The organism is Bacillus sp. 7894-2 (assembly GCF_002272225.1).
Classification (GTDB): Bacteria; Bacillota; Bacilli; order Bacillales; family Cytobacillaceae; genus Cytobacillus.
The window spans coordinates 1-88,704 of sequence record NZ_NPDG01000132.1 but is presented as its reverse complement, the minus strand read 5'-3'; the positions used below and the strand labels follow the sequence as shown (position 1 = coordinate 88,704).

At 41.0% G+C, this 88,704-nt stretch carries 97 protein-coding genes, 1 tRNA gene, 1 pseudogene and 1 other annotated feature; of the genes and pseudogenes, 16 read left to right on the top strand and 83 right to left on the bottom strand.

What is annotated here, in order from left to right:
- Window positions 1-26: 26 nt before the first annotated feature.
- The 9 genes from CHI10_RS18790 to comGA all read right to left on the bottom strand — a co-directional run bounded on the left by CHI10_RS18790 (window position 27) and on the right by comGA (window position 4,765).
- Window positions 27-212 carry a YqzE family protein gene (locus CHI10_RS18790; RefSeq protein WP_095245709.1) on the bottom strand — a complete coding sequence of 62 codons (186 nt, stop codon included), beginning with the start codon at window positions 210-212 and terminating at the stop codon, window positions 27-29.
- Window positions 213-290: 78 nt separating this feature from the next.
- Entirely contained in the window at window positions 291-788 is a 498-nt protein-coding gene (locus CHI10_RS18785) for a shikimate kinase (RefSeq protein ID WP_095245708.1), read from the bottom strand.
- 12 nt (window positions 789-800) lie between these two features.
- Window positions 801-1,184 (bottom strand): competence type IV pilus minor pilin ComGG, encoded by a 384-nt coding sequence (comGG, locus tag CHI10_RS18780; protein WP_095245707.1) that lies wholly within the window; start codon window positions 1,182-1,184, stop codon window positions 801-803.
- Window positions 1,174-1,647 (bottom strand): competence type IV pilus minor pilin ComGF, encoded by a 474-nt coding sequence (gene comGF, locus CHI10_RS18775; protein ID WP_483294962.1) that lies wholly within the window; start codon window positions 1,645-1,647, stop codon window positions 1,174-1,176. The genes comGG and comGF overlap by 11 nt, the downstream gene beginning before the upstream one ends.
- A complete protein-coding gene (locus tag CHI10_RS18770; protein ID WP_095245705.1) occupies window positions 1,604-1,933 on the bottom strand; it encodes a phosphatase in 330 nt (109 codons plus the stop codon). Before CHI10_RS18770 ends, comGF begins: the two co-directional genes overlap by 44 nt.
- Window positions 1,917-2,357, bottom strand: coding sequence for a competence type IV pilus minor pilin ComGD (comGD, locus tag CHI10_RS18765; RefSeq protein WP_095245704.1), 441 nt, complete (start codon window positions 2,355-2,357; stop codon window positions 1,917-1,919). The genes CHI10_RS18770 and comGD overlap by 17 nt, the downstream gene beginning before the upstream one ends.
- Window positions 2,354-2,677: a competence type IV pilus major pilin ComGC gene (comGC, locus tag CHI10_RS18760; protein WP_095245703.1), complete on the bottom strand. Its 324-nt coding sequence runs from the start codon at window positions 2,675-2,677 to the stop codon at window positions 2,354-2,356. The genes comGD and comGC overlap by 4 nt, the downstream gene beginning before the upstream one ends.
- Window positions 2,677-3,708, bottom strand: a complete 1,032-nt coding sequence (gene comGB, locus CHI10_RS18755) for a competence type IV pilus assembly protein ComGB (protein WP_095245715.1) — start codon at window positions 3,706-3,708, stop codon at window positions 2,677-2,679. Before comGB ends, comGC begins: the two co-directional genes overlap by 1 nt.
- Window positions 3,695-4,765: a competence type IV pilus ATPase ComGA gene (gene comGA, locus CHI10_RS18750; protein ID WP_095245702.1), complete on the bottom strand. Its 1,071-nt coding sequence runs from the start codon at window positions 4,763-4,765 to the stop codon at window positions 3,695-3,697. Before comGA ends, comGB begins: the two co-directional genes overlap by 14 nt.
- Before the next feature lie 147 nt (window positions 4,766-4,912).
- Between comGA and CHI10_RS18745 the strand changes: the two genes are divergently transcribed.
- Window positions 4,913-4,984 (top strand) — tRNA-Gln (locus CHI10_RS18745).
- A gap of 49 nt (window positions 4,985-5,033) precedes the next feature.
- Here CHI10_RS18745 and CHI10_RS18740 read toward each other — a convergent pair.
- Window positions 5,034-5,387 (bottom strand): Spx/MgsR family RNA polymerase-binding regulatory protein, encoded by a 354-nt coding sequence (locus CHI10_RS18740; protein WP_095245701.1) that lies wholly within the window; start codon window positions 5,385-5,387, stop codon window positions 5,034-5,036.
- A 246-nt stretch (window positions 5,388-5,633) separates the two neighbouring features.
- Between CHI10_RS18740 and CHI10_RS18735 the strand changes: the two genes are divergently transcribed.
- Both CHI10_RS18735 and CHI10_RS18730 read left to right on the top strand, forming a co-directional pair.
- Complete coding sequence (locus CHI10_RS18735; protein ID WP_095245700.1) at window positions 5,634-6,332, top strand: helix-turn-helix transcriptional regulator; 699 nt, start codon at window positions 5,634-5,636, stop codon at window positions 6,330-6,332.
- Window positions 6,333-6,485: 153 nt separating this feature from the next.
- Complete coding sequence (locus CHI10_RS18730) at window positions 6,486-6,731, top strand: DUF2626 domain-containing protein (protein WP_095245699.1); 246 nt, start codon at window positions 6,486-6,488, stop codon at window positions 6,729-6,731.
- A 35-nt stretch (window positions 6,732-6,766) separates the two neighbouring features.
- Here the strand turns inward: CHI10_RS18730 and CHI10_RS18725 are convergent, their stop codons facing one another.
- Both CHI10_RS18725 and CHI10_RS18720 read right to left on the bottom strand, forming a co-directional pair.
- Window positions 6,767-7,837, bottom strand: coding sequence for a class I SAM-dependent methyltransferase (locus tag CHI10_RS18725; protein WP_095245714.1), 1,071 nt, complete (start codon window positions 7,835-7,837; stop codon window positions 6,767-6,769).
- Window positions 7,838-8,041: 204 nt separating this feature from the next.
- A complete protein-coding gene (locus CHI10_RS18720) occupies window positions 8,042-8,677 on the bottom strand; it encodes an MBL fold metallo-hydrolase (RefSeq protein ID WP_095245698.1) in 636 nt (211 codons plus the stop codon).
- A gap of 87 nt (window positions 8,678-8,764) precedes the next feature.
- Here CHI10_RS18720 and CHI10_RS18715 point away from each other — a divergent pair, with 87 nt between their 5' ends.
- Both CHI10_RS18715 and CHI10_RS18710 read left to right on the top strand, forming a co-directional pair.
- Window positions 8,765-9,244: a hypothetical protein gene (locus CHI10_RS18715; protein WP_095245697.1), complete on the top strand. Its 480-nt coding sequence runs from the start codon at window positions 8,765-8,767 to the stop codon at window positions 9,242-9,244.
- Window positions 9,245-9,369: 125 nt separating this feature from the next.
- Window positions 9,370-9,543, top strand: coding sequence for a DUF2759 domain-containing protein (locus tag CHI10_RS18710; protein ID WP_048008269.1), 174 nt, complete (start codon window positions 9,370-9,372; stop codon window positions 9,541-9,543).
- Window positions 9,544-9,630: 87 nt separating this feature from the next.
- Here the strand turns inward: CHI10_RS18710 and CHI10_RS18705 are convergent, their stop codons facing one another.
- From CHI10_RS18705 to CHI10_RS18635, 15 genes are all read right to left on the bottom strand, one after another.
- Entirely contained in the window at window positions 9,631-9,945 is a 315-nt protein-coding gene (locus CHI10_RS18705) for an MTH1187 family thiamine-binding protein (RefSeq protein ID WP_095245696.1), read from the bottom strand.
- Between the two features lie 24 nt (window positions 9,946-9,969).
- Window positions 9,970-11,121: a YqgU-like beta propeller domain-containing protein gene (locus tag CHI10_RS18700; RefSeq protein WP_286137482.1), complete on the bottom strand. Its 1,152-nt coding sequence runs from the start codon at window positions 11,119-11,121 to the stop codon at window positions 9,970-9,972.
- A 226-nt stretch (window positions 11,122-11,347) separates the two neighbouring features.
- On the bottom strand, window positions 11,348-12,535 hold the full coding sequence (locus CHI10_RS18695; RefSeq protein ID WP_095245695.1) for a M14 family metallopeptidase: 1,188 nt from the start codon (window positions 12,533-12,535) through the stop codon (window positions 11,348-11,350).
- A 171-nt stretch (window positions 12,536-12,706) separates the two neighbouring features.
- Window positions 12,707-13,669 (bottom strand): ROK family glucokinase, encoded by a 963-nt coding sequence (locus CHI10_RS18690; RefSeq protein WP_095245694.1) that lies wholly within the window; start codon window positions 13,667-13,669, stop codon window positions 12,707-12,709.
- 19 nt (window positions 13,670-13,688) lie between these two features.
- Complete coding sequence (locus CHI10_RS18685) at window positions 13,689-13,889, bottom strand: YqgQ family protein (protein WP_095245693.1); 201 nt, start codon at window positions 13,887-13,889, stop codon at window positions 13,689-13,691.
- Between the two features lie 92 nt (window positions 13,890-13,981).
- Window positions 13,982-15,469 (bottom strand): spore germination protein, encoded by a 1,488-nt coding sequence (locus tag CHI10_RS18680; RefSeq protein WP_483294961.1) that lies wholly within the window; start codon window positions 15,467-15,469, stop codon window positions 13,982-13,984.
- 134 nt (window positions 15,470-15,603) lie between these two features.
- A complete protein-coding gene (locus CHI10_RS18675) occupies window positions 15,604-17,124 on the bottom strand; it encodes a rhomboid family intramembrane serine protease (RefSeq protein ID WP_095245692.1) in 1,521 nt (506 codons plus the stop codon).
- 135 nt (window positions 17,125-17,259) lie between these two features.
- A complete protein-coding gene (locus tag CHI10_RS18670; protein WP_095245691.1) occupies window positions 17,260-17,463 on the bottom strand; it encodes a hypothetical protein in 204 nt (67 codons plus the stop codon).
- Between the two features lie 78 nt (window positions 17,464-17,541).
- Window positions 17,542-18,492, bottom strand: coding sequence for an L-lactate dehydrogenase (locus CHI10_RS18665; RefSeq protein ID WP_095245690.1), 951 nt, complete (start codon window positions 18,490-18,492; stop codon window positions 17,542-17,544).
- A 43-nt stretch (window positions 18,493-18,535) separates the two neighbouring features.
- A complete protein-coding gene (locus tag CHI10_RS18660; protein WP_095245711.1) occupies window positions 18,536-19,324 on the bottom strand; it encodes a DUF92 domain-containing protein in 789 nt (262 codons plus the stop codon).
- Window positions 19,317-19,892: a 5-formyltetrahydrofolate cyclo-ligase gene (locus tag CHI10_RS18655; protein ID WP_095245689.1), complete on the bottom strand. Its 576-nt coding sequence runs from the start codon at window positions 19,890-19,892 to the stop codon at window positions 19,317-19,319. Before CHI10_RS18655 ends, CHI10_RS18660 begins: the two co-directional genes overlap by 8 nt.
- Before the next feature lie 100 nt (window positions 19,893-19,992).
- Window positions 19,993-20,142, bottom strand: a complete 150-nt coding sequence (gene rpmG, locus CHI10_RS18650; RefSeq protein WP_053434400.1) for a 50S ribosomal protein L33 — start codon at window positions 20,140-20,142, stop codon at window positions 19,993-19,995.
- A gap of 77 nt (window positions 20,143-20,219) precedes the next feature.
- Complete coding sequence (locus tag CHI10_RS18645) at window positions 20,220-20,861, bottom strand: hypothetical protein (RefSeq protein ID WP_095245688.1); 642 nt, start codon at window positions 20,859-20,861, stop codon at window positions 20,220-20,222.
- A gap of 64 nt (window positions 20,862-20,925) precedes the next feature.
- Window positions 20,926-22,161, bottom strand: coding sequence for a glycosyltransferase family 4 protein (locus CHI10_RS18640; RefSeq protein ID WP_095245687.1), 1,236 nt, complete (start codon window positions 22,159-22,161; stop codon window positions 20,926-20,928).
- Complete coding sequence (locus CHI10_RS18635; protein WP_286137481.1) at window positions 22,158-22,787, bottom strand: DUF4912 domain-containing protein; 630 nt, start codon at window positions 22,785-22,787, stop codon at window positions 22,158-22,160. Before CHI10_RS18635 ends, CHI10_RS18640 begins: the two co-directional genes overlap by 4 nt.
- 317 nt (window positions 22,788-23,104) lie before the next feature.
- Here CHI10_RS18635 and CHI10_RS18630 point away from each other — a divergent pair, with 317 nt between their 5' ends.
- Window positions 23,105-23,497: a hypothetical protein gene (locus CHI10_RS18630; RefSeq protein WP_095245686.1), complete on the top strand. Its 393-nt coding sequence runs from the start codon at window positions 23,105-23,107 to the stop codon at window positions 23,495-23,497.
- The gene (locus tag CHI10_RS18625; RefSeq protein ID WP_095245685.1) at window positions 23,490-23,972 is read left to right on the top strand and encodes an MltG/YceG/YrrL family protein; all 483 of its coding nucleotides are present in this window, start codon (window positions 23,490-23,492) and stop codon (window positions 23,970-23,972) included. The genes CHI10_RS18630 and CHI10_RS18625 overlap by 8 nt, the downstream gene beginning before the upstream one ends.
- A gap of 108 nt (window positions 23,973-24,080) precedes the next feature.
- On the opposite strand, the gene phoU is transcribed toward CHI10_RS18625, so the two are convergent.
- The 10 genes from phoU to CHI10_RS18575 form a co-directional block, all read right to left on the bottom strand.
- Complete coding sequence (gene phoU / locus CHI10_RS18620; protein ID WP_048011127.1) at window positions 24,081-24,740, bottom strand: phosphate signaling complex protein PhoU; 660 nt, start codon at window positions 24,738-24,740, stop codon at window positions 24,081-24,083.
- A gap of 57 nt (window positions 24,741-24,797) precedes the next feature.
- On the bottom strand, window positions 24,798-25,577 hold the full coding sequence (gene pstB, locus CHI10_RS18615) for a phosphate ABC transporter ATP-binding protein PstB (RefSeq protein WP_218831308.1): 780 nt from the start codon (window positions 25,575-25,577) through the stop codon (window positions 24,798-24,800).
- Window positions 25,578-25,643: 66 nt separating this feature from the next.
- On the bottom strand, window positions 25,644-26,528 hold the full coding sequence (gene pstA / locus CHI10_RS18610; RefSeq protein ID WP_095245684.1) for a phosphate ABC transporter permease PstA: 885 nt from the start codon (window positions 26,526-26,528) through the stop codon (window positions 25,644-25,646).
- Window positions 26,528-27,511 carry a phosphate ABC transporter permease subunit PstC gene (gene pstC, locus CHI10_RS18605; protein WP_483294960.1) on the bottom strand — a complete coding sequence of 328 codons (984 nt, stop codon included), beginning with the start codon at window positions 27,509-27,511 and terminating at the stop codon, window positions 26,528-26,530. The genes pstA and pstC overlap by 1 nt, the downstream gene beginning before the upstream one ends.
- A 78-nt stretch (window positions 27,512-27,589) precedes the next feature.
- Window positions 27,590-28,549 (bottom strand): PstS family phosphate ABC transporter substrate-binding protein, encoded by a 960-nt coding sequence (locus CHI10_RS18600; protein WP_076258032.1) that lies wholly within the window; start codon window positions 28,547-28,549, stop codon window positions 27,590-27,592.
- 217 nt (window positions 28,550-28,766) lie between these two features.
- Window positions 28,767-30,953: a peptidoglycan D,D-transpeptidase FtsI family protein gene (locus CHI10_RS18595; protein ID WP_095245682.1), complete on the bottom strand. Its 2,187-nt coding sequence runs from the start codon at window positions 30,951-30,953 to the stop codon at window positions 28,767-28,769.
- A gap of 128 nt (window positions 30,954-31,081) precedes the next feature.
- Complete coding sequence (locus CHI10_RS18590; RefSeq protein WP_095245681.1) at window positions 31,082-32,299, bottom strand: MFS transporter; 1,218 nt, start codon at window positions 32,297-32,299, stop codon at window positions 31,082-31,084.
- 149 nt (window positions 32,300-32,448) lie between these two features.
- Complete coding sequence (locus CHI10_RS18585; protein WP_095245680.1) at window positions 32,449-33,057, bottom strand: superoxide dismutase; 609 nt, start codon at window positions 33,055-33,057, stop codon at window positions 32,449-32,451.
- Window positions 33,058-33,254: 197 nt separating this feature from the next.
- Window positions 33,255-33,737, bottom strand: coding sequence for a DUF456 domain-containing protein (locus CHI10_RS18580; RefSeq protein ID WP_095245679.1), 483 nt, complete (start codon window positions 33,735-33,737; stop codon window positions 33,255-33,257).
- Between the two features lie 61 nt (window positions 33,738-33,798).
- Window positions 33,799-35,406, bottom strand: coding sequence for a Na/Pi cotransporter family protein (locus CHI10_RS18575; RefSeq protein WP_483294963.1), 1,608 nt, complete (start codon window positions 35,404-35,406; stop codon window positions 33,799-33,801).
- A gap of 265 nt (window positions 35,407-35,671) precedes the next feature.
- Here CHI10_RS18575 and CHI10_RS18570 point away from each other — a divergent pair, with 265 nt between their 5' ends.
- The 3 genes from CHI10_RS18570 (at window position 35,672) to ispG (ending at window position 38,145) form a co-directional block, all read left to right on the top strand.
- Window positions 35,672-36,442 (top strand): DUF1189 domain-containing protein, encoded by a 771-nt coding sequence (locus CHI10_RS18570; protein WP_095245678.1) that lies wholly within the window; start codon window positions 35,672-35,674, stop codon window positions 36,440-36,442.
- 143 nt (window positions 36,443-36,585) lie between these two features.
- The gene (locus tag CHI10_RS18565; protein WP_095245677.1) at window positions 36,586-36,915 is read left to right on the top strand and encodes a hypothetical protein; all 330 of its coding nucleotides are present in this window, start codon (window positions 36,586-36,588) and stop codon (window positions 36,913-36,915) included.
- A 117-nt stretch (window positions 36,916-37,032) separates the two neighbouring features.
- Window positions 37,033-38,145 carry a flavodoxin-dependent (E)-4-hydroxy-3-methylbut-2-enyl-diphosphate synthase gene (gene ispG, locus CHI10_RS18560; protein WP_179289082.1) on the top strand — a complete coding sequence of 371 codons (1,113 nt, stop codon included), beginning with the start codon at window positions 37,033-37,035 and terminating at the stop codon, window positions 38,143-38,145.
- A 68-nt stretch (window positions 38,146-38,213) separates the two neighbouring features.
- On the opposite strand, the gene CHI10_RS18555 is transcribed toward ispG, so the two are convergent.
- Window positions 38,214-38,678, bottom strand: a complete 465-nt coding sequence (locus CHI10_RS18555) for a DUF4190 domain-containing protein (protein ID WP_095245675.1) — start codon at window positions 38,676-38,678, stop codon at window positions 38,214-38,216.
- 185 nt (window positions 38,679-38,863) lie between these two features.
- Here CHI10_RS18555 and CHI10_RS18550 point away from each other — a divergent pair, with 185 nt between their 5' ends.
- Window positions 38,864-39,448, top strand: coding sequence for a hypothetical protein (locus tag CHI10_RS18550; protein ID WP_095245674.1), 585 nt, complete (start codon window positions 38,864-38,866; stop codon window positions 39,446-39,448).
- Between the two features lie 27 nt (window positions 39,449-39,475).
- Here CHI10_RS18550 and zur read toward each other — a convergent pair whose 3' ends face one another.
- The 3 genes from zur to CHI10_RS18535 are packed head-to-tail and all read right to left on the bottom strand — an operon-like array spanning window position 39,476 to window position 41,574.
- A complete protein-coding gene (zur, locus tag CHI10_RS18545; protein WP_035332694.1) occupies window positions 39,476-39,886 on the bottom strand; it encodes a zinc uptake transcriptional repressor Zur in 411 nt (136 codons plus the stop codon).
- Between the two features lie 54 nt (window positions 39,887-39,940).
- Complete coding sequence (locus CHI10_RS18540) at window positions 39,941-40,783, bottom strand: metal ABC transporter permease (RefSeq protein ID WP_095245673.1); 843 nt, start codon at window positions 40,781-40,783, stop codon at window positions 39,941-39,943.
- Complete coding sequence (locus CHI10_RS18535) at window positions 40,780-41,574, bottom strand: metal ABC transporter ATP-binding protein (RefSeq protein WP_095245672.1); 795 nt, start codon at window positions 41,572-41,574, stop codon at window positions 40,780-40,782. Before CHI10_RS18535 ends, CHI10_RS18540 begins: the two co-directional genes overlap by 4 nt.
- A gap of 160 nt (window positions 41,575-41,734) precedes the next feature.
- On the opposite strand from CHI10_RS18535, the gene CHI10_RS18530 reads away from it, so the two are divergent.
- The gene (locus CHI10_RS18530; protein ID WP_035332728.1) at window positions 41,735-41,989 is read left to right on the top strand and encodes a DUF2624 domain-containing protein; all 255 of its coding nucleotides are present in this window, start codon (window positions 41,735-41,737) and stop codon (window positions 41,987-41,989) included.
- A 67-nt stretch (window positions 41,990-42,056) separates the two neighbouring features.
- On the opposite strand, the gene CHI10_RS18525 is transcribed toward CHI10_RS18530, so the two are convergent.
- Both CHI10_RS18525 and CHI10_RS18520 read right to left on the bottom strand, forming a co-directional pair.
- A complete protein-coding gene (locus tag CHI10_RS18525) occupies window positions 42,057-42,950 on the bottom strand; it encodes a deoxyribonuclease IV (RefSeq protein WP_095245671.1) in 894 nt (297 codons plus the stop codon).
- A 24-nt stretch (window positions 42,951-42,974) separates the two neighbouring features.
- Window positions 42,975-44,285 (bottom strand): DEAD/DEAH box helicase, encoded by a 1,311-nt coding sequence (locus CHI10_RS18520; protein ID WP_095245670.1) that lies wholly within the window; start codon window positions 44,283-44,285, stop codon window positions 42,975-42,977.
- Between the two features lie 318 nt (window positions 44,286-44,603).
- Between CHI10_RS18520 and vrrA the strand changes: the two genes are divergently transcribed.
- Both vrrA and CHI10_RS18510 read left to right on the top strand, forming a co-directional pair.
- Window positions 44,604-45,182: a VrrA/YqfQ family protein gene (gene vrrA / locus CHI10_RS18515; RefSeq protein ID WP_095245669.1), complete on the top strand. Its 579-nt coding sequence runs from the start codon at window positions 44,604-44,606 to the stop codon at window positions 45,180-45,182.
- A gap of 167 nt (window positions 45,183-45,349) precedes the next feature.
- Window positions 45,350-46,300, top strand: a complete 951-nt coding sequence (locus CHI10_RS18510) for a 4-hydroxy-3-methylbut-2-enyl diphosphate reductase (RefSeq protein WP_095245668.1) — start codon at window positions 45,350-45,352, stop codon at window positions 46,298-46,300.
- Between the two features lie 60 nt (window positions 46,301-46,360).
- On the opposite strand, the gene CHI10_RS18505 is transcribed toward CHI10_RS18510, so the two are convergent.
- The 27 genes and pseudogenes from CHI10_RS18505 to rpsU form a co-directional block, all read right to left on the bottom strand.
- Window positions 46,361-47,476: a Nif3-like dinuclear metal center hexameric protein gene (locus CHI10_RS18505; protein ID WP_095245667.1), complete on the bottom strand. Its 1,116-nt coding sequence runs from the start codon at window positions 47,474-47,476 to the stop codon at window positions 46,361-46,363.
- Window positions 47,473-48,180, bottom strand: coding sequence for a tRNA (adenine(22)-N(1))-methyltransferase (locus CHI10_RS18500; protein WP_095245666.1), 708 nt, complete (start codon window positions 48,178-48,180; stop codon window positions 47,473-47,475). Before CHI10_RS18500 ends, CHI10_RS18505 begins: the two co-directional genes overlap by 4 nt.
- Window positions 48,181-48,329: 149 nt before the next feature.
- Complete coding sequence (gene cccA, locus CHI10_RS18495) at window positions 48,330-48,695, bottom strand: cytochrome c550 (protein WP_095245665.1); 366 nt, start codon at window positions 48,693-48,695, stop codon at window positions 48,330-48,332.
- 206 nt (window positions 48,696-48,901) lie between these two features.
- Complete coding sequence (locus CHI10_RS18490; protein WP_095245664.1) at window positions 48,902-50,041, bottom strand: acyl-CoA dehydrogenase; 1,140 nt, start codon at window positions 50,039-50,041, stop codon at window positions 48,902-48,904.
- Window positions 50,042-50,144: 103 nt separating this feature from the next.
- Window positions 50,145-50,675 carry a hypothetical protein gene (locus CHI10_RS18485; RefSeq protein ID WP_286137479.1) on the bottom strand — a complete coding sequence of 177 codons (531 nt, stop codon included), beginning with the start codon at window positions 50,673-50,675 and terminating at the stop codon, window positions 50,145-50,147.
- 70 nt (window positions 50,676-50,745) lie between these two features.
- The gene (gene rpoD, locus CHI10_RS18480) at window positions 50,746-51,870 is read right to left on the bottom strand and encodes an RNA polymerase sigma factor RpoD (protein ID WP_095245662.1); all 1,125 of its coding nucleotides are present in this window, start codon (window positions 51,868-51,870) and stop codon (window positions 50,746-50,748) included.
- An 89-nt stretch (window positions 51,871-51,959) separates the two neighbouring features.
- The gene (dnaG, locus tag CHI10_RS18475) at window positions 51,960-53,777 is read right to left on the bottom strand and encodes a DNA primase (RefSeq protein WP_095245661.1); all 1,818 of its coding nucleotides are present in this window, start codon (window positions 53,775-53,777) and stop codon (window positions 51,960-51,962) included.
- 39 nt (window positions 53,778-53,816) lie between these two features.
- Window positions 53,817-54,256: pseudogene (locus CHI10_RS18470) on the bottom strand (YaiI/YqxD family protein).
- A gap of 323 nt (window positions 54,257-54,579) precedes the next feature.
- Window positions 54,580-55,398 (bottom strand): pyruvate, water dikinase regulatory protein, encoded by an 819-nt coding sequence (locus CHI10_RS18465; protein ID WP_095245660.1) that lies wholly within the window; start codon window positions 55,396-55,398, stop codon window positions 54,580-54,582.
- Window positions 55,399-55,426: 28 nt separating this feature from the next.
- Window positions 55,427-56,059, bottom strand: a complete 633-nt coding sequence (gene ccpN, locus CHI10_RS18460; protein ID WP_179289080.1) for a transcriptional regulator CcpN — start codon at window positions 56,057-56,059, stop codon at window positions 55,427-55,429.
- Between the two features lie 259 nt (window positions 56,060-56,318).
- Window positions 56,319-58,391 (bottom strand): glycine--tRNA ligase subunit beta, encoded by a 2,073-nt coding sequence (glyS, locus tag CHI10_RS18455; RefSeq protein ID WP_095245658.1) that lies wholly within the window; start codon window positions 58,389-58,391, stop codon window positions 56,319-56,321.
- The gene (gene glyQ / locus CHI10_RS18450) at window positions 58,384-59,274 is read right to left on the bottom strand and encodes a glycine--tRNA ligase subunit alpha (protein WP_095245657.1); all 891 of its coding nucleotides are present in this window, start codon (window positions 59,272-59,274) and stop codon (window positions 58,384-58,386) included. The genes glyS and glyQ overlap by 8 nt, the downstream gene beginning before the upstream one ends.
- Before the next feature lie 119 nt (window positions 59,275-59,393).
- Window positions 59,394-59,578, bottom strand: a binding site (T-box leader).
- Window positions 59,579-59,648: 70 nt separating this feature from the next.
- Complete coding sequence (recO, locus tag CHI10_RS18445; RefSeq protein WP_095245656.1) at window positions 59,649-60,401, bottom strand: DNA repair protein RecO; 753 nt, start codon at window positions 60,399-60,401, stop codon at window positions 59,649-59,651.
- 30 nt (window positions 60,402-60,431) lie between these two features.
- Window positions 60,432-60,575, bottom strand: coding sequence for a YqzL family protein (locus tag CHI10_RS18440; protein ID WP_009332996.1), 144 nt, complete (start codon window positions 60,573-60,575; stop codon window positions 60,432-60,434).
- Window positions 60,576-60,732: 157 nt separating this feature from the next.
- Window positions 60,733-61,647 (bottom strand): GTPase Era, encoded by a 915-nt coding sequence (gene era / locus CHI10_RS18435; protein WP_095245655.1) that lies wholly within the window; start codon window positions 61,645-61,647, stop codon window positions 60,733-60,735.
- Entirely contained in the window at window positions 61,640-62,083 is a 444-nt protein-coding gene (locus CHI10_RS18430) for a cytidine deaminase (protein ID WP_095245654.1), read from the bottom strand. Before CHI10_RS18430 ends, era begins: the two co-directional genes overlap by 8 nt.
- Window positions 62,084-62,422: 339 nt before the next feature.
- A complete protein-coding gene (locus tag CHI10_RS18425) occupies window positions 62,423-62,815 on the bottom strand; it encodes a diacylglycerol kinase family protein (RefSeq protein ID WP_095245653.1) in 393 nt (130 codons plus the stop codon).
- Window positions 62,793-63,263: an rRNA maturation RNase YbeY gene (ybeY, locus tag CHI10_RS18420; protein WP_095245652.1), complete on the bottom strand. Its 471-nt coding sequence runs from the start codon at window positions 63,261-63,263 to the stop codon at window positions 62,793-62,795. Before ybeY ends, CHI10_RS18425 begins: the two co-directional genes overlap by 23 nt.
- Complete coding sequence (locus CHI10_RS18415; protein ID WP_095245651.1) at window positions 63,260-65,452, bottom strand: HD family phosphohydrolase; 2,193 nt, start codon at window positions 65,450-65,452, stop codon at window positions 63,260-63,262. Before CHI10_RS18415 ends, ybeY begins: the two co-directional genes overlap by 4 nt.
- Window positions 65,453-65,678: 226 nt before the next feature.
- A complete protein-coding gene (locus CHI10_RS18410) occupies window positions 65,679-66,644 on the bottom strand; it encodes a PhoH family protein (RefSeq protein WP_095245650.1) in 966 nt (321 codons plus the stop codon).
- The gene (yqfD, locus tag CHI10_RS18405; protein WP_095245649.1) at window positions 66,641-67,834 is read right to left on the bottom strand and encodes a sporulation protein YqfD; all 1,194 of its coding nucleotides are present in this window, start codon (window positions 67,832-67,834) and stop codon (window positions 66,641-66,643) included. The genes CHI10_RS18410 and yqfD overlap by 4 nt, the downstream gene beginning before the upstream one ends.
- An 18-nt stretch (window positions 67,835-67,852) precedes the next feature.
- Window positions 67,853-68,143: a sporulation protein YqfC gene (gene yqfC / locus CHI10_RS18400; protein WP_035331147.1), complete on the bottom strand. Its 291-nt coding sequence runs from the start codon at window positions 68,141-68,143 to the stop codon at window positions 67,853-67,855.
- Window positions 68,144-68,205: 62 nt separating this feature from the next.
- Window positions 68,206-68,682 carry a hypothetical protein gene (locus CHI10_RS18395; protein ID WP_095245648.1) on the bottom strand — a complete coding sequence of 159 codons (477 nt, stop codon included), beginning with the start codon at window positions 68,680-68,682 and terminating at the stop codon, window positions 68,206-68,208.
- A gap of 34 nt (window positions 68,683-68,716) precedes the next feature.
- Window positions 68,717-69,715, bottom strand: a complete 999-nt coding sequence (gene floA, locus CHI10_RS18390) for a flotillin-like protein FloA (RefSeq protein ID WP_076257449.1) — start codon at window positions 69,713-69,715, stop codon at window positions 68,717-68,719.
- Between the two features lie 21 nt (window positions 69,716-69,736).
- A complete protein-coding gene (locus CHI10_RS18385) occupies window positions 69,737-71,068 on the bottom strand; it encodes an NfeD family protein (RefSeq protein WP_095245647.1) in 1,332 nt (443 codons plus the stop codon).
- Window positions 71,069-71,272: 204 nt separating this feature from the next.
- A complete protein-coding gene (locus CHI10_RS18380) occupies window positions 71,273-71,716 on the bottom strand; it encodes a GatB/YqeY domain-containing protein (protein ID WP_095245646.1) in 444 nt (147 codons plus the stop codon).
- A 15-nt stretch (window positions 71,717-71,731) separates the two neighbouring features.
- Entirely contained in the window at window positions 71,732-71,905 is a 174-nt protein-coding gene (rpsU, locus tag CHI10_RS18375; protein ID WP_009333009.1) for a 30S ribosomal protein S21, read from the bottom strand.
- Window positions 71,906-72,140: 235 nt separating this feature from the next.
- Between rpsU and CHI10_RS18370 the strand changes: the two genes are divergently transcribed.
- Window positions 72,141-73,061, top strand: coding sequence for a Na/Pi symporter (locus CHI10_RS18370; protein WP_095245645.1), 921 nt, complete (start codon window positions 72,141-72,143; stop codon window positions 73,059-73,061).
- Between the two features lie 34 nt (window positions 73,062-73,095).
- Here the strand turns inward: CHI10_RS18370 and deoC are convergent, their stop codons facing one another.
- The 13 genes from deoC to gpr form a co-directional block, all read right to left on the bottom strand.
- On the bottom strand, window positions 73,096-73,767 hold the full coding sequence (gene deoC, locus CHI10_RS18365; protein WP_095245644.1) for a deoxyribose-phosphate aldolase: 672 nt from the start codon (window positions 73,765-73,767) through the stop codon (window positions 73,096-73,098).
- Window positions 73,768-73,935: 168 nt separating this feature from the next.
- Entirely contained in the window at window positions 73,936-75,288 is a 1,353-nt protein-coding gene (gene mtaB, locus CHI10_RS18360; protein ID WP_095245643.1) for a tRNA (N(6)-L-threonylcarbamoyladenosine(37)-C(2))-methylthiotransferase MtaB, read from the bottom strand.
- A 6-nt stretch (window positions 75,289-75,294) separates the two neighbouring features.
- Complete coding sequence (locus CHI10_RS18355; RefSeq protein WP_095245642.1) at window positions 75,295-76,044, bottom strand: 16S rRNA (uracil(1498)-N(3))-methyltransferase; 750 nt, start codon at window positions 76,042-76,044, stop codon at window positions 75,295-75,297.
- 129 nt (window positions 76,045-76,173) lie between these two features.
- Window positions 76,174-77,112: a 50S ribosomal protein L11 methyltransferase gene (prmA, locus tag CHI10_RS18350; protein ID WP_095245641.1), complete on the bottom strand. Its 939-nt coding sequence runs from the start codon at window positions 77,110-77,112 to the stop codon at window positions 76,174-76,176.
- 20 nt (window positions 77,113-77,132) lie between these two features.
- On the bottom strand, window positions 77,133-78,254 hold the full coding sequence (gene dnaJ / locus CHI10_RS18345; RefSeq protein WP_095245640.1) for a molecular chaperone DnaJ: 1,122 nt from the start codon (window positions 78,252-78,254) through the stop codon (window positions 77,133-77,135).
- A gap of 100 nt (window positions 78,255-78,354) precedes the next feature.
- On the bottom strand, window positions 78,355-80,184 hold the full coding sequence (dnaK, locus tag CHI10_RS18340) for a molecular chaperone DnaK (protein ID WP_095245639.1): 1,830 nt from the start codon (window positions 80,182-80,184) through the stop codon (window positions 78,355-78,357).
- Window positions 80,185-80,209: 25 nt separating this feature from the next.
- Entirely contained in the window at window positions 80,210-80,821 is a 612-nt protein-coding gene (gene grpE, locus CHI10_RS18335; RefSeq protein ID WP_095245638.1) for a nucleotide exchange factor GrpE, read from the bottom strand.
- A gap of 94 nt (window positions 80,822-80,915) precedes the next feature.
- On the bottom strand, window positions 80,916-81,947 hold the full coding sequence (gene hrcA / locus CHI10_RS18330) for a heat-inducible transcriptional repressor HrcA (RefSeq protein ID WP_095245637.1): 1,032 nt from the start codon (window positions 81,945-81,947) through the stop codon (window positions 80,916-80,918).
- Between the two features lie 121 nt (window positions 81,948-82,068).
- Entirely contained in the window at window positions 82,069-83,202 is a 1,134-nt protein-coding gene (hemW, locus tag CHI10_RS18325) for a radical SAM family heme chaperone HemW (protein ID WP_095245636.1), read from the bottom strand.
- 120 nt (window positions 83,203-83,322) lie between these two features.
- The gene (lepA, locus tag CHI10_RS18320) at window positions 83,323-85,158 is read right to left on the bottom strand and encodes a translation elongation factor 4 (protein WP_095245635.1); all 1,836 of its coding nucleotides are present in this window, start codon (window positions 85,156-85,158) and stop codon (window positions 83,323-83,325) included.
- Window positions 85,159-85,354: 196 nt separating this feature from the next.
- Window positions 85,355-85,699 carry a YqxA family protein gene (locus CHI10_RS18315; protein WP_095245634.1) on the bottom strand — a complete coding sequence of 115 codons (345 nt, stop codon included), beginning with the start codon at window positions 85,697-85,699 and terminating at the stop codon, window positions 85,355-85,357.
- 17 nt (window positions 85,700-85,716) lie between these two features.
- The gene (gene spoIIP, locus CHI10_RS18310; RefSeq protein ID WP_095245633.1) at window positions 85,717-86,922 is read right to left on the bottom strand and encodes a stage II sporulation protein P; all 1,206 of its coding nucleotides are present in this window, start codon (window positions 86,920-86,922) and stop codon (window positions 85,717-85,719) included.
- Window positions 86,923-86,991: 69 nt separating this feature from the next.
- Window positions 86,992-88,119 (bottom strand): GPR endopeptidase, encoded by a 1,128-nt coding sequence (gene gpr / locus CHI10_RS18305; RefSeq protein ID WP_095245632.1) that lies wholly within the window; start codon window positions 88,117-88,119, stop codon window positions 86,992-86,994.
- A gap of 253 nt (window positions 88,120-88,372) precedes the next feature.
- Between gpr and rpsT the strand changes: the two genes are divergently transcribed.
- Window positions 88,373-88,639, top strand: coding sequence for a 30S ribosomal protein S20 (gene rpsT, locus CHI10_RS18300; protein WP_095245631.1), 267 nt, complete (start codon window positions 88,373-88,375; stop codon window positions 88,637-88,639).
- The last annotated feature ends 65 nt before the right edge of the window (window positions 88,640-88,704 follow it).

Below are 88,704 nucleotides of genomic sequence, written 5' to 3'. Positions count from 1 at the left end.
AATTTAGCCGGTTTTTTGCATAAAAGCTATTTATGTTTCTTTCTTCTCATGCCCAAGTAAAACAGATAAGAAAACATTCCAAACCATCTGAATAAAAACGGCTCTTTCATGTCCTTTTTTTCAATACGATGCCGTTTTCGCTCATCTTTTGGCTGATCAATATATTTTACTACTGTCTGTGTAAGATACTTTACATAATCGTTGGATTTCATGTCCATACCTGCCTTTTTCCATACAGAATTGCAGGAACTGCCTGCTATTTATCATTTACAAGTATGTCCAACGGGTTTTCACTCTAAACAATCTATTATTTCTTGTATGATTTCTGCTTTATCTTTATTCGTTGTATCAATGATCACATGGGCGGTTTCTTTATAGAGCGGCATCCTTTTTTCATAAAGTTCGTGGATCAGCCTCTTTTTATCGCCCTTCAGCAGCGGTCTGGTATGATCCTTCTCAATCCGTTTAAAGATTTCTTCAGGAGACGCATAAAGGAAAAAAACAATTCCTGTTTCGCTAAGCCTATTTCTGTTTTCAGGCTTTATCACAATGCCCCCGCCAGTGGTTATAACACCCGCTCTGTCATCCATTTCATTTAATATATTGGATTCAAGACTTCTGAAGTATTCCTCTCCATGCTGCGCGAAAATATCATTAATATTTTTATTCTCGCGCTTCACTATTTCTTCATCTGTATCAATTACTTCCTGATTTAAGCAGGCTGCCAGCTCTTTTCCTATCGTAGTTTTGCCGGAACCCATGAATCCGATTAAAAAAATAGGCTTCATTTTTATCCCCACTCAGTTTTTTTCAATCCATTTTATCATTTTTTGCAGGTCTGTGTCATAGTAAGCATAACCGGAAATTTCTTTATCAGATCCAATTTTTGTTTTGAAGGTAATCTGAATTAAGCTTGCTGCCACTGGAGAAATCTCATAGGAAACCGATCCTTTTTTAAACGAATAAACTCCTGACTCTTTCGGGTCTGCATTTTCACTCAGCATTTTTTCTGTTTTTTTAAAGGAACTCAGCAGGTAGTATTCCTGCTTTAGGACGGTTTCCGACTGATTCACAATCCTTTTCTCGGAAATAAACTGGTCTAATTGAATGGTAAGAAGAAAGAGTGCAGCCAGTATAAGTGTTAAAGTAAGAGGATAAGAAAATCCTTCCTGATTACGGTACATCAATATCCTCCATATCCATTAAGTAATATAGAAACGCGGAATGCTTTTGATCAAAATCATCCGAAACATTTATTTCAACCCCGCCATTGACAGACGCAAAGGTAATGGCATTTAGTTTTTGAAGGACAATCTCATGGCCCTTCATATCCACTCTCCTCCGCAAGTTAGATCCATATTTTTCATAAAGCACACTTTTCCCGTCTATAGTCAAAACAATTGATCCAGCTGTTATATTTGCAGCATCAGCGAGCCTGATTTCCTTTTTCAGCTGGTTGATAAATACATGCCATTCAAGTCTTTGTGTCCTGGCTTCCATTTTCCAGTCCTGAAAAAGGGAATTTAAGCCCACCGTCAAAAAGGAAACAATCAATAAAAATATTGAAAATGAAAACAGCATTTCAAGCATGGTAAACCCCTTATCACTGAAATACCTCACACTTTTCCTTTGTGTTATCCCGTACATTATCATACCTTATGCAAACCTCCATAAATCCTTGGTTTTCCTTAAGGAATATTTGATAGACTGTCTGATTTTTTTTTATGGTCTTCCCCTCAGGAAAACTCCCCTCCGATGCAGCCTCCATAAGACTCTCATAAAGCAGCTGGGTGCTTTCATAATCCTGTTTTACCTCTTCAGAATGCACAAGTGCCTTTATGACAAGAGGAAATATTATTCCCGCTGCAAGCAGTATCCCTGATAGAGACAGCAGGAGCTCAGCCAGAAAGAAGCCTTCATTCTTTCTCCACATTAAAACGTCCTCTTCCGATAAAAAATGTTATTTTGTATTGCTCCCTGTCTGCTTTAATATAGAAGCTTCCAAATTTATTTGTAATTCCGCCAGGTCCATATTGAAAATACAATGGCATTGTTCCCGGCTTAATCTCAATGACTCCGGAATATTCTCTGCTTAAAATAGAATCAGCCGCAAGCTTTTCCTTAGCGAAATACTTATTCTCCTCTGGAATGATTTGAATAGCTACATCTGTCTGGTGGGTTATGGCATAGTTTTGGGCATAAAGGAGGTCAGATTTTAATTGGGAAAAGAACATTATCTTTTCAAGATAGAAAAAATGCGGTTTAAAAAGCAGGGCTGTAACCGAAGCAATAATAAGGAAAATACTGAGAACGAATAGCGACTCTATCAATGTAAAGCCTGCTTTGTTTTTCATCATGACTCTTCAGATTCAACCTTCCCATCTGCAGAAATCGTAATGGCATCTCCATTTGGACAAGTTGTCGCTCCTTCATTGAGATAATCGGCAGCCACTAAATCCTGAATGTCCGAAGGCAGTACTTTTTCATCGATTTCATATGCCTGAACCTGAGCCTGCACCATCTTAACGAACGCCTCGCATCCCTTGCTGTTTATTTTTGAATTGTGTTTTGTTACATTGGGAATGGTGATGATTAAGAGCACTGAAATCACCAATAAAACAATCATCATTTCAATAAGCGTGAATCCTCTATTATTGTTTAACATACGCCATTTCATTAAAATCCCTCCAGTAGATGAAACATAGGCAGCAAAACTGCCAAATACATCGAAACTATTAAAAAACCGATAAACATATATAAAACAGGCTGAATGATCTTAAGAAGTTTTTCTGTTTTTTCCTCTATTTTGTGCAGACAATGCCTGCTAAAAAACGTTAATTCCTGGTCCAGTCTGCCATTTTTTTGACCATGTCTAATAATATTGGACAGTTCCCTTTCAAAAAATGGAAAACTCACAAGAATGTCTTCCAGCTTATTCCCTTCACGGAGCTTGAGCTTCACGGCTTTACCGAGGATACTGTAAAAAGGCTGCTTTTCATTTTTCTCAAAAAGACTCAGCGCCTCAGATATAGATAAGCCCCCATTTAAAAGATAACTGAGCTGTACAGCAAAGAAGTGGGTATAGTAAAGGCGAAGAAATTGGCCTGCTGCAGGTACTCTTACGAGGATTTTTTTTTGTTGGATAGGGGAAAGATTTCTGAATCTGACAAAATAGTATATAAGCAAAGTGACCAAGCCGAAGAACAGAAACAGAAGAAAAAACGGGAGAAAATCACCAAACAAATAAACGGCTTTCGTAAAGAAATTAGGCTGAAGCTGCATTGAAACAAATAAGGATGAGAAACGGGGCAACAGGACTTTATCAACGAAAATAAATAAGAATGCGGTAATGAGCATCAGGAAAATCGGATAGGCCATCAGCTTTTTCAATTTTTCAGTGTCCCTGCCTTTTCGGAGCACCATTTCGCTTCCTTCAAGAAATGCAGAAGCAAGGCCTCCGTGCTGTTCAGCAAAAAAAACATAGCCAATCAGATTTTTATTAAAGTTCATGTTTGAAAGTATTTGATAAAAAGGAAAACCTTCTCTCAACTGAGAGAGGCACTGCCTGATTTCATGTTTTCGTTTTTGCGGCAGCTGATGCACCAGTGACTCGAGCGCTTCGGATAAAGGATATCCTCTGGACAGCAGTTCCCCTGTATTCTTCAGAAACAAACCCTGTTCTTGAATGGTCCATTTAGGTTTCTCCATTGCCATGTACCCACCTGCTGTACTCCGTTTCCTTTATATAGCCCAGAGCAATCCCTTTAGTTATGACTTCCTTCAGTGTTCGATACTTAACATGGCTGCTTTCTCCTCTTGCATTCTTTATGGAGGCATTGAGCGCCCTTCCTGCAAGCAATTCAAACACACTCGCCCGTTTCCACCTGCCATATCCATAGCAGAATGGCGAGCATTCCCCTTCACAATATGGACAATTCAATTCGACTAGGCGCTGAGCGGTGACCGCCACCAAAGTCTGCTCAATTTCCAGCATGTTCACTCCAAACTCAGCCAGACGGTATACAGCCCCCTCAGCATCCCGGGTATGCATGGTGCTTAATACAAGGTGACCGGTAAGAGCTGCTCTAACTGCAATCTTCGCCGTTTCCGCATCCCGGATTTCACCCACCATAATGATATCGGGGTCATGGCGAAGGATTGCTTTTAAGCCTGCAGAATAAGACACGCCGGCTTTCTCATTCACTTGGACTTGAAGAACTAAGTCATTCTCTTTTTCAATGGGATCTTCCAGGGTGATGACATTGCGATGGAACATATGGGAGGTTTCATTCAGAAGGGAATACAGTGTTGTGGTTTTACCGCTGCCGGTCGGGCCAGTGAAAATAATCAATCCGTGAGCATGCTTCAGCAGTGCCAGCATTTTTCTTGTCATGTCTGGAAAAAGGCTGATCTGGTAAAAAGGAATTTGTTCCTGCTGGGGGAGAATTCTGATAACAAGGCTTTCGCTGTGGCTTGATGGGAGTGTTGAAAAGCGCAGGCCAATCATTTGTCCGTCTACTTCAAGTGAGTATGCACCGCTCTGCGGCCTTCTTTTTTCACCAATATCCATCGATGCTGTAAATTTAAAATGGGAAATCAATCTGTCACACTCTTCTTTGGGAAGATAAAGCCTGGGGGTCAATTGGCTGCCGAACCTCAGCTGAATGAGTGTGTCTTTTCTTCGGGGAATGATGTGGATGTCGGAAGCATGGCTTCTGACAGCGTCTTTAATAATTCGTTCTGCCATTCTTTCAATTATACTCAACTAATTATGCACCACCTTTTTTAATTATTCTGGATATTAATTCGACTTATCCAAAGCATTTCCTTCATTTTTCGGCAAATTTTTTTGACGAATTTGTGAATAGATTATTTTTTTCTTTCCATAATAAAAAAGGATATAGCGAATTAATGGGCTATAGCCAAGCGGTAAGGCACCGGACTTTGACTCCGTCATGCGCAGGTTCGAATCCTGCTAGCCCAGTAGCTGTGGAAGGACACCGGATGTCCTTCCTTTTTCATTTTAGAATAATCTATTTAGCCATATTTTTAAATGCATCCGGATTATAGCCTATGACAATCTTATTTCCGTTTGTCAGAATCGGTCTCCTCAGCAGTTTCGGCTCCTTAATAACCATTTGCACCACTTCTGATAATGATAATTCCTCAAGTTTCTCTCCCAGGTCTTTATAGGTCTGGCTGCGGGTCGCGAGAATCTCATCAAGGCCGCTTGTGGTTAAAGAAAGGATTTTTAGTAATTCTCTTGGTGATGGAGTCTCCCTGAAGAGATGCCTTTCTTCAAAATCAATTGAATGGGCTGTCAGCCATTTTTTCGTCTTTCTGCAGGAAGTACAGCTGGGATATGTAAAAAATGTCAATTGGCTCATACCTCTTCACCTCACAAATTGATTATTTAGCCTATTCTTATTGTATATCAATTGTACAATATATGTATACACTTTTGTATAAGTAATTAAACTCCATTTGTGAACATTTTCTAAACTTATAGTGATTACAGTGTTAACCTCAAATGGCTGTATTATAATGGAAGCAGGCCAGGAAGGCGCCAGCTAAGTGCTATAAGTGACAGCTGATGACCTCGGGAATAAATAACCCTTTTGAGGTGACAATAAATGGAGCAAACATTAAAAATAACAAATGTGTTATCCGATCCAACCCGCTATTATATTTATCAATACATTACTAAACGGCATAAAGATGTTACCGTGCAGGAGATTGCAGATAATTTCAGCATACATCCCAATGTTGCAAGGTTACATTTATCCAAGCTTGAAGATGTAAATATGCTTGTTTCTGAAACAAAAAAAACGGGCAAAGGCGGAAGGCCCAGCCGGTTATATCGATTGTCTGATGATGTTGTGCAGCTGCATTTCCCTTACAGGGATTATCAGCTGCTGGCTAAAATAGCCATGGAAACAATGCTTGACTTAGGCGAAGAAGGAAGAAAAGCACTGTATGCAACAGGGAAAAAGTTTGGCAGTGAGCTGATCGGCCAAGAGCTTAAAAGGTATCCAAACACAGATCAACTTACTTTTGAACAGAAATTAAACCTCTTAAAGCATGCTGCCGATTTGTCAGGTTTCCACCCTGAATTTGATGCAAATGAGGAAAAGACCACCATCTATTTCCAAATTTATAATTGCCCATTTAAGGAGGTTGCAGCCCGGCATGCTGAGCCAGTCTGCAATATGCATTATGAATTTTTAAAGGGAATGTTTGAAAATCTGTTTGATTCCATTCAACTGGTGGAAAAGCAGAATATGCTCACCGGCTGTGATTCTTGCGCATATAAAGCAATTGTTGGAAATTAAAGTCATCCGCAGAAAAATGGCGAAAAAAAGGCCGTGGTAAGCTTTTTTTTCCGCCCTTTTCTGTACTATTTAGAAACCATTATTTACTTTTATTAAGCATTTACTTTATAATATTGTAGTGATGGACTTGTAAGGGTAAAAGGAGGGATACATATGGATAGTATGTACAGAGTATTAGGATTCTGGACGGGAATTTTCGCTGTTATGTTTTACCTTGGCGATATGTATACAACGTCCTTGATTTTCTTCGGCCAAACAGGATTTTTCCTGCTTTTAAGCTACTTAAAGCTTTCCGAACGTATGTATATTTATGTTTTTGGAGCATACTTAACTGTTTTCTTCGTAGGCTTCACTTACTGGTCAACATTTATGATGACACCTGGCGCCGGCGGCCACTAATAGCCGATAAAAAAGCGATGAAATCATCGCTTTTTTTATTTTTCACCTATTTTCTTTCCCTGCAGGACCAGGTGAAATGCTGTACTCATGCCTGAAGGTGTTATCAGACTTCTTATTGCCCTGTTTCTTTTGCTGACAGGAGAAAACGGATTAGAATCATAATGATCTTCAAGCTCCTGTAAAATGCCTGCAGACAGCAGGAATTCATCCTGTCTCATCATAAAATGAAAATCCAGCCCTTCTTTCTCTCCCAATCGGATCAGTGAATCAAAATGAACATGGCTGGTTATATCCATCTCGCCAGGGTGTTCGAGTACATTAGAAATTAAAGAATGCTTGTAATAACCTCTGAGACTGCCATCTCTTCTAATCGGTTCCTGCCATTCCTCATCTGTATAGCCATAATCGGCAGTCAGCACAAACCCTTTATCCAGAGCAGCAGACATATCCTTAATCATCTGCTCCATTTGCAGAGGTATTTCAATTCTTTGGCCATTGCTAAGTGATAAACCGCTTTCTTCAAGGTATAAGGAAATATCTCTATTTGTTAATGGCACAGCATGTTCTGCAAGCTTTCCGTCTTTTACGGTTACCATAATTTCAGTCAACTGATCATGTGCTTTTTCAACCACATGGACAGGCAAGGCATCAAACAGCTCATTTGAAAAAATCAGGCCGCAAAATGGAGAAATCTCGTCCCAGCTATCGATTTGCCTGATCTGTTCGGAAAATACTATCTGCTCCTGCTGCAGCTTCCTGTGATAGGGGCTTGTTTCAAAAATATAATAATGTATCTCTTTATCAGCAATAAGATTCCACTCATCAAGGAAAGCTTTTGCAAAGCGTCCATTCCCGCCCCCTATTTCACAGACCTGAAAAGGCAGCTGATATTCCCCTGCCATTTGATGAAACCACTTTGAAATGGTCCTTCCATATATATCAGAAACATTGCTGGTTGTAATAAAATCTCCCCCCGGCCCAATTTTTTCCTTATCTTTCATATAGTAACCATATTCGGAATGATAAAGGGCCTGCTGGATATAGTCAGCATAGCTGATCATTTTTTGAGGAGTATTTTCTATATAATCTGTTAGTAAATTCAGCATATAAACTCCCTTTTCGATTGAAAAATCTGGATTTCTGGAAACAGCCATTTTTATTGTTTTGGACAATGTTTTCACTATTGACATAGTGTTTTCCCTGTTATATTGTTAATGTAGTAGCTTAACTATATCCCCTCCCATTTTATATGAATAAAACATCCCCCAGAAAAGCCCTTCTCATTGGAGAAGGGCTTTTCTATTTTCCAATCAGAATCCATTCAGAAATGGATTTGAATCCATTTCCCGGCCAATTGTCGTAACTGGCCCGTGTCCAGGAAGCACTTCTGTTTCTTCAGGCAATGGCAAAAGCTTATTATGTATACTTTCAAGGAGCTGCTGATGATTGCCGCCCGGAAGGTCTGTGCGTCCTATGCTTCCGCTGAACAGCGCGTCACCGGCCACCACAAGACCAGCATCTCTAAAATACAAAGAAACACTCCCTGGAGAATGGCCTGGCGTCTCCAGAATGTTAAAGGTAAATTCACCTATGCTCAACACTTGTTCAGCTGTTATAATATGGTCTGCAGGCCTTGCTTTTATCAGCTTGCCTATTTTAAATAGGTGGGAACCATTTAAGGCTGGATCCGGAAGCCATGCTGCTTCTTTTTCATGTATGTATACAGGGATAGAAAAGGCATCTCTTATTCCGTCTACAGCGCCAATATGATCAAAATGGGCATGAGTAAGTATGACAGCAAGAGGTTTCAGTCCTTTTTGTTCGATAATGCCGCTCAGTTTTCCGCTCTCTTCACCCGGATCAAAGATTAAACAATCTTTGTTTTCATTCGAAAGGACATAACAGTTTGTTTGCAATGGGCCAAGAGGGATCTGATTCCATTCCATCGCCTACACCTCCATAGTTGATTTATTTGTCTATTATTTTACACTATATCAGAATGGAATGCCTTATATCTGCAAAAGGAGTATTAGATGAAAATCCTATATGGCGTTGAAGCCGGCTATATTATTCAAGATGTGCCCGAATTCATGAACTTAATCAAAAATAATACTAAACTGTTCGATTTTCAGCAGAGCATCTTTCTGTTTGAAGAGAGGGCTCATGCGGAATTTACCAAAAGCGTCCTGGTCGATGCCGGACTTTTTGAAGAATTTTTTAAGCTCTGTTACATAAAATCGGGTGTAAAGGGAGAAACTTTTGAAGACTTTGCGATTGAAACAGAAAGCGGAGTTTACTTGTTCACTGAGCTCCTTAATGCCTTCACAATAACCGGGGGCAATAAAGAAGATATCCAGATGGCTGTCTATCAATTTCAGGAGCATCTGGTCTTTACAGCGAAAGAAGAAAAAATGCCAGCAGTTTATTTTTCAGAACTTCATCTAAAGGATTTAATAATCGGCATTGCTGATGCATATGACATACAAGTGTCATTTTTAGACCTCGACAAATAGAAGAAAAAAATATAAAATAAAGGACGAATGTATATACTTGGGTTTTACATAATGGGTATATAACCTGAAGAATGATTTTGATATGGCTTTTGCCTGCTGATCACGAAATAAAGGGGGCTGTTTTAATGGGACTACCAATCATTTTTGCATTAGTCGCAGTTCTTGCAGCTTTTGGTGCATTTAGTGCACTGAAGAACAAGAACTTCCTTGGCTTGGTTTTTGCTGTAGGAACACTTGCCGTTTTCGGATGGTTCTCTGTAATGACCTTAATTAACAGTGGATATCCTGCTGTTCACTAAGAAAAGCACAGCGTGCCCGCCAACCCGCGGCGCATTGATGCTTTACTTTAAGAAATAAAAGGGCTCCCTCAGTGGGAGCCCTTTTATTTAAACTTTTAGCCGGCTTTCAACTCTTTGGACCTTTTCTTCCATTTTCCTCTTAACATCTCTTCTGTCATCAATGCGGATATTGGTCGCCACTCTCATTAAGCCTTTTTCAAAAGGGACTTCATGCATTGCCTGAATAACTTCAAATAAATCAGGCAGCTCCCCTTCAATAATGGTATTCATGGGTGTCAGCTGAAATCGGATTGTGCCGCTTTCCTCATATTTTTTTAAAACACGCTGAATGTCTGCCACATAGCTGCTGACACTTGGTGTTTCCGTTCCAATTGGAATAACTGTAACATCTGCGATTGCCATATCTCTGCTCCTTTGCCTGCTTGATTACTCGTTATATTCAACCAGCCGAATGACCTCTTTTCTGTCAGTCATTATCAGTTCCTCAAGATAGAAACCTGTTAAACAGGCTTTCCCGTCGGGTGAACAGCTGAGCGGCGCATTTTCCATATCTTCGAAAAGCACTTCCTTTTCACCGGTTTCACTGTCCACAGATATAAGCTGAAATCCCCCAGCATACATATCACTCTCAGCGCTATACAATGGCTGAAAAGTAATGATTCCCCGGGGAGTCCAGTCATGGTATGGCACCAGCCAATCCGAAAACCTTGTCAAATGAGGTATTGAGAATGAAGCTAGCTCTTTAAAATGATTGTCCATAAAAGTATACAGCGCCTGGTCTGATTGATCTGACGGAACAGTAATGGTCATTAGCCGGTCACTGGCAGCATCGAATTGAAAAATGTCTTCCTTAACCAGGGTCTCATTGCTTTCAGCAATAGATTGCTTAACGAGCGGTGCGAAAAGTGACGGATTATCACTGTCCCAATCTAGAAAAATAAGATGATTTGAATCCACCCATTTAGCAAAAGGCTGCCTTAAGTTTAATTCTGCTAATGTACCTTTATCGATATCTATATGGTAGGGTGTAAAATCCCAGTCTTCAGTAAATGAAGCAATAAATATAGACTCTTCATCATAAGGGTTCCACTCAACAGCAAAATCAAAGCTTGAAATATTTTCCTCCCAGACAACTTTTCCACTTGATTTTATAACCGTTAAGGCTGCTTCATAGGTTCCGGGTGATGATCGAATCAGTATGTATTTTCCGGCTGGGCTTACCGTTACAGACGCAATCGGGTGTGAGCTTTCGTAAAGAAGCTCTTGTTCACCTGAAAACAGATTATAAGCATAAACCCTGGAAGCTGCGCCATCTTTTACAGTGTAAACAATTTGATCATTGCTGAGCCAGCCATTTGCTCCCTGAAATTCCTCTTCATTAATCCGAATAGCCTTTATGTTCTTGTTTTCGGCTTCAGGTGGTGCGGAAGGCTCAGAGGCTTCATTTTCTTGATCCTGATTCTGCTCCATCTCAGCTTTCTCAGGCTGTGCACAGCCGGTTATCAGAAATAATGAAGCCAGCAAAATAAAAGATAAAAATAGAAACTTCCTTTGATATGCAGGTTGTGTGTTTACCAAATCCGCACCTCCTTTTCTCCCTAATTATAAGTACGTAAATGACATGAAAATGTTTCAATAATGGCAGAATTAATGAGTTTAACAGGAAAAAGCCGTTTTTCCGTCCTCAGTTTGGAAAAGCGGCTGGTTTCCATAGAACTATTGGCATAGTGATGTTAGTATGATAGTAATTTTAATGTCTGCTTGATTAAAATACAATACAGAATCAATTTTAACGATAATTTTTTCACATATAAAGCGAGGCAAGAAAAATGCCCAGCACCTCTTCATAAATATCATCATACTGTGACAGGGGCAGCGGATTAATGCCTCTTCCCAATTCAATTGTGAATCCGGGCATCCGGAAATCCTGTATAAACCAATCCTTATAACCGGCAAAGCTATCAATGTACTGGACTGCCCTATATCCGCTGACACGCTCGAACTCTTGCGCGATTACCTCCGATTCCGGCGGCTCCATTCCCTCAAATCCCCAATAAAACTCTGCACCTTGTGTATGGAAGGCCAGCATCCGATCGAATTGATTATCTTTTGCCAGTTCCGCCATCGCTATGGCTTCCGGTTCCGTTAGTGGGGCTTCGCCAAGATAATCTCTTGGTGCCGGGCCACTTTGTTCACTTCTCTGTTTCTCAAAGTCCCATTTGGCAGGAAACTGATTATTTAAATCAACCCCTCTAATATTAGCCTTCCAGCCTGTGAAATCCGTGCTGCCCCTATTTATCGAAATAACTTCCTCTTTGACTTCCGCTGGAGGCCCGTTCAAAACCAGGTCAACCCCGTCAGGGTTCACCATTGGCACTATGGAAAGGTCAACGGAATTATACAAAGGCATTGTTGAAATTCCTCTTATCGGCCGGACATTTGTAATGGATAAAAGATAGCTGTTCAGCAAAGCCATTAATATAGGGGTCGTAATCCATTCATTCGCATGAAAGGATGCATTGATTTGCACTTTCTTATTCCCTTTTCCTAACCGTATTTCCTGAATCGGCTTTCCAAGAACACTTTGGCCAATTGTATTTACTTTTATAAACGGATAAATATCTGCCAGCAGGGAGATATCAGCTGTCAATGCTTTATAATCATAATTCCTCCTGCCTGATACAATTGGGGAAATGACGCGCCTCGGCAGTTTAATAGCCGTACCAGGGATTAGGCTGTTCGGATTAAGGGATTGATTAACCAGGAGAAGAGCATCCACAGAAAGGTTGCGTGAAGAACTAAGCTTCCAAAAGGTGTCACCTGACTTAACTGTATAATTTAGCAATGTAAAGCCGGGGATGTTAATTTCGCGGCCTATCTTTAGTGATGCAGGATTAACCCCGGGATTAGCATCTGCAATGAGATTGACTGGCATCATAAAGAGCTGACTGTAATACCATAAGGAATCTCCTGAGCGGACTTTGACTTTCATCTTTCTCCCCCTTTCCATCATTTCAATTTTATGAGAAAAAGAAAAAAAGATGACTGTACAACTTTGTAAAAAATGAGCAGCTGTTATTTAAACAAGGGATTCGCTTTGCCTAAACCCTTACTCTTGGAGTAAAAGAAAAAGCACCTGCACATCAGGTACTTTTCTCTCAGTCTACTTATTTTTTGCCAGCCAGGCTGCACCAATGACTCCGGCATCATTGCCCAATGTCGCAATATCAATGACTGTGGACTCCTTCACTCTTGGAAAAGCAAATTTAATGAAATTTGCAATAACCGGCTTCAGCAGTATATCTCCTGCTCTGGAAACACCACCGCCCAATACTATTTTCTCCGGATTTAACGCATTTGCAATATTTGCCAATGCCAATCCAAGGTGCATAGCTGTATCATTGACTGTCAGAAGGGATGTTTCATCCCCATTCCTTGCAGAATCAAAAACATCTTTGGCAGTAATAAACCCGTTTGCCTTGTACAATTGAGACAGAGCCCCTTCTCCGCTGGATTCCAGGTTTTCCAGAGCCTGCCGGACAATGCCTGTAGCAGATGCAATTGTTTCAAGGCAGCCCGTTTTGCCGCAATTGCACTGAGCCCCGCCAACAGGAATGGACGTTATGTGGCCTATTTCACCAGCAGCCCCGCTGACTCCCTGCACAATATCTCCGTTAGCAATTACGCCTCCGCCAACACCTGTTCCAAGTGTTACACACACCAGATCTTTAGCGCCATTTCCGGCACCCTTCCACATTTCCCCGAGAGCAGCACAGTTAGCATCATTATCAATGATGACTGGAAGTGATGTTTCCACTTCAAGAAGATCCTTCAGCGGGTAATTATCTTTCCAGCCCAAATTAACAGTGTTATATACAACACCTGTTGCCAGATTTACTGGACCCGGCGCCCCCATGCCAATGCCAATAATTTTATCCTTGCTTAAATCCAATTCCTCTAACTTATGATCGATGGCTTTAGCTATATTTATAGTAATATTTTTTCCTTCTTCATTATTATCCGTGGGAATTTCCCATTTGTGAATTATTTCCCCATAGTAGTTAATAAAAGCAAGCTTTGTTGTTGTTCCGCCTAAATCTACCCCTACCAGCCATTTTTCCGCCAAGCTCCATCACCTTTTCTTTCTATTTATTCTCTTTAAGATTCTGAATTTCAGTCCGCAGAATCAAGATGCTGCACTGATAATCTTTTACATCAATAAGCTGGGAATCATATAACTCTGTTAATTCAGCAGCCATAAGCTCCAAATCAGCTTCCCGATCCCCTATGTAGATGATAGTTCCATATTTCTTTAGAAACTGCTGTATATCATAAATGGTTTTCATTCTGTACCTCTGCTTTATTGATAAGTTTATACCACATTAAAGTATAATCTAAAATCCCCCCCTTCTCAAGACAGAGAAGGAAGGGATTTAGTTCAGCGGTCCGGATCCTTTGGATGCAGAAAACGCGGCCGCCTGTTCTTCAGTGGTATTGGTGACCTTAGCAATACATCCCTGAATGCTCTCAGATTGAAAGGGATGAATGGCCATAAATAGGGAACCCCAAAAGATTTCATTCTTGCAAGCATGATAATCATCAGCAGAATGCCAACTACATATCCATAGGTATGGAAAATACTAGTCGATATCAGCAGACCGATTCTTATCAGCCTGTTTGCCAGGCTCATTTCATAGCTTGGGGTTGCAAATGTTCCAATTGCCGCTATCGCTAAATAAAGTATGACTTCATTTATAAACAATCCCACTTCAACTGCTACCTGACCAATCATTAGGGCCGCCACGAGTCCCAATGCAGTGGCCAGGGCGGAAGGAGTATGGATTGCAGCCATCCTAAGAATATCAAGACCAAGCTCTATCATCAGGAACTGAACGACTAATGGCAGCTCTCCCGTGTCATTGGGCCCGATATAGGATAATGCATCAGGAAGCAGCTGCGGCTCTATCGCAAATAAATACCATAATGGCAAAAGGAAAATGGAAGCCCATACAGCTAAAAATCGGACAAATCGCAAATAAGCGCCTACAAGCGGCTTATTCCTGTACTCCTCAGCATGCTGCAGATGATGCCAGAAGGTTGTAGGTGTTATAATAACACTTGGCGAACCATCGACGATGATGCAGACGTGGCCTTCATAAAGATGGGTTGCTGCCGTATCAGGCCTTTCGGTATACCTTACCATGGGATAAGGATTCCAATGCCGGCCTGAAATGAATTCCTCTATTGATTTTTCAGCCATCGGCAATCCATCAGTATCAATTTTAGAGATAGACTCCTTTATCTTCTTCACCATATCCGGATCGGCAATGTCTTCAATATAACTGACAACAACATCTGTCTTGGAACGCCTGCCCACCTGCATATATTCCATGCGCAGTGTTCTGTCCCTAATTCTTCTCCTCGTTAAAGCTGTATTAAAAACGAGTGTTTCTACAAACCCATCCCTTGAGCCGCGGACAACACGTTCAATATCAGGCTCCTGAGGGCCTCTTACCGGATATGTACGTGCATCAATGAGGATTACTTCATCGATGCCATCCACGACTAGAGCAGTCGGCCCTGCCAGCACCATATCCACCACTTTATCCAGCTCATCAGTTGTTTCAACTTCAACGTATGGTATATACGTTTTTATCAGTCTGGAAAGTGTATCTCCTTCCAGCTGGGCTGCATCCAGGCCGGCAAGCATTTTCATCAGATAGTGCAGGATGTCATCTTTTACAAAGCCGTCTACCAGATATAAAGCCATTTCCCTTTCAGCATATTCAACATCAAGCTGAATCACATCGAAGCTTTTGTCAACTCCCAGAGCATCTCTAAGATATTCAATATTATCTTTCAGAGAAACCTTTACAGGCTCTCTTCTCGCTTTCTCCAAAATCCCCACCTCAGCATTCTGTTCCATTCTTTTCCTTGCATACTATTCAACATCATTGACATGCAAAAAAAAAATCATACCAATGAATGGCATGATTCGTAAAAATTGCAGGGAAATGCAGCAGTTATTTCCCGGGCAGTAAGCTGAAAATTCTGTCATCATTACTCTATTTGATTTAACAGCTTTTGATACTCCTCCTGATCCGGCTGAAGATTAGCGGCCTTTTGTGCATGATTCCTTGCTTTTTCCGGCTGCTTTTCTTCTAAATAGATTAATGCAAGATTATAATGTGCTTCATGAAAAGAAGCATCTTCCTTAATTACATGAAGCAGGTGCTCTTCTGCTTCTTTTAATCTCCCCACTTTTATTTCAGTATAGGATAATAAAAAATAGACTTCCGGTGAAGCATTCCTTTCTTCAATAAAATCAGCAAGCATTAAACGAGCCTTTTCAAACTCTTCACCATTGATATGTTCCTCGGCCATTACCATAGCAGTTTGTTCATTTAATAGTCTTCCCGGTTCATTGAATCCGTACTTCATCAAGCCGGCTGCCAGACAGAATGATCCAGCTAAAAACAGCAGCTGAAGCAATGGCTTTTTCTTCTTGGGAAAATGCACAATGCCAGTAGCAAGAAATCCGCCAATCAGCCCTCCTATATGTCCGGCATTATCAATTCCCGGGATGGTAAATCCAAATGCAAGGTTGATTCCTAATACAACAAGAATATTAAAACCCATCGTCCGGAAGAAAAGGCCTGGATAAATGAGCCCAAAATATAAAAGCGCCCCAAAGCAGCCAAAAATAGCCCCGCTGGCCCCTGCTGAAAGTGAGGGGCTAAAAACAAAACTGGCTAATGTTCCGCCAAATCCAGCCATCAAATAGATAAATAGGAATCTTAAATTTCCATACACACGTTCCACTGCAGATCCAAGATAAAATAAGGCAAGTGTATTCATTAATAAATGCAGCAGCCCAATGTGAAGAACAATCGGGGTCAAAAACCTCCACCATTCCCCATCGAGAATCAATGGATTAAATTTAGCCCCATACTTAATTAACGTCGAGGTATCTGTACTGCCGCCCATTGCTTCCAAAAGTAAAAAAACAGCAACTTGAATAACCATAAATATATACGTGAAAAAAGGCTTCCCAAAATTGAACATTTCCTTTTCTTTTTTTGCTGTTTTTACCGCTTTAGAAAGAGCAGTATGCTTCAGGGCATCGGCATCCATTTCCGTATAATTTCCTGCCGGAAGAGTTAACGGTTTTTCGAAAATTTCTTCAACCGCATGCAGACTTTCCGGTTTGCCGGATTCAATGATCATGGTTTGGACAGAGGCTTTCCCGTTTTCAGGAATAAAGGGGTCTGAGATGCGGAATTCATAATCATCAACAGGCAGGTACGCAGATACATAGATATTTAAGACCGGCATTTCCCTTTTTCCAAGCTGCTTCCTGACCGATTCAGCTTTTTCGGCAGTCACTTCAATATCCCGCTGCATCCAATTGCTCCAGTCAAGGTCATATTTTAAGAGCCTGATTGCCTTTATGTTTTTATCCTCCATCCTTTCAAGCCATAATTCATCCTGATCTCCAGATAACTGAATCATTCTGTACCCGTGGTCAGATATGAAATAATCCGCAAGTTTCCAAAATACATAATCCTCTTGAACGGCCACTTCTTCCCCCACTCTCTATATGTTGCATTAATTACTATACTTTATTTAACTATAGGCAAAAAAGAAACCTTTTGTAAAAGGAAAAGCATCTAAAGATACCGGCAAAATAAAAAGACCTATTACGGTCTTTTTACTTCAAGATTGCCGCCCTTCCGATGGCCCGGAAGAGAAGACAGAGCTCATCATCCTGTCGCGGACAAGCGGAAAACTCATGACTGAAGTAACCAGCAGCTTCCGCAGAAAGACATTCCCAAACATAACATTAATCAATCGATAACGGTTATGATAGGCAAAATAAGTACCAAGCCCAAGCATAAAAATAGATAGTAATCGAGACATTGAATTCCCTCCTCTTCCTTATTGTGAGAAGAGGGAATAATTTTTATCCATTCTCTAAAACAAAAATATATTGATGCACTAATCCATCAATATAGGATCCATCGTTTTCTTGAGAACATTTACTGAATGGTTAAACTGATTCTTCTCTTCGGTATTTAGGTGAAGTTCAACAATATCACGAATGCCATTTCTATTGACTATAGCAGGCACCCCAATATAAACATCCTCATGACCATATTCCCCATCTAAATATGCTGACACCGTAAGGACGGAATTTTCGTTCTGGAGGATGGCTTTCGTCAGTCTGACCAGGCCCATGGCTATTCCATAATAAGTCGCACCTTTTCTCTCGATAATATGATAAGCTGCATCTCTGACATTTAGGAATAACCCATTAAGATCTTCCTGCCTATAGTTCTCTTCTTTCTTCATCCAGTCTTCAATGCTTTTCCCTGCAATATCAGCATGGCTCCATACAGGCAATTCAGTATCTCCGTGTTCGCCTATAATATAAGCATGGACATTTCTCGTATCGACCTTGAAATATTCACCCAGCAAGAATCTGAATCTGGCCGTATCCAATATCGTTCCGGATCCGATTACTCTTTCTTTTGGAAGCCCGGAGTATTTCCAGACAGCATACGTGAGAATATCCACTGGATTTGTCGCAACCAGAAAAATGCCATCAAAACCGCTTTTCATGACATGATCAACTATTCCTTTAAAGATTTTAGAATTTTTTTCCACAAGGTCCAGGCGGGTCTCCCCGGGTTTTTGATTCGCTCCAGCAGTAATAACAACCAAATCAGCATCTTTGCAATCGGAATAATTTCCAAACCAGATCGATGTTGGGGAAGGGGCAAAGGGCATGCCGTGATTTAAGTCCATGGCATCTCCTTCAGATTTATCCTTATTTAAATCAATCAGCACCAGTTCTTCTGTAACACCCTGATTTAATAGTGCAAACGCATAGCTTGATCCAACGAAGCCAGTTCCGATCAGCACCACTCTGTTTACCCGACTTTTCATAATAACTCCCCTTTACTTAATTGTAGAGAACAGCAAAGTACCTTTATGCCAATAAGATATATAGAAGCATTCCCACCGAGGCAGAAGCTAAACCTGAAAAAAAATTAACAAAATCATTATCTGCAAAATACCAGCCTTTTACCAAAGAGGCCGGCTGCCCGCAATGTTCGGCTGTTTCCACGTTTGAACTGCATACATGGCACTTGTATTCAGCTTGGAGAAAAGCACCCAATACAGAATCAATCAAATTCCCTGCAAACCCAAGAACTCCAATCAGTAAAACCTCATAAATTGAAATGTCAAACAGCACATTAGATAGGAGGGCTATTATAAAAGACCCTGACACAGCAGCAAGCGTGCCCAGAGAGCTGACAGCACCGGAAGTACCCGTTTCGATTGTCCTCCAGGTTTTCAGAGAAATGGGGGGTTTTTGACTTAATGAGCCAATTTCTGATGCCCATGTATCCGAGTTTGCTGCAGCCAGTCCGATAAGAAACATTATCAGCCAAACCTGTGATGGATCCAGCAGATAAAATATGCTGGCAATAGCGGATATGCCTCCATTGGCAGCAACCTGCTGCCAATCCCTTCTTGATCCTTTTGCATGCTTATTTTCGAATTCCTTTTTTTTATGGCTTTTAAATTTTGACCAGAAGCTTGAACTTGCAAAAAAGAACCCCAGGACAAGAAGGCCATAAAAACCAAATCCCCAGCCCGCTGCCGCACCCACAATGAATGCTGCTATACTGCCTGAAAAGGTCAGTAATCGGAAATAATATCCGGCCAGGGATGTGATCAATATAAATATAATAATAGCAATGGATTCAAGCATCACCGGATGCCCACACCTGCTGATCGGTAATAATCATTTCCACCGGCTTGTCATGGTTTTCCACTTGAAAGCGGGTTATAACCTGCATTTCAAAAGCTAGTGAAACCGTTCTTCCTTTATAATTCTCGAGAAAACGATCATAATATCCTCCACCAAACCCAAGCCGGAAGCCGTTTTTCATGTATGCCAGTCCGGGAACGATTAGAGTATCGATTTCTTCACAGCTGACTTCATCCGTTTTTTCCGGATTTGGCTCCCATAATCCATAATATACTGACTCCAAATCCATGAAGCTTTTCAATTCACGAAACTCCATTTGCTTTGATTGAGGTATGCACTTCGGGACAACAACCCTTTTCCCTTCACTCCAGGCCCTTCTGATGATCTGCCATGTATCAGCCTCAGGCACCTTTGAAACCGTTATTCCTATTGTTTTGGCCTGGCTCCATAAAGGCCTGCTATAAAGGCTTGTGGCAATCTGATAGGATAGCTGTTCATACTCAGGCTTGCTCAATTCCTTCATCCGATCCTGCATTTGCTTCCTAAGAACCTTTTTATCGATTTCCATATAAAAACCTCCAGTTTTTGCAAACAATAATTTATCCAGAAAAGGAAAGGATACCCATAAAAAAAGTCAACAAAAAAAGCAGTAGGAATGATCCTACCACTTATTTTGTTTCGCGATGTGCAGTCGAACGCTTGTCTCTTGGGCAATATTTTTTAAGCTCAAGACGATCTGGATTATTTCGTTTATTTTTTTTAGAAATATAGTTACGATCTCCACATTCTGTGCAAGCTAACGTAATGTTTACACGCATGTAATTTCCCTCCAAACTATGTTCAAACTAGTTCGTTCATACGACTTTTCTATAATATCATTTTTTAAATCGAAATGCTAGTACGTTTTTTTAAAAGTATCCTCTTTACCATTGTCTATCAGCAGGCTGTTATACTGAAGCGTTTCTGATTTGCTGTTTCCGCAGATAATCCATGACTCCGCTTCTGCTGTTCCTCTGCCATTAAATACTGCATTAAGTGCGAAAATGCTTATTGCATTGCCTTGGGCCATAGGGTGGTATTTTAATGTTCCCTTCTTTTTGCAGTTCCATATTTGGTCACTAAAAATGTTCCAATATGGCTGAATCGTACACTCTTCCATTTTTTTGCCGTAAAGCTTGCCGTTAACTAAAAACAGCTTGGAATCGGCCATATGAAAGATGACATTTTCTGCGGGGGAAATGAAAGAAAGGTGTTCACGGGAAGAAAACTCATGTCTGTGCTGCAATAAAAGCTTAATGGTTCTAGGCTCGTCCGCATGATTCGTAATATAGCATCTAAAATAGGAAATTTTAGAGTGGATTTTTTCTGTCTTAATTTGAACAGAAATATTTTCATCAGGAAACATTTCTTTACTGACACTTTCCATCCAGTAAGTTTTCCCGTCTATCCATAAGCCGGGAATCATCCTCAATTTCCCAATCGGCGCTTTCTCCATTTCTTCATAAACATCAGATTGAATCCAATTTAATGTATTCATCTTTATGCACCTTTTTCTATAATATTTTTTAACTTCATTTTAATGGCAGGTAAAATAAAATACATCACACCAGATCTTCAAGCTTCCGGCTAATCCGTGTTTCTTGAAATACTCTATTTGTTTCATCAGCAATGCGTCTCCAGCTGAATAGGCTTTCTGCGACCTTTTTACCTTGTTTGCCAATAGTATCGGCGGCTTTAGGGTTCTCAAGGAGAGCGGAAACCTGCTCTGCAAAGCTGTATGGATCACCAGGGACCATGAACAGCCCGGAATATTCTTGTTTAACGATTCCCTTTAATCCTCCTGTATTGGATACGATCGCCGGCTTTCCGGTGATCATTGCTTCGAGGGCTACAATGCCAAATGGCTCATAATAACTTGGAAAAACAGCCATTGCGCATTTCTGGAAGAGAGCTAATCTTTGCATGTCATTTATAAATCCCGGAAAAAGTATGACATCATCAACCTTCAGTTCTCTTGCTTTTTTTCTGTGTGCTTCAAGCATAGGACCCTTGCCGGCAACGATTATATAAGCATCCTGATACTTTTCTTTTATTATAGGCGCTGCCTCGATTAAGGTTTCAAACCCTTTCTCCCTCACCATCCGTCCAATGGAGAATATCAGCCTTCCGCCTTTTTTCACCGGAAGCCCTTCCAATATGCTGTCTGGATCATCAAGAAGTGTCTCTTTGCTGATTCCGTTTGCGATAACAGCAATTTTTTCTCTGGCAATTGAAAATTGCTGAAGTACTTCTTCCTTCATATATTCACTGCAGACAATAACCTGATCTGATCCGATGATCAGCTGCTCTTCTTTCGTATGGATAAATTTCTGCAATTCTGTGTAAATTCCATTATTCCTTCCATATTCTGTTGCATGTATAGTTGTAATTAAAGGACAGTGCAAGCTCTCCTTTAAGGACAGGCCGCATGCACCTACAAGCCAGTCATGTGCATGAATGATTTCAAAGTGGTGGAAGGATGACAGTTCCATGGCTTTTTGCTCCATCGCCAAATTCAGTCCCAAAATCCAGTGCAGAAAGTTAGGATCTTTTTCATTTAGCGGCTTAACCCGGTGGATATAGATACCGTTTATATGTTCGCAGCTGGAAAGATTGCCGGGATTAGCAGTCAGTATATGAACCTCATAATCCTGTTTTAATCCTCCTGCGAGTCCATACACATGCCTTGATAAACCGCCTACTACATGGGGAGGATACTCCCACGTAAGAAGAAGGATTTTAGGTTTACCATTAATGAAACTATTATTATTTAGTTCTGAAGCTACCGGTTCCATCATTCTTTACCTTCTCCTTCACTCACTGATTCATAATAGGTGTATGTACTCACATTTACCGTCCATGCAGGCTGAACCTCAGATTCTTTTTTTCCTTGGTAAGGAGAACCCTCAGAAGTATACAGTGCTTCTGAACGCAGTAACGGGATGAAATGATTATCTGTTATTTTAATGCCCAGCTCAACACAATATACTTTGCCGGGTTTGAGCCCTTTAAAGGTCCATTCAGAATGATCGGACAGGATAACTTCATGGTCACAGACCCCATTGGCTCCGTCAAAAATAACCCCGGTAACATCATAGATTCTTAAAGATTTTCTCAAGGAGGATACAGTCTTGTCCAAGTATAGGGATAGCATCTTCACCTTCTGAGCAGACAACTTCCAGGATACTTTTGCCTTATCATCGCTTGAGCGTGTTAATGTCAAATGATCTTTCGATTGATTTTGCACGATATTTTCTTCAGATATTACTTTTTCCCCTAAAGACTCCCCGCTGTCGCGTTTCACTTTATTTTGGATAAGTTTGGTCCACTGGTATTGTACTTTTCCTACGGTTGTATCAAGCTTACTGGCGATTTTACGGAATGACAGCCCCCTGCGGCGAAGCTTAATAATCTCATCTATCATGACGGCACCTCTTGCAATTATTTTCATAGAGTAAGGGTTCTATATGACAAAAAGCAAAATTTTATGACTATTTATATAACTCAATGTTATCACTGATATTGATAGCCTACAATGAACGGAAATTGTCGCTTCTTGCGAAAGCACATGCCTTCCCGATTTTAAATAAGAAAAATTTTTTAAACGTTTGCCGAGCTTCTGATTCGACAGAGCTTCTCCGACAAGAATCTTTAAATTTCACCTGTTTATGGATTATATATCGAAATTTGTCAATTTTGATGGTAAAATATTTCTGTGCAATGAATCAGAGGTGACTTTTATTGGAATCAATCTTACTGGCATTATTGATCTTATCTATAGGGCTATTTATTCTTTCAGTGTTTTTGAGAGATCCTTATAAAGAGCTGCGCGATGAAATGGATCAAATGTCCATGCAGCAAATCCAGGAAATGTATCAAATTAAAAAGAAATTAAAAGTATTGGAAGAAGAACTGCTCGTAGCGGATGAACCCTTTACTCAGCACGTTCCTGCAGAGCCTTCTATTCATTCTGCAGAAAAAAGGGAAGTTCATGAAATAATAAAAAATCAGGTGATGCTGCTTTCCAGGCAAGGGCTTTCAGTAGAACAAATTGCTAGACAATCTTCACTCTCTCCTGATGAAGTAAGGACCATTCAAACGGAAATGAAATTTAGGGGCCATAGCTATGAATAAAAGAAATATCAGGGCATTTGCATTTGGCATCCTTATTGCTGTCATAGCCTTTGGCACAGCCTACTTCCTGAATAAACCGGAGCAAACTGAAAATAGAACAATCGATGAAAACAGTGCAAAAAAATTCTTGCAGACAAACGGCTACACTGTATTAACAAACGAAGAATATACTCTACTACAGCAGACGGACGCTAAAGACGAAACCGAGAATAAGGAAGTAAAAGAAGAACCTGCTGAGGAAAATACGGAGCAGAAAGAAGAGTCTCAGAAAGTCTATCAGCTAACCATTGAGAGCGGCATGACACCCGGGGAAATCGCGTTAATCCTTGAAAAAGCAAGTGTAATTGACCAGGCAGCAGACTTCGGCAATTACATGGAGGAATACGGGTACAGCCAGAAAATACAGCTGGGCACATTTGAACTGAACCATAATATGAGCTATAAAGAAATTGCTAAGATCATAACAAAAAGCTAAAAGGTTAAGATTCCTTTTAGCTTTTTTTACTTTATAGCTCCTGTGCTGCAAGGCGTTTCCGCTTTTCTTGTCTAGCTCTAGCGCTACAAGGCGTTTCTGCTTTTCTTGTTAATTATTTAAATCATACTGGCGTCCTTTAACCAAATAAAAAATATGTTCCGAAATATTCGTAACATGGTCAGCAGCTCTTTCTAAATAACGGCAAATAAATGAAAGCTGGGTGATCTGCGGCAGGTATTCCGGTTTCTGCAGATTAATTTGCAGCAGCTCTTTAATAGTTTCACCATAGAGGTCATCGACCTGATCATCCATATCGGCAACTTTTTTGGCCTTTGCAGTATCTTCTTCAGTGAAAGCTTCCAGTGATAGACGCAGCATTTCAGTTGAAATTTCATACATTTTCTTTATATGTTCAATCGGCTTAATTAGCGGCTCTGACCCAATCCGTATGGTGGACTTTGCAATATTCACTCCAAAGTCTGCAATTCTTTCGATGTCTGTTGCGATTTTTATAGCCACAATGATGCGGCGGAGGTCAATAGCCACTGGCTGCTGTTTTGCAATTAGGAGAATGGCTAAATCATTTATTTCCTCATACAGAATATCAGCCTGATTGTCGTCATCAATGATTTCAAGTGCCAATTCAATGTTTTGGGTTTCAAGTGCTTCAACTGATCTATGCAAGGCCTCTATTGCAAAATTGCCAATTTCTATAAGCATTTTTTGAAGCTCCTGAAGATCATAGTCAAACCTTTCACGTACTGCCATCATTGTAATCCCCCTTCATCCACATAATAATGCCTGTATTCTTTCATAATCATTCGATTAACCGAATCGTCCAGTGATATAATCTTCAGTCCGCTTATCTGAAGGGGTAGAAAATATCTTATCCGTATCAGCAAACTCGATTACTTCACCATTTAAGAAGAAAGCTGTTTTATCAGAAATACGTGCTGCCTGCTGCATATTATGAGTAACGATGATAATACTGAATTCTTCCTTAAGCTCCTGCACCAGCTCCTCTACTTTTAACGTAGAGATAGGGTCAAGTGCAGATGTAGGCTCATCCATTAAGATGACATCCGGTTCAATTGCAAGACAGCGTGCAATGCAAAGTCGCTGCTGCTGCCCACCGGATAGGCCATACGCATTCTGATTCAGACGATCTTTAACTTCGTCCCAGATGGCGGCCCCCCTCAAACTTTTCTCAACAATCTCATCAAGGATCTTTTTATCGCGGATACCATGAATTTTCGGTCCATATGCTACATTTTCATAAATGGACTTTGGAAATGGATTGGGCTTTTGAAAAACCATCCCTACATTTGTTCTTAAATCCTCCACTTTAAATGATTTATCAAGAATATTTCGCTCCCGGTATAAGATTTCTCCGGAAATTCTTACTGAAGGCACTAGTTCAACCATGCGGTTCAGCGTTTTAATATATGTGGACTTACCGCATCCTGATGGTCCGATAATTGCCGTTACTTCATTTTCATTGATGGCTAAATTTATATTTTTTAAAGCATGGCCTTCACCATACCATAAGTTAAGATCTTTTGTATTATAAACAACTTTTTTGTTTTCTGCTGAATTTGGAGCTATGCTTTCTTTTTTTACATTTGGATTTGTTTTTTCTGTCACTACAGGCATTTTAGAAAACCTCCCGGGCTAATATCTTTTTTGGAACTTGTTCCGAATTAAGATGGCTATTGAGTTCATCGCGAATAACACAATTAGTAATATCACAATTGTTGCAGCTGCCAGGTTTGCATATTCTGCTACTAGTGCAGAGTCGATGGTCCAATAATAAATCTGTACCGGCAGGATCGTAAATTTATCAAAGATTCCATCAGGAACGGGAATTAACAAAGCTGGTATTCCGATAACAACCAATGGCGCTGTTTCGCCTATTGCCCGCGATAGTGCAAGAATAACCCCCGTAAGGATTCCAGGTAATGCTGCAGGAAGTACTACATTTTTAATCGTTTGCCACTTTGTCGCTCCCATTCCGTAAGATGCCTCTCTTAGAAATTGGGGAACAGCACGGATTGCTTCCTGGCTGGCAACTACTACAACAGGAAGAACCAGCAGTGCCATCGTTAGTCCTCCTGCGAGAACTACAGAACCCAGATCTAATGTTCTTGCAAAAACAGTTAATCCAAGGATTCCAAAAACAACTGACGGAACGCCCGCCAGGTTGGAGATGTTCGTTTTAATAACTGAAGAAACACGGCCCTTGGCTGCATATTCTTCGAGGTAAATTGCTGTGCCTACTCCAAGAATCATCGTTACTGGAGCAACTACAAGCATCAGCCAAAATGTTCCTGTTATGGCTCCCCAGATTCCAGCCCTTTTAGGATCTGTTGATAAGCGATTCATCAGAAAATCCATGTTGATCCAGCTTAAACCATCAGCGAGGACCCGGTAGATTAATACAATTAATACAACCATGCCGAATAAAGTGGCCAAAAAGAATAGTGTTTTAGCCATGTTATTGGCAAGCAGGCGGCTGCCCATTTTTTTATGCACTTGTTCTGTATCTACATATTTCATTAATATTCCTCCCTGAACCTGCGAGAGATATACTGAGCAAGAAGGTTCATTATTAACGTAAACACAAACAATGTCATTGCAACAGCGTAAAGGCTATAGTATAAGGTTGTTCCTGCGGCTGCTTCCCCGCCTGTTACTTCCACAATATAAGCAGTCATAGTCTGCATGGATTGTGTAACATCAAAAGTAAAATTTTTTGAACTTCCGCTCGCAATAGTGACGATCATCGTTTCCCCGATTGCTCTGGAAATTCCTAACACAAACGAAGCAATGATACCCGAAATGGCTGCTGGTACAACCACTTTCCAGGTTACCTCAAGCTTTGTTGCCCCCAGTGCAAGAGCACCCTCCCTCATCGCATTTGGGACAGAACTCATTGCATCTTCAGAAAGGGAAGCTACCATTGGGATAATCATGATTCCCATTACAATCCCGGGGCTTAATATATTTGTTGGTTCAAGACCAGGAATAAAAGATCTTAGTAAAGGTGTTACAAAGGTAAAAGCAAAAAATCCATAAACAATGGTAGGAATACCTGCCAGGATTTCAAGAAGAGGCTTTAAGGCCTTTCGTGTTCTTTCTGATGCGTATTCACTTAAAAATATGGCTGTCATCAGTCCCACTGGAATAGCAACCAGCATAGCTATTGAAGTCGAAATAATTGTTCCCGTCAGCAAGGGCAGAACACCAAAGACAGCATTTTCTCCTAAAGGCTTTAACTCCGTGCCTGTAAAGAAATCTATAAAAGGAACGTCTTTAAAAAAGGCGATTGTTTCCGTAATTAAGGTTAGTATAATTCCAATAGTAGTAAAAACAGAAATTGCAGCTATTCCAAATAAAATTTTCGGTATTAATTTTTCTGTGTAATTATTGACACTTCGAGTTTTTTTCTTTTGCTGAATGATTTCTCGTACATTCAGCTTTTTTTTATCGTATTCAACAGCACTTTTAGCCAAGTGTAAAACCCCTTTCAGCACTCTCATCCAAAGAGAACTCTTTACATGCACATCATAAGAAGATGAGAAGGCAAACTTCTCATCTTCCCATGGCAAAAGTTATTCTTATTTCAATCCGTTCAAAGCATCCAGAGAAGCCTGGACATCTTCATCTGATAATGGTGCGAATCCTGTTTCTGCTGCAATATCCTGTGCATTTTTCATTGTATAGATAGCATAGTCCAGTACCTGCGGCTTTTCTTTCGCCATATTAGTATTCAGGTATGTGAACACAGGGCGAGTAAATGGAGCATAATCTCCGTCTTCCTTGATTGTATCTAATGATGGCTCAACAGGTCCGCTGCCAAAGTCAACTTTTACTGCAGACAATTTGTCTTTGTTGCTGTCATAGTAACCATAGCCAAAGAATCCGATAGCATTTTTATCTTTAGATACAAGATCCACTAAAGTTGAGTAATCCTGCTGCAAGTTGATATTTTCAGGAAGATCCTGTTCTTCGAGAATATTTTCAAACATAAATTCGTAAGTGCCGTGGTTTTCATTTGGACCATATGTCTGAATTTCTTCATCCGGGAAATCAGGGCGAACATCTGACCATTTTTTCTTTCCTGCACTTGCAAGGAAGATATCAACAACTTCCTGCTGTGTAAGCTCTTTAGCCCAGTCATTTTCTTTGTTAATTACGATTGTAATACCGTCTAAAGCAACCTTCATTTCCTGTACATCAATTCCAAGCTCTTCTGCTTGTGCCTTTTCTTCATCTTTAATTGATCGGGAAGCATCATTAAAGTCAGTTCCGTCTTCGGCAAGGAATTTCTTAAAGCCGGCTGATGTTCCGGAGCGGCTTACTTCTACAGAGACATTTTCCTGTTCACCCATATAATTTTCAGCCATGCGTGCCATGAATGGATAAACTGTTCCAGAACCGTCTATAACGACGCTGCCCTCCAGCTCTTCACTGTTATCTCCATTGGCGCTGGTGCCTTCTTCGCCTCCGCATGCTGCAGTGAATGCCATTACGGCTGATAGCATTAGTAATAGGCTCATTTTTTTAAGACGTTTCATTCCTGAATTCCCCCTAAGAAATTTGGTTGTTTTGTCCTACGCATTTAGAATAAGGGTTGACTGTTAACCCGGTTTTAACTAATTGTAAAGCTTTTGTAAATGTCAGCAATTCTTGTGTAAATATGTCGAATTAGAGGTACAACGTTAAATTTAGATATCAAAGATACTAAGACAAAAAAACTGTCTCCCGATTAAATAGGGAGACAGTTCATCAAGCTTATTCATTTTCTTCATTTTCTTTGCGGGCATCTTCCTGCCCTTCAATTACTTCATCAATATTTTCCACTTTTTGAACAGACTCTTTGCTGTCGCTGCCTTTCTTATGACGCTCCTTTTTAAGCTCAAAGTAGGCATCCAGGACACGTTCACCAATTTTTTTATTCGCTCCGTGATCCACGCTTCCCTGATAAGCCCATGGAACTAAAACAGCCATGGCAATCTCGGGATTCTCTGATGGTGCATAGCCAACAAGACTGAGATTCATGACCTCTGGAGGCTCTTTTCCGAACTTGCTGCGCTCAGGTCCATCGTAAAAGGCCTCTGCTGTACCTGTCTTGCCCGCTGGTTTATACTCTTTGCCCCCAAAATAGGAATAACCTGTACCGCCTTTTTCCTGCATGACTCTGCGGAAGCCTTCCTGGACACGGTCCATCCAGCCATCTTCCAGTTCTACTCTATTTAGAACCTTTGGCTCCATTTCCTGAACAATAGGGCCAAGTTCATTATTTTCCATTAATGGTTCCCGGATTTCCTTTACCATATGAGGTTCCATCCTATTGCCGCCATTGGCAATGACAGAAACATATTGGGCAAGCTGCATGTTGGAATAGGTATCGTACTGTCCAATCGAAAGGTCAAGCATGAAACCAGGCAATGTACTCATTCCTTTAAAGCCTGTTTGCTCATTTGGCAAATCAATTCCCGTCCGAACACCAAGACCGAATTGGGCGAAGGATTCCCTTACCGTACTAAAAGCCTTTTTATCTATCCATAATGGCTTCTCAAATTCATATTTGCCCCCGCCTATCCTGATGACAGTTTCAAACATGTAAACGTTGGAGGAGAATTTAAGTGCATTAATATCATTTAAAGGGCCGAAATTTCTCCAGGATTTTTTTACAGGTGTTCCTTTAATTTTTAAAGGACGATCATAAAAAACAGTTCCGGGATTAATAGCCCCCGTTTTATAGCCGGTAAGTATTGTAGCACCCTTAACAGCTGAGCCGACATTATAAGTAGTTGTAATGTTGCCTAATGCATCATCCTGCATTTCAGATTGGCCTGTATCTTTATCCTTCACAATCTTTTTGCCGGCCATCGAAAGAACCTCTCCGGTATGCGGATCCATCAGCACTACATAAGCCCTGTCCAATAATGCAGTTCCAGAAGATGCCTTGGCTTTACGTAATTCCTCTTCAATGATTTTCTCAACTTCCTTCTGAAGATCCATATCAATGCTCAGCACAAGGTCCTTGCCTCTTTGACCATCTGTAATGGGAATAGTTTCAAGTACATTCCCGGCTTTGTCCGTAATATTTTTCACTTTTGCTTTTTGGCCGTGAAGCACTTCTTCGTACTGCATCTCGATATAACTCTTCCCTACACGGTCATTACGGCTATAGTCACGTGCCATGTAGTATTCAATCTGTTCAGCCGGAAGACCTTCATCAGAGCTTGTTACTTTTCCTAGGACTGATTTTAAAGTATCTCCAAAGGCATAATATCTTTCCCAGTCGGTTGTTGTATCAACACCTGGTAAAACCTGCAGATTTTCACTGACAACTGCAAATTCCTCAGGTGTTACTTTTTTGTTCTTAACAATCTGCGGTGTTAAAGCATATCCGCTTGTAAATTCTCTGTATATAGCAAGGACTTCAAGATCGTCTTTTGTCAATTCACTTAATTCCTCTTCTGTAATCCGATCCAAAGTGAGCTGATAAATGGCCTTATCCAGCTCCTTGTCCTTACCCTCATACTTCTTTTCAAGTTCATCTTTATCTTTTTTAGTAACCTTTTTTTCTGCCTTTTCAGGATTCTTCATGATCCAGTAATCTTTCTTATCCCGTTCCTGGACCTTTTTGGTATCTTTGTCTATCAGCTTGGCCAGCCTTTCTGACACCTCAAGCATTTCATCTTGCTTATAGCCATTATTAGTAAAAGTGATGGCATTTTGCGGGGTATTATCGACAATCACCTGTCCATTTCTGTCAAACATCTTACCTCTTGGCACAGGGCTGTTGACTGTAACATCTTCCGTTCTTTCAATCTCACGCTTATAATCATCGCCATAAACAATCTGAACCATCCCAAGCCGGAGGATCAGCATAGAAAATAATAAAAACACAGCAAAGAAGAGCATATTCAGACGAAATGGAACATGGGTCTTCTTTTTCTTCCTATTCAAATTACGCACACTTCCTTTAAAAAGTCTCATAGTCCCATTCTAAAAGAAAATAACAATAAATTCTATAAAGAACCCTTTTTCGACAAAGATAATTTTATTGGTAAAAAAAAGAGAGAGGATTTCCTCTCTCATGCAGACTGAAATTGAATTTTTCTGACGAAAAAATAAATGATGGAATGCCCGGCTCCTATTATCAGGAGAAGAATAGGGATGCTTTTTTCTTCCTGAAAAAAAGTGACCGCAGCTAAAAAACCTAAAATCGATACTATACGGCCTGCATTTAAAAAGATTTCCCTGACGACAATATACTCAATCCTCATCTCCGCAGCCTTCCAGCCTCTGCCAATGACATCATAGGTTAATGAGATATAAGGCACCAGGAGGAGAGGATAAGCTACAGCAATCGCAGCAGCATACATCAGCAGCTTAGGATAGGTGACATCAGAAACGATAAAAAATATGGCCGCATACAGTACCAATCCGCCGATCAGTATGGCTCTTTTCCGATACTCCTTTTTTAATAGTCTTGACACAAGGTAATACCCTAAAAAAGATATACTTGAGTTGACCAAACCGTATGTACCAAGAGCCAGTTCACTGCCAGTTGAAATAAATACATAAACTGATATGACAAAAATAAAGGTTCCTTCTCTGAGCCCCTGAAAAAAGTGGGCATTGGTAATCATGCGCCAATTCAGGCTGTTTTTTCGTTCTGCAAGGATTCTTCTAAATAAATACCTTCCATCGGCAGGCCGCCTTTTAAGAAAAAAGCTTAAAAAAACTGCTATTGAAAAAAGAGTCAGGGAGATTCCGAAAATAACGGAATAACCGGTGAACTTTTCCATCCTTGAAATAATGAAACCCGCTGCTATTGGTCCAATCATACCCCCAACGGATGTTAGTATTCCAAGGAAGCCATTAAAGAAATCCCGATTCTCCGGCTCAGTTATTTCAAAAGTGAGTACATTGAAAGCAAGCCAGTAGAACCCGTACCCTACCCCCAGCAGAGCCCCAAGAAGCAATAAGAAATTCGAGGCGTTTGTTCCTATAAACAGTACGGTCAGATAAAAAAGGGCTAAAAAAATCACACCGATTCTCAGTACAATGACACGATCAATCTTCTTCGCCCATCTCCCCGCCAGAATAAAAGTCAAAGGCTGCAGAACAACGATGGCCAGGTTATACAAAGCCAGATCACTGAACTCACCAGACTGCTTCCAGAGATAGATATTAACAAACGTGTTTGAAAGGGCAGCACTTAATGAATAGAGCCCGCCAATAAATAATAGCAATGTTAAATCTTTTGTTAAATCGACATCACCGATCAGTTTTTTAAATTTGCTCATAAAAAAACTCCCCTTTGGTTCTAAGGGTAGTCTCCTACAAAGCCAGTGCGGTTATGCAATGATTTAGAAATTTGCACAAGAACCGCCGTAAATTCAATGTGAAAAAGAAAAACACGGCAGATATAATCTGCCGTGCTCTGTTTGTTTTATTATTTTGCAGCGCTGTAACGCTTAGTTACCTCATCCCAGTTAACAACATTCCAGAAAGAATTGATGTATTCAGGACGGCGGTTTTGGTACTTTAAGTAGTAAGCATGCTCCCAAACGTCAAGGCCAAGGATTGGAGTCTTGCCTTCCATTAATGGTGAATCCTGATTAGGTGTGCTTGTTACTTCAAGTTCACCATTGTTTACTACAAGCCATGCCCAGCCTGAACCAAAGCGAGTTGTAGCTGCCTTAGCGAACTCTTCTTTAAAGCTGTCATAGCTTCCGAATTTGCTGCTAATGGCATCTGCTAATTCACCTGTTGGCTCTCCTCCGCCATTTGGAGAAATGATCTGCCAGAAAAGAGAATGGTTTGCATGACCGCCGCCGTTGTTGCGTACAGCAGTACGGGCAGCTTCAGGAACAGCATCCAGGTTGGATACCACTTCTTCAACAGTTTTAGAAAGAAGCTCTTCGTTTCCTTCTAAAGCATTGTTAAGGTTTGTTACATAAGTATTGTGATGCTTTGTATGGTGGATATTCATCGTTTCTTTGTCGATGTTTGGCTCCAATGCATCGTAAGCGTAAGGTAATTGCGGTAATTCGAATGCCATAATAAAATTCCTCCCTATGTATCTGTTTTTGTCAGCCCCTGAAACAATTCAATCATTTATAAAATTCAGATTTTATAATGTTTCTAAGGTCTTTAGATTAAGATTACCAAAGTTGGATTTTTGTTTCAAACAAAATGCTTTGCTACATATATACATTATCCAAATTAGGTTTTTTTAATCCGCAGGAGCTTGCTTATTTATAGAACCACAAAAAGAAAATAAATAATCATAACTCCCTGGATTACCGCTTTGGCTGCTGCACTGCTGACAAATCCGATTACAGATCCAAATCCAATTTTTAATGCATCATTAAAGTTTGTCCTGTTAACTGCTAGTTCAGCAATAACCGCTCCGAGAAATGGGCCAATCAGGATTCCCAGTACAGGTATGACAAATGGGCCAGCTAAAAGGCCAATTGTACTTCCCCATACACCAGCTTTAGAACCGCCATATTTTTTCACGCCAATCATATTGGCTACGTAGTCAGCTCCAAACAGAAGAAGAACAAACAGCCCCTGAATCGTCCAAAATAGCCAATTAAACGGTTCAAAAGAAAAAAGAATTCCATAAAGGATAAAACCGCCCAGCAAAAACAGCACACTTGGTATAATTGGAAAAACCAGACCCGCAAAAGCGATAATAAACAACAGAATAATCAGTGACCAATAAACTATCTCCAATATCAGCACCTCTTTATTAAAGTAAAATAAGCAAGGGATTATCCCTTGCTTATTTTACCACTTATTCTTCCCCTAAAACAGCTTCAGCAATATTCACAGCGTGATCACCGATACGCTCCAGGTTGCTGACAATGTCAACATACACAATGCCGGCCTGTCCAGTGCAGACTCCTTCATTCAATCGAAGGATGTGCTGTTTGCGGAGCTTTCTTTCCATCTTGTCAATCTCTTCTTCTTTCTTTACAACATGTTCTGCAGCAATTTTATCATTATGATCCAGTGCCTGCATGGCTTCTTTCACGGTGGAAATGGTTAATTTGAACATTTGCTCCAGATCGGCCATGGCTGAATCAGTAATGGACACTTTATTTGCCTGTTTATAATCAATAAGCTCTATTACATTTTCGAAATGGTCACCGATACGCTCAATATCTCTTACCGTATCCATCAGCATTGTGTGCTCAGCAGATTCATTTGCAGAAAGTGAACTTGTAGAGAGCTTAATTAAATAATCTGTAATTTTACGGTCAAGGTTATTAATTGCATCTTCTAGCTGGTATGCAGTATCGGAATGTTTTTGATTGCCTGTTTTTAAATACTGAACCGTTTCTTCAAGTCCGCGTACAGAGAATGTTCCCATACGGAGCACTTCTTCCTTAGCTTGTCCAAGTGCAATCGATGGGGACTGTTCAATAAACATAGGATCCAAATGCTTTGCTTTATAATCTGTAACCGCATCTTCACCCGGAATGAGCTTTGTCACAATCCACGCCAGGACAGCTACAAATGGAAGCTGAATAAGAGTATTAGATGTATTAAAAATTCCATGTGCAAAAGCAATTGTCATTTCAGGATTCAGATCCATTTTACCCTGAAGTGTTTCAACTAAGAATGTAAAAGGCTTTAATAAAATCAGGAAAATGGTTGTACCAACTAAGTTAAACAGTACGTGTACAGCGGCAGCTCTTCTTGCAGCAACGGACGCTCCAATAGCAGCTAAAACAGCTGTAATGGTTGTACCAATATTATCTCCAAACAGAACCGGCAGTGCAGCATCCAAATTGATCAGTTCTTCAGAAAATAAGCCCTGAAGAATACCGATTGTTGCACTCGAGCTCTGAACGATTACGGTAAATACTGTTCCTACAACAACACCCAGAACTGGATTTGAACTCATGCTGACCGTCAAGTCATGGAAGGATTCCAATGTACGAAGAGGCTTCATTCCTCCGCTCATTAATTCCAGCCCATAGAATAATGCACCAAAGCCAAAAACAATTTGCCCGATATTGTGGATTTTCTGTTTTTTAAAGAAAAATAATAGGATTGAGCCTAAGGCAATGATCGGCAGAGCATACTCCCCGATATCAATACCAATGATGAATGCAGTTACTGTGGTTCCTATATTAGCCCCCATAATAACACCTATCGCCTGGCGCAAAGTCATGAACCCGGCGGATACTAAACCAACTGTTATTACAGTTGTTGCAGAGCTGCTTTGTATAAGGATGGTGACAAGTACACCCGCCAATACCCCCATTAGCGGATTTGTCGTAAAACGATCTAATAAATCTCTCAGCCGGTCACCAGCTGATTTTTGGAGCCCGTCACCCATAAATTTGATTCCATAAAGGAAGATTCCAAGTCCTCCCAAAAATTCAAAAAGCATTTGCTGAACATTAAGTTCCACAATTTTCAACCCCTATAATTTATTCGACATGATTCATCAAACCCCATACAATTATTAATGATATTCAAGCAAAAAGTAAATATAATAAGAGCCGAATTTACAATACCTTAACATTCCCCTCTAATATTACAATCTCATTACAAGCAGAAAAAGCTATTGCTTTTATACCAATGGAGTGTATCACTTGTAACATCTTGGTATTTGGCTAAAATAAGAATGTGAATCTCAAAAAGGGTGTGTGCAAATGAATATTTTTGTTCAGTTTTATAAAAGCTTATTTTCTCCTAAAGATATAGCTTTATTTCGTCAACAGGGAATAGGCAAGACTATTTTGTATGTGTTTTTCCTTACCCTTCTGTCAGTTTTGCCAACCGTATATTATTCCGGGACAGGAATCATTAATGGAATAAATGCCATTGATGAAACAATTGACAATCAATTACCCCATTTTGAAATAATAGATGGACAGCTTCACACAGATGAAAAGGCACCAGTCACCATCAGCAAGAACGACTTTACAATCATTGTTGATTCAACAGGTGCAGTTGACCCTTCAGTTCTAACCGAAAGCGGCAATACGATTGCTTTATTAACAAATGAAATCTATATACGTGCAGAAGGACAGGAACAGACATATCCCTACTCGATGCTGTCGGGCGGCACAATTTCCAAAAGGGATCTTTCCGAGTTTCTTGCTTCTGCAGAATCCCTTATGCCGATTATTATTCCCTTAATAGGGATTGTCATTTATATTTTTGCAGCGGGCATTCGATTTATTGAGATATCCCTGCTAGCACTGGCAGGCCTTCTAATTAAAAAAATTCTTGCCAAAAAATTGGAATACCGGCAGTTATGGCGTATGTCCGCCTACAGCATTACTTTGCCGACCATTTTCTTTGCTATTATGTCAGCCCTGCAAACCACCGTGCAAAACGGGGCTATTATTAACTGGCTTGTTTCCCTTATTATTCTTCTGCTGGCCATTAAGGAAGTTCCTGCTCATAACCCCAAATAAAACGTGCACCCAGCACGTTTTTTATTTGGGTTTTAAAAAAATAAATCTCTTGTGTCTGCAGAATAATAAAATGAGTGGTCTAAGCACAATAGGACAAGCATAGATATTGGGTAAACATGCTATTTGCAGGAGGTTTGTCCAATATGAAGAAACTTGCGGGAGTATTGCTTTCAGTCCTTGTAATTTACGTAGTCTTTTATGACCTGAATCATGGTACACTCCCATCTGGGCAAAACCCGTCTATGGAGGCCAGCACAATTCCATCTGCAGAAACAGACGCAGGCTTTTTTGAGAAAAAGGTCAATCCGGGAGAGACAGTTCTTTCCATAATTGAACTAAACCTTGATGGGCCAATTCCGGTTGGCATAAACCAGGTTGTATCAGACTTCTCTGAATTGAACAATGGAATGCAGCCAGAAGAAATAAAATCCGGCGAAACCTATAAATTCCCAAAATATAGTCAAGACAACTAATCATCATTCTTGTCAACATCAGCGGTTCATTGATACAATAGAGTGGACCTTCTCTAACAGCGTACTATTCAGCTGTTATATGAATAGATAAAAAGGAGCGAATCTCCATTGAGTGAAATTATACATCGCACGAAAACAAGGCCTGTCAAAGTTGGCCCTTTAACAATTGGCGGAAGCAATGAGCTGTTCATCCAGAGCATGACCACAACAAAAACACATGATGTTGAAGCAACTGTAGCCGAAATAAAAAGGCTGGAAGAAGCAGGCTGTCAGATCGTACGTGTTGCTTGCCCTGATGAAAGAGCTGCAAATGCCATAGCAGATATAAAAAGACAAATTAACATACCGCTTGTTGTTGATATCCACTTCGATTACAAGCTGGCTCTTAAGGCTATCGAGGGCGGAGCAGATAAAATCCGCATTAATCCCGGAAATATCGGCAAACGAGAAAAAGTGGAAGCCGTCGTCAAGGCTGCCAAAGCAAAAGGAATACCTATCCGGATTGGCGTTAATGCAGGTTCTCTAGAGAAAAGGATCCTCGAGAAATACGGATATCCTACAGCAGATGGCATGGTTGAAAGCGCCCTTCATCATATCAAAATCCTAGAAGACCTTGATTTCCATGACATTATCGTCTCTATGAAGGCTTCCGATGTGAACTTGGCCATTGAAGCATATGAGAAAGCTTCACAAGCTTTTGACTACCCTCTTCATTTAGGTATAACAGAATCAGGCACACTTTTTGCCGGTACTGTGAAAAGCGCCGCCGGACTCGGGGCAATCTTAAGCAAAGGCATTGGAAATACATTAAGAATTTCATTGAGTGCAGACCCGGTTGAAGAAGTCAAGGTTGCCCGGGAACTTCTTAAAGTGTTTGGCTTATCCTCCAATGCTGCCACACTGATCTCCTGTCCAACTTGCGGACGGATTGAGATTGATTTAATCAGCATTGCTAATGAAGTGGAAGAATATATTCAAAAAATTAAAGCGCCCATTAAGGTTGCTGTATTGGGCTGTGCGGTTAACGGACCTGGTGAAGCCAGGGAAGCTGATATCGGCATTGCCGGTGCCCGCGGAGAAGGCCTTCTGTTCCGCAAAGGCCAGATTGTAAGGAAGGTTCCGGAAGAAACGATGGTCGAGGAACTAAAGATCGAAATCGACAAAATCGCTGAAGAATATTTTGCAAAACAGGAAGAAGAAAAAGCACAGGCAGAAAGCCTGCAGCCATAGAAAGAACACATTAAATTAAACAGAAAAGCCTGGCACCAAATTAAATTTGGAAACCAGGCTTTTTTTTTCTAAAAAAACGGAAGTATAAACATACCGACAATAATGGAAATGGCTCCTATGGCAATCGCCCAGCCTCCAAGGCTTTCTGAACCCCTTCTTCTTGCGATAAAACCAAGGACAATTCCTGTTGCTCCAAAAAGAACCGGCAGCACAAACAAAGATAAAATGGAAAGTGCCAGGGCTGCATAACCGACTCCTCTGCCGGCTGCAGCGGTTTCATTCTCATCATCCCTGTCCAATGATCTATTGTAGACACCTGGTGCTGCTATTTCTGCAGAGGTCTCCTCAGAATAATTGGCCTGAACTGCTTCTTTTTCGATTTCCTCATCCCGATCAAGCGACCTGTCATAGACACCCGGCGCCGCTATTTCTGCAGCAGCTTCTTCTGAATAATCTGCTGCATCTGCTTCACCAATTCGCTCACTGTATCGGAGGTCATACTCTTCATTGGTGCGATCTCGGTCTGCCATCATGATCCCTCTCTTTCTTTGCTGTGTTCCTAAAAAAATATTGCTTAATGGAGCATTTATAGTGTTTGCGATAAAAGGCTTTTTTAAGATGTTAATGTTTAACTGTCAAACATGAACTGCAACACTCTTTTGCAAGGCCATGACTTTTGTTAAGATAAGGGATATATGCATTAAAGGAGATTATTATAATGAAGAAGCGCTTTGGCATCGATATAGACGGAACGGTTACCAGCCCTGAAGCAATGGTTCCATATTTAAATGAAGCATTTAATTTGAGTATTACTTTAAATGATATTAAGCAATATGATTTAACACCTTTAGTAACGATCTCAGAAGAACAATTTGCACAGTGGTTTTATGAAAATGAGCCCATTATCTACAAAGAATCCCCCCTGGCGAAGGGCGCAAAAGAAGTTTTGACCAAATGGAAACGGGAGCATGAATTGTATTTTATAAGTGCCAGGGGCTCTCACCTGCAGCAAGTAACAGAAGAATGGTTTTTAGAGAACACATTGGAGTTTGATCATATCGAACTGATCGGAAACCATGATAAAATTGAAGCTGCCAAAAAGTATGAGGTGGATATCTTTTTGGAAGACAAGCATGATAATGCGGTCATGATCCATGAGGCTTGCGGAATTCCTGTCATTTTATTCGATACGCCCTATAATCAGGATCCCCTTCCCAATGGCGTCATTAGAGTCCGAAACTGGAAGGAAGCCAATGCATGGGCAGAAGATTGGCTTCAGCAAAAAAGAAGCATGGAAAAATAGCTCCATGCTTCTTTTTTTGTTCCAGTATTAAAAACACTCCGGGCATTTCCCATATATTTCAAACTTATGTCCTGAAACATCATATCCCTTTAGATTTTCCTGCACCTGTTTCATAGGACAGACTTCAATTTCTTTCGTCTTTCCGCAATCCAGGCATATAAAATGATGATGATGATGATCATGAGAGCACGTAAAGCGGAAGTGTTTTTCGCCTGACAGCTCTGTCATTTCAAAAATACCCAGTTCAACGAATAACGATAAATTTCTGTAAATGGTATCAAAACTTAGTCCAGGGTAATTATCTTTCATTTTCTCGAGAACATCTTTAGCCGTTATATATTTATCACTGTCAGCAAACAGCTGAAGCATCTCTTCCCTTTTCCCCGTATGCTTATAGCCTTTATCCTTTAAAAGCTGCATGGCTTCATCAACATTCATTCTTTCCACCTCTTTTTTGCTCTTAAATCATCCGGGATAGAAATTCAATCACATTTATGCCGGCCTCATGCCCGCAAGTTTTTTCAGCAATATTGTTACAATCAGTATTAATACCGCAATCATGACGATTGTTCCGCCCGGCGCCAAATCAATATAGTAGGAAATTGTCAATCCGCCCAGAACTGATACTTCACCAAAAAGCATGGACAGGAAAATGGTCTGCTTGAATCCTTTTGCAATTCTGATGCTCGCAGCAACCGGCAATGTCATAAGGGAGGAAACTAATAAAATACCCACTATTCTCATGGAAGCAGCTATTACCAGGGCCACCATCACAATAAAAATGAAGTGGACACTTTTAGCAGCTATTCCGGATGCCTTGGCATGCTCTTCATCAAATGACAGCAAAAACAGTTCTTTATAGAGCAGGACCACAAGTGCAATGACAAGCACGCTGATAATCAAAATAGTCCATAAATCAAGCCGGCTTACTGCACTGACGCTGCCAAACAGATAACTGAATAAATCTGTATTGAATCCATCAGCCAGTGAAATGAATATGACTCCAAGCCCAATGCCGCCAGATAATATAATGGGAATAGCCAGTTCCTGATAGTGCTTATAAACAGCTCTCAGCTTTTCAATAAACAGCGACCCGGCTACTGAAAAAGCCATCCCCATATACAAAGGATTCAAACCGCTCAGTCCGATAAATTTCTTTTCGAGCAGCAGGCTTGCAGCGATCCCTGCAAGTGTGACATGACTTAAAGCATCAGCAATTAAAGATAGCCTTCTCACAACAATAAACACACCAAGAAGAGGCGCAATGATCCCGATGATCATTCCAGTTAAAAAAGCATTTTGTAAAAATTCATATTGAAGGATTCCCGAAATCATCTGCCTGCTCCTTTATCGTGATGGTGGTGATGGTGATCATGGTTATGTGTCAGGACATGTACATCATGTCCGTAGATTTCCGACATTTCATTTATATTCAAGCTTTCGAATTCTGCTGTATTTCCATGGAAATGCAAATTTTTATTCAGGCAAGCCACATGAGTGACTTTATCAGAAATTGTCCCAATATCATGCGTAACAAGCAATAAAGTAATGCCCAGCTCCTTATTTAAATCATCCAGCATTTCATAAAAGGACTGAACATTTTTCACATCCACACCTACTGTAGGTTCATCCAATATTAATAATTTAGGGTCGCTTACCAATGCACGGGCGATGAAGACCCGCTGCTGCTGCCCGCCTGAAAGCTCGCCAATATTACGTCCTGCATACTCATGCATGCCAACAGATTCAATTGCATGCATAACTTTTGCCTGATCGGCCTTGCCCATAAATTTAAAAAGCCCCAGCTTCTTTGTAAGGCCGCTTGAAACGACTTCAAAGACTGTTGCCGGGAATCCTGTATTAAATGAATTTGCCTTTTGAGAAACAAATCCAATATTCTGCCAATCCTTAAATCGGCTGATTTCCTGGCCGAACAGTTTGACGCTCCCCTTCTGCACTTTAAGCAAATTTAGAATAAGCTTTAAAAGGGTTGATTTACCTGACCCATTAGGACCTACAATTCCGAGAAAATCTCCTGAATTAATGGTCAGATTGATATCCTCAAGAACATTCTCTTTCTCATATCTATAAGAAACATGAGTTATTTCAATTATTGGCTGTGCCATTTTTATCACCTTACATATTAAGAATCATTACGATTTACTAACACAGTATACAGGAACCTCAATTTAAAGTAAAGGTACATGCTTTTTTATAGTAAATCTTAAAACTTATTGTCACTATTCACATTCTTCACTCATAAAGTACTGAGGAGGAGTGATGAAAATGAAAATATTCGAAAACATCATTAATCATAAATTAAGCAATATAACAGCAGATGAATTATTAAAATATGGAGAGCAGTTCAACATCCAGATTACAAAAGCACAGGCCCAGAAAATTGCAGATCATTTGAGAGGCAAGCAGGTAAACATCTTTGATGACCGTGAAAGGACAAAAATCATAAAGGAAATTGCCAGGATTGCCGGCCCGGAAACTGCAAGGGAAGTAAACAGGCTATTTTTGCAATTTACAAAATAGAACTTCACTAATGATACTTAACTCAAGCAAAAAAGCTGTGCAGTCCAGGCACAGCTTTTTACTATGTTTATACAGCCGTAATAGCTTCTAATAAGCTTTCATTGAATTCCTGGCTGCGAAGCATTTCAATTTCATGTTTATAAGGGGCTTTTTTATTATTTTTATCTTCGCCAACATAAGGAGTCTCCAGAATTTTAGGGATATCCTTTAATTGAGGATGATGTACAATGTAATTTAATGCGCTGAAGCCGATGTGGCCGAAGCCGATATTTGCATGGCGGTCTTTACGCATTCCGCGCTCATTCTTGCTGTCATTAATATGGAGAACTTTCAGGCGGTCAAGTCCAACAACCTTATCGAATTCTTCCAATACCCCGTCGAAATCATTCACAATGTCATATCCTGCATCATGTGTATGGCAAGTATCAAAGCATACAGATAAGTGGTTGTTATAATTGACTCCCTCAATAATCATAGCCAGCTCTTCAAAGGATCTCCCGCATTCCGACCCTTTTCCGGCCATGGTCTCAAGTGCGATCTGCACATTTTCTTCGCCGTTTAAGACTTCATTTAAGCCTTCTACGATCTTTTTGATGCCGGCCTCTGATCCTGCTCCAACATGGGCACCGGGATGGAGAACGATCTGCTTAGCTCCAATCGCTTCGGTGCGGTCAATTTCAGAGCGAAGAAAATTAACGCCTAATTCAAATGTTGAAGGGTTTGAAGTATTCCCGATATTGATTATATATGGAGCATGTACAACAATATCAGCAATCCCGTTCTCTGCCATATGCTTCAGTCCGGCTTCAATGTTCAAATCTTCGATTTTTTTTCTTCTTGTGTTTTGCGGAGCTCCTGTATAGATCATAAATGTATTGGAGCCATATGAAACAGCTTCTTCACTTGCTGCTAAAAGCATTTTTTTCCCGCTCATGGAAACATGTGATCCAATTTTCAGCATGACAATACCTCTCCCTTTGATTCTTTATTTACGCTTGATTCTTCTTTCGCGTTTTTTTATTTTGTCCATTTCCCATTTCATTTTCTTTTTGTAGCCCGGTTTTACTTTTTTCGGTTTTTTCACCAATGAAGCGGCTTTTTTATCAATGTCATCTGTTTGTTTCTGTCTTGTTTTCCGCTTGTTGCGATTATCCAGATCTGTCCATTCACCTTTTTGCAGATCTTTGTGCCTGAATTCGATCCCCATTTTTTCAAGCCTGTTTAATGCATCCTCATCGGAAATCTCATACACTGTTACAGCAATTCCTGAGAAACCTGCACGCGCTGTACGCCCAACCCGATGTATATAAAAATCAAGATCAGTTGGAAGCTCATAGTTAATTACATGGCTGATTCCCTGTATATCAATGCCCCGGGCAGCCAGGTCTGTAGCCACAATGTATTGAAACTCAAGGTCGAGAATCTGCTTCATCATTTTCTTTCTTTCACGCGGGTTAAGGTCCCCGTGGATACGTCCGACTTTCAGGCCTTTGCTGATTAATCCATCTGCCACTTCATCTGCCTTTTTCTTGGTGTTGGTGAAAACAATGGCCAAGTATGGATTTAAGGAAGTCAGTGCCTGGTAGACCAGCTCCACTTTATTGCGGTGTTTGGATGGCAGAAGCCAGTGCTCAATATTGGCTGCTGTGGCCTGCTTAGGCTCCACGTGAACATATTTAGGATTTTCCATGTATTTTTTTAGGAAAGGCTTCAGCTTCTCTGGAATGGTAGCTGAGAAAACCAGCATCTGGAGCTTCTCCGGCATCCTTGCTGCAATCTGATCAACATCTTCAATGAACCCCATATCAAGCATTAAATCTGCTTCATCCACAATAAGGATTTCGGCAGTATGCACAAACAATGCCTGTTCTTTGACAAGGTCATTGATTCTACCTGGTGTGCCTACAACCACATGAGGCTGTTTTTTAAGCTTTTCAATGGTTCTTTGCTTGTCCGTACCGCCAATATAGCAGCGTGCTGTTATTTCTTCTCCCTCCGGGCAATGCTCTGTAACCTTAAGAATTTCATGATATATCTGATTGGCAAGCTCTCTGGTTGGAGCTGTAATAATAGCCTGAACCTCCTGGCGGGAAGGATCAACTTTTTGAAGAATAGGAAGCACATATGAGTGCGTTTTTCCTGTACCTGTCTGTGATTGTCCTATTGCACTTTCACCCTTCAGCACGGCAGGGATCATTCTTTCCTGAATTTCTGTCGGCTCAAAAAAGCCAAAATCTTTAACCGCTTCTATAATAAATGGCTTAAAATTAAATCGGTCGAATTTCGTTTCGTTCATATAAAAACTCCTCAATTATCCAGATTCGCCTGGGTTCAGGCTGCACCGAAACATAAATTAGTGAGTAAGATCTACTAGTATCAACTGCAACTTGCTGGTTCCGAGCTTTTCTTACATCCTGTTATTATAATAAAGTTTCCTGTAAATAACCACTCAAACAGGCATTTATATTTTTATGATGAGCTTTTTAGGTGATTTTAATAAATAAAATCGGTTTCTTCTGTATAATGCCTAAACCAAAATGGGATAAACGCATACTTTATAATATGAATTTTAATTTAAGAATCAGAAATATGCAGTGAAAGGAGGCAAATGAATATGATGCCAGGATCAAGACCCCCTATGCGCGGAGGGATGCATCCCCATCCTTTTATGACCCCGATGCAGGGCAGACCTCCCATGGGGCCAATGATGGGCGGTCCTATGATGGGCGGTCCTCCGGGAATGAAACGAGGAGGAGGCGGATTGCTCTCCAAAATATTAGGAAAAGGAAATGCCCAGCCTGGAACAGGAATGGGCGCTGCAAGAGCTGCAGGGGGCTCACAAGCAGGCGGAGGCATCCTTCAGGCAATAAGCAACCCATCTTCCATAAACGGCTTTTTAACCAACACTCAAAAGGTCTTAAATACAGCACAGCAGTTCGGGCCCATGGTTCAGCAGTATGGACCGCTGGTCAGGAACCTTCCTGCCATGTGGAAGCTTTATAGAGGCATAAAGGATGCACCTGAAGCTGATGAGACAGCCTCAGAAGCTAAAGCGGAATCTCCTCAGGCAAATACAGAAAAAAAGAAACAGAATTCAAGGCCAAAAAACATCAAAAAGGAACAGGATATGGAACAGCCCGCTGCCAGGCGATCATCAGCAGAAGGCATTTCTAAACCAAAATTATATATTTAAAGAAAAGGATGCCGGGGCATTCTTTTTTCTTTTTCCGTAAGAAAAATTACACTTTTGTATTATCGGTTTATCTCTTATATAATAGAGGTGCAATATGGAGTTTTTCCGTTTAGATACAGGACTCAGTTCAATTCATATATAAGCTTTTAATTAGGGAGGATATACCGATGAACGTCATAAAAATCTCTCCTCGGGGGTATTGTTACGGTGTGGTGGATGCAATGGTTATTGCAAGGAACGCTGCACTTGATCCATCTTTGCCGAGACCCATCTATATTTTGGGCATGATCGTCCATAACAAACATGTGACAGACGCTTTTGAAGAGGAAGGCATTGTTACACTTGATGGAAAAGACCGCAAAGAAATCCTGGAAAAAGTCGACAAAGGCACTGTCATTTTCACAGCACACGGCATATCACCTGAAGTGCGGGAAGCAGCGAAACAAAAAGGCCTTGTGACACTTGATGCAACATGCCCTGATGTAACAAGGACACATGATCTTATCAGGGAAAAGGAAAAGGAAGGCTTTCAAATCATTTACATTGGCAAAAAAGGCCACCCGGAACCTGAAGGTGCAGTTGGAGTGGCTCCTCATGCAGTTCATTTAGTACAGACTGTTGAGGATGTAAATGAACTTAACATACAGGCTGATAAAATACTGGTGACAAATCAGACTACAATGAGCCAGTGGGATGTTGTCCATGTAATGGATCAGATAAAGGAAAAATACCCTCACGCAGAGTTCCACAAAGAAATCTGCATGGCTACCCAGGTCCGCCAGGAAGCAGTTGCAGAACAAGCCGGCCAGGCCGATGTATTGATCGTTGTAGGTGACCCTAAGAGCAATAACTCCAATCGTCTTGCACAAGTATCAGAAGAAATTGCGGGGACAAAAGCCTACCGTATTGCTGATATTACTGAACTGGATGTAAATTGGATTAAAGATGCTACAACTGTTGCCGTTACATCAGGAGCCTCAACCCCGACACCGATTACAAAGGAAGTTATTACTTTCCTTGAACAATATGATCCGGCTGATGAGTCCACATGGTCACGCGAGAAGAAAGTGGCGTTAAATAAAATACTTCCGAAAGTAAAGAAGCCAGCAAAGTTATAAGAAAAACGGAAGTGCATATAAAGAGAACCGGTCCCTGAGGGAAGCCGGTTCTTTTGATTTTCAGACAAATTTAAAGGGATCTGTATGAACTTCAGATGGAAAAATGGATACGTTATACCCTTTTTCTGTACACATCTGAGCTAATTTTTGGGTGACTCCTTTTTTCATTACCTTTTCCACATTATGGCCGGGATCAACAATATTCAGGCCCGTCATCATAGCGTCATGTGCCACATGATAATACATGTCTCCCGTCACATATACATCAGCACCCTTCATCTTTGCTGACATAAAGTACTTGTTTCCATCTCCCCCAAGAACAGCAACTTTTTTCACTTTTGAAGAAAGGTCGCCCACTACACGAACTCTCTCCACTTCAAGTGTTTGTTTTACATGCTCCGCAAATTCCCCCAGAGTCATCTCGCCAATTACTCCAATTTTACCCAGTCCCAGAACTTCACCTTTGTTTTCAAGCTTATAAATATCATAGGCAACTTCTTCATAAGGATGGTTTTTGAACATCGCAGAAAGCACTTTCTTTTCTATATGTTCAGGAAAAATGGTTTCAATGCAGACTTCCCTAACTGCCGCAAGCTCACCTTGCTGGCCAATATGAGGATTTGCATCACTTCCAGGCTTAAACATCCCTGTCCCTGAAGACGTAAAAGAGCAATGACTGTAATTGCCGATTGAACCAGCCCCTGCGTTTCCAAGAGCCTGTCTTAAAGACTCAGCATTTTCTTCAGGCACAAACACAGCGAGCTTTTTCAATACAGTTTCATATGTAGGATATAAGACTTCCGTATTGGAAAGCTTCAGTGCATCAGCCAGCATATCATTAACCCCGCCTTTGGCGATATCCAAATTTGTATGTGCTGCATACACAGCTATATCATGTTTGATAAGCTTTTCAATAATTCTTCCTGATGGAGTATCAGTGGGAATTTTTTGCAAAGGTCTATAGATTAAGGGGTGGTGAGCTATGATCAACTGAACATTCCTTGCAATCGCCTCATCAACTACATCTTCCAGAACATCCAGAGCAACCATGACATTTTCAACTGGAGTGTTAAGCCTGCCTACCTGGAGGCCAATTTTGTCTCCTTCCATCGCATACCCTTTAGGGGAAAACTGTTCAAATAGTTGGATAATCTCATGTCCATTTATTTTTTTCACTGCATCAATACCTCCTCTGCCATTTTAATTTTCCGCTTTAACTCCTGTTTTCTCTTCTCTGTTTCACTGGAATATGCTGCTTTTTCAAGCTGCAAAAGGATTCTCTCCCAATTCTTCTTTTCACCAAGCCACTTGTTTTGAAATACGGCTGATTTTTGCTCCATAAGAAAAGGTCCCATCAGTAAACCTTGTTCTTTATTCTTGTAGGGTTTTAATGGCTCTCCTTTTTCAGCAGCAAGGACTTCATAAATCTTTCCGTCTTCTTCAAGGATTTGTTCGGCTATTAGCTCCCAGCCATTATCAATCAGCCAGCTTCTAATCGAGATGGCACTTAAATTCGGCTGGAGGATCAGCCTCTCTACAGAAGCAAGCTTACTCTTCCCCTCTTCAAGAATGCTCGCAATCAAAGCTCCTCCCATGCCTGCAATGGTTATGCAGTCAACTTCATTTGGGCTAATCACTTCAAGCCCGTTTCCTTTTCTTACGGAGATCTGATTTTCGAGTCCTTCCATTTTCACCTGTTTTTTTGCGGATTGATAGGGACCCTCCACCACTTCACCAGCAACAGCAAAAGGGACAATCCCTTTCTTTACTGCATAGCATGGCAAATATGCATGGTCTGAGCCTATATCAGCTACTCGTGCACCTGAGGGGATATAATTTGTTACAGCTTCAAGCCTATTTGATAATTTTTCAGTATTCATTCTGTCACCACTTATTTATGTATTGTAAAAAGCGCATAGCGCCTGCTCTTCTTGAGCAAAAGCTAAAAAAGCTATCGTCAATTTACGATAGCCTTTCTTATAGTATAAAAAAAGTCCTTTACATATGCAAAGGACTTTCATTATAGATATTACTTAAGGCCTGCTAACCATTCAGCCATTTCGGCAGCTTTGTCTTGAGGCACTAATCCTGGAGGCATTGAGCCTTTACCGTTTACTACGATATCTGCGATCTCATCCTGTGATAAACGATCGCCTACACCTGTTAGAGCAGGACCAACTCCACCTTGATACTGGTCACCGTGACATCCGATACAGCTCTTCTGGTAAATTTCTTCAGGGTTCGCAGCAGCAGTTTCTTCAGTTTCAGCACCGCCGCCTTCCTGTTCTTTTGCAAGCTCTTCCATATCGCCAAGACCTTTAAAAGAAACTAGGAACATTGCTACCACACCAAAAACCATAATTAACACAAATGGAATTATTGGATTGCGATTCATGATTTAACCTCCCTTATGTAAGCACATTCAGTTTAAGTAAGTATACAAACAATCTCTATTTTACTTTAAAAAAGACAGAAGGAAAAGCCCTATTGTAAACTTTGTCAAATCTTGTTCATAAAATGGACAAAAACTCCACCTTGAGGATGGAGTTTTTGCTGATTATTTCACCTGCATATCTCGTTCATGTCATACGAAATACAGTTTTAGCATCCAATAAGGCGCGCAATGACCATTCTTTGTACTTCAGAGGTGCCTTCACCGATTTCAGTGAGCTTACCGTCCCTCATATAGCGTTCAACATGGTATTCTTTCATATAGCCGTATCCGCCGTGGATCTGAACAGCCTGTTCGGCGATTTCCATACAGATTTCAGAGGCATAGAGCTTGCACATGGAAGCTTCTTTGGCAAATGGTCTCCCCTGATCTTTCAGCCAAGCAGCCTTGTAGACCATATTTCGTGCCAATTCAATTTTCATCGCCATATCTGCAAGTTTAAACTGAATAGCTTGGAAGTTTGAGAGAGAACGGCCGAACTGCTGGCGCTCCTTTGCATATTGAAGCGCTTTGTCATAAGCAGCCTGCGCTATCCCCAAAGCCATTGCCCCAATACCAATACGCCCTCCATCCAATGTGATTAAAAACTGTTTAAAGCCCTCGCCTTTTTTGCCGAGCAAGTGCTCAGTCGGAACGCGTACGTCTTCAAGCACCAGTTCAGTTGTATTTGAGGCATTGAGTCCCATTTTTTCATAATTATCGATAACGGTAAATCCTTCTGCATCCGTTGGAACAATAATCGCACTGATTTCTTTTTTTCCATCCACTTCACCGGTGACAGCAGTCAAAGCTAAATGCTTCGCATAGCTGGCATTCGTAATGAAGCATTTATTACCATTAATGATATATTCACCATCTTTTTCGACGGCTGTTGTTCTGGTACCGCCAGCATCTGATCCTGCATTAGGCTCTGTCAGCCCGAAAGCTCCAAAAGACTCACCTGTACAGATAGGCACCAGATACTTTTTCTTCTGCTCTTCGGTCCCGAATAAATAAAGCGGTGCTCCGCCAAGTGATATATGCGCGGAATAAGTGATTCCAGTTGACGCGCAAGCCCTGCTCAACTCCTCTGTAACAATTGCAAAGCTTACTGTATCTGCCCCTGCGCCGCCATATTCTTCGGGAAAAGGAAGTCCCATCAAGCCAAGGTCAGCCATTTTCTTAAATACTTCTACAGGAAATTCCTTTGTGCGGTCTCTTTCCAAAGCTCCCGGTGCAACTTCTTCCTGAGCAAATTCCCTGATTGTTTTAAGGATCATATTCTGTTCTGCAGTTAAGTCAAAATTCATGTAAATCCCCCTTATAAGAACAAAAGTTGTATACGCTTTCATTACTATTATATAAGGGATGTTAGAGTTTTCTCAACATTTAAAAACTTTTTAAAATATTTTATTATATGAATATAGAAATAATTAGTAAAAGAAAGCCCAAAGCCCCTGATATCCATAGATAGATAAAATTCCATTTCAATCCCAGGAACAGCCAAAGAATACAGTTAATTACTAGGCAAACATAAAGAATTCCCTCGTTTCCTGGATATAACACCGATACAAAATCAACAGATCCCATTAGTAAAATCAACGCTCCTGATATGATGGGTATATGTATCATTTTTACTTTTTTAGAAAAATAAAAAAGTAAGAAAATACACGCAGAAATGAAAAGAATTAAAATGACGGTTTGCAAAGTAATAGACAATTCAGTAAAATAAATTAATAAAGCAGAAATTGGAATCAGCAACAGGAGGAAAAGGTTGGCAAGATACAAAACCACTGTATTTTTACGTTTTTTTATATCCTTCGGCTGACTTCCTTCGGTGTAAAGAGCTAGCAGGTAGTCACAATAATGGTCAGGGAGCATTCGGCTCTTTTTCCAATGCAGCAGCTCGTTAACAATGATTTTTTTTCTGTTTTCTTCCAACACAAGCACATCCTGTCAAAAAAAATAGTTTACTTCCATTGTAAGAAGTAAACTATCCACTGGCAATTATTTTTTATTCTAAAAAGTCTTTTAAACGTTTGCTTCTGCTCGGATGGCGCAGCTTTCTTAGGGCTTTGGCTTCAATTTGGCGAATACGTTCGCGGGTAACGCCAAATACCTTGCCGACTTCTTCCAAAGTTCTTGTACGGCCATCGTCAAGACCGAATCGAAGACGCAGAACGTTTTCTTCGCGGTCTGTCAGTGTGTCCAGAACATCTTCAAGCTGTTCTTTCAGAAGCTCGTATGCCGCATGCTCCGAAGGAGAAGTGGCATCCTGATCTTCGATGAAGTCACCTAAGTGGGAGTCATCCTCCTCACCGATAGGTGTTTCTAATGAAACAGGTTCCTGTGCAATCTTAAGAATTTCTCTTACTTTGTCTGGAGTTAAATCCATATCTTCAGCAATTTCTTCCGGTGTTGGTTCACGGCCAAGATCCTGAAGAAGCTGGCGCTGAACACGAATCAATTTATTGATGGTTTCCACCATATGGACAGGAATACGAATTGTTCTGGCCTGGTCAGCAATCGCTCTTGTAATGGCCTGGCGTATCCACCATGTTGCATACGTACTGAACTTGAATCCTTTGCGGTAATCAAATTTTTCAACCGCTTTTATCAGTCCCATATTCCCTTCCTGGATAAGGTCAAGGAACAGCATTCCGCGTCCTACATACCTTTTCGCAATACTCACAACCAATCGGAGGTTCGCTTCTGCCAGGCGTCTTTTAGCTTCTTCATCGCCTTCCTCAATGCGGTTGGCAAGTGCAATCTCTTCCTCTGCGGAGAGTAAATCAACACGTCCAATTTCTTTCAAGTACATACGGACAGGATCATTAATTTTCACACCCGGAGGGACACTTAAATCATTAAGATCAAATTCTTCCTCATTTTTTGCAAGTTCCTGAACATTTGGATCTGCATTTTCATTATCTCCAACTAACTCAACACCCTGATCTCCGAGGAATTCGTAGAATTCATCCATCTGGTGGGAATCAAGTTCAAATTGAGACAATCTTTCTGCTATATCATCATAGGCAAGGACACCTGTCTTTTTTCCTATTTCAACTAATAGATCTTTCGCTTGTTCAAGGGTCAATTCTGTATCAACCTCTTTTGAACGGGCCGACTTTTCAGCCATATGTCCCCCTCCTTTCAAAAATCAAACACATTCTAAATCTTCTTAGGTGGTGCTAATTCCATAACTTTTATTTAAGGCACACAGCCTTCTTATAGTGACTTTCGCAAATGAAGAATTTCCATTGCGATTAAAGCCGCTTTAGCATAATCCTTTTGGCGTTCTGCTTCCTTTTCTTCATTTAATTTTTCCTTTATTTTTAACATCTTTTGATAATTCAACACCTGTTTAAGGTAATCTGATAATTCCTGTTCGCTTATTTCATCGTTTATGGACATCATTTCTATATCCACCACAATACGTTTAAGCTTTTCATCATTTATGAAATTTATGAATGCACTAGGATCAGGCGTATGGCCTTTTTCGTAAAAACCTAAAAGATAGGTAATAATAGCCTGGTGTTCATCGATGTTAAATGTATTTCCCTGAAGCATATCCTGAACTTTAAATGCTATGTCACTATTCCTGAGCATGTGGGCAATCAGCCTTCTTTCCGCTGTATGAAAAGCGGGTTTAAGACTATCAGCCCTTTTGGGTGTCTGCAGCCTTTTTTGAGGCTCGAAAGCACCTTTGCCCTTCTGGCTGCTTTTTCTCTTCTCCGTGTAATAAACCTGTTTTTGCTGCTCTTTCAAGGCTTCCAGAGAAAGTGAAAATTCATTTGCCAGCTGGCGAAGATAATGGTCTCTTTCCACCGCTTTATCAAGCCGGCTGATTTCCTTTAATACCTCTTCGATATACAGGAGCCTATCTCCTTCATTTTGAAGCCTTTTGCCTCTACGGAGATAAAGAAGTTTAAATGCCATAAAGGTTATGCTGGATTCGATTACATCATGACGAAATTTTTCTTCGCCGTATTCTTTAATATAATCATCCGGATCATAGCCGTCAGGCATCAGTGCCACTCTGATCTGGCAGCCTGCTTCCGTTAGCAGGTTTGCTGCCCGGTATGCGGCTTCGATACCGGCATTATCGGAATCATAACAGATCGTGATTGATTGAACATTTCTTCTTAAGGAAGCAACATGTTCTTCAGTTAAAGCAGTGCCCATCGTACCAACACCATTGCCGACGCCAGCACGATCAGCGGCGATTACATCTGCAAACCCTTCAAAAAGAACGGCCCTCTGCAATTTTTTAATCTGCGGTCTCGCCAAATGAAAATTATATAAAGTTTTGCTTTTATTAAAGATTGCTGTTTCAGGGCTATTTAAATATTTGGGCTCATCGGCCCCAAGGGATCTCCCTGAGAAAGCAATCGTATTTCCGCTGCGGTCAAAAATCGGGAACATAATTCTATCTCTGAAGCGGTCAAAATAGTTCCCATCTTTCTCCCTTTTGATGATCAGTCCTGCTCTTTCCATAACGCCTTCAGGGAATTTTCTTTTAGTCAGGAACTTGAAGACAAAATCCCAGGACTTTAATGAATAACCGATTTGAAATTTCTCGATTGATTCCATTGTAAAGCCCCTATTAAGCAAATATTCCAATGCATGCTGACCATCTTTTGTGTTTACAAGCAGATGGTGATAAAATTTACGTAGAAGCTCATGGGCTTCCATCATCTGCTGTATATCCACAGGCATTGATTTTGCTGATGCTGCGGATGCCGCATCAATTTCGAGCTTGATATTTCCCTTTTCAGCGAGTTTTAATGCGGCTTCCTGAAAAGAATATCCTTCTAAATCCATTAAGAAAGAAAACGCATTGCCTCCTGCTCCGCATCCAAAGCAATGGTAGATTTGCTTTTCGGGTGATACAGAAAAGGAAGGAGTATTTTCGCCATGAAAAGGACAAAGCCCAAAGTAGTTGCGTCCTTGCTTGTTTAATTGGATATAGTCGCCAATGACATCAACAATATCTACAGCTTGCCGAATCTCATTTACTTTCTCCTCGGCGATCCGTTCTGCCATATGAACAACTCCATTACTTACTGAGGTATTCGATAAACGTTACTGAATCCCTTCAAAATTCGACAAAATCTTTGTCAGCTGCTGCACAAACCTGAATCGGTCCTCTTGACTAAATGGTTTTGGGCCTTTCCCATAAACCCCTCTTCTTCGCGCTTTGGCTGAAAGGTGCCTCATTTCCAAAGCAGTTCGAATTTCACTTTCCTCAAATAAAATTCCCCTGGGAGAAAGGACATAAACACCCTTTAACAAAAGAGTTGATGCCAATCCAATATCTTGTGTGACAACCGCATCTCCTGATTTCACATTATTCATTAAAATAAATCTGCAGCTTCCTTGCTGCTGTCAACAAATTTCCAGACAGCCCCACTCAGGTCACTTTGCATATGAGCATATGAAGCAACAAACACTGCGTCCACAGTAAAGGAATTGGCTATTTCGACAATTTCTTCTTTTAAAGGACAGGAATCAGCATCCACCATAATGATTGGTTTGCCTAATGTTCTAATAATTCTACATCACTCCGCATAATCCTTCTTTACATGAATAACTTTTGCATAGTGAGATATGTCGAATTTTTTCTTGGTCGAAAGCTTGACATGCCACAATAAATAGTTTATTCCTTGGCAATGAACTCTAAACCTATTCGGGTACATTTTTATCACAATTTTTTATTATAGTACATTAATCTCTATTTTGCCATTATTTTATCTGGCAAGAAAATAATTTAATTTTGCAGTTTTTATAAGAAAAAGCCCTCGTAACCCTGCCGATAAAAAGGAAAAGCACATAAAGAATTTATGTGCTAGCTTTTCGGAAAGTTTTTCCGGTATTGATTTAGGATCATATTGGCTGTTTCTTCTACTGCTTTGTTCGTAACATCAATAACCGGGCATTTAATTTTGGAAACGGTTTTTTCAAAGTAACCTATTTCTTCTTTGATTCTTTCTATATTTGCGTAGCTGGCATTATCGCTTAGACCTAATGATATTAGGCGTTCTCTTCGAATAAAGTTTAATTTTTCCGGACTGATTTTCAGACCGAAGCACTTATCCGGCGGGACAAGAAATAGCTCTTCTGGAGGATCGACTTCAGGCACAAGAGGCACGTTAGCCACTTTAAGGCGCTTGTGGGCAAGATACTGGGAAAGAGGTGTTTTTGAAGTCCTTGATACACCGATAAGCACTATATCAGCCTTTAATATGCCACGAGGGTCACGGCCATCATCATATTTTACAGCAAACTCGATTGCTTCAATCTTTTTAAAGTAATCTTCATCCAGCTTTCTGACCAGTCCTGGTTCGAAAAGCGGTGTAATGCCGCAGGCTCTTTGGATTTGATCCATTAAAGGGCCAACAATATCAAAAGCATATATCCCTTCTTCAGCAGCCCTCTGGTTAATATATTTCCTCATGTCCGGCTTGACCATCGTATAGGCTATCATCCCATTATCAAGCTTTGCGAGTGAAATAACTTCATCAATATGTACTTTCTCTTCAACATAAGGAAAACGCTTGATAGATATATCGCTGCCATTGAATTGGCTCGTTGCAGCTTTTGTTACAAGTTCAGCCGTTTCTCCCACTGAGTCCGAAACGACATAAATGACCGGCATTTTTTCCATCCTTTAACACCATCTCCTTCTTTCACTACTACTTTTCCCCGGCCAGAGCCAGGAATGCTTTTGTCAGATTTGTTTTAGTTATCCTGCCGTTTACTTCATACCCTTTTTCCGTCTTTTTTACAACAGGAAGAGCATCGATCTGCTTTTCAATCAGCTTTTTAGCAACTTCGATAAGCAAATCATCTTTTTCGCACATGGTAATGTTAGGCATTCTGGTCATAATGATATTGACAGGGATGGAATTTAGCTCCTGCTTGCCAATACTTGCACGGAGTAAATCCTTCCTTGACAGAACCCCAACAAGCAGTGAACCCTGATCAACAACAAATAGCGTGCCGACATCTTCCAGAAACATTGTCACAATGGCATCATATACCGACACATTTTCATTAACCACTACAGGAATAGATTGATAATCCCTTACATATAGCTTTTGAAGGTTTTCAGTCAGCAGCTGCGCCCCAGTCTTCCCTGTATAAAAATAGCCTACACGCGGACGGGCATCTAAATAGCCTGCCATCGTTAATATAGCCAGGTCCGGCCTTAGTGTTGCCCTCGTTAAATTAAGCTGTTCCGCAATACTCTCACCAGTGATCGGCCCGTTTTCCTTAACGATTTCTATTATTTTTTCCTGCCTTTTATTTAATTCGATTTTCCTCACCACCTAATCTGAAAAGGAGATGCTTTTGGCACTCATTTCCCACTATAATAAGGTTATACTTTTATATAATTATTATATACTATTTGTCATAAATGAAAAGATGTGTTTCATATATAGTTTACTTTGAGCTGACTAATATGCCCAAAATACGAAAGAGCCCGTCAGTATGATAAACAGGCTCTTTCAATGACAGCCACGGCAGCTGTCCTCATCTTAGATTTTAATCGTATTCAAGCATAAAACGCAAAACTTTAGCTTATTACTTAACAATTATTTCGTTCATATTTGCAAATTTCTTTATCACATCAGACAAATGCGCCATTTGATGCAGCCTATTACGGCGAATTTCCTGATTTTCATCCATTACCATAGTATGCTCAAAGTATTGATCAATTTCAGGCTTCAAGCTGATTAACAAGTTAAAGGCTTCTTCCTCTGTACCCTCTTTTTTCAACTCCTCGGTTACTGATAAATATTTGTTGAACAGAGCTTTTTCATTATCATTTTCAAATAAGCTGCTGTCAATATCCCCTTTATCTTCAGCCTTAGAAGCAATGTTGATTACCCGGCTAAGAGCTTCAATGCTTTCCTTGAAGCCAGCTGCATCCTTGTGGGATTCCAATACCTGAGCTCTATTCACAAGTGAAGGCACGGAGCCGATATCATTTCCTAATACAGCTTCAATTAAGTCATAGCGTATTGCTTTTTCCTGCAGCATATATTTAATCCTTAATTTAAAGAAAGAAACTAATTCCTGCATTAAATCACTTTTTGATTTCTTTCCTATATTCGCTTTAAGTACGGTCTCTGAAGATAATGCGATCAATTCTTCGAGCTTCAGATCCCAGTGTTTAGCCAGTAACGTCTGGATGATACCCGATGCCTGTCTCCTTAAAGCATATGGATCCTGGGAACCGCTTGGAATAATTCCAATTGCAAAGGATGACACAATCGTGTCCAGTTTCTCAGCAATGGAAAGCACTGCACCAGCATCGCTTTCCGGTGTCTGGTCCTCTGCATTGCGCGGCATGTAATGTTCATTAATTGCACGCGCCACAGCTTCCTTTTCGCCTTTTTGCAGGGCGTATTTTTCTCCCATAAAACCTTGCAGCTCTGGAAATTCGTAAACCATATGTGAAACAAGATCAAACTTTGAGATTTCAGCAGCGCGGTCTGTCACTGCTTTTGCTTCATCACTGAAGTCAAGAATCTCACTCAGTTTTGCTGCCAGCTGGCGGACACGGTTTACCTTTTCAGCAAGGGTTCCAATTTCTTCGTGATACACAATGTTATTGAGTTTTCCGAGCGATACTGCGATGTCCGTTTTTTGGTCTTCACTATAGAAGAAAGCTGCATCAGATAGCCTTGCCCGCAATACTTTCTCATTTCCTTTAGCCACTTTCTCCAAATGTTCATGAGAACCATTCCGGACTGTCACAAAGTAAGGAAGAAGAGTGCCACCTTTGGACTTTACCGGGAAATAGCGCTGGTGCTCTTTCATGGAAGTAATTAACACCTCTTCCGGAAGCTCAAGGTATTCTTCTTCAAACTTGCCATATAATGCAGTCGGGTACTCAACCAGATTATTTACTTCTTCCAATAAATCTTCATCCACCGGAACAACCCAGCCTTGTTCTTCCTCAATTTTTTCCAATTGAGAAAGAATGGCACTTTTTCTTTCCTGAGGGTTAGTGATCACATATTGCGCCAGCATGGCCTTTTCATAATCAGCAGGATTGTTAATCTCAATCTCTTCCCCTAAAAAGCGGTGACCTCTTGTAAGGTTGGAAGTCTGGACATTTGTTATTGAAAAAGGAATGACTTCATTTCCGAATAATGCAATAAGCCATTTAATCGGCCTGATAAAACGTAAATCCTGGTTTGCCCAGCGCATATTCTTCGGGAATGATAGCGAGGTAATAATCTGCTGAAGTTCAGGCAGAAGGGCAGCTGTTTCCTGACCTTTAATGAATTTGCTGACATGGGCGTATTCAACACCGTTAATTTCTTTAAAAAATATATCTTCAACAGAAGCTCCCTGACCCCGGCTGAATCCAACCGCAGCCTTTGACCATACTCCATCTTCTGTTAGTGCGATTTTTTTCGCAGGCCCTTTCGCTTCCTCATTTATGTCCTCCTGGGCGGTATCCACTCCGGTTACTAGGACAGCCAAGCGGCGGGGAGAGGAGAAAGCGCTGATCTCTTCAAAAGATATTTTCTTTTCCAAAAGCCATGATTTCACTTTATCTGAAAGCTGATTCATGGAATTAGTGACAAATCTGGCAGGCATTTCTTCTAGTCCAATTTCCAGCAGAAGGTCTTTCTTATTCATGAGATCCTTCCTCCTTAACCGTTAGAATTGGGAAGCCAAGTTTTTCTCTCTCTTCATAAAAGGTTTTGGCTATTTTTCTGGCCAGATTCCGGCACCTTGCAATATAGCCTGTTCTTTCTGTTACTGAGATCGCTCCCCTGGCATCGAGCAGGTTAAAAGTATGGGAACATTTCAATACATAGTCATAAGCCGGGTGTACAAGCCCTTCATCCATTTGCCTATGCGCTTCTTTCTCATAGATATTGAACAAATTAAAAAGCATTTCCTGGTCTGATGTTTCAAACGTGTATTTCGAATGCTCAAACTCGGGCTGAAGGAAAATGTCCCTAACTGTAAATCCTTCTGTCCATTCAAGGTCAAAGACATTTTCCTTATCTTGAATGTAAGAGGCAAGCCTTTCAATTCCATATGTAATTTCAACAGATACAGGCTTGCATTCCAATCCTCCTACCTGCTGGAAGTATGTGAACTGTGTTATTTCCATTCCATCAAGCCATACTTCCCACCCTAAGCCCGCACAGCCCAATGAAGGATTCTCCCAGTTATCTTCCACAAACCGGATGTCATGTTCAAGCGGATCAATGCCCAATGCCTTAAGTGAATCAAGATACAGCTCCTGGATATTATCAGGGGACGGCTTCATGATAACCTGAAATTGATGATGCTGATAAAGCCTGTTTGGATTCTCTCCATATCGGCCATCAGCAGGACGGCGTGAAGGCTCTACATAAGCCACATTCCACGGTTCTGGTCCGATTGCTCGTAAAAATGTATATGGGCTCATTGTGCCTGCGCCCTTTTCAGTATCATAAGCCTGCATCAGGATACAACCCTGTTCAGACCAATGTTTTTGAAGTGTTAATATCATGTTTTGAATATTCATAGGACACCTCTTTCGTATAAATAGTTGTATTTTATCTCTCAATGTTGTCTGTCGATTTCCGCTCCAGACTGTTCGCTTTCCTGTGGAACATAAAAAACTCCCGTCTCTATGCCAAATGGCATAGGGACGAGAGTTACCCGCGGTTCCACCCTATTTGCTGCGATTTTGACCGCAGCCTCTTTGGTTGTCAATAGACGAAATTGCTCCAGAGCGCCTTTCCTTAACTATCCATACCCGGCTCCCACTGTCCCGGGTTCGCTTTAATGAGAAAAAGTTAAGTACTCTTCTCCTTCACAGCAATAATATTTTATTAATTTGAATCATAGCGGAATCACATTGGATTGTCAATCTTTAATAAAAGCAAAAGGAGCTCATTACATAAGATCATTAAACTTGTCCATTTGATTCAAAAACTTCTTAGTCTTAAGGTTTAAGCCGGAATACTCTTCATAATAAGCAGAGATAATCTTTTTCAGTTCAGATTTGGTTTCCGGTTTAACAGAGATATTGCCGAGCCTGGACAAATCAAAAAAATAAAAGAGGCGCAGCAGCTTAATTGTCGCCTGTGATACTTTATAATGATAAGGATCCTTATCAAGACAGCGGTGACAAATGAGGCCGTTTTCCCGGATTGAAAATGCAAAATGCCCGTCAGTGCTTCCGCAGACAGAACATTGATCAAGAACTGGATATAAACCCAAACCGTTAAGCATTTTCATTTCATAAATATTCGTGAGAATCTCCGGATCATATCCTTCGTTTATTAAATTCAGCGTTTGATGCAGCAATTCGAACAAAAATGGGTTGGGCTTCTTATCCTCACTGCTTTTATCTGTTAAATCGACAATATAGCTTGCATAAGCCGTAAGAAAAATATCTTCTTTAATAGATCGCATGGATGAAATCATGTCACCCTGCTGCAGAGTGCCCAGACCGCTTCCGCGCTGAACTAAAAAATTCCCGTATGTAAAAAGCTGGGTGACAGCAGCAAGTCTGCTGTTGGGTTTTTTCGCTCCACGTGCCATCACACCAACTTTTCCCCATTCACGGGTATATAAAGTAACTATCTTATTTGTTTCACTATAATTAGTTGTCCTGATGACAATGCCTTCACATTTATCAAGCAACAGTGACACCATCCCTGTCTTTCGACAAACCTATGAGATGGGAAAATCAGCTTCTGCTAGCTCTTCATCATTGCTGCCGGGTATATCCTGAGTTTCCTTTTCTAGCTCCTTGAAGAGAAGATATGTGTCAATATTTCCTGTCTGGGAAAACACTCTCCAGGTAAAATCCATCATCGAAAACCCCACCTTTCAGTTATTCAACTAGCAATTCTTTATCCCAATTCATTTATCTATATCATAGCCTGTCTTTGTAAAATCATGAGACGAAAATATTGTCAATCACCTGTATGCATATAAACCAGAAATGGATAATACTTTAATTAGGGCTGGCTCAGTACTCATCTTCACGGAAGCCAAAATCGCGAAGCTGTGACATTTTATTGCGCCAGTCTTTCTGGACTTTGACCCACAGCTCCAGAAAAACCTGTGATCCAAGAAGATTTTCAATATCCACCCTTGCTCTTTTTCCGATTTCCTTGAGCATTTTTCCTTGCTTTCCAATGACAATGCCCTTCTGGGAGTCACGTTCCACTATGATCGTAGCCATGACATGAACGACATCTTTGTCTTCGCGGCGCTCCATTTTATCAATAGTTACAGCAAGCGAGTGCGGAATTTCCTCTCTTGTTAGATGCAGCGCTTTTTCCCTGATCAGTTCGGAAACGATAAATCTCTCCGGGTGATCTGTTACCTGATCAGCAGGATAAAACTGCGGCCCTTCAGGAATATACTTTTTAATCTGTTCTAACAGCGTCTCTACATTATTGCCTTCCAAAGCAGAAATGGGGATAATTTCATTGAAATCGTACTTTTCCTTGTAAGACTCAATAATTTTAAAAAGTTCATCTGGATGTACCTGGTCAATCTTATTGATCACAAGGAAAATGGGCGTACGGACTGACTGAAATTTCTCAAGTATGAATTCCTCACCGCGTCCAAAGCCTTCCTGGGCATTTACCATAAACAGGATGACATCCACTTCTTTCAGTGTATTTTGGGCAACTTTCATCATAAAGTCTCCCAGTTTATGCTTTGGCTTATGGATTCCTGGCGTATCAATAAAAATATATTGTGCATCATTGGTTGTCAGGACACCCTGAACTTTATTGCGCGTTGTTTGCGGCTTATCACTCATAATGGCAATTTTCTGCCCAATTACGCGATTTAAAAATGTTGACTTTCCTACGTTGGGTCTGCCGATTATGGAAATAAAGCCTGATTTGTGTCCTTGTTGTGTATTATTCATGTAAGTCCTCCGGTGAAAATGCTCCTGGCAGTAATTCTTCAACTGTTAATTCTCTAATATCCCCTTTTAAGTTGGTTAGAACAACTTTCATTTCAGGCGGACATAATTCGGATATTACCTGTCTGCATGCACCGCATGGGGGAACAGGACGGTCTGTGTCAGCAACAACAGCAATGGCTGAAAAGCTTTTAACGCCATCAGAATATGCTTTGAAGAGCGCAGTCCTTTCAGCGCAATTACACATGCTGTACGCTGCATTTTCTATGTTGCAGCCGTGAAAAACCTGACCGTCACTGCTTAATAGCGCCGCTCCCACTTTGAATTTTGAATATGGCACATATGCTCTATCTCTTGCAATCTTTGCTTCCTGTATTAGTTGATCGTTATTCACAATTATTTCTTCCTTTCCTGTAAAACGGAGCTGCTCCCGATGCAATCATGGGCTTTGGGGCTCGCAATGCTTCTTTCTGTGAAAAGCAGCCGCTTCTCTTTTATTTTACAACATTTTACTTAGATTTTCATCGATTGTAGCAAAAACGTAATAAAAAAATTGAATTTTCTAAAAATACGTAGGCCTTTTAATTTTATCTGGCCATTGTTTTCTAAATGGCATCCCTCAGATTCTCCCCGGCCTGCGAAATTTAATGCTGTTCTGTCATTTTAGCTGATTCAGTGAACGTTTTCAAACTCGGGTCCGATAATTCAAAGCAGTTTACGATTAGCCTTAATTATTCATTAAGAAAAAAGCAAAGCTGCCCATTCGGACAGCTTCACATTACTGCAAAAATATCAGGATTTTAGGCAGGAATATTACTCCGCCTATTATTACACTTATTATGGCAAACACCAGTACCGCTCCAGCGGCTATATCCTTAGCCTGCTTGGCAAGGGGATGGTAATCTTCGGTTGCCAGATCCACAGCCCTTTCAATGGCTGTATTAAGGAGTTCAAGTGAGAGCATTCCCCCGATGGCCAGCAGAATGATTATCCATTCAAGCCGGGAAATGCCAAAATATATTCCAAAGAACATGACAGCGAGGGATACTGCCAAATGTATCTGCAGATTCCTTTCGTTCAATAACGCCGTTCTAATTCCGGAAAAAGCAAACACAAAGGATTTGAGGACATTGTGTTTTCGGACTTTTTTATCTTGTGAGCCCGTATTCATCAAGTATATCCTTCTGGCGGGAAAACATTTTTTTCTCATCTTCCGGATTTTCATGATCATAGCCAAGAAGATGCAGGAAGCCATGGACCGCCAAAAAGCCAAGCTCCCTAATAAAAGAATGTCCATACTCCTCCGCCTGCTCCTTCGCCTTAGCAGTGGAGATGATGATATCCCCCAGGATTCGCGGCATATCAGCCCCAATCAGTTCAATTTCACCTTCACCAAGTTCTTCCATCGCGAAAGAAATGACATCAGTCGGCCGATCTTTATCCCGATATTCCTTGTTGATCTCGCGGATCCGCTCATTCGTCACAAACGTAATGGATACCTCGCTTTCAGGCTCCACAGATTCTTTTGAAGCCGCAAAGTTAATTAACTCTTCAATTTTGGCTATATCATTTTCCTGAAGCTCATTCGTTTCGTCTAAAAAATCAATGTTTAAATTCATGCCTGTTTCACCTTCTGTTTTGTCATTTCAGGATACTCAATACGTGAATGGAAAATTCCGTTTAACGTCTCACAGAAAGAGTGTGAAACGGTTTCCAGCTCTTTTAAGGTTAAATCACATTCATTCAGCTGTCCATCCTGAAGCCTGTCTGCGATTATCTTTTTGACTAAATCCTCTATTTGCTCTGTTGTAGGATGTGCCATTGAACGGACTGCAGCTTCTACACTATCCGCAATGCCAATGACTGCCGACTCTTTTGATTGCGGTTTAGGTCCAGGATAGCGGTAGTCCTCTTCTTTTACCTCAAGACCATTTTGTTTTGCTTTGTAGTAAAAAAATTTCAGCAATGTTGTCCCATGATGCTGTTCGGCAATATCCACTATCTCCTTAGGCATCTTATGCTTTCTCAGCATTTCAGCACCATCTGCGGCATGGGCGATAATAATATTCTTACTGGTCTGGGGAGGAAGCCGATCATGCGGATTTTCAATATTCACCTGATTTTCAATAAAAAACTGCGGCCGTTTCGTTTTGCCGATATCGTGATAGTAGCAGCCCACCCTTGCTAAAAGACCATTTGCCCCAATAGCTTCACAAGCTGACTCGGAGAGATTTGCAACCATTACACTATGATGGTAGGTTCCGGGAGATTCGGTCAGTATCTTTCTCAGCAGCGGATGATTAGGATTAGATAGCTCAATCAGCCTCATAGTAGACAAAATTCCAAATCCCGCCTCAAAATATGGCAGCAGGCCAATGGCCAGGACTGCAGACGAAATACCTGAAATCAAAGCAATTACAAAGTAAAATCCATATTCAATCGTTTCATAGTGGCCATTTCTTAAGAAAAGCATTGAAAAGATAACAAGTATGTTTACTGCAGATACGAATAAACCAGCCTGCAATATTTTAGAGCGGCGATTCTGTCTGCTCAAAAACAAAATGGCAGCCAAGCCGCTGCAAAGGATATAAATGGCTGATGTCAGCTGGAATGTCCCTGTAACACCTTCATTAAAAATGATGCTTCCGCTGATAGCCATAATAATTGTGTAGTACATTGCAAGCTTTTCATCAATCAGTATTTTGATCAGCATAGCTCCCATAGCTGCAGGATAGATATACCCTATCTCTGAGTAATCGGCGTATTGGAAAAGGCTGATGACCTTCATAAGCAATAACGATAAGATAAAGACAAGGCTGAACAGCAATAAATAGCTTTGCTTTAATTCCCTCTGTACATTCAGTTCGTGGAAATAATAATATAGAGCTGATAAAACAATGATAATGATCAAAGATAAGCCGATAAAAGGCTGAATCGAATTAACACTGTCCAGAAGCCCTACAAGTTCAAGCTGTCGGTATATGTCCCTGCTGATCAGCTGATTTTCTTCAACAATGATCTGTCCCTGAAGAATTTTTACTGGCTCGACACTTTCAATGGTCTGCTGCCGTAATTCTTCCGTGGCCGCAGGATCATAGAATTGATTTTGATATATTGCATAGCGCCCAAGCTCTATTGCGGCTTTTTTTGTTTCTGAATTTAAGCTGGTGAACTTCAGTTCTTCTTCAACACGCTTCTTTGCGTTCTCCACCTGTTCAGCCGGAATTTCATTATTCATGATTTTATTGATGGCCGTAACAGTAAGGTCTTTCGCAATGCTCAGTTCTCCCTCCTTTGCCTGCAGCAAAGCAAGGAAGACGCCATCCGATACTTCACGTGTTACATCATCAGTGAGTTTTTCTTTAACCATGGACAATTTCTCTTTAGGACCAGGGGCGGAAGGGTCTGGTGCCTCTATATCTTTGTCTGACTCATTTGCAGCAGCCTTCTTTTTCTCTTCCATCCCTTCTTTTACTTCTTCATTCACTTCCGAAACTGATCCGAAAATGGAGGTAACGAGGTCAACTCTGTTTTGGGCAATCTCCTTTTTTACAACGTAAATATCCTTAACATTATTTTCTGCTTCTTTTCTCTTTCTTTCTGTACTTGCTTTATCCTCTATTGTAATGGGTGATCTTATTGTCTGTTCAGCGACAGAGAATAGACTTAAATCCAGCTTTTCAGGCTTCACATTGCTATACATGGAAAAATACATAGCAACTCCCAAAAGAACAAATAAGAGAACACGAAAAAAGGTCATATTAAGTAAATTTCTGATTGTAGTCATACTCTGCTGAAGATTTGACACATTTACCCCTCCTGTCCTGGGTAAAAAAACTTCCAATATTCTTAAATGTTTTAATTATTAATTATGTAAAATCATAACAGTTTTTCAGTGGGTTTTCACTAATGAAAAATGGACTATCTATTAACAGGTTACCTAATCATTTCATTAATAGCAAATAATTCCATAGTAATTACCTGCCGATTATATCTTCAAAAGAAAAAACCGCCAAAAAAGGCGGCTTCATGGTTCATTGGCTATCTTCTGTCTGGTATGCCTGAATAATCCTGGCCACAAGCGGATGACGCACCACATCACTTTGTTCCAAGTGAACGAATGATAGTCCGCTTACACCCTTGAGTATGTCTTCTGCTGCGATCAGACCTGATTTTACACCCTTTGGAAGGTCAACCTGTGTTCTGTCTCCGGTAATAATCATTTTTGAACCAAAGCCCAGCCTGGTCAGAAACATCTTCATTTGCGCCTGAGTTGTATTTTGCGCTTCGTCCAGTATGACAAAGGCATCATCTAAAGTTCTTCCGCGCATATAAGCCAGCGGTGCAATTTCAATCGTGCCTCTTTCAATCATTCTTTGTGTATGCTCAGCACCTAATATATCATGCAAAGCATCATACAAAGGCCGTAAGTAAGGATCGACTTTTTCCTTAAGATCCCCCGGAAGAAAGCCAAGGCTTTCTCCCGCTTCGACTGCAGGGCGGGTTAGAATGATTCTTTTCACATTCCCATTTTTCAAAGCATTGACAGCCATGACAACTGCCAAATATGTTTTTCCTGTTCCTGCTGGCCCTATGCCAAAAACCAGGTCATTTTGGCGGATTGCTTGAATGTATTGACGCTGTCCCAGTGTCTTAACACGAATAGACTTTCCTTTTGCGTTTTTAGTGATTTCTTCTTCGTATAAATCACTGAAATACTCTAGTGTTCCCTTGTTTGCCATTTGAAGAGCATACATAACATCTCTCTGGCTTATATTTATACCTTTCCGGATTACATAAAGCAGTTTATCCAGAACCTTTCCAGCCAGTTCCACTTTGTCCATTTCGCCAGACACATAAACGGATTCTCCCCTGGTTACAATGGAAACATTCAGTTCTTGCTCAATAATTTTTAGGTTTGCATCTGAATTGCCTAATAATGCAATGGCTTCATTAGGATCTTCCAGCTGCAGGTTCATTGTTTTCAAGTCTTCTGTCATTCCGAATCTCCTTGAATAATTGGTTGTCCTTCTGCAATATTCTCAATAATTTGGAAATGTATTGCTATAGTTACTTTACCATTGTCAATTGATTGGTGCAAAACTTTTTCTCCCTTAACTTTAGCATTTTCATCTAAGCTGCTTTTTATTTTTTTTCTTGCCAAAGCTTTCGCAGCGTCAAAAGCCTCTTTATTGGAATATATTCTGGTGACTTGCTCTCTTTCACGGAATGTCTTATTTACGTAGGAAACAGGCAGTTCCCATTTCAGGAACTTTACTGCTTTCTCATTTTCCTCTAATTCATACTCTTCAAACCCCGGTTTTCCAAAACCCCATATAGGAATTTCCAGATTTCCGATTGTGATGCTATGCTTAACTTTTTCATTGCCGCTAAAGACTTTGAATGTGCTCTTAAGCGGAAGAATGACTTCAGATTTATACCATGTTTCCCCGAAAACCTCCCCTTTTGAAGGAACAGTTTCCGTTTGGCCCTCTTTACCGATGATCCCGGAGACTAAAAGCTGTCCTGGCTGAACATGATCGTGAATATCGACGACCGGACGCCCTTCTTCAACAAACATTTCTACAATAACAGCTTTCTTCTTGGCTACCAGATGCCGCGGGCTTAAATACTCCGGTTTCTCAGGTTCATTTTTCTCAACTACCTGCAGATGGTAGGTTGTCCCTTTTAACTCCACGCCAACCCAGGTTATTGCCTCGATATTGTTGGATAGTGTCCGCTGAATAGACTCCACGTTATCTACAAAGAACTGCAGCTTTCCTTTTTTAACCCCCATCTTGTCCAATTCTTTGATGATCTGATATTCAGTTGCAGGATTTGCCCCCTTAATCTCTATGCCCCAAACCATATTGGATAAAAGGAGAATGACAGCAACAAACGCGAGGGCACCAGCTGCAAATCCGCTGTTTTTCAGCAGCCTTTTCATAAGGAACGGTGCTCCTGCCCGCTGCAGGAACTCGATTCTGCAATCGCTGTTCCTGGCGTGGCTTCTTATTTTTTTTGCATCTTCCAATTTCATTTTGAAGGTGACTGATTGCGTTCCATGGTTCTTTACATTCCAGATATTGATTCCGCTGCGGGTAAGTGCATTAATAAATCTTTCTATTCCTTTCCCGCTTGCTTTAACTGTTACAAGGCCCCTGTAAAATTCGATCCACTGGTTCTTCATTTCCTTCCCCCTGAATTCTTAATCAGTGTCTGTAATATAAGTTACTGAATCAATTTTTCCCTCGAGCAGTATTTCTTCCGGCAGTATCGTTTTTATGACGAAGGCTTTCCCTCTTATTAAAAGCTGCCCCTGCTTTAATAGCAGTCTTAATTCCTTATCTGAAAAAGCCAGTAATCCCCTGTGGTTTTCTATATAGATATGGATTTGCCCAATCATTGTAATGCGGGGCAGGTCCATCATGACATCTTGAGGAAGCTCCATATTTTTAGTCATCCAGCCGCGGACGAATTGTCCCCACTTTTTTGCCATAAAAAAAGAACCCCCTTTCATCTCATATTTATGAAATGAACGGAGGTTCTAGCACTTATTTTTTACCGCTTTCTGTTGAGGGACCTGTGAGGATTTTTAGATCTTGGAGGTCCAAGAATCTCAGACCAGATAATACCATCAACAAGCGACTGTTTCTGCGGTTCAAACTTACCGGCTCCTGAGGCTTCCACCGGGTAAGTTTTTGTATTGGCTGCTGTTCTCGATATCGCGCTTGCTTTTCTTTCAGCAGCTCTCTGCTGACTCTGGAGAGCCTTCATGCTTTGTTCTGTCTGCTGTTTACGCTGTCTGTATTCTTGTTCTATTCTTCTGGATTTCTCTGTCAGCTTCCTCTTTTCCTCTTCCAGCACTTCGGCCAATGCAGGATCTGCAGAAGTTCTTTCCGCCTGTGTCCGATTCTCTTGCTGTACTGAACGGGGAGCCTGTTTTACAGGCCTTTCCTCCTTCTTTTTTTTGAACATGGAGGAAATGAAAGCAATAACAGCAATGAGAATAAAAGGATTCTCAAATAAAAATTCCAAGAGAGTTTCCTCCCTTCTCCCAATAAGGGATCATTTAGTCATTTTTACGGCCATTTTTGCCGTCGTCACTCATATTGCCGATTGAATCCCTCATTTCGGTATCAGCCGAGATGTTTTGGATATTCATATAGTCCATTACCCCAATATTTCCGGATCGGAGTGCTTCTGACATGGCAAGCGGCACCTGTGCCTCTGCTTCCACAACCTTCGCTCTCATTTCTTCAACCCGTGCTTTCATTTCCTGTTCCTGAGCTACGGCCATAGCACGTCTTTCTTCGGCTTTAGCCTGGGCAATCTTCTTGTCTGCTTCAGCCTGTTCAGTTTGAAGTTCTGCACCAATATTTTTGCCGATATCCACATCTGCTATATCAATCGAGAGAATTTCAAAAGCAGTGCCTGCATCCAAACCTTTTGAAAGAACAGTCTGAGAAATCATATCCGGATTTTCAAGTACTTTCTTGTGATCTGTCTGCGAACCGATCGTAGAGACAATCCCCTCACCAACACGCGCAACGATTGTTTCTTCACCGGCCCCCCCGACCAGACGGTCAATATTGGCACGGACTGTAATTCGCGCTTTTGCCTTTACTTCGATACCATCCATCGCCACACCGGCAATAAAAGGTGTTTCAATTACTTTTGGATTAACACTCATCTGAACTGCTTCCAAAACGTCACGCCCTGCCAGGTCAATGGCTGCACTGCGCTCAAAGCTTAAATCAATATTGGCACGGTGTGCTGCTATTAACGCATTAACAACTCTATCAACATTTCCTCCTGCAAGGTAGTGGCTCTCCAGCTGGTTTGTTGTTACTTCAAGTCCTGCCTTGTGAGCTTTGATTAACGGATTGATGACACGGCTTGGTATAACCCGGCGGAGCCTCATCCCGATTAATGTAAAGATACTGACTCTGACACCCGCAGCCAATGCTGATATCCACAGCATAACCGGTACAAAGGTGAATAATATACCCAGCAATATAACACCGAGTACAACGGCAACCAATATTGCTACTGTTCCTGCTTCTAACATAATTTTACCTCCTGATGATTTTTATTTATCTAAATCAAGATTAGATATTTCTCTGACAACAATACGCGATCCTTCTGCTTTAACTACTTTTACTTTTGCCCCTTTAAGGATAAAGGCTCCCTCACTGACAACGTCTATTCTTTCATCCTCTATGACTACTGTACCCGAAGGCCTTAAAGCTGTAAGTGCATAACCCTCATGACCAATCAGTTCAAGTCTGCTCTTATTTGAAATATAGCCTTTTTCAGTATTTGTGCTATCGGTTAAAATAATTTTTTTAAAGAATTTCATCTTTTTACCAAACACCTTTATCATTAATATAGATGCCAATATTGAAACTCCCATAGCAATTAAAATAGACATTCCCATATGGGCCACATTGTCAGAAGCCAGGAACAGGCTCCCGAGTATTGCTGCAATACCGGCTATTCCCGCAATGCCTCCAGGAAGGAAAAACTCGGCAATTATTAAGCCAATTCCTAATACAAACAATATTAAAGTCTCATATCCTGCCAGCCCGGCCACCATATGACCATAAAAGAACAGAAGCAGGGACGATAATCCCATTAATCCAGGAATGCCAAAACCCGGTGAATACAGTTCCAGAACCAGCCCGAGGCTTCCAATAGATAATAGAATTGGTATGACGACAGGATGGGTAATAAAACGGGCTACCTTCTCTGCAAAGCTTTCATCAATTGTCTGTATATTAGCTTCATTAAATCCGAGCACTTTCAGTAACTCTGCCCTTGAATCTACTGTACCTTCCGAATAACCTACCTGCTCAGCCTGTTCAGCTGTGAGGGTAAGCAGCTTTCCTTTCGGTGCCCCCAATTCAGGCAGATCCACAGATTCATCTGCCATAGCAAGGGCATAAACAGGATCTCTGTCCGTTTGTGAGGCCGCACTCTGCATTGCTGCAAACCAGTATGATTCTGCTTTCTTACCAGCTGTATTTCCCTGCTGGTCAATAATTGCGGCTGAACCCATTGTTGAACCAGGTACCATGTATATTTCATCCGTATTCAAAGCAATATAGGCACCTGCAGATAAAGCCTGCTTGTTGACAAAAGAGATTGTTTTTACATTTGTTGAGGTTAACAGCCTGCCAATTTGTCCGGCTGCATCCACTGCCCCTCCGGGTGTATTTATTTCAAATATTATGGCTGATGCATTTTCTTCTTCAGCTGTTTGCACGGCTCTGCTTAAGAATGCATATAGCCCTTTTTCCACCGTTTCTTCGATCGGAACAATTAGCACTTTTTCGTTATCGGCGTTTCCCTGAAAAGGGCTTACAAGCAGCAGCAGAGCAAAAAACAATGCAAAGGCGGTTATTGCTCTTCTGGCAATCAAACCTTTCCCCCCTTTATCCGCAAAAATGATTTCTATATGTATTTACGATTGAATCATTAAAAAGTTTCATTATTATTTATTCAGAAATCTGCTGCATCTTTAGTATAACCTAGAAATAAGAGTAATTCATATCACCACTCTTTTGCTGTTACAAAAGTAAAAAAGACCGTCAGCCATCGGCTTTCGGTCTTTTAATGCATAGTTTTATGAAAGGTGTTGTTGTACAAGTTTATTTATTAGTGATCCATCTGCCTTGCCTTTTACCTTAGGCATGATAGCAGCCATCACTTTTCCCATATCAGCTTTTGAAGAAGCACCTGTTTCTGCAACTGTTTCTGCAACAATTTTTGAAACTTCATCTTCAGAGAGCTGTTTTGGCATATATAATTCTACATACTGAAGTTCAGTACGAATTTTTTCAACAAGATCTTCACGACCTGCTTTTTCAAATTCATGGAGGGAATCCTTGCGTTGTTTAACTTCGCGAGAAAGGACAGTTAACTCCTGTTCTTCGTTAAGATCTTCACCGAGCTTGATTGCTTCGTTTTGAAGCGAAGCTTTAATCATACGAATAACAGTAAGCTTTTCTTTTTCTTTATTCCTCATCGCTTGTTTCATATCTTCATTTAAACGCTCGAGAAGACTCATTACATACACCCTCTCTTACCACTTACGCTTTCTAGCAGCCTCAGACTTTTTCTTACGTTTAATACTAGGTTTTTCATAGAATTCGCGCTTTCTTGCTTCCTGCAAAGTACCAGTTTTTGATACTGAACGTTTGAAACGACGAAGAGCATCTTCAAGCGATTCGTTTTTACGAACGACGGTTTTAGACATTCTCTTTCCCTCCCTCCGAGCACAACACACTTACATCAACAACATGGTTTATTCCATGTACCTTGCAATTATAATATAACAGCTTATCAAGGTCAACAGTAATTAGCCTGCTGCGGGATTGATTTTTATAGATTGTGCTTATTTAGTACCCCATTTTTGACAAGCTAAACATTTTTTTGCACATAAGCATGTCCCAGCAGGGTGTCCCATAGTATTAAATGTAGGGGGTGAATGATTGGTCCAGCTTTTATTATTTTTTCTGCTCATTGGGTTATTTATTTATGGTATGACACTCTTAAGATCGGGATTATTTAATTTATCTGCCGATTCATTAAAGAATTGGCTGGCAGTTATGACTAATTCACCTTGGAAAGGCACTGTTATGGGCACAATCGTGACAGCTGTCCTGCAGAGCAGTTCAGCGGTAATGATCATAACAATCGGAATGGTTTCTGCACGGATGCTGACTTTTCCCCAGACGATTGGCATCATATTAGGAACCAACATAGGTACAACATTTACGACAGAGTTAATCACTTTTAATATTGAGTCATATATTGTTCCGCTTGCTGCTGCCGGGAGCATCCTCGCTGTAATGAAGAATAAGAGCCTGCGTAGCTCCGGTCTGGCAGTGCTTGGATTATCAGCGGTTTTTGCAGCAATGCGCGGGTTTGAATATCTTGCTGGTTCTGTGAAAGATAATGATATGGTCAACCATTGGCTGCTTACTTTGGATGGGAATTATTTATTCGCTGTGGCTGCCGGAATTGTCCTTACGGCTATCATCCAATCAAGCACAGCAACAACTGGCATTATAATGGGGTTTTTAACTGCTGGCGCAATGGATTTGGATACGGGCATTGCCATAATGCTTGGATCTAATATAGGTACATGCGTAGACGCATATTTAGCATCCATCGGTTCAGGAAAAGAAGCAAAACTGACTGCCTATGCCCATATTTGGCTGAACTGTATGGGTGTGGCGGCCTTTTATCCTTTTATTCATGCCCTTGCTGTTTTCGGTGAGAGTGCAGCCAGTTCACCGGATGTGCAGCTTGCGCATATCAGTGTTTTATTTAATGTAATATCTTCACTGCTTGTTCTTCCATTTGCAAATCAGTTTGGAAGGTTTGTCATTAGACTGCACGGCCGATAAAAAATAAAAAATGCCGGGAAATCCCGGCATTTTCTTAGTAATCCGAATCGCTTGTTAAACCGTTGACAATAGCAGCGCCGGAGCTCGCTCCGATTCTCGTTGCACCTGCTTCAATCATCTTCTGTGCATCTTCTGCGCTTCTTACTCCGCCCGAAGCTTTTACGCCAAGATCAGGTCCGACAGTTTTTCTCATTAGGGCAATATCTTCAGCAGTTGCGCCGCCTGTTGAGAATCCTGTAGATGTTTTTACAAAGTCAGCACCTGCTTTTACAGAAAGTTCACATGCTCTAACTTTTTCTTCTTCAGTCAAAAGGCAAGTTTCGATAATAACCTTGGTTAATGCTTTTCCTTTTGCAGCATCAACAACCGCACGGATGTCCCGTTCAACCAGCTCATTGTCTCCGCCTTTTAAAGCGCCAATGTTGATGACCATATCCACTTCTGTTGCACCGTTTTCAATGGCATTCTTTGTTTCAAATGCTTTTGTTTCAGGTGTGGAAGCTCCCAGCGGGAATCCGATTACAGTGCAGACCTTCACTTCGGTTCCGTTAAGCAGGTCGCTTGAGAGTTTAACCCATGTCGGATTAACACAAACAGACGCGAAATTGTATTCTTTAGCTTCCGCACAGATTTTTTCTATTTGGTCTTTTGTTGCATCGGCTTTAAGTAATGTATGATCGATCATTTTTGCTACGTTATTTGTCATTTTAACTACTCCTTTTAAAAACAGTTGTACGTACCTCTTACATAATATCACTTAGATAATAAAATATCGAGCACTATTTATATTTTTTGTAATCGTTTTCGAAAGTAGTTTTCCCAAAAGATATTAATAAATTTATCAAAAAAAAGGAACTACCCTAAGGTAATTCCTTTAGACTGCCGCCTCTTCTGTTTCGTTCAATTCATCAAGGACTCTTACAAATTGACCTTCATTGTATGGGTAGCCGGCTTTTGTGATTTTTACTTTTACGATCTGGCCGACCATTTCTTCTGTTGCCGGGAAGACGATTTTTAAATAATTGTCAGTGTATCCGACAAATAAATTGCTGTCACTGCTTTCCTTAAAGCTTTCCTCCGGGATCACTTCGAGAACTTCACCTTCGTACTGAGCTGCATATTCTTTTGCAAGCTGATCTGACAAGGCGATCAGGCGATGAACACGCTCATTTTTTACTTCTTCATCGATCTGGTCGTCCATTCTTGCCGCAGGCGTTCCAGTACGCTTTGAATACGGGAATACATGAAGCTCGGAAAATTTATGCTCTTTAATAAAGTTGTAGGTTTCCATAAATTCTTCTTCTGTTTCCCCCGGGAAGCCTACGATAACATCAGATGTAACAGCCAAGCCTGGAAGAGCTTCCTTCAAGCGCTCGAGACGCTCTGCAAAGAATTCCATGGTATACTTGCGGCGCATTCTTTTAAGGACCGTATTTGAGCCTGACTGCAGAGGAATGTGCAGATGCCTTACCACGACCTTGGACTTATCCATAACTTCAATAACTTCATCGGTAATTTGGCTGGCTTCAATTGAGGAGATTCTTAAACGTTTAAGACCTTTCACCTGATCTTCCAAATCCGTAAGAAGCATAGCCAGGTTGTAATCCTTCATGTCTTCGCCATATCCGCCTGTATGGATTCCAGTCAGGACGATTTCTTTATAGCCGGCATCAACCAGCTGCTGAGCTTGCCGGATTACTTCTTTCGGGTCTCTTGATCTCATTAAGCCGCGCGCCCAGGGAATAATACAGAATGTGCAGAAATTATTGCAGCCTTCCTGTATTTTAAGGGAAGCACGTGTCCGATCTGTAAATGCCGGCACATCGAGCTCTTCGTAGACACGGTTCTTCATGATGTTTCCGACACCATTGATTGGCTGCCGTTCTTGTTTGTATTGCTCGATATATTCAAGCATTTTTACCCGATCCTGAGTCCCTACAACAATATCAACTCCAGGGATTGCCATAATTTCGGCAGGTGAGGTTTGTGCATAACAGCCTGTTACACAGATAACGGCATCAGGGTTTTTTCTGATTGCCCTTCTGATTACCTGACGGCTTTTCTTATCACCGGTATTTGTAACCGTACATGTATTAATCACATATACATCTGAAACGGATTCGAAGTCTGTCCGTTCATATCCAGCTTCTTTGAACAGCTGCCAAATGGCTTCTGTTTCGTAATGATTGACTTTGCAGCCAAGTGTATGAAATGCAACTGCAGGCATCTATATTCACCCCATTAATTCAAAATGATAGGAAACAGCTGACAGCAAATAGAGAGGCGCTGTCTCTGTCCTTAAAATACGCGGTCCCAAACCGCAGGCAAGAAAGCCTGCTTCGAGCAGCAATGAGACTTCATTATCTGCAAGACCGCCTTCAGGTCCGAATACAACTAAAAGTGATTCTCCTTTGTTCATGGAAGAAAGTGTTTTATAGAGCACAGTGTCCTCTCCCTGTTTCGCTTCTTCCTCAAAGGCAATCAATTTATATGAATAATCAGCTGATATTTTCAGCAATGACTTTAAATCAAGCGGTGCAAGAACTTCCGGCACTATGCTCCTATGTGACTGTTCAGCAGCTTCTTTAGCAATCTTCTGCCATCTCTCTGCTTTTTTCACTGATTTCTTCGCATCCCATTTTACTACTGAACGAGCTGAAGTAAAAGGGATAAAACGGCGCGCTCCCAGCTCAGTGCCCTTTTGAATGATCCACTCCAGCTTATCCCCTTTAGGCAGTCCGCTCACAATAGTAATATCTGCAGGCAGCTCAGAAGATCCTTCAATCCATTGTACAACTTCTGCAGCCACATGTTCATCGGTAATTTCTGCAATTGAGCAAAGTGCACTATTTTGAGATGGATCGACACAGATAATTTTGCCGCCTTCTTTCATGCGCATTACCTTCACTATATGATGACGGTCTTCTCCTGTAATATGAAAGTACTTATCTTTAACTGCATTTCCTGTGAAATACCGCTGCACAATCGGCACCCTCTTCCTTACCTGTTCAAGATCCTTTCAACTGTAAAAAGGAGGGTAAGCTATTTACCCCCTTTTTACGGTATATCCAACACCGGCCCCTCTCATCCCGAGGAACCGGAGTTTTTCTAATTACTTTCTCCTTGCGACAATGGCAACCCAATCTTCCATTTGGATGGTCTCTTCTATTTCAAACCCTGCAGCGGAAATAGCATCTCTTACTTCCTGCTTCTTCTGCTGGATAATGCCTGAAGCGATGAAGTATCCGCCTTCCCTTACGACTGAGGCAACATCATCTGTAAAGCGGAGAATTACTTCTGCAAGGATGTTGGCAACGACCACATCTGCTCCCTGGCTGACACCATCGAGCAGATTCCCTTGTGATACATCCACTATATCCTGCACTTTATTCAGCTTAATATTTAATTTAGCTGAATTTACTGCGACTTCATCAAGATCAAGAGCTTTTACCTTCCCGGCACCCAGCATAGCTGCAGCAATGCTTAAGACACCCGAGCCTGTTCCTACATCTACAACATTATCACCCTGTTTTACTGTTCTTTCAAGGGCCTGGATACACATAACCGTTGTGGGGTGTGTCCCAGTTCCAAAGGCCATGCCCGGGTCAAGCTCTATGATAAGTTCATCACTGCTGACAGGTGTATAATCCTCCCAGGTTGGGACAATGGTGAAGCGTTCTGAAATTTTTACGGGGTTATAGTATTTTTTCCAGGCAGTAGCCCATTCTTCTTCATTTACCTCACTAATGCTGACTTTATTTGCGCCAATATCGATGTTAAATAAAATGAGGTTATTGATTGCTTCTTTAATTTCATCAACGGTTTCCCCAAGGAAACTGTTTACTGGCAAATATGCTTTTACAATAACGCCTTCCTCAGGATAGTCCTGCGGATTGAGCTGGTAGATTTCACCGAATTGATCCTTTCTTTCTTTTACAAGTTCTAAAGGATCCTCTATTACAACTCCGCTTGCTCCGGCTTCATGCAAAATATTCGAAATCGGTTCAACAGCTTCATTTGCAGTATGAATACTGATTTCTGACCATTTCACTACTACCAACTCCCATTCCTTTATTCACCTTTAAAGGCTCGTTTTACTTTAGAAAAAAAACTTTCTTCATGTTCTCCCTGCGGGACTGTTCCGCTGACTTCAGCAAACTCGCTTAAAAGCTGCTTCTGTTTTTCGGTCAGCTTTGTCGGAGTAATGACACGAACAATAATGTGCTGATCTCCTGTTCCGTATCCTCTTACATTTGGTACACCTTTTCCTTTCAGACGGAATTTGGTTCCTGTCTGAGTGCCTGAAGGGACTTTAAGTTTTACTTTCCCATGCAGTGTCGGCACTTCGATTTCATCGCCAAGGGCAGCCTGCACAAATGTTATAGGCATTTCACAATAAACATCATCGCCATCACGCTCAAAGAACTCATGAGACCGCACATGGAATACAACATAAAGGTCGCCTGGAGGTCCTCCGTTAAAACCTGGTTCCCCCTGGCCTGCTACGCGAAGCTGCTGGCCATCATCAATGCCTGCAGGAATTTTCACGTGTATCTTTCTGCGTTTTTGCACTTTACCTGCTCCACGGCAGGTTGTGCACTTCTCTTTAATTTCTTTACCGGTACCATTACAGTAGTGGCAAACTCTTCTATTTACGATCTTGCCAAATGGCGTATTTTGTTCAACATTCAACTGACCTGACCCATGACAATGACGGCATGTTTCCGGCTTAGTTCCCGGCTTCGCTCCTGAACCGCTGCAGGTCTCACATGTCTCTTCTCGCGGAATTTCAATATCGGTCTCTTTGCCGAATACTGCTTCCTCAAAGGTTAAGGACATGGTGTACTGCAAGTCTGCACCCTGTCTTGGGGCGTTAGGATCACGCCGGCGTGATCCGCCTCCTCCGAAGAAGGTGCTGAAAATGTCTTCGAATCCGCCGAAACCTTCAAAACCGGCTCCTCCAAAGCCCTGATTAGGGTCCGTATGGCCAAATTGATCATAATGCGATTTTTTCTGATCGTCGCTTAGGACTTCATATGCTTCTTTAACTTCCTTGAACTTCTCGTCTGCATCAGGCTCTTTGTTGATATCAGGATGATATTTTTTTGAAAGCTTTCGATAAGCCTTCTTAATTTCATCCTTGGATGCACCCTTGCTGATTCCGAGAACCTCATAGTAATCCCTTTTACTCATGATTACCACTCTCCCCGATTCATTTCACATAAAGATTATTGTATCAAAAATAAAAGCCAAAGCCAAGAAAGACCTGACTTTGACTTAAAAGATTCAGAAATTATTTATCGTCTTTAACTTCTTCGAACTCAGCATCTACAACGTTATCGTCATCATTTTTGTTTTCAGCACCTTCTGCGCCCTGAGCTCCCTGAGCAGCCTGAGCCTGCTCATAAAGCTTCATTGTTAACGCCTGGACAACTTCCTGTAAAGCATCTTTCTTAGTACGGATTTCATCCAGATCGTTCTTCTCAATTGCAGCTTTTAGTGCATCTTTAGCTTCATTTGCTTTGTTCACTTCTGCTTCATCCACTTTGCCTTCAAGATCTTTTAGAGTCTTTTCAGTAGTGAATACCAGCTGGTCCGCTTCATTGCGGAGTTCAACTTCTTCTTTACGCTTCTTATCAGCTTCAGCATTTTCTTCAGCTTCTCTTACCATTTTTTCAATTTCCTCATCAGATAATCCTGTTGATGATTTGATTGTGATGGCTTGCTCTTTGTTTGTGCCAAGGTCTTTAGCGCGTACGTTTACAATACCATTTTTATCGATATCAAAAGACACTTCGATCTGAGGCACACCGCGCGGAGCTGGAGGAATATCCCCTAGCTGGAAACGGCCAAGTGTTTTGTTATCCGCTGCCATTGGGCGTTCCCCTTGAAGGACATGGATATCAACAGCAGACTGATTATCAGCAGCAGTTGAGAACACCTGGGATTTTGATGTTGGAATAGTTGTATTGCGTTCAATCAGCTTAGTGAACACTCCGCCCATTGTTTCAATTCCAAGAGACAAAGGTGTTACGTCCAGAAGGACAACATCCTTAACATCACCAGTGATGACACCGCCCTGAATAGCTGCACCCATAGCTACAACCTCATCAGGGTTAACTCCTCTGTGCGGTTCTTTTCCTGTTTCTTTTTTGATTGCTTCCTGTACAGCCGGAATACGTGTTGAACCGCCGACAAGGATAACTTTATCGATTTCTGAAGGAGTCAAACCAGCATCCTTCAATGCCTGGCGTGTAGGTCCCATTGTACGTTCAACAAGATCTGCTGACAGCTCTTCAAATTTAGCTCTTGAAAGTGTTACTTCCAGGTGTAAAGGTCCAGCTTCCCCGGCAGTGATGAACGGAAGTGAAATTTGTGTTGAAGTTACACCGGAAAGATCCTTTTTCGCTTTTTCAGCAGCATCTTTTAAACGCTGCAGAGCCATTTTATCTTTAGAAAGATCGATGCCGTTCTCTTTTTTGAATTGATCAACGAGGTAATCAATAATTACCTGGTCAAAATCATCACCGCCAAGACGGTTATCCCCGGCAGTGGATTTTACTTCGAATACACCATCGCCAAGTTCAAGGATAGAGACGTCAAAAGTACCGCCGCCAAGGTCATAAACAAGAATTGTCTGGTCTTCATCCATTTTATCCAGTCCATATGCCAACGCTGCGGCAGTCGGTTCGTTGATGATTCGTTCAACTTCCAAGCCGGCAATTCGGCCTGCATCCTTTGTTGCCTGACGCTCAGCATCGTTGAAATATGCTGGAACTGTGATTACCGCTTTAGTAACCTTCTCGCCAAGATAGTCTTCTGCATAAGATTTCAAATATTGAAGAATAATAGCAGAAACCTCTTGTGGAGAAAATTCCTTTCCTTCAACCTCTGTTTTATGATCTGTACCCATATGGCGTTTAACGGACATGATCGTGTTCGGGTTTGTAATAGACTGGCGCTTTGCCACCTCACCAACCTGACGCTCGCCGTTCTTAAACGCTACAACTGATGGTGTTGTACGGTTGCCTTCCGGATTTGGAATTACTTTCGGTTCGCCGCCTTCAAGTACAGCGACACATGAGTTTGTTGTACCTAAATCGATTCCGATAATTTTGCTCATGTTCTTTGCCTCCCCAAATATGTAGTTATTGATTTACTTTAACCATTGATGGACGAATGATCCGATCCTTTAGCTTGTAGCCTTTTTGGAATTCCTCGACCACGGTATTGGAATCAAAATTCTCATCTTCTACCTGCATAACAGCCTGGTGCATATGAGGGTCGAATTCTTTCCCAACTGCCTCAATCTGTTCTGCGCCTTCTTTTTTAATAGCCTCCACTAAGCTTCGATAAACCATTTCCATTCCTTGTAGAATAGATTTAGCCTGTTCATTTCCAGCTTCCATTTGAAGTGCTCTTTCAAAATTGTCTAGCGCAGGCAGCAAATCAGAGATTAAGCTTTGTGCTCTATATTTTTCAGACGCTTCAAGGTCCAGCCTTGCACGGCGCCGTGAATTTTCAAAATCAGCCTGAAGACGGTAGATGCGATTTTCAGCCTCTTCCAGCTTACCTTCCAATTCAGCTATTTTTACATTTGCTGCTGTAAGGTCTGAATCAGTTCCCTCATCAGGATCTGCTTCTGCTTCATGAGACTCTGCAAATACCTCTTCAATAGGAGCCTCATTTTCAGTTCCTTCAGGTTCGTTGGTTTGTTCATTTAATTCATGGCTCAATGTCTCTTTCTCTTCTGCCAACATGTTCACCTCCCTTAAAGAATAGCTGGATTATAAAATAAAAAACATAAGGAAAGGAGTGGAAAGGTTTTTCCACCCTTAATCAATATCTCCACCATCATCTGTTTTGATACAACTTGGATAAAACAGATGATAAGTCTGCACTGATATAGTTCAATAAGCTGATGACTCTTGAATACTCCATTCTGGTAGGGCCCAGAATGGCAATTGTGCCGAGCTGTTCGGTGCCGATTGAATAGCTTGCTGTTATCAGACTGCAGTTTTCCATTGCTAAATTATTATTTTCCCGGCCGATTTTGATATTGATCCCTGACTTGTTTTTACTGAGTAAATCATATATGCCTTTTTCCTGCTCAATCATATTCATAAGGTTTTTAACCTTTTCAATATCATGAAACTCCGGCTGGCTGAGCATATTTGTTTTACCGCCAAAGAAAAGCTTATCATAGGCCGGTATCTTTATTGTATCGGCAATTGAATTCAGCATTACATCATAATTATTGATATGATGCCTTAAAAGCACGGCAACCTCTTTATATAACTTATTGTTCAGACTTTCCAATGGCGCACCGGCAAGACGGTCATTAAGGATATTCACGACCTTTTCCAAATCACCTGCATCAATATTTTCCGGCAAGTGGAACATTCTGTTTTCCACATGGCCTGTATCTGTGATAATAATTGCTATCGCTGTTTCTTTATTCAAAGGAACAATCTGAATTCTCTTCAGTTTGTTATCCCTTACTGCTGGCCCAAGGACTATGGATGTATAATTAGTCAGCTCAGATAGAATTTTTGCCGATTTTTGAACAATTTTCTCCAGCTCATAAATTCTTTCAGCAAAGATCGATTGTACTTTGTGGATATCATGCTGATTTAATTTTTGCGGGGATAAAAGGTGATCCACATAGTAGCGGTACCCTTTTTCAGATGGAATCCTCCCCGATGAGGTGTGTGTTTTCTCAATAAACCCAAGTTCCTCTAAATCAGCCATCTCATTTCTGATCGTTGCGGAACTAAAAGAAATTTCTTCTTTTTTCGACAGAGTTCTCGACCCTACAGGCTGTGCAGTATGAATAAAATCATCAACAATTACTTGAAAAATTAATAATTGACGATCAGTTAACACAGTTATCACCTCTGTTAGCACTCTTTGTCCCCGAGTGCTAATTCTACTAATAAATTATCAAATCATACGTGCAGTGTCAATAATTTGGCTTCCTTTTTTCCTGAAGCAATCCTCAGGCAGATTACCCTATAAAGGACTGAAATACTTCATTTCCAAGAAATCGTCCTCGTCTTGTCAATTTAATATGCTCTTCCCCGGCAATAATTAATTTTTTATCGGTGTGCTGTTTTATCTGAACTTCAAAATGCTCCAGCGGGTTTTTGCCAAATTTCTCTTTAAAACGACTAATTGAGACACCTTCAGTTTTTCTCAGTCCAAGGAACATTTCCTCTTCCATCTGTTCTTCCAGAGGCACCCTATGTTCTTCAAGGATCGGAAGCTGGCCCTTTTCAATTGGCTCCATATATTTTTTCAGAGGTCCGTGGTTTGAACGACGAAGCCCATTAACATAGCCATGCGCACCTGCCCCAAAGCCGAAGTACCATTCATTATCCCAATAAGTGATATTATGCTTGCTCTCATAGCCAGGCTTGGCAAAATTGCTGATTTCATATTGGGCAAATCCATGTTTGTCCATTTGCTCTATTAATAAGTCATACATTTCAGCTTCCACATCTTCTCCGGGTGTCGGCAGTTTCCCTCTTCTCATCAAATTATAGAATACCGTCTTGGGCTCAATGATCAAAGAATAGCCTGAATAATGATCAATATCCAAGGTAAATGATGTTTCAAGTGTATCTTTAAAGTCCTGAAGTGTTTGACCGGGAAGACTGTATATCAGATCGATGCTGATGTTATCGAAACCTACTTGTTTAGCAGCTGCAATTGACTGAAAAACATCTTTTGCCCGGTGTGACCTCCCAATTCTTTTTAAGAGTTCATCGTTGAAGGTCTGGACACCAAAGCTGAGCCTGTTGACTCCGGCATCATGCAATATTTGAAGCTTTTCCTTAGAGAGATCTCCCGGATTAGCTTCAAATGTATATTCTGTGAAAGAGTCATAGGGCAGCTGGCGTTTAATTGTGCTGCAAAGCTGTTCAAGCTGTTTCCCGTTCAGCGCAGTGGGTGTCCCGCCCCCTACAAAGATAGAGTCCAGGCGCGCTGCCGGTGTTTCTTTCAAAGCAAGATCCATCTCTTTATCAAGAGAGTCAAGATATTCTCCAACCGGCTGGTTCTTCAAATACACTTTATTAAAATCACAGTAATGGCAGATATGTTCACAAAAGGGGATGTGTATATAAGCTGCTTTAATCATTTATTTCACTACTTTCATCATTCAATCAACATTCATATACAGCAGTTTCCTAAATAAAAAGAGGCTAGTGCTGTTATTATTATGACAGCATATCTAACCTCTTAAAACAAATCAAATATTTTACTTTTTAGGGGTATTATCGTCCATCTTCAAAACGGCCATGAAAGCTTCCTGCGGAACTTCAACAGAACCAACCTGCTTCATCCGCTTTTTACCTTCTTTCTGCTTCTCCAATAATTTACGCTTACGGGAAATGTCTCCGCCGTAACATTTAGCCAATACATTTTTTCTGATGGCTTTAATGGTTGAGCGGGCTACAATTTTCTGGCCCACCGCAGCTTGAATAGGAACCTCAAACTGCTGACGGGGAATTAGCTCTTTTAACTTCTCAACGATAACTTTTCCTCTTTCATAAGCAAAATCCCTATGAACGATGAAGCTCAATGCGTCTACCTTTTCTGCATTTAACAGAATATCCATCTTAACAAGTTTCGATGGCTTGTATCCAATTAATTCATAATCAAAAGAGGCATATCCTTTTGTATTGGATTTCAGCTGATCAAAGAAGTCATAAACAATTTCCGATAAAGGTAATTCATAGATAATGTTAACTCTGGTTTCATCCATGTATTGCATATCAATAAAGATGCCGCGCTTTAGCTGACAAAGTTCCATAATGGCACCCACATAATCATTCGGGGCCATCATTGTAGCTTTTACATAAGGTTCTTCAACACGGTCAATCTTCTGAGGGTCAGGCATATTGGAAGGGTTATCCACTTTAACCTCAGTGCCGTCTGTCATGATAACATCATAGATAACACTAGGTGCTGTTGTAATCAGATCAATTTTGAATTCACGCTCAATGCGCTCCTGAATGATTTCCATGTGAAGCAATCCAAGGAAACCGCAGCGGAATCCAAAGCCGAGTGCCTGGGAAGTTTCCGGTTCAAACTGCAGGGCAGAGTCATTCAGCTCCAGCTTTTCAAGCGCTTCACGCAGGTCATTGAACTTAGCGCTATCAATTGGATAAAGTCCGCAATAAACCATCGGGTTCATCTTTCTGTATCCAGGTAGAGCTTCTGCAGCACCGTTTTTCGCGCTTGTAATGGTATCACCCACACGTGTATCCCCAACATTTTTGATTGCAGCAGTCAAAAACCCTACGTCTCCAACTGACAATTCAGGCAATGGCGTTGATTTTGGCGTAAACACGCCAACCTCTGTGACTTCAAACTCTTTGCCGGTTGCCATCATTTTAACTTTATCCCCTACTTTTACCGTACCCTCGACCACACGGATATAGGCTACTACACCCCGGTAGGCATCATAAAGGGAATCAAATATAAGAGCCTTTAATGGGGCATCCGGATCCCCTACTGGAGCAGGTACTTTTTCAACGACCTGTTCAAGAATTTCTTCTATTCCGATTCCAGCCTTTGCTGAAGTCAGTACTGCTTCAGATGCATCCAGGCCGATAACTTCTTCGATCTCATTTCGAACCCTTTCCGGATCCGCACTTGGCAAGTCGATCTTATTAATAATTGGAAGAATCTCAAGATCGTTATCCAGTGCCAGATAAACATTGGCAAGAGTTTGCGCTTCAATACCCTGAGCTGCATCCACAACCAGAATGGCTCCTTCACATGCTGCAAGGCTTCGGGATACTTCATATGTAAAATCGACGTGTCCCGGCGTATCTATTAAATGGAAAGTGTATATTTCTCCATCTTTCGCTTTATAATTTAACTGAACGGAATTCAGCTTGATCGTAATGCCGCGCTCCCTTTCAAGATCCATGGAATCAAGGAGCTGGTCCTTCATTTCGCGTGAAGTCAGCGCATTGGTTTTTTCAAGAATTCTGTCGGCCAAAGTCGACTTACCATGATCAATATGGGCGATGATCGAAAAATTCCTAATTTTCTCTTGCCTTTTTAGTCTCTCTTCTCTGTTCATTGTTTATTATTTCAACTCCTACTATAGAAAAGCGCAAGCGCCTTAAACAGGCGCCTGGAGCTAAGTGTGATCAATTTTAAAATAGTCCTTTTAGTTTATACACTATTTTTGATTATATCAGTAGGTTTGTGAAGATTCAATGCTAAGCTTTAAGCCGCTAATTTTCCAAAAAAATAAGGCTGCCCACCTGAGCAGCCTATTTCCCTGTTATTAAGTCTGTGATGATTGCGACCGATTTTTCTGTAAGCTCTGATATGCCTTCGGATATGCTTTTTCCTAAGGAAGAAAAGAAATTATATGCTTTCATTTCTTCAAGTTTTTCCCTTTTCTTCTGAAGATCATGGCTTGACACATCACTCCCCAGGACAGAAGCCTGGACTTCGCCTTCGTTGGTTTCTTTTATGGTCAGGGCACTTTTGAAATCTCCGTCATGGAATCCCTTCATTCTGTGAATTCCTTCATTTGCCTGCTGCATTCCGAATAACACTGAGACAAACATAAGCGCTGCCAGAAAAAGAGCTTTAAGCATAAACATTTTCATTCCGCATCATCCTATTACTAGTTCTTTTCTGATTCATCGCCAGCCGGTGAATTCACTTCCTCGGCCTGCCAATAATATTCACTGAACACTTCCGCGAGTGCTTCGGCCGAACGGTTTAACTCCTCAAACGTATTATCGACTCCCCCAAACTCAATGAGTATGGCATTGCCTGATAAATCCTGATTGAAGTTGCCATTTGTACCTGCGCCTTCTTTTTTCATTATTCCCCTGCTTAATCCTTTGTACTTGACACTCAGTCTATCATGCAGCTCTTTAGCAAATTTTAAGTTCTTTTCATAATTTGGATTATTTCCTCCAATGATAAAAGCCAGCTTGGCATAAGACTCTCCGTTAATTTCTTTTGTAGTATCTTTTTTTCTTTTTGAATCACGGTGAATATCGATTAAATAAGCCAGATCCCGATTGGAAGTGATTGCTGCCTGGACTACCTCTCTGGATTCCTGATAGGAGCGTCCATATGTTAAGCCCTTTTTGTTTAAATTCCCCTGAATATCCGTTTTATCCACAAAGGTGCCTATTCCTTTGCTCTCCATCTCTTCCTTAAGCTTGTCACCGATTTTAGTAATATTAATTTTTGAATGGTAGGCAGCATCAGGGTTGGTGACACCCTTCAGATACGGAAGATAGGATTCAGTATTATGCGAAAAGTATACATAGACAGGTTTTTTATCACCTGTTGATACCGGCGGGGCGTTTGACTGCTTTTTATCCCCAGAAGGCTCAAGCCCTTCGGTGTTTTGCAGGGATGCCTCCTGTTCGGCCATAAGTACTTCTAAAGGAGGAGAAGATTCTACTGGCATGTTTGTATAATCTGTTCCTTCACCTGCAACCAGGATTTTACTGTCATAAATCGAGAAAAAAGGAAGCTCCCTTCCCAGAAGACTTCTGGGATCATCCAAATTGACATTCGTGGATAGCTTAAAAATTAAATTCGCAAAGCCCGGGGGAGAACTGCTTTCAGAAACTCCCTGGAGAAATGAGTGATTTTCCCATCCGAGAAAATGATAAAGCATTTCTCCTGTCAGGCTGTTCGCGGCAGAATTTACTGAAGAAGAACTGATTCGATATTCAGGCTTTAAGGAAGTTAATGCTCCGCTTATGGAAAATATCATAAATAGAAAAAGCAGAAACCCGCCAATAGCCTTCAAAAGGCTTGTCCCTTGGATAGTTACTACAAGTCCGTTCGTTTTAAAAGGTTTCATTGTTCCACCTCTCCTTGCTAGTCTAGTAAATGTTATGACTTTGCTAGAGAAGATAGAACAGGATATTTTCTATCTTGTATAAAATCCGGCATTATCCTGATTCACTTTCTGGTGGAGCGCTGCGTTCAAGCCGTTGGCAATTAAGTTTGACATATCTTCAATAAATACATCCACTTCCTTTGGCGTCACCATTAGGTTATGACCCAAAGGCGAGAGTACTTCATAAATAAGCTTACGCTTCTCCTCTTCAGGCAAGGTTCCGATCATGCCAAGGAAGGTTTTTCGATGATGCTCCTCCGGCAGATCCTCATCTGTCAGCTTTTTCTTCTCCCCAAAAGTCATTCCTGCAGGAGCCAAGGCACGCGATGGACGGCCGCCTTCTTTCATTTCCTTGCCGAAATGCTTCAGGATGTAATCAATTGTATCGCTTGTGATGGATACGGCATCGACTACTGTTGGGATGCCAATCGCTATGACAGGTATTCCTAAAGTCTCTTTACTGATTTCTTTTCGTTTATTCCCTACACCAGAACCAGGGTGAATCCCTGTATCCGAAATTTGAATGGTAGAATTGACTCTTTCAATTGATCGGGAAGCAAGAGCGTCGATCGCAATGACAAAGTCGGGCTTTGTTTTTTCAACAATGCCATGAATGATGTCACTTGTTTCAATTCCTGTCAGGCCCATCACCCCTGGAGAAATAGCACTGACCGGCCGGTAGCCTTCTTCTACGCTTTCAGGCTGCAGCTGATAGAGATGTCTTGTTACAAGCAGATTTTCGCAGACTTGCGGCCCCAATGCGTCGGGAGTGACATTCCAATTGCCCAGTCCCACTATTAAACAGGATGCATCTTCATTAATGCCCAGCTGTTTTATAAATTGGGAAAATTCACTTGCAAATACAGTCTCCACTTTGTGCTGCAGCTCCGTATCCTGCTGTCGTATGCCCGTCACTTCGAGGGTCAGATATTTGCCCTCTTTTTTCCCTAATGCTTCTGCTCCTTGCTTTGTTACTTCAACAAAGGAAATTTTAATATCGTTTTCTTCTTTTTCTTTAATTATGACGCCTTCTATTTGGGAAAGATTCTCCTGCTCGTGAACATTTTCTTTCTGCCTTCCGGAAATCACCATTTCCCTTGCTTCAATGGCAAGATCCGTCCGAACTGAGTACTGGCTTAAATCTATTGATTCCTTCACATGTATCCCTCACAATCTCAGCTTATTAGGTTGGAAAATAACAGACTAAAATTCAGATATATCCTATCTTTGCCTTTAAAATGCAAAATCATGCAGAAAAAGAATGAACTTCCCGATTTAACCCTCAGTAATTTTGAGTACAGAGTATTGCATTATGGCTCCGTGTTTGATAAAATATCACTTGTTCTGAATTTGTTAATGAACGTGAATGTCGAGTTATAGAATCTCGATGCTTTTTCAGGAGGTGAATGGAATGCCAAACATTAAATCTGCTATCAAGCGTGTTAAAACTAACGAAGCTCGCAAAGCTCAAAACGCTACTGTTAAATCAGGAATGCGTACAGCTGTTAAGAAGGTTGATGCTGCAATCGTAAACAACGATTCTGCTGCTGCAACTGAATCTTTCGCTGATGCTGCTCGTAAACTGGACAAAGCTGCTGCAAAAGGTCTAATCCACAAAAATGCTGCTGCCCGTAAAAAGTCTCGTTTAATGAAAAAAATGAACTCTTTAAATGCGTAATGTTTAAAGATATCGGCTATCTTAAGGGATAGCCTTTTATTTTACATAAAAAAGCGGTCCAATTG

Coding starts and splice junctions, on each gene's coding strand:
- comGF (WP_483294962.1), bottom strand. CDS start 1,647: ATGTACGGGATAACACAAAGGAAAAGTGTGAGGTATTTCAGTGATAAG.
- CHI10_RS18680 (WP_483294961.1), bottom strand. CDS start 15,469: ATGGAACAGAATGCTGAGGTGGGGATTTTGGAGAAAGCGAGAAGAGAG.
- CHI10_RS18600 (WP_076258032.1), bottom strand. CDS start 28,549: ATGAAACGTCTTAAAAAAATGAGCCTATTACTAATGCTATCAGCCGTA.
- CHI10_RS18540 (WP_095245673.1), bottom strand. CDS start 40,783: ATGATTTCGGGAATCCTTCAATATGAATTTTTACAAAATGCTTTTTTA.
- CHI10_RS18740 (WP_095245701.1), bottom strand. CDS start 5,387: ATGAGCCAATTGACATTTTTTACATATCCCAGCTGTACTTCCTGCAGA.
- deoC (WP_095245644.1), bottom strand. CDS start 73,767: ATGACAAATAACGTAGCAAAAATGATCGATCATACATTACTTAAAGCC.
- spoIIP (WP_095245633.1), bottom strand. CDS start 86,922: ATGAAACCTTTTAAAACGAACGGACTTGTAGTAACTATCCAAGGGACA.
- CHI10_RS18315 (WP_095245634.1), bottom strand. CDS start 85,699: ATGAAAATGTTTATGCTTAAAGCTCTTTTTCTGGCAGCGCTTATGTTT.
- CHI10_RS18440 (WP_009332996.1), bottom strand. CDS start 60,575: ATGATGGATTTTACCTGGAGAGTGTTTTCCCAGACAGGAAATATTGAC.
- CHI10_RS18590 (WP_095245681.1), bottom strand. CDS start 32,299: ATGAGCAAATTTAAAAAACTGATCGGTGATGTCGATTTAACAAAAGAT.
- CHI10_RS18525 (WP_095245671.1), bottom strand. CDS start 42,950: ATGCTGAAAATTGGATCACATGTTTCCATGAGCGGGAAAAAAATGCTT.
- mtaB (WP_095245643.1), bottom strand. CDS start 75,288: ATGCCTGCAGTTGCATTTCATACACTTGGCTGCAAAGTCAATCATTAC.
- lepA (WP_095245635.1), bottom strand. CDS start 85,158: ATGAACAGAGAAGAGAGACTAAAAAGGCAAGAGAAAATTAGGAATTTT.
- CHI10_RS18735 (WP_095245700.1), top strand. CDS start 5,634: ATGGAGCAAACATTAAAAATAACAAATGTGTTATCCGATCCAACCCGC.
- comGD (WP_095245704.1), bottom strand. CDS start 2,357: ATGATGAAAAACAAAGCAGGCTTTACATTGATAGAGTCGCTATTCGTT.
- CHI10_RS18720 (WP_095245698.1), bottom strand. CDS start 8,677: ATGGAATGGAATCAGATCCCTCTTGGCCCATTGCAAACAAACTGTTAT.
- CHI10_RS18465 (WP_095245660.1), bottom strand. CDS start 55,398: ATGGAAAAAATGCCGGTCATTTATGTCGTTTCGGACTCAGTGGGAGAA.
- CHI10_RS18585 (WP_095245680.1), bottom strand. CDS start 33,057: ATGGCATTCGAATTACCGCAATTACCTTACGCTTACGATGCATTGGAG.
- CHI10_RS18655 (WP_095245689.1), bottom strand. CDS start 19,892: ATGGAAATCGATAAAAAGGTTCTTAGGAAGCAAATGCAGGATCGGATG.
- pstC (WP_483294960.1), bottom strand. CDS start 27,511: ATGAGAGTGCTGAAAGGGGTTTTACACTTGGCTAAAAGTGCTGTTGAA.
- zur (WP_035332694.1), bottom strand. CDS start 39,886: ATGAATGTTGATGAAGCCATGCAGCTTTTAAAGGATAAAGGCTATAAG.
- CHI10_RS18570 (WP_095245678.1), top strand. CDS start 35,672: ATGAATATTTTTGTTCAGTTTTATAAAAGCTTATTTTCTCCTAAAGAT.
- comGB (WP_095245715.1), bottom strand. CDS start 3,708: ATGGAGAAACCTAAATGGACCATTCAAGAACAGGGTTTGTTTCTGAAG.
- comGC (WP_095245703.1), bottom strand. CDS start 2,677: ATGAAATGGCGTATGTTAAACAATAATAGAGGATTCACGCTTATTGAA.
- yqfD (WP_095245649.1), bottom strand. CDS start 67,834: ATGAAGAACCAGTGGATCGAATTTTACAGGGGCCTTGTAACAGTTAAA.
- ybeY (WP_095245652.1), bottom strand. CDS start 63,263: ATGAATTTAAACATTGATTTTTTAGACGAAACGAATGAGCTTCAGGAA.
- phoU (WP_048011127.1), bottom strand. CDS start 24,740: ATGGCAGTACGTGAAAGGTTTGACTATGATCTTCAGGAGCTTCAAAAA.
- CHI10_RS18625 (WP_095245685.1), top strand. CDS start 23,490: ATGAATAAAAGAAATATCAGGGCATTTGCATTTGGCATCCTTATTGCT.
- rpsT (WP_095245631.1), top strand. CDS start 88,373: ATGCCAAACATTAAATCTGCTATCAAGCGTGTTAAAACTAACGAAGCT.
- CHI10_RS18550 (WP_095245674.1), top strand. CDS start 38,864: ATGAAGAAGCGCTTTGGCATCGATATAGACGGAACGGTTACCAGCCCT.
- dnaJ (WP_095245640.1), bottom strand. CDS start 78,254: ATGAGTAAAAGGGATTACTATGAGGTTCTCGGAATCAGCAAGGGTGCA.
- CHI10_RS18685 (WP_095245693.1), bottom strand. CDS start 13,889: ATGAAAACCATTTATGATATACAGCAGTTTCTAAAGAAATATGGAACT.
- CHI10_RS18670 (WP_095245691.1), bottom strand. CDS start 17,463: ATGTCTCGATTACTATCTATTTTTATGCTTGGGCTTGGTACTTATTTT.
- CHI10_RS18425 (WP_095245653.1), bottom strand. CDS start 62,815: ATGAATACGGGCTCACAAGATAAAAAAGTCCGAAAACACAATGTCCTC.
- rpmG (WP_053434400.1), bottom strand. CDS start 20,142: ATGCGTGTAAACATTACGTTAGCTTGCACAGAATGTGGAGATCGTAAC.
- CHI10_RS18535 (WP_095245672.1), bottom strand. CDS start 41,574: ATGGCACAGCCAATAATTGAAATAACTCATGTTTCTTATAGATATGAG.
- CHI10_RS18660 (WP_095245711.1), bottom strand. CDS start 19,324: ATGCTTGAATCCATTGCTATTATTATATTTATATTGATCACATCCCTG.
- rpoD (WP_095245662.1), bottom strand. CDS start 51,870: ATGGCTGAAAAGTCGGCCCGTTCAAAAGAGGTTGATACAGAATTGACC.
- dnaK (WP_095245639.1), bottom strand. CDS start 80,184: ATGAGCAAAATTATCGGAATCGATTTAGGTACAACAAACTCATGTGTC.
- CHI10_RS18715 (WP_095245697.1), top strand. CDS start 8,765: ATGAAAATCCTATATGGCGTTGAAGCCGGCTATATTATTCAAGATGTG.
- CHI10_RS18640 (WP_095245687.1), bottom strand. CDS start 22,161: ATGATGGAACCGGTAGCTTCAGAACTAAATAATAATAGTTTCATTAAT.
- comGG (WP_095245707.1), bottom strand. CDS start 1,184: ATGTACCGTAATCAGGAAGGATTTTCTTATCCTCTTACTTTAACACTT.
- CHI10_RS18565 (WP_095245677.1), top strand. CDS start 36,586: ATGAAGAAACTTGCGGGAGTATTGCTTTCAGTCCTTGTAATTTACGTA.
- grpE (WP_095245638.1), bottom strand. CDS start 80,821: ATGTTGGCAGAAGAGAAAGAGACATTGAGCCATGAATTAAATGAACAA.
- vrrA (WP_095245669.1), top strand. CDS start 44,604: ATGATGCCAGGATCAAGACCCCCTATGCGCGGAGGGATGCATCCCCAT.
- CHI10_RS18770 (WP_095245705.1), bottom strand. CDS start 1,933: ATGTGGAGAAAGAATGAAGGCTTCTTTCTGGCTGAGCTCCTGCTGTCT.
- rpsU (WP_009333009.1), bottom strand. CDS start 71,905: ATGTCTAAAACCGTCGTTCGTAAAAACGAATCGCTTGAAGATGCTCTT.
- glyQ (WP_095245657.1), bottom strand. CDS start 59,274: ATGAATATTCAAAACATGATATTAACACTTCAAAAACATTGGTCTGAA.
- CHI10_RS18790 (WP_095245709.1), bottom strand. CDS start 212: ATGAAATCCAACGATTATGTAAAGTATCTTACACAGACAGTAGTAAAA.
- CHI10_RS18575 (WP_483294963.1), bottom strand. CDS start 35,406: ATGCTTTTTGAATTTTTGGGAGGACTTGGAATCTTCCTTTATGGAATC.
- dnaG (WP_095245661.1), bottom strand. CDS start 53,777: ATGGCAGAACGGATCGCCGAGGAGAAAGTAAATGAGATTCGGCAAGCT.
- CHI10_RS18490 (WP_095245664.1), bottom strand. CDS start 50,041: ATGAATTTTGACTTAACTGCAGAACAGAATATGATCCTTAAAACAATC.
- CHI10_RS18500 (WP_095245666.1), bottom strand. CDS start 48,180: ATGAATACTGAAAAATTATCAAATAGGCTTGAAGCTGTAACAAATTAT.
- CHI10_RS18645 (WP_095245688.1), bottom strand. CDS start 20,861: ATGAATACATTAAATTGGATTCAATCTGATGTTTATGAAGAAATGGAG.
- CHI10_RS18380 (WP_095245646.1), bottom strand. CDS start 71,716: ATGAGTCTTCTCGAGCGTTTAAATGAAGATATGAAACAAGCGATGAGG.
- hemW (WP_095245636.1), bottom strand. CDS start 83,202: ATGATTAAAGCAGCTTATATACACATCCCCTTTTGTGAACATATCTGC.
- yqfC (WP_035331147.1), bottom strand. CDS start 68,143: ATGGCAAAAAAGTGGGGACAATTCGTCCGCGGCTGGATGACTAAAAAT.
- CHI10_RS18410 (WP_095245650.1), bottom strand. CDS start 66,644: ATGACAGAAGACTTGAAAACAATGAACCTGCAGCTGGAAGATCCTAAT.
- floA (WP_076257449.1), bottom strand. CDS start 69,715: ATGTTAGAAGCAGGAACAGTAGCAATATTGGTTGCCGTTGTACTCGGT.
- CHI10_RS18730 (WP_095245699.1), top strand. CDS start 6,486: ATGGATAGTATGTACAGAGTATTAGGATTCTGGACGGGAATTTTCGCT.
- CHI10_RS18710 (WP_048008269.1), top strand. CDS start 9,370: ATGGGACTACCAATCATTTTTGCATTAGTCGCAGTTCTTGCAGCTTTT.
- CHI10_RS18530 (WP_035332728.1), top strand. CDS start 41,735: ATGAAAATATTCGAAAACATCATTAATCATAAATTAAGCAATATAACA.
- CHI10_RS18665 (WP_095245690.1), bottom strand. CDS start 18,492: ATGAAAAGTCGGGTAAACAGAGTGGTGCTGATCGGAACTGGCTTCGTT.
- CHI10_RS18555 (WP_095245675.1), bottom strand. CDS start 38,678: ATGATGGCAGACCGAGATCGCACCAATGAAGAGTATGACCTCCGATAC.
- CHI10_RS18725 (WP_095245714.1), bottom strand. CDS start 7,837: ATGCTGAATTTACTAACAGATTATATAGAAAATACTCCTCAAAAAATG.
- CHI10_RS18635 (WP_286137481.1), bottom strand. CDS start 22,787: ATGATAGATGAGATTATTAAGCTTCGCCGCAGGGGGCTGTCATTCCGT.
- pstA (WP_095245684.1), bottom strand. CDS start 26,528: ATGAAATATGTAGATACAGAACAAGTGCATAAAAAAATGGGCAGCCGC.
- era (WP_095245655.1), bottom strand. CDS start 61,647: ATGAATAATACACAACAAGGACACAAATCAGGCTTTATTTCCATAATC.
- CHI10_RS18695 (WP_095245695.1), bottom strand. CDS start 12,535: ATGAAAGTCAAAGTCCGCTCAGGAGATTCCTTATGGTATTACAGTCAG.
- glyS (WP_095245658.1), bottom strand. CDS start 58,391: ATGAATAAGAAAGACCTTCTGCTGGAAATTGGACTAGAAGAAATGCCT.
- CHI10_RS18520 (WP_095245670.1), bottom strand. CDS start 44,285: ATGAACGAAACGAAATTCGACCGATTTAATTTTAAGCCATTTATTATA.
- CHI10_RS18785 (WP_095245708.1), bottom strand. CDS start 788: ATGAAGCCTATTTTTTTAATCGGATTCATGGGTTCCGGCAAAACTACG.
- CHI10_RS18705 (WP_095245696.1), bottom strand. CDS start 9,945: ATGGCAATCGCAGATGTTACAGTTATTCCAATTGGAACGGAAACACCA.
- cccA (WP_095245665.1), bottom strand. CDS start 48,695: ATGAATCGCAATCCAATAATTCCATTTGTGTTAATTATGGTTTTTGGT.
- CHI10_RS18510 (WP_095245668.1), top strand. CDS start 45,350: ATGAACGTCATAAAAATCTCTCCTCGGGGGTATTGTTACGGTGTGGTG.